The following is a 113783-nucleotide window of genomic DNA, read 5'->3' on the forward strand; positions in this document are numbered from 1 at the left end:
AACCGGTCATCGCCGTCTTTGACTTTGACCGCACGCTCACCGACCGCCATACCTTCTGGCGCTTTTTGCGACGGCTGATCGGCCGTCCGCGTTTCACCCTCGTCGCCATCAGCCTGATTCCCACGGCGATCCTGTTGGCGCTCAAGGTCATTCCATTGATGGCTGCCCGTGAAGTCATGATCCGTCGCTGCATGACCGGTATCAGTGTCGAAAAATACCGCGCCCTGGGCGTGTTGTTCGCCCAGCAGGACATTCCCGGCTGGCTGAAGCCCGAAGCGCTTGCACGGCTCAAGTGGCACCAGGCTCAAGGGCACCGTTGCCTGCTGATCAGCAACTCGGCCGATGTCTACCTGGAACCCTGGGGCAAAGCCGCGGGTTTCGACGCCGTCAGCGGTTCGCGCTTCAAGGAACGCAATGGTCGGCTGACCGGCGAACTGGATGGGCCGCACTGTCAGGCGGAAGAGAAAGTCATCCGGGTCCAGCAAATCATCGGAAACCCGCGCGACTACGTGATTCACGCCTATGGCGATAGCGAGGGCGACCGCAATCTGCTGGATATCGCCGAGTACCCCTACTACCGGTCTTTTGAACACTGCACTCAGTGACCAGGGAGGTCTGAAATGAGCCACCAAGCGAAAGGCACTACCCCCGTTCTTATTGTCGGTGCCGGCCCGGTCGGATTGCTGCTGGGTCTACAACTGCAACGCTTCGGCATCCCCCACAGGCTGATCGACAAGCGCCTGCAACGCCAGACCTTTTCCAAGGCATTCGCCATTCATTCTCGCTCAATGGAAGTGCTTGAGGACTTGGGTTTGCTGGAGCAACTGCTCGCCCGAGCTGTTCGGGTCGAGCAAATGAACATCTACAGCAATCGCAAGCGGCTGATCACCTACAACCTCGGGCAACTGGATGTGCCCTACCCGTTCACGGCCAGCATTCCACAAAACTGCGTCGAAGAAATACTGGAAACCCGCTATCTGGAGTCAGGCGGCCGCATCGAACGCGGGATCGAATTGCACAGCCTCACCCAGAACGAACACGCGGCCCACGCGACCCTTAATGACGAGCGCGGCAACCGGCAATCTCTGGAATGCACCTTGGTGGCTGGCTGCGATGGCGGGTTTAGTCACGTGCGCAAAGCATCGGGGATTGCCTTCGACGGCGCACCCTACAAGCGGCCCTACATCATTGCCGACGGCACGTTGTCGTGGAAAGGCGAGAACAGCAGCGGTCATGTGTTCACTTCAGGTGATGGTTACATGATGTTGTTCCCGCTCCCTGGCGGCAAACACAGAGTCGTCATCGATTGCGAAGACAGCACGTTGACGACCGCAGACCTGAACATCGAGCGGGTCAACGCCCGGCTGCATGAGCGAGGCTTCGAAGACATCACCCTCAGCGATCCGGTGTGGCTGTCGGTCACGACTTTTCAACATCGCCTGGCGGAGCAGTATCGGGTTGGCCGGGTTTTTCTGGCCGGGGACGCCTGTCATGTCCACAGTCCCATTGGTGGCCAGGGGCTCAATACCGGATTGCAGGACGCCTATAACCTGTCCTGGAAAATCGCCCATGTGCTCAATCACAACGCCAGCCAGGCGCTACTTGACAGCTATCAGGCAGAAAGAAGGCCCGTGGCGCAAACCGTGCTGAAAAACACCCAACAACAAATGCGCATGCTGAACATGAAACATCCGTTGCTGCGTTTGTTGCGCGATGCCCTGGTGCCGACGCTCGCGACGACCCGTCGCTTCCAGAACAGAATCATGAAACAGGCCACGGGTTTTCAAATCGATTACTCGACAACGTTACTCGCGCCCCAGGCCCGGCAAACAGTCGAACAGGGTCCGGTCACCGGCCAGCGGATGCCCGACGGCACGCTACTCGAACAAAACGGTGATGCCCGGCGTCTCTTCGAACTGCTCAAAGGCATCCACTATTCGGTGTTTGTCTTTGAGGACAACACACCGGACAGCGAAGCTCACTGTCAACAAATCGCCCATGCCCTGAGCGCTGCTCGTTGGCCGGCCAACTTCTTGCGGGCCTACCTGATACGCAACCCTGCCTCGACAGACTCAACGATCTGCGCTGGTTTCGAGTCTCGGTATGACATGACGGATGTATTGCGCGAGCAACTGGGTGTCGAGAACGGAGGGCTGTTCCTGGTCAGGCCGGACGGGTATCTGGCGCTACGGTGTGACCTTGCGCAAGGTGCACAACTGAACAGTTACTACGAGCGTTTCTACCCGGCGTTCACCGCAGCGAAACGCTTATACAGCGTGCCGACGGCATTGCCGGTCACCGGCTGATCCGCGCCCTATTCACCTGAAAAATTTTTATCAAAAACAAGGAATAGTTCAGTGACGTCCTTTTCTCAGCGCTACGCCAGTTTCATATTGAGGCACAAGAAGGCCACCCTTGGGGTCCTGGCCCTGACAACGATATTTTTCTGCTTGCAGTTGTTATCGCTGCAAGTCAACCCGTCACTGTTTCTGCTCGGCAAGGACTTCAAGGGTCGTGTGCTGATGGCCGAAGCGCGCCAGCATTTCAGCGGCTCCGGCGAGCAAATTCTGGTCGGCGTCGTTACCCAGGAAGAGTCCATCTTCAATCCCGCTTCGCTGGCATCAATCCAAACGCTGACACAACAGTTCGCCAAACTGACGCTGATTGACGAAGACGATAAAGAGCGACTCCAGTCGGCGGCGCTCGATGCCCAAAGCAGGGGCATGGTTGAGCAAATACTGGCCGGCGGTATCGACGCACTCGACAAAAACACGCTGAAGGCCTTGTCGTCTTACCTGGCAACGCTCGCTGATTGCCCGCAGAACGTTAAAGACTACGTCGCGGACCTCACCGTACGTGCAGCGCCTGTCGTTAAAGTCAGAAGCCTGGCCGATGTTGAAAACATCGAACTCGATGGCGACGCACTCGACGTTCACGACCTGATGACCGACGTACCGTCAGACACCCAGGCACTGAACAACCTGTCGGAGGAAGTCTTTGGCAACGAGATGTTCAGCAACTCATTGATCTCCCCCCAAGGCAAGGCCTCGATGATTCAGATCGAGCTGGCCGTGGATGAGGAAGACTCCCGGAACCTGCAGCGCGCTTACACCGAGGTGTTAAGGCAGGTCAATGACATCCCTTCCGAAGACTCATTCCACATTGGCGGCACGGCCACCTACTACGCGGCCATCACCGACATCGTCGAGAAGGACAACAACAAGTTCTTGCCCTTCGTCGTGCTGGTTATTTCATTGTTGCTGTACATCAGTTTCCGCCGCTGGCAGGGCGTATGGATTCCGTTGCTGATCGCCATCCTGTCGTTGATCTGGACCATGGGCCTGGTGAGCCTGACTGGGTTCAAACTGAACATCATCACCAACATGATTCCGGTTTTCATCATCTCAATCGCGGTCGCCGATTCCATCCACTTCATCAGCGCCTATTACGAACGCGTGGTCGAAAGCGATGCCGAGACGGCCATAAGAAACACGGCGCATTACCTGCTTGGCCCAATGCTCATCTGGTCGTTCACCACATTTGTCGGCTTTATTGCGATGGCGTTCACCAACCTGACGTTCATCCGCGAGTTCGGCATTTTCGTCGCCATCGGTGTTGCATTCGCCTTTGTGATTACCATTACCTTGCTGCCCGCCCTGCTCCCTTACCTGAAGTTGCCAAAACAGCAAATCCAGCAAAGCAACGACAATGGATTCATGCTGTTCGTCGACCGCTTCAGTCACGCGGCGAATCGTCTGTCATGCAACAATCCCTGGCTGTTGCTGAGCGTGAGCCTGCTTATTTTGGTGGGGGCCACGTACCTGAGTCTTCAGGTCAGGGTCGACAACGAAAACATATCGTCATTTTCAAAGTCCACCGCTGTGCGACAAGACAACGACGTGCTTAACAAATACTTCGGCGGAACCGTACCGGTCTCCATCTGGCTCAAGTCAGACACCCAGGACCGGGTCAAACAACCCGACTTTATCAATGCGCTGCGCCTGATCGAGCAACGGCTCAAGCGTCATGAGCAAATTGGCTACACCATTTCGCCTGTTGACTACTTGAATCGCATCAATGAGCTGATGTCCGACGATTCAAACTTCCGTCTACCGGCCGATGCCTCGCAAGAGCTGATCTCTCAATACTTCCTGCTTTATGAGTTTGGCAACGGCAGCGAGATAAAAGATGTGGTCGACTACACCTACAGCAGTGCCCGCATTATCGGCATGGCTTACACCGACCGAGGGACAACGTGGGAAGCCATCATTGATGACATACGCAGTTATGCCGCCACGGTGGTGCCTGAAGGCGTGACCGTCGAGGTATTCGGTACAGGGGAGCTGCAAGCAAGCAACATTCCGGAGATCGTTAAAAGCCAGGTTTATAGCTTCGTTTTCTCTTTCATCCTGATTGCCTCGATGATGATCGCGATATTCCGCTCGCTGAAATTCGGCATGGTCAGCATGGTGCCGCTCATCTTTACGCTGGCCTTTATCGGCGCACTCATGCAGGTCCTGGATATCTCGTTGGATATCGGCACCGCCATGATCTGTGGCATCTGCTTTGGCGTGGGGGTCGATTACACCATCCACTTCCTGAGCGTTTACAAGACCTACTCGAAAGTACCGGGCACGAACCATAACGAAGTGTTGGGCAAAACGGTCAACTCGGTTGCCCGGCCGATCATCATCAACTCGCTTTCATTGGCGTGCGGCTTTGCCATTCTCTGCCTTTCGAACTACGCGGCCATTGTGAATCTGGGTTTGCTGACCGCCGCATCGATGGTCGCCTGCGCGATTTTTACACTCATTCTGATACCGGCAACGCTGCGACTCGCCGTCACTTTCGTCCCCGTCGAACAAGCGACCGGGACGCTGGAACCGATCACCCATTAATTACTGCGCGATGCCTGCAGCGTCACTTACTTCAAGGACTGTTTCAATGAGCCGGACATTCGTACCTTTCACCGAGCATCGCCAGCGCGCCCCCGTGCTCTTGTGTTTTGGACCCGCCGGGTGCGGCCCTAGCTTCTATCGTCGTTGGGCGAAGCTGCTCGACTCACCCACTCAATTGTTGGCAGTCCAGTTGCCTGGTCGCGAAGGGCGTCATCGGGAAGCGCGTGTTACTGACTTTTCGACATTAACGGCTCAACTGGCAGACGAGATCAACAACCATATACAAGGTGAGCTTTCGATCTTCGGTCATAGCCTGGGCGGTGCATTGGGGTTCGCGGTGGCTCAGGCGCTGGAACAACACCATGACCGTTGCGCAAAAACGGTCGTGATCTCCGCGCGCACGGTGCCGGACGAAACCCGTCTCATCGACATTGATCCGGAATCGTCGAGCCGGGAACTGATCGACTTCCTGATCTCCCTGGGTTGCTTGCCTCCCCAACTGGCGGCCGACAGTGAAGCGATGGAGATGTATTTACCGATTATCCGGGACGACCTGCGCCTGAACGTTGATGCACAAAGGCACGCCTTCACCCGCGTCAACTCCCGGCTGGTGGCGCTTGCGGGCGACAAGGATGCCCTCGCGACACCCGCGCAGATGCAGCGGTGGTCGGAACACACGAATCAGGATTTCGCGCTGCACACCTGTCAGGGCGGGCATTTCTTCATCCTGGAACAGGAACCAAAAATCATCGAACTATTGGCTCGTGTTGTGGAAGGGACCGACAGGTTGTCGCCCATTCTTTCACCCGGACAGGACGCTTAAGACAATGAAACGAACCGCATGGGTCGTGGGTGCGAGCGGACAAGTGGGCTGCGAATGTGTTGCCCTGATATGTCAGGACGCTCGTTATTCCAGTGTATTGGGGATTGTCCGTACCGCCACATCATTGCGCCATGAACAGTATCGTGAAGCGGTCATTGATTTTGACGATACTCAACGGTCTGGCGATTGGGGTAAATTCGACGACATTTATTTCGCGCTTGGACAATCGAGCCGTGACAAGGCGCTTTTTCTCAAGGTGGATTGCCAGTACCCGGTATTACTTGCCCGGCATACCCAACTGCACGGCGCGAGCCGCATCGGCTACGTCTCCAGCCTGGGGGCGAACCTGAATTCGTCCAATGACTACTTTCAGGTAAAGGCTCAAGCGGAAACCGAACTTTCCGGGTTGGGCTTTAAAACCGTATGTTTCATCCGCCCTTCCATGATCTACGGAAGCAAGGATGACCGCCGCCCTTTTCAACGCCTCAGTCGACACGCCTCCCGCCTCCTGGGCTGGGCGTTCGTTGGCGCGTTAAAAAAATACCGCCCCGTATCGGCAACCTGCGTCGCCGCCGCCTTGATTAATGCCGTCAACGGCCAAATACGTGGCAACCATCCGATCGAGTCAAATGAAATCCCTCAGAAAGCGCCTCGCCAGGCGCTTTTCCAAACCCATTAACTTCGCCAAATGGAATTGTATTTCAATGAAAAAGCTTAACCTCATAGCGCTCATTTTCAGTGCGGTAATCCCTTCTGCCTTCGCCCAGAGCTACACCGGCGAGCAGATTATGCTGCTCAACGAAGACTCCCGTAAAAGCCTCTCGGAGACCAGCGATGTCTTTATTACGATGACAGATGCGCAGGGCAATGTGCGCGAGCGAACATTAAAACTGCGAATTGACGATGGTGATAAAGCGGCGCGTAAATCCTATCTGGAGTTCGTGGAACCGAAAGATGTGAAAGGCACGCGCGTATTGGCACTGGAAAAATCCAACGCTGAAGAAGACCCGGATCGCTGGATCTATCTGCCGGCGCTGCGCAAAGTTCGGCGGATCGCCGGGGCGGATCAGACCCAAAGCTTTGTCGGCACGGACTTCACTTACGAGGACATGTCGATTACCGATGGCGTGGTCGGTGTCAAACACCACAGCTACAAAATCCTGCGTGAAGAAACGATCAAGGACAACAGTGGCGTCGAGCGTAAATGCTGGGTCGTTGAAGCGACGCCGACGACTAAAAAACAAATGGAGCAGGGTTTATACGGCAAAAGGATTATCTGGGTCGAACAGCAGTACTACACCGCAATCCAGGAGCAATATTTCAATAAAAGCGGGCAGCTATTCAAAATACGAACCAGCTCTGACATCCGTGAGTTTCCTGCGACGGCGGGCACCACCGAATGGCGCCCTAACCTGTTTTCGATGAAGAACCTGGAGACAGGGCACAGCACACAAGTTCGCTTCGAGCAGGTGCTGGACCAACCCATAGACGCCAAGATATTTACTCGCCGCTTTATGGAAATCGGGCTGTAACAGCCCTTACCCAAAACCGAAAAGTATCCGCCGGGTCGATCCGGCGGGTATCGTGCAGTGCTTTCACAATACGCTGCATGACTGTGAAAGGCTCCGTCGGCCTAACAAGTAAAACTGATGAACAATCTGTCGAAGCCCCGTAAGCGAAGAGCGGCGTGGGTACTCAAAGTGCCAAGAATAGTCGGCAACGTGCTACTAAATTCCGTGCCATAGAGCGCTAAAGCTGGCGTTGGATCACAAAAAAGCCACGAGAATTCCACCCAGAGCCAGTGGTTTTGTAGGGGTAAAAACGACCAAAAATCGGCATAGGGGACGGCCTTCATAGGCCGTTCCCCTGCCACACCACCCGGCATGCGGGTCCGCACCGGGCGGTTCGAGAGATTGAGGTCAGGAGAGACGCGGTAAACCCGTTCTGTCGAACCACGCTATATCGAGCACTCGGTTGAGCTCAAGAGCGCTATTGCGCCACCAGCAGCGAGAGCTCCCCGCCACTTTGCGAGCAGTAGCCTCACTTGCACCCAACCTGCGCAGCTCTCGATAGATCGTTGAACTACGCCGCCATTGCTTGAGCTGGATTGCTCGTAGTCGGTGTCGTATCCATTCATCTAACTCTCGCCAGATTCTGGGAGTTTGCGACAAGCCGAAATATCCCTTCCAGCCAAGCATGTAGGGCCTTAATCGGTCGACAACTTGTTGCAAGCTGCGGCCACCTGAGCGCCGGGTAAACCAGCGGATGCACTGTTTGAAGCGCTGACGCGCTTTGACCGCTACTGTCCTTTTGACGCCTTGTGGAGAAGCCCAGAACGCGTACCCCAGAAACTTGCGACCAAATACACTCGCCACCGCACTCTTGCTCTCGTTGACGCTCAAGTGCAGCTTTTCATACAGACGCTTGAGCAAGGCCATCACTCGCTGCCCGGCCTTCTTGCTGCGAACATACACATTCGCATCGTCGGCATAGCGCACGAAGCAATGACCTCGACGTTCAAGTTCCCGATCCACTTCGTCCAGCAGCACGTTCGCCAGCAACGGCGACAGCGGGCCGCCTTGCGGCGCCCCGCAGCGGCTTTTCTCGACTACGCCATTGATCTGCGTTCCCGCATCCAGATACGCCCGAATCAGCCGGATAACCGCCCGATCCGCAATCCGCTTGCGTAAACGATCAATCAAAATATCGTGATCGACCCGGTCGAAGAACTTCTCCAGATCAACATCCACCACCACTCTGCGCCCTGAAGACACATGGCGCTGAGCCGCCAAAACAGCATCCTGCGCGCAACGTCCCGGGCGAAAGCCGTAGCTGTGTTCACTGGGCAGCCCTTGCCCTGCGTTGTCGGATTCATCTTGCGGGCGATTGACCTCGTCGCTGATGGGGCTTCTCACGGTTTCACCGCTCGCGTCCTCACATCCGCCCCGCGTTTGGCAGACATCTGACTTCCGGTCGTTCGCATCAACATGGCCTATAACGCTTTCTCTCGTTCGGCCCTTCGTCAAAAAAAAAAAGACTACTACGGCCTCTGCTGACTTCTCGCTCCGGCTTGCACCGTCGCCCTTTCAGGCACAAGGCGAGATCTCCCCAGGTAAGAACGCAATCCTTCACCACACAACCGCCGGATTTACGCAACCTGATCCTTGACCACAAGAGCTTCGCGGTTTTATGCCCGCTCGCCCTGATCGGCTTCGCCTTCTATCCGGTTCTTGTACATCGGCTCATGGCTTCGATCCACGCTTCCTCCCCACACTCGGTCGCCCTTATGCAGTTGCGCTTCACTTCGTTCGCTGTGGTCAGCTTACGGCGGGACTTTCACCCACAAGATTGCGCCCATGCTGGGCGCACATAAAAAAGGGTCGCGAGATAAAATCTCGCAACCCTTTGAATTATATGGTCGGGACGGAGTGATTCGAACACTCGACCCCTAGCACCCCATGCTAGTGCGCTACCGGACTGCGCTACGCCCCGACTAGGCGTTAAACCCGTTCCTCTTCTCGAAGAACGCTCAAGAATATATCGCAAGCTTTTGAAAACTGGAAGTATTTAAAAGCAGGAAATTATTTCTTGAGCACAACCAGTACATCTTCCAATTCAGCGATCATCTGCCGAATCATTTGCTTGTATTGAGTGGTGTCATCTTTGGCTTCATCGCCGGACAAACGCAGGCGTGCGCCGCCGATGGTGAACCCCTGATCGTAAAGAAGCGCGCGGATCTGCCGGATCATCAGCACGTCTTGTCGCTGATAATACCGGCGGTTTCCGCGGCGTTTGACGGGGTTGAGTTGAGGAAACTCCTGCTCCCAGTAACGCAGCACGTGTGGTTTTACCGCACACAGCTCGCTGACTTCACCAATGGTGAAGTAGCGTTTGCCTGGGATGACGGGTAGCTCGTCGTTATGACTTGGTTCCAGCATAAGCCTCAACTCGGGCCTTCAACTTCTGCCCTGGACGAAAGGTGACCACACGGCGAGCCGTGATCGGGATTTCTTCACCCGTTTTCGGATTGCGGCCAGGCCGCTGGCGTTTGTCCCGAAGGTCGAAATTGCCGAAACCGGACAATTTGACTTGTTCGTTGTCTTCAAGAGCGTGCCTGATTTCTTCAAAAAACAGTTCGACCAATTCCTTGGCCTCCCGTTTATTCAGGCCCAGCTCCTCATACAGACGTTCCGCCATCTCAGCTTTCGTCAGAGCCCCCATACGTCACTTCCTTAACGTGGCGTTCAACCTTTGTTCGAGCGAGGTGAGGATGTTTTGCGTCGTGGTATTCACCTCATCGTCATTAAGAGTGCGCGATGGATGCTGCCAGGTCAAGCCGACTGCAAGGCTTTTTCTATCAGGATCAATGCCTTTACCCTGATACACGTCAAATAGCCTGAGGTCTGTCAGCCATTCGCCTGCATTTTCACGGATTACGTCCAGTACAGCACTGGCCGAGACGTCCTTGGCCGCAATCAGAGCCAGGTCACGACGCACTTCAGGAAAGCGCGATAACTCCTGGAATTTAGGCATTTTACCCAACGCTACTTCGGCCAAAACCAGCTCGAATACGAAGACTGGACGGTCGAGACCGAGAGTTTTCGACAATTCAGGGTGGATAGCACCGACGAAACCGACCAAGCGACCTTCACGTTCGATGCGCGCGGTTTGACCCGGGTGCAACGCAGGGTGTTTGCCCGGTACGAAAGTGAATGAATCCAGTGCACCGGCGAAGCCCAGCACCGCTTCCACGTCGGCTTTGACGTCGAAGAAGTCCACCACATCGCGACCTTGTGCCCAGCCTTCCGGCAGACGACTACCGCAAACAACACCCGCCAGCATCGGCTCTTGCTTCAGGCCTTCCAGCTGACCGACGAAACGCAGGCCGCTTTCGAACAGACGGACGCGATCCTGTTGACGGTTGAGGTTGTGCTGAAGCGCTTTGACCAGACCAGGCCACAAGGACGAACGCATGGCAGCCATGTCATTCGAAATCGGGTTGGCCAACAACAGCGGTTCGACACCTGGATTAAACAGCTCAAACTGTTTCGGATCGATGAAGCTGTAGGTAATCGCTTCCTGGTAACCACGAGCCACCAGCAAACGACGCAGCTCAGGCAGATCGCTACGCGCTTCGGCCTTGGCCTGCGGCGCCAGACGAGCTTGCGGGTAGCGAACCGGCAGACGGTTGTAACCATACAGACGAGCCAGTTCTTCGATTAGATCGACTTCCAGGCTGATGTCGAAGCGATGGCTTGGAACTTCAACGCGCCACTGCCCTGCCCCATCGGCAGAAATCTTCAGACCCAAGCCGCTGAGCAGTTGCTCGACTTCGGTCGAATCCATTTCCATACCCAGCATCTGAGTGATGCGTTGCGCACGCAGAGTAACTGGCGCAATCGACGGCAGGTGCTGCTCGCTGACGGTTTCGATGATCGGACCAGCTTCGCCGCCAGTGATTTCCAGCAGCAGGCCGGTGGCGCGCTCCATCGCTTCACGAGCCAACTGCCAGTCCACGCCACGCTCGTAGCGGTGCGAGGCGTCGGTGTGCAACCCGTAGGAACGGGCCTTGCCAGCGACAGCAATCTGATCGAAAAACGCGCTTTCCAGGAAAATATCACGAGTGGTCGTGGTGTTGACGCCGCTGTGCTCGCCCCCCATGACGCCAGCGATTGCCAAGGCGCGGGTGTGGTCGGCAATCACCAGCGTATCGCTACGCAGGCTGACTTCCTGACCGTCGAGCAGTACCAGCTTCTCGCCTTCTTCAGCCATGCGCACGCGGATGCCGCCATTGATTTCGGCGAGATCAAATGCATGCAGTGGTTGACCCAGCTCCAACATCACGTAGTTGGTGATGTCGACGGCAGCGTCGATGCTGCGCACGTCACCACGACGCAGGCGCTCGACCATCCACAGTGGCGTTGGCTTGGACAGGTCAACGTTACGGATCACACGACCCAGGTAACGCGGGCAAGCGGCTGGCGCCAGCACTTCGATCGAACGCACTTCGTCGTGCACGGCTGGCACGACAGCAACCACCGGACGGGTGACTTCAGCAGCGTACAACGCGCCGACTTCACGGGCCAGACCGGCCAGGGACAGGCAGTCGCCGCGGTTCGGGGTCAGGTCGACCTCGATGCTGGCATCGTCCAGGCTCAGGTACTCACGAATGTCCTGACCAACCGGCGCATCGGCCGGCAATTCCATCAAGCCATCGTTACCTTCGCCGACTTGCAGCTCGGCTTGCGAGCACAGCATGCCGTTGGACTCAACGCCACGCAGCTTGGCTTTCTTGATCTTGAAGTCGCCTGGCAGTTCGGCACCGATCATGGCGAACGGGATCTTCAGGCCCGGACGCACATTAGGCGCACCGCAAACGACCTGGAAGGTCTCCGAGCCATTGCTGACCTGGCAAACACGCAGCTTGTCGGCGTCCGGGTGCTGCTCGGTGCTCAGCACCTCGCCCACCACCACACCGGTGAATTCGCCGGCGGCCAGCGTAACGCTATCGACCTCAAGACCGGCCATCGACAGACGAGCAACCAGCTCGTCACGACTTACCTGCGGGCTTACCCAGCCACGCAGCCATTGTTCACTGAATTTCATCCTGCTCTCCTAAGAATTCGTTACGACTAGCGAAATTGCGCGAGGAACCGCAAGTCGTTGTCGAAGAACAGACGCAAGTCGTTCACGCCGTAACGCAGCATGGCCAGACGCTCAACGCCCATGCCGAAGGCAAAGCCCGAAAACTCTTCCGGGTCGATCCCGGACATGCGCAGCACATTCGGGTGAACCATGCCGCAGCCCATCACTTCCAGCCAGCCAGTCTGTTTGCAGACACGGCAGCCTTTACCGCTGCACATCACGCATTCCATGTCGACTTCGGCGGATGGCTCGGTGAACGGGAAGTACGAAGGGCGGAAACGCACGGCCAGTTCTTTTTCGAAGAACACGCGCAGGAACTCTTCGATGGTCCCTTTCAGGTCGGCGAAGTTGATATCGCGGTCGACCAGCAGGCCTTCGACCTGGTGGAACATCGGGGAGTGGGTGATATCGGAGTCGCTACGGTACACACGGCCTGGGCAGACGATGCGGATCGGCGGCTGTTTCGATTCCATGGTGCGGACCTGTACCGGCGAGGTATGGGTGCGCAGCAACATGTTGGCATTGAAATAGAAGGTGTCATGCATCGACCGGGCCGGGTGATGGCCTGGGATGTTGAGCGCTTCGAAGTTGTGGTAGTCGTCTTCGACCTCAGGGCCTTCGGCAATGCCGTAGCCGATGTGGGTGAAGAACTGTTCGATACGTTCCAGAGTGCGAGTAACCGGATGCAGACCACCCGAGGTCTGGCCACGGCCAGGCAGGGTCACGTCAATGGACTCGGCGGACAGTTTGGCGGCCAGGTCGGCCTCTTCAAACAGTGCCTTGCGCGCATTGAGAACCTCTGTGACACGCTCCTTGGCAACGTTGATCAGGGCGCCGACTTGCGGACGCTCTTCTGCCGGCAAATTCCCCAGGGTCTTCATCACCTGAGTCAATTCACCCTTTTTGCCAAGGTAGTGAACCCGGATTTGCTCCAGGGCATTGATATCTTCAGCGCTTTGCACAGCCTCTAGAGCTTGAGAGACGAGCGCATCCAGGTTTTCCATGTACAGACTCCAGATACAAAATAGGGGAAGAGCTTGAAGGCTCTTCCCCTATTTATGACGTTTAACACCTGACCCCACAGAGGTGAGGCCGGGTGACTGTCGGGGGTACTTAAGCCAAGGTGGCTTTAGCTTTCTCGACAATCGCAGCAAACGCCGCTTTTTCGTTCACTGCCAGATCAGCCAGAACCTTACGGTCGATCTCGATGGACGCTTTTTTCAGGCCGGCGATGAAACGGCTGTAGGACAGACCGTTGATACGTGCACCAGCGTTGATACGAGCGATCCACAGAGCGCGGAACTGACGTTTTTTCTGACGACGGTCACGGTAGGCGTATTGGCCTGCCTTGATTACCGCTTGCTTGGCAACACGGAATACGCGCGAGCGAGCGCCGTAGTAGCCTTTAGCAAGTTTCAGAATTTTTTTGTGACGCTTACGGGCAATGACGCCACGCTTTACACGAGCCATGAGTTACTTCCTCTATTCTTGACTAAATTAACGAAGGCGCAGCATGCGCTCGACTTTTGCCACGTCACACGGTGCCAGCAAGCTGCTACCGCGCAGTTGACGCTTACGCTTGGTCGACATTTTAGTCAGGATGTGGCTCTTGAAAGCGTGCTTGTGCTTGATACCGTTAGCAGTTTTCAGAAACCGCTTAGCAGCACCACTTTTAGTTTTCATTTTTGGCATGTTCGGATACTCCGCATTCAGTTGATAAACATAATCAGAAGGCCTGCCGTGCCCTATTGATTACTTCTTCTTTTTCGGGGCGATGACCATGATCAGCTGGCGTCCTTCCATCTTAGGATGCTGTTCGACCGAACCGTACTCGAGCAAGTCACCTTCAACTCGCTTGAGGAGTTCCATCCCCAGCTCCTGGTGGGCCATCTCACGGCCGCGGAATCGCAAGGATACCTTGGCCCTGTCCCCATCACTCAGGAAACGTACCAGGTTGCGCAGTTTTACCTGGTAATCCCCTTCCTCCGTCCCTGGACGAAACTTGATTTCTTTAACCTGAATCTGCTTCTGGTTTTTCTTGGCCGCGGCAATCTGCTTCTTCTTCTCGAAGATCGATTTGCCGTAGTCCATCAGTTTGCAAACAGGGGGTACTGCATCGGCGGAAATTTCCACCAAATCCAGTTTGGCCTCTTCAGCCTTAAGAAGCGCGTCTTCAATTGACACAATCCCAAGCTGTTCACCTTCAGCCCCAATTAACCGAACCTCGCGTGCCGAGATATTCTCGTTGATCGGGGCTTTCGGTGCAGCTCGTTTATCTTGTCTCATTTCACGCTTAATAGTAATTACTCCGAATCTGGGCGACCACGCCGGGAAACCGCTTGCGCGAGAAACTCAGCGAACTGGGCGACGGGCATCGAGCCCAGGTCAGCACCTTCACGAGTACGCACAGCGACAGTCTGCATCTCGACTTCCCGATCTCCGATAACCAAGAGATAAGGAACCTTGAGCAAAGTATGCTCGCGGATTTTAAAGCCGATCTTTTCATTTCTCAAGTCAGACTTGGCACGAAATCCGCTTTCATTGAGGGTTTTTTCAACCTCGGCGGCAAAATCGGCCTGTTTGTCAGTGATATTCATGATCACTGCCTGGGTCGGAGCCAGCCACGCAGGGAATGCACCCTCGTAGTGCTCGATCAGGATTCCGACGAAACGTTCGAAGGATCCGAGGATCGCCCGGTGCAACATCACCGGGTGCTTGCGACTGTTGTCTTCGGAGACGTATTCGGCTCCCAGACGGACAGGCAGGTTAAAATCGAGCTGAAGGGTACCACACTGCCAGACACGGCCGAGGCAATCTTTCAGCGAGAACTCGATCTTCGGACCGTAGAACGCACCCTCGCCCGGCTGCAGATCGTAAGGCAAGCCAGCGCTATCAAGGGCTGCAGCCAATGCAGCTTCAGCGCGGTCCCACAGCTCGTCGGAACCGACGCGTTTTTCCGGACGAGTGGACAGCTTCATCTCAACGTCTTTGAAGCCGAAGTCGGCATAAACGTCCATGGTCAGCTTGATGAACGCAGCGGATTCGGCCTGCATCTGCTCTTCAGTGCAGAAGATGTGGGCGTCATCCTGAGTGAACGCCCGCACGCGCATAATGCCGTGCAACGCACCCGATGGCTCGTTACGGTGACAAGCACCGAATTCGGCCAGACGCATCGGCAACTCGCGGTAGCTTTTCAGGCCCTGATTGAACACTTGCACGTGGCAAGGGCAGTTCATCGGCTTGATGGCGTAGTCGCGATTTTCCGACTGCGTGGTGAACATGTTGTCGGCGTAGTTGGCCCAGTGCCCGGACTTCTCCCACAGGCTGCGGTCAACGACCTGCGGAGTTTTGATCTCCAGGTAGCCGTTGTCGCGCTGAACCTTGCGCATGTACTGCTCGAGCACTTGATACAGAGTCCAGCCGTTCGGGTGCCAGAACACCATGCCCGGCGACTCTTCCTGGGTGTGGAACAGGCCCAGACGCTTGCCGATCTTGCGGTGATCGCGTTTCTCAGCTTCTTCGATGCGCTGGATGTAAGCCGCCAGCTGCTTTTTGTCTGCCCACGCCGTGCCGTAAACGCGCTGCAATTGCTCGTTCTTGGCATCGCCACGCCAGTAGGCGCCGGACAACTTGGTCAGCTTGAAGGATTTCAGGAAGCGCGTGTTCGGCACGTGCGGACCGCGGCACATGTCGACGTATTCTTCGTGATAGTACAGGCCCATGGCCTGCTCGTTCGGCATGTCTTCGACCAGGCGCAGTTTGTAGTCTTCGCCGCGGGCCTTGAACACTTCGATCACTTCGGCGCGCGGAGTGACTTTCTTGATCACGTCGTAATCTTTTTCGATCAGCTGCTGCATGCGCTGTTCGATGGCGGCCAAGTCGTCCGGAGTGAAGGGACGTTCAAAGGCGATATCGTAATAGAAGCCTTCGTCGATGACCGGACCGATGACCATCTTGGCCGTCGGGTACAGCTGCTTGACCGCATGGCCAACCAGGTGGGCGCAAGAGTGGCGAATGATCTCCAGCCCCTCTTCATCCTTTGGCGTAATGATTTGCAGCGTAGCGTCGCTGCTGATGATGTCGCTGGCGTCGACCAGCTTGCCATCGACCTTGCCGGCCACGGTGGCTTTGGCCAGACCTGCACCAATGGATGCGGCGACCTCGGCTACGGATACCGGGTGATCGAATGAACGTTGACTGCCGTCGGGAAGAGTAATAGTTGGCATGGCGCCTCCTCTCCTAGTGGTGACCCCTACCAAAGGTCACGTGGGTTGGGATGAGCCAGTACAAGATCCGATCCAGGCCATTCAATGACGAACGCCTGCCTTACAGCGGCAGGAGCCTTGCGGCCAACCGGAAAACCGAACCAGAGTGACTGGGATTCAAATCAGGGTTATTCGCACATTTGCCGCTACCGGGACTGAAGGTCATCCGGAGCCTGCAAACGCCCGAGCCAGGCATGCTAGCACAGATGAACGGTCGTCGATGCACCGAGGCTTGTCTTGGGGCAAATCGGGCAATTTTATGCCAGAGTGCTGAACTAGAACCCTGCTTTACCCCTCAGATAACAAGACATTGACCCACAAGGAGCATCCCAGCATGCATCTGAAACGTTTATTCGCAGTAGTCGCCCCCATCGTTTTGCTGCTGCCACTGGCCGCCCATGCCGATTGGCCGAAGGGCGAACGCGAGAAATATATGGCTCAGTGCACAGAAGCGGCCACTCCGCAGATCGGTGCTGCAGCAGCGAAGGCTCATTGCGCTTGCGGCGCCGATGCCATCAAATCGTACCCTGCAAAAGACATCCAGTCCCTGATGGACAACACCGCCAGTGATGCCCTGAAACAAAAAGCACTGACCCAAATCTCGTCGTGCAAAGCCGATAACAAAGCGAAAAAATAAGCCCGACAGAGCGCTTTTTGCGCCTGCAACGACAGTAAAAAGCCGCTGAAAACCGCTTTTTCGTACAATTTATGCAGGTTTTACAGGTTTTTTTATTGTCTTTACTTTTGGCTGAAAGCCTTTTAAAACGGGGCTTGCAGCCAAACAAAGCAGCAAACAGAACGCGACTGCAGGGCAAACAGCACGTCCGGGGGGCTCCCAAAGCGAACATTTCGACTATGATACCCCGGTGTGCCCAGTTGGCCTGAGCAGCACAGCACTACTGAAAATATATGTTTCTTGGAGATACACCATGTCTAATCGCCAAACCGGCACCGTTAAATGGTTCAACGATGAAAAAGGCTTCGGCTTCATCACTCCTCAAGGTGGCGGTGACGACCTGTTCGTACACTTCAAAGCTATCGAAAGCGACGGTTTCAAAAGCCTGAAAGAAGGCCAGACCGTTTCCTTCGTGGCTGAGAAAGGCCAAAAGGGTATGCAAGCTGCACAAGTCCGCGCTGAGTAATTTTCAGCCGCACTAAAAAAACCCCGTCCACGTGACGGGGTTTTTTATGGGCGAAACAAAAGCCCGAAGCGATCAGCCGCAGTTGACGCGGGTGACGACCCGATTGGCATCGGTATTCAGATTCAGGCGATCGGAGCGGTACTCCAGGGTCACCATGTCGGTGGGCAAGAGGAACCGTGCGTTCTGCGCACCTGCGCGAGTACGCGCCTGCTCCAGCAGTTCAGGCGAAGCCTTTTTGCCAATGGTGAATTCGGCAGCCTTTGCCTCACAACGGCTGTGACCCGTGTCAGTCGTCGTGACAGGATCTGTTGTCGACTCGGTGGGGGTAGTGCTGCAACCGGCCAGCATGGCAACGGCCAACAAAGTACCCAATGACGCGAGCTTCCAAGGCATGAAGCCTCCTTTTTTCAATAGTTAAGCTGAGATCGTGCGACCGCCAATCTGGCGTTTGGTTTCACAGGGAGTACTAGCCCCCTGCCCTCTATTCGGACACGCGGCGAGTTTGCCTGAGCATCGCCCTGCCGTTTACCACTCAATCGTGACTGAATATGAACAGCGTTCAATAGACATCAATGTAGTCGAACGGCGGATTCGGCCAGTTCTCTTTCAGCGCATTGAAAATCTGCATGACCCAGACCTCGTCACTGGCCGCGACCAATCCGACATAACCGGAACCCTTGGCCCACGTCTCCAGTCGAAACAACAGCCCGCTGATATCAGTACCGCCCACAACGCCTGACGAAATGTAGGCGATGCCGCCCTTGGTGACTCGCAATTGAGTGTGCTCATCGTCGCTGGCAGAGGCCAGCAGCTGACGCACGGCCTCAAGGGTCAAGCCGTCAGGAGTGTTCAAATCGATCTGCACAGCACAGTCCTTGAAAATTCGTCAAAGACCAAGTGTCGCATAGCCCTCCCCTCATGCCTAAGTCGGAGTGCCAAAAGCCGCGCAAAATGGTTAACTCGACACACAGACTTTCCCGACTTCACGAGCGCCATCATGACCACCGTAAGTATCGACGCCGACATCAAAGCCAAGTGGCCACAGGGCCACAGCTCTTACAGCCCGGGCAGCCCGGAAGAGTTGGCAATCATTGGTATCGATCTATTGGTCAAGGAACTGGGGACGCAAGCCGCCCAGATATTCATCGCACAGATATTCGAGAAGTACCCGACCGACTATATTGGCCTGATAGATAGCGAGTGAAAGTAAAACCCGCAGGCTGGCACCTGCGGGCCTATGGCTTACTTCAGACGAGCCAGACGCTCGGTTAGCAGGTCAAAGAAACCTTGTGCGTCGCCGCTTTCTACCCAGAAAGCGTTCTTTGGCGCTTTCAGGCCGTCATACCAGTCGACGATGGTTTGGCCGAACGTCGGGCCTTCGCGGCTATCAACCACCACATTGACCGAACGACCGGTGAACAACTCAGGCTTAAGCAGATAGGCGATGACAGTAGCGTCATGCACCGGGCCACCCGGAATGCCGTAGTGCTCCATGTCGCCTTTGACGTATTCATTGAGAATATCGCCCACCAGCTTACTGGCATTGTTGTTGATCGCTGCGATCTGCTTAAGACGCGCTTCACTGGTGAGGATCTTGTGGGTCACGTCCAGCGGCAGGTAGGTCAGTTTCACCCCACTTTTCAGCACCACTTCCGCAGCCTGTGGGTCGGCGAACAGGTTGAACTCAGCCACCGGGGTGATGTTGCCACCATTAAAGTGCGCCCCGCCCATGATCACCACCTCCTTGATGCCCTGAACGATCTCAGGTTCCTGGATCAGCGCCAGGGCCAGGTTGGTCTGTGGACCGAGCATGGCGATGGTGATGCTATGGGGCTTGGCGGCTTTCAAGGTGTCGATCAGGTAGTTGACCGCATTGCCTTGATCCAGGCCTTTTTTCGGCTCATGTACGGTGACACCCGACAGTCCTTCCTTGCCATGGATGTTCTCGGCATAGATCGGCGTACGCATCAGCGGCTTCGGTGCGCCTGCGTAGACCGGCACCTCCTCGCGCCCTGCCCACTCGCGGGCCAGCCGCGCATTACGCGACGTCTTGTCCAGACGCACATTGCCGGCGACGGTGGTCAGCGCACGAATGTTCAGCTCTTGCGGCGATGCCAGAGCAAACAGCAAGGCAACCACGTCATCGGCACCCGGGTCGGTGTCGATGATCAAGTCGATCTTTTCCGCCGCTTGGGCGCTTGTTGCGGTAATCAGAGACAAAAGCAGCAGACTCCGGAGCAGGTGGTGCAGTTTCTGAGCATAGCGGTGCATAGCGCACTCCTTGTGCGTGGGACAACAGGAAGACAACAGCGAGTTAGAACGTAACCCCCGCCACCAGCACGATGTTGCAGTACGGCTGACATTCGCCTGTACGAACAATCGCCCGTGCCTGTCGGCTGAGAACTTTGAATTGGTCATGACTGAGCAGCTCACGCCGACCCAGCGCACCTTCGGCATTCAGCTCATCGAGCGTCACCAATGCCGAAGGCTTTTTGTCCAGGATCTCCCGAGCCAATACATGGCTCTCGACCTGCATTTCGCTGAGCACAACCTTCAACGTGCTGACGAAGTCCGGGATACCGTGGGTCAGGGCCAGGTCTATCAGTTCAACGCCTGGTGGCACCGGCAAACCTGCATCGCCGATTACCACGATGTCGCCATGACCCAGGGACGCGATCAGCCGCGACAGCGCGACGTTGAGCAAAGGTGTCTTTTTCATGGTGCTTTAAAGGCCTGTACGTCGGACAAGGTGGGAATCGAGGGTTGCGCACCAGCGCGGGTCACCGACAGCGCCGCGGCGACCTGGCCGAAACGGATCGCTTCGGCTTCGCTTTTGCCGGCCGCCAGTGCGGCGGCGAAACCACCGACGAAGGTGTCGCCAGCCGCCGTGGTATCGACAGCTTTCACCTTCGGCGCAGGGAAGTGCTCGAAGCCTTTGCCGTTGGCAAACAGCGAACCTTGAGCTCCGAGAGTGATGATGACCTTGCCGGCGCCCATGGCGATCAACCGGGTCGCAGCGGTTTCGGCAGATGCCAGAGAATCCACTGGCAAACCACTCAGCGCCGAGGCCTCGCTTTCGTTGGGAATCAGATAATCGATGGATGCGTACCAGTCCGCCGGCAGTGGGCGGCTGGCCGGCGCCGGGTTGAGGATCACGGTCTTACCCAACTCACGGCCGCGCTTTAGCGCATGACCGACAGTGGCATCCGGGATTTCCAGCTGACAGATGATCACGTCTGCGGTTTGTAATACTGCGTCGAAGCGGTCGATCACCGCTGGCGTCAGCGCACCGTTGGCACCGGCAACGATCACGATTGCGTTCTGGCTGTTGTCATCGACCACGATCAACGCAACGCCGCTGGAATCGTCGACGGTGCTGACTGCCTGGCAATCGATCTGCTCGGCCAACAGCGCCCCGCGCAGTTCTTCGCCGTAGGCATCGCTACCCACGCAACCGACCATCGACACCTGCGCCCCCAGCCTCGCCGCTGCGACCGCCTGATTCGCGCCCTTGCCACCGGAAACCGTGGCAAACGACTCGCCGATCAGCGTTTCACCGCCACGGGGCAGCCGTGGTGCCCGGGTGACCAGGTCCATGTTCAGGCTGCCTATAACCACTACTTTTGCTGGCATACGTCACTACTCATCAATTCTGTTTCAGCGGTGCTTTCGATTCAGCGGCGTTCTATTTCAACGGAACTGGGCGAACACGCCGGCCAGCGGCGCAGTCGACTCCCGCAGGACAATACTGGGCGTCACGATCCGTTGATCGGTGGCCATATCCGGTGTGGCGATTCTTCTTAAAAGCACTTCGGCCGCCATCTCGCCGAGTTGCAGGATCGACTGCCCCACGGTGGTCAGCGCCGGGTACACATAGCGGCTCATCTGAATATCGTCGAAGCCGATCACCGACAGCTCTGTCGGTACACGAATGTTGCGCTCGGCCGCCGCTCGCAGCACACCGATGCCAATCATGTCGTTACCGGCGAAGATCGCGCTCGGCGGGTTCTTTTCCAGCAGCATCGCGGCGGCGTTGTAACCACCGGTGCTGGTGAAATCGCTTTCCAGCATGCGCTCGCGGGATACTTCGACACCCGCCTCTTTCAGGGCACGGCAATAACCGGCCAGACGCATCTGCGCCACGCTGGTACTCGCCGGGCCGCCAATGGTGGCGATGTCCCGGTGCCCCAATTCCAGAAGGTGGCGGGTCGCCAGATAGGCGCCGTATTCGTGATCGATCCGCACCATGTCGGCATTCACACCTTCCAGTCCACGGTCGACGATCACCATCGGCGTACGCACGCCTGCAAGGCCCTCCGCCAGCCCCGCGTCACCGCCAGCCGAAGCGACGATCAGCCCGTCGATGCGCTTTTCGAGCAACACGCGCAGGTAGCTGCGTTGCTTGTCCGGGTTGTCATCGGAGTTACAGAGAATCACGCAGTAGCCATTACGCTCGCAGTAATCCTCGATGCCGCGCGCCAGTTCGGCGAAGTACGGGTTGAGGCTGTTGGGCACCAGAAGACCGATGGTCGCCGTGGTTTTGGCTTTGAGAGACCGGGCCACGGCACTGGGCACGTAGTCGAGAGTTTTGATTGCTGCCTCAACCTTGACCCGCACCTCTTCGCTCACCGGCCGGGTCTTGTTTACTACGTGGGAAACCGTGGTGTAGGAAATTCCCGCAAGCGCTGCCACATCCTTGATTGTTGCCATGACTCAGGTCCGCCGGCTTGCGCGCTGACTGCGATAAGTATCAAGCACCACCGCCACCACGATCACCGCGCCGGTGATGATGCGTTTGGTGGGTTCAGTTGCGCCGATCTGCGCGAGACCGGCCGCCAATACGGAAATGATCAGAACCCCGAAGAACGTACTGATGACCGAACCGCGGCCACCCATCAAACTGGTGCCACCGATCACGACCGCGGCGATCACTTGCAGCTCCAGCCCGGAGCCGGCATTCGGATCCGCCGCTTCCAGACGGGAAATCTGGAACAGCGCAGCAATACCGGCCAGCAGCCCCATCAGACTGAATACCAGGATCTTGTAGGGCTTCGGATTGATCCCTGCCAGACGCACCGCCTCTTCGTTGGTGCCGATGCCGATCAGGTAACGACCGAACACGGTACGCGTCAGCACGGCCTGGGCAATGAAGATGATCAGCAAGGCAATGATGAACGACGGCGAGATGCCGAAGGCGATCGGGTTGGACAGCCAGGCGAAGGCATCACCGATGTAGGCCGTGCGCGATCCGGTCATCTGATACGCCACACCGCGGGCCATTTCCAGCACGCCGAGGGACACGATGAATGACGGAATCCGCCAGGCAACAGTGATCGAACCGGTTATGGTCCCGGCCAGTGCCGCCGCCGCCATTCCGAGCAGCGCCGCAGGCAGCACGCTCCAGCCCCAACCGAGAATGGCCACGCTGACCGTTGACGCCGCAAGCGCGAGCACCGAGCCCACTGACAGGTCGATACCGCCGATGATCAACACGAACGTCATGCCGACCGCCAGCACCATCAAGTCCGGAATCTGGTTGGCCAGGGTGCTGAAGGTGTCATAGGACAGGAAATGGCTGCTCAGAACCGAGAACAGCGCAACCATTGCCAGCAAGGCACCGGCCAGTCCCAGATAGGTACCAAGGCCGTAAAAGTTGCCACTACGTTTGCCGGCAGTCACTGCAGTATTCATGCGAGATCCCTAGGCGCTGCTTCGTTGAGCAACGCATCACGTTTTTGGTAGCCGGCGAACGCGGCGGCAAGCAAATCATCCTGGGTCCAGCTGTCACGCTCAAAGGTGTCGATCAGACGTCCCGCCGAGAGCACACCGATGCGGTCGCAGATCAACATCAGTTCACGCAGGTCGCTGGACACCACCACGAGCGCTTTGCCTTGACGGGTCAGCTCACCGAGCAAGGCATAAATGTCAAACTTGGCACCGACGTCGATGCCACGCGTTGGCTCGTCAAACAGCATCACCGAGCAATCACGCTCAAGCCACCGGCCGATCACGACTTTCTGCTGGTTGCCGCCGGACAGTTCCGACACAAGTTGCGTCGGGCTGGAGCTGCGGATGCGCATGGCGTCGATCTGACGCTGGGCCAGCGCCATCTCGTCACCATTGTTGACGAAGCCACCACTGGAAATCACCGGCATATTGCCCAAGGCAATATTCGCGCTGATCGATTGGGTCAGCAGCAAGCCTTCGCCCTTGCGGTCTTCAGTGATCAGGGCGATGCCATGACCGACCGCGTCAGCCGGCGACCGGATACTGACAACCTGTGCTGGCGAACCGAGTGCAACCGTGCCGCTGTCCGCTATATCAGCACCGAAGATCAAGCGCAGCAACTCAGTGCGCCCTGCTCCGATCAAGCCGGAAATCCCGTAGATCTCGCCGGCGCGCACTTCGAAGGACACATCGCGAACCTTGTCGGAACGGGTCAGCCCTTTGACCGTCATGGCCGGAGCGCCGATCTTGCGCGGGCCCATGTCGATATGTTCGCCGAGTTCGCGACCGACCATCAACGTCACCAGTTGCTCGCTGTTGTAATTGGCCATCGGCTCGACGCAAACCAGGTTGCCATCGCGCAGTACCGCAATACGCTGGGCGACCCGCGCCAATTCTTCGAGACGGTGCGAGATATAGATGATCGACACACCGCGAGCTTGCAGACGAGTGATCTGCTCGAACAGCATCTCGACTTCACGATTCGTCAACATCGCGGTCGGTTCGTCGAGGATCAGCACGTGGCAATCGCCGATCAGGTTGCGGGCGATCTCCACCATTTGCTGGTGACCGATGCCCAATTCGCCCACCAGCGTGTCCGGGTCAATCGCGTCGAGGCCGACTTGGGCCATGGCTTCGATCGCTGCCTTACGCAATTGCCTGCGACTGATCCAGCCGCCCTTGCTGGGCAGGTTGTCGAGAAACAGGTTTTCCGCCACCGACAGGGTCGGCAACAGATTGAGCTCTTGCATCACCATGCGGATGCCGAGGTCTTCGGCCTGAGTGCGGCTTGCGGGGCGGTAATCCTGCCCCTGGAATTGCATGTGGCCGGTGGTCGGTGTGACCAGCCCGCCGATGATCTTCGACAGCGTGCTTTTTCCCGCGCCGTTTTCGCCGGTCAGTGCCAGCACTTCACCGCGCATCAGCGTCAGGTCGATGCCGGTCAAGACCGGTTGGGCGTAGGTCTTACCGATACCGCTGACCGAGAGGACAGCGTTCGGGGCGGAAACTGACATAAAAACTCTCCATGCGCTCGCCCCGACGGGCGAGCACCGTTGTGTCGCCAGAAGGACTACTTGGTGACCAGCTCTACCGGAGTTTCGATCACGCCATTGGTGCCGCTGTCGACTTTCTCACCCTTGATGATCTTCAGCGCAGTCTCGATGCCAAACACGGCTTGCCTGGCTGCAAACTGGTCAGCGGTGGCCAGAACGCGACCATCCTTGAGCATTGGCTTGATGGCGTTGATGTTGTCGTAACCGACCACTTGCACCTTACCGGCCTTGCCCGCTGCGCGCACGGCGGATACTGCGCCGACGGCCATGCTGTCGTTGCCGGCCAGCAGCGCTTTGACTTGCGGGTATTCGCTGAGGATCGAGGCAGCAACCTTGTTGCCTTTGTCGATTTCCCAGTCACCGGACTGCAAAGAGACGACCTTGATCTGCGCCGCTTCCATCGCATCCTTGAAGCCTGCGGTTCTTTGCTGTGCGTTGGTGGTGGTTGAAACGCCTTCGATGATGCCGACTTCGTCTCCGGCCTTCAGTTGCTTGGCCAGGTACTCGCCCACCAGACGCGCGCCTTTGCGGTTATCCGGGCCTACGAAGGGTACGGTGATGTTTTTGCTTTTGACCACAGCCGGGTCCAGCTGGTTGTCGATGTTGATCACGGTGATACCGGCATCGATGGCTTTCTTGATCACAGGAACCATGGCCTTGGAGTCAGCCGGCGCGATGACCAGCGCATTGACCTTGGCCAGAATCATTTGCTCGACGATGCGTGTCTGGCCAGCCGTGTCGGTTTCGTCTTTGATGCCGTTGGAGATCAGCTCGAAATCGCCGGAGTGGTCTTTCTGATAGGCCTTGGCGCCGTCTTCCATGGTCAGGAAGAATTCATTGGCCAGGGATTTCATGACCAGCGCGACTTTGGGTTTTTCAGGAGTCTCGGCGAAGGCCGAAGAGACAGGTAACGCGACGGATGCGGCAGCCAGCATAGCGACAGCGAGAAGACGTCCAGCGAATGGCAGCTTCATGGGTTCACTCCGATCTTATGATTATTGTGAGCAACGCTTGCGCTGGCGTAGGCTTCATTGCGCTCATTGATGGATAACCACCGGAAGCGCCGCGCAAACGTTTGCGGAGACCGAACTATGCGAACCCCGCCGACATTTGTCAACGATCAGAAACGACCATTTTTTGAACTGGCTGGCAAAAGCCGGGCATTCACGTCATGCCGTCATGTTGACTACCGATCCGGTACTGGAGCCCTTGGCCATTTCCTTGACCAGGGCGGCGGACACTCCCAGCAAGGCACCATTGGTGTCGGCGATCTGTCCTTGAATTGCCATGACCACAGTGGCCTTGGCTTCCGGTGTCGGATAAGACGCCGCCTGAGCTGCGGCTAATTGTTGCTGTTGCTCGCGCAGTTGCTGTTGTAGCTCTTGCATGCGTTTGAGCAGGACTTTCACTGCCACACTCTGGCTGCTCTCGTCTGGGGTTTCGGTCTGCGCGCCCGCGCTTTTATCCAACCCCAAAGGGCCAGTCTTGACTTGGTTGCCGTCGCCCTCTTTCGTGCCCAGCGCCGTATCGGCAGCCTCTGCGGTGGCGTCGTTCAACGCTTGGATCGTAGCGGCGGACTTTCCACCAATGGTGACGCCTGCGGCATTTGGGATACCAATGGAAAACGACATGTGAACTCCTGAGTAGAAAGATCCTTTGAAAGAGCATCGACCGAAGCGCCAAGTTCTTTAGCACTGATTCGCAATCTCGCAAGGCGATTGGTTCTACAGAGGTCGTAGTACTTTTCGGAGAGCCGAACGCAAACGCTCAACGCGTTCGGAAACCCGGACAACAGACTGTGTAACCATTCTAGGAAATCAAACAAATACTTATATAAATCATCAAGTTAAAATTTTTTCTCATTCAAAGTACGACTGGTACAGATCCTGCTCAACTCATTCACCCCAAGCGTTCAGATCCGCTTGGGGCGCATCTAGATGAACCTGCATCAGCACCGTCTCACTACTAGAGAGAAAAATAATGACATCTGCTTTCAAGACCTTCGTTCCGGGCGCTTTGGCCCTCTTGCTACTCCTGCCTACTGCCCTTCAGGCAAAGGAAGTCGAAACCCAACAGAAACTGGCGAACGTGGTGATCCTGGCCACCGGCGGCACCATTGCCGGCGCGGGCGCCAGCGCCGCCAATAGCGCGACCTATCAAGCGGCAAAAGTCGGCATCGAACAATTGATCGCCGGGGTTCCGGAACTCAGCCAGCTGGCTAACGTTCGTGGCGAACAGGTCATGCAGATCGCATCCGAAAGCATCACCAACGACAACCTGCTGCAACTGGGTCGTCGCGTGGCTGAACTGGCCGACAGCAAAGACGTCGACGGCATCGTTATCACCCACGGCACCGACACCCTGGAAGAAACCGCCTACTTCCTGAACCTGGTGGAAAAAACCGACAAGCCAATCATCGTTGTCGGCTCCATGCGCCCCGGCACCGCTATGTCGGCCGATGGCATGCTGAACCTGTACAACGCAGTGGCCGTGGCCAGCAGTAAAGAGGCACGCGGCAAAGGCGTACTGGTGACCATGAACGATGAAATCCAGTCGGGTCGCGATGTAAGCAAAATGATCAACATCAAGACCGAGGCGTTTAAAAGTGCCTGGGGTCCACTCGGCATGGTGGTCGAAGGTAAATCCTACTGGTTCCGTCTGCCGGCCAAGCGTCACACCATGGACTCGGAATTCGACATCAAAACCATCAAGAGCCTGCCTGACGTAGAAATCGCCTATTCCTACGGCAATGTCAGCGATACCGCCTACAAAGCGTTGGCTCAGTCTGGCGCCAAAGCCATCATTCACGCCGGTACCGGCAATGGCTCAGTCTCGTCCCGTGTAGTCCCATCGCTGCAAGCCCTGCGCAAGGACGGCGTGCAAATCATTCGTTCGTCCCACGTCAACGCCGGCGGTTTCGTACTGCGTAACGCTGAACAGCCAGACGACAAGTACGACTGGGTTGTGGCGCATGACCTGAACCCGCAAAAGGCCCGCATCCTGGCCATGGTCGCACTGACCAAGACCAACGACAGCAAAGAGCTGCAACGGATGTTCTGGGAATACTGATTCGCCCTCGCCCGACCGGTTCCGGTCGGGCACTGCTTTCACCACTCGCCAACCCAGGCGAGTGGCTCACACCCCCTTCCGATATTTCGATAAAAATTTTCCATTCGTCCTACATCAAACGGAAAAAAATGCTGTCAGAGGATTTTCTTGAATTTTAAGCAGTTGCGAAAATGCTTACAGTTAAATACTGTATGCACGTACAGCTTAATAAGGATAATTCCGTGGCCACCACCTCTGCCTCTCCTGACTCCTATGAACGCATGGGTATGCGCGTTCAAAAAATCATCAATTCCCCCACCGCCCAAAAAGCCAAAGCAGCCTTGATCTTCCGTCTACCGGACGAACCCGTGGATGAGTGGGAACAATTGCTGGAAGAAATCGACGAGAACGACAACGTCACCCTCGCCTATCGCGACGATGGCGGCGTGCAGATTTTTTGGGTTGTGCCGAAGGAAGATTGAGTCGATGAGTGTCCGCTGGTTTGCTTTGCTGTTTTTGTTCATCACCCTCGGCGCCCAGGCTGGCGCCCCACGCACTTTCAACGAAGCCAAGAAAGTTGCGTGGAAGCTCTACGCACCGCAATCCACAGAGTTCTATTGCGGGTGCAAATACACCGGCAACAAGGTCAACCTCGCAGCCTGCGGTTATGTACCGCGCAAAAACGCCAAGCGCGCTTCCCGCATAGAGTGGGAGCACATTGTTCCGGCCTGGCAGATCGGCCATCAGCGTCAGTGCTGGCAAGAAGGTGGGCGCAAGAACTGCACGCGTTACGATCCGACCTACCAGAAGGCCGAAGCCGACCTGCACAACCTGGTGCCAAGCATTGGTGAGGTGAATGGTGATCGCAGCAACTTCAGTTTCGGCTGGTTGCCGGTGCAGTCGGGCCAATATGGCTCGTGCCTGACCCAGGTCGACTTCAAGGCGAAGAAGGTCATGCCCCGCCCGTCCATACGCGGAATGATCGCTCGAACGTATTTCTACATGAGCAAGCAATATGGTTTGCGTCTGTCGAAACAGGATCGACAGCTCTACGAAGCCTGGAACAAAACCTATCCGGTAGAGGCCTGGGAACGACAGCGTAACCAAAGCGTAGCGTGCGTCATGGGCCGTGGCAACGAGTTTGTCGGCCCGGTCGACATGAAAGTCTGCGGTTAAGCGCTCGCTAAAAACACAAAGGCCTCGGGTTTAACACCCGAGGCCTTTGTTCGTTTCTACCCGCCCACTTTGTTGTACCGCCAGTAGCCCATCTGGTTGAGTGACTCCTTGGCAAGGCCGCATTCCTTGATCAAGTATTTGCGCAGACTCATCACTGCAACCGTTTCCCCGGCGATCGCCATGCACCACGAAGTCGATATCCACTTCGCCCTGCTCGGCACGCAAATGTCGGATGGTGTAAGTGCGCACCGCCGGGCGCTGGGCAACCGGTATTGAGCGGTAACGTGCGTACCAGCCATCGCCATGAGAGAGCTTGGCCGTCCACAGCTGGAAAGAACAGCTTCACGCGCTGGTCGGGTGCCCAGGTCGCCATTTCGGTAACGGCGTTCCGTCGAAAGCAGCCTGGAAAAGGACTGCTACTGGGTCACCGGATGTTCGACGACCAGCAATTCGATGTTCTGTTTCTTCGCTCGGGTGAGCGCCGCACGCACTTCTGTCTGTTTGGCCTCAGCGTCGGTTTTGGAGCTGAATGGCCCGAGCAGAATCCGGGTCTTTCCATTTTCCTTGACGATATTGGAAACGAAACTGTGCTCAATCAGCCAGCCGCTCAAATCGCTGACTGCCTGAGGTGTTTCGCCTCGAACTTCGAGATCCCATTGTGGCGCGGATGCCGTCGAAGGTGCAGTCGCAGCTGCCGGTTGCGGCTTTTGCGCGTCAACACTCTTGCCCTCACCGCATCCCGTCAGCGCCAATACCGCGATTACCAAGACCATTTTGCGCACAACGCTTCCCTCAGAATGCTTAAAGCGGCGATTTTAGCATTCATGAATACTTCCCGAGTGCCGCAAAATGGGCTCAAAACAACGAGAATGATGGTTACGGCCTCTGTATAGTTACGCCTTGGGAATTAATGCAGCATCTGCGCGTCAGAAAGAGGCACCCAAACCGTGAGACTTCGCACTAATCTATACATACCACCGACCTCTGCACTGTCCGAATCAGGTGCCCTACAAAGCAATCAAGGAGAAGACCATGCTGATACTCACCCGCAAAGTCGGTGAAAGCATAAATATTGGTGATGACATTACGATCACCATTCTGGGCGTTAGCGGCCAGCAAGTCAGAATTGGCATCAATGCCCCGAAAGACGTTGCAGTTCATCGCGAAGAAATTTATCAGCGCATTCAGGCTGGCCTCACCGCTCCAGACAAACCGCAGACCCCCTGAATCCTGTTGCAGTCAGTAGCCAGCCCGTTCGTTACAGCGCAATGGCTGGCTAAAGATTCATGCTTGGCATCGTGCTGAGCACTCGCCTCCTCACCCCATTACGTGAAGCCGATGCTACCGGCTTCGGCTGCGCCGTGACTGTCAGATTATTCGCTTTAACCCCGACGAATCACGCCGTTATTAGCCGAAGGTCACACCGCGTGCCATGCCGGTGGCCGCAATCACCATCAACATCAGCAACAGCGCTTCGATATGGCTGATGCGTGCAAACAGCCTGGCTCGGCCCTGGTCAATCGAAGCGCCCCTGCCCAAGGCGATCCGCCACTTGATCAAGGTGATCATTGGTGCCACTTCAAGCAGCAGAATGATCACGAACAGCGTCATCTTCAGATGGAACAACGGCTGATGAAGGTAATAGTCGGTGCCTTTTTCGTACCCACCGAAGGCCCGCATCAAACCTGTGATCAGCAAAATACCCGCACAGATGCCCCATACGTTATCGGCAACCAGCACGCTGCGAACCTGCGCCGTACCGACGGCCAGGCGGCTTAACGCCGTCCCTCGGGTGAGCACCGCCCAGAGGCCCAAGGCAACAGCCAAGAGGTGGATCGCCGCAAGAAACCAGTGAGACAGCATAGGGATGCTCCTGACAGGGATAAGGAAATGGGCTTGTCAGTAGTAGTCCAAAATCTGGAAATCTGCCTGCAGGCCGTGACATGACTGGCGAACAGCCACCTATCCCCCTATCATGCCGCCCACTGGCCCTTGCGTAAGGAGTCAGAGGACAATCACTCAAAAGGGAATAGACGTGAAAGAGTTCGTAATTGGTGTAAACAACGTAGTTCTGTACGTCGCACTGGCCGTTATCTGGATCGCCGCAGTGGTCATGATCTTCGTTCAGGGCTTCTGGTCCGGGGCAGGCGTTTTCATTACCGGCACCATGACGTGGTGCATCATCTCCGGCTTCTGGTTTGTACAGTCGGCGACTTATGAAGAACTGAAGAAGTTGAACGCCAGGTAAGATTGGTTTTAGTGGGTTGGACCTACCACGCAGGTCTGACGTTGTTGAGATGAACCACGCCAGCAGTGATTCATGCTCTTCATGCAACATTTGTAACGAGGGGGCAATCCCCTCGTTACAGTGCCTGGCGACTACCCAGGCTTGTGGTTATCCAGTACGCGATTGACCGCTAACTCACCCATCATGATCACCTATTGCAGCACCAGCATCGTCTTGCGCTACGGGCCTTCCAGTAGGCCGGCGATAACACTGATCATAACGCTGGCCGACGCCAACGATTCGCAGGCAAGGACGGAAGACATGAATCGGTCAACTCCCACACTGGTCCTGCTTCCTGGAATGGACGGGACAGGTGAATTGTTCGCAGTCTTTGCATCCATCATGGAGTGCGAATTCGATACGCTAATCATCACCTATCCTCCCAATATTCCGCTGAGCTACACAGCGCTGGAGTCGCTGGTCCGAGAGTCGCTGCCAACCGACCGCCCATTCGTGCTGCTGGGTGAATCCTTCTCGGGACCGATCGCTATTTCTCTGAGCGCCCGGCAACTCCCCCAACAGGTGGGACTCGTACTGTGCAGCACATTCGCACGCAACCCAAGACCGATATTCAGTCACTTGAGTTTTTTGCTAGGCGCACTGCCGTTCAGCCTTGCACCTGTCGGATGGATCAGCAAAGTATTACTCGGCCGGTTTTCCACGAGCGCCTTGCGCGCAGCGCTACGTCAGGCCATCACTCAAGTGAGCCCTTCGGTAATGCGTTCACGACTACGATCGGTTCTCGCCGTTGACGTATCCGCCAAGCTCGCCCAGGTCAGCGTACCGACTATTTACCTTCGCGCTACGCATGATTCGGTGGTTCCGGGGACAGCGTCCGCGCTTGTCTCTTCAATGAACCGTGATACACGAATCATTGAAATCGAAGCACCGCACTGCCTAGTTCAGGTTGCGCCTGAAGAGGCGGCCGGACACATCCGAGAATTTTTGAAAACGCTGGAAGGCACTTGAGGTTCTCGATGCTAACGGCGATCAAACCCACGCACCCTGCCCCGCCTGGCAGCAAGCGCTGCACCGCTGCCGAGATCCAGATGTGAAGAGCCCAGCGCGATGGCTGGGCTCTGGTTATTTTCTGTTTTCCATCATCTTGTCGGCGAGAGCTTTGGCCCTTTCAATCAACAGGTTCTGCCTGTCTTCATGAGTAGCCCCTCCTACAACCGGTGCCGTCAGATTGCTTTCCGCAATCAACGCAGCGCAGAAGTATTGATCCCAAACAGCTCTGTCCTCAGATACCGGCTTGTTCATTTGGTTGGCGATCATATGCGGCTCCTTTTGATGAGGTAGCACCGCTATCTTACGCCTGAATCACTGGCAATCCGTGCCGCTGAAGACAAACGCATTCAGTCGTCTCTGTCGTCACGATCACGACCGTGATTGCGTTCATACCTCTGATCATTTTCACGACGATCATATCTGCGGTCAGACCCTCGATCATCGTCATAACCTCGGTCGTATCCACGACGGTAATCATGACCTCGATCACGATCTCGACCGTACCTTTCTCCGTCGCCCCAGTGAGGCCCACAGCCTCCCAACAGGAGAGAGCCTGAAATGGCCATGAACATTATTACTGCACGCTTCATTTGAACGTCCTAAATGCAAAGGGCAGCGATATGACCGTGAGGCAGCTCAATGATTCACTGGTCAGATACGGCAAGCCAAATCCAAAGCCTGAATTAACAACGTGCTGATCGGCAAGGAGGCACCAGTACCCGTGCAGAACGCATCGCGCTGCGGCGGATCACAGAGGCGCTATGAGCAAGCGCAAGGCAAACAACGGCTTCGCTCGCGGCTGGGCATCGAGAAACCGAAGCTGGAGTTCAGCGGGAGCAGTTGGTGGGGCAAGGATCGGAAATTCAGATTCAGCACCAGCCGCGCCAGCGGTAAGTGGTGCACAACCCAGAAAGAAGCCAAGGCCAGCTACAAAGCTGCTCTCAAGAATGCAGCACCCCGCGAGAAGCGACACGACCTCGACCGGATGTACGCAGGTCTGTACTGGCCTGCCCCGCCCTCACCTATTGCGCTGAATACTGTTTCAAGCCGAAAGATCAGGCCCAAGAGTCAAATCGATGTCTAGCCTCGCCAATGCTTTACCGCGGGCTAACGCCTCATTGAAGCTGTTGTACTTGGCATTTTCACGAATTGCTTCAACCCGGCATTCTTTGTTCTCTACCGCGATTCTAAGTCCTGTTGGCACAGAATCACTGTCGCTATCCCATTCGAAATCAATCTTCGCTTTAACGCCTCGATGCTCATAGACAACTGGGTACGGCCTATCCACTAACACCATTTCGATCTCCTTGATCCGGCTCCATGCCGGGTCGAACACAAATACCCCACTTCAACGAATCACGCCACCGCATACGGTCACGATAGGCGGTGGGCTACCTGATCCACTACTCACCGAAGGCGCGCAAGCGGACCCAGCTCGACGCCAAGCTGCACTGGAACGCAGTCACGGCCGACTATCTGACCAAGTCATTCGCCCAGGCGCGGGATGATTCGAAGGCATATGAAAGATGTGCCCGCCGGTGAGCGCCCCACCTTTCACGATATCCGCACACTCGGCGCCTGGCTGTACGAGCAGCAGGGTTTCGAGCAGGAACACATCCAAGGCTTGATGGGTCACGCAGAGGTGAGGATGACCGAGCACTACCAGGCAGGCACGGCGATGACGCGGTGGTTTACATAAAGGTCAAAGCCGACCTGAAGGTGTAGCGCGGTGGTTGTTTGCCCAAAATATTCCCAAAGTTTGCCCAAACACCAGACAACAAAAAAGGGCCCACCTTTCGGTGAGCCCTTCTAGACCGCCCAGCAGAGCGGATTTTGTTTGGTAGGCGCGATTGGACTCGAACCAACGACCCCCACCATGTCAAGGTGGTGCTCTAACCAACTGAGCTACGTGCCTGCTGTGAGGCGGCATTCTACGGAATTCCCGAGGGGTGTCAACACCTTTTTCGAGCTAACCCTATGAATATGCAAAATATTTAATTTCGCTGCTGCGAAGAAGATTTTCCGGTGGCTGGCGGCGGTTTTTTAACTCAGGTAGGATCGGCGCACTCGTAAAATATATTAAACAGAGGCTGCAGGATGGCGAACACACCTTACCCAGAGTCCTATTACGCGGCATCGGCCAATGCGGTTCCACCGCGTCCGGCGTTGCAGGATGACGTAGAGACTGATGTCTGTGTGATCGGTGCCGGTTACACCGGTCTGTCCTCTGCCCTGTTTCTGCTGGAAAACGGTTTCCGGGTAACGGTGCTTGAAGCGGCGAAGGTAGGTTTTGGTGCGTCGGGGCGTAACGGCGGCCAGATCGTTAACAGTTATAGCCGCGACATCGATGTGATCGAGCGCAGTGTCGGTCCAAAGCAGGCTCAGTTGCTGGGGCAGATGGCGTTCGAAGGTGGCCGGATCATTCGTGAGCGGGTTGCCAAATATAATATCCAGTGCGACTTGAAGGACGGTGGCGTATTCGCCGCCATTACCGCCAAGCAGATGGACCATCTGGAATCCCAGAAGCGTCTGTGGGAGCGTTTCGGTCATACGCAGCTTGAACTGATGGATCAGCGTCGCATCCGTGAAGTGGTCGCTTGCGATCAATACATCGGCGGCATGCTCGACATGAGCGGCGGGCACATTCATCCGCTGAACCTGGTGTTGGGCGAAGCGGCAGCTGTCGAGTCGCTGGGCGGCACTATTTATGAGCAATCGCCGGCGGTGCGCATCGAGCGCGGCGCGAATCCGGTGGTGCATACGCCTCAGGGCAAGGTCAGGGCCAAGTTCATCATCGTTGCGGGCAATGCGTATCTGGGCAATCTGGTGCCGGAACTGGCCGCCAAATCGATGCCCTGCGGGACTCAGGTGATCACCACTGAACCCTTGGGCGACGCATTGGCCAAGAGCCTGTTGCCGCAGGATTACTGTGTCGAGGACTGCAACTACCTGCTCGACTACTACCGTTTGACCGGCGACAAGCGCCTGGTCTTCGGCGGTGGCGTGGTGTATGGCGCGCGGGATCCGGCGAACATCGAGGCGATTATTCGGCCGAAGATGCTCAAGGCCTTTCCGCAGCTCAAGGACGTAAAGATCGATTACGCCTGGACCGGCAATTTCCTGCTGACCTTGTCGCGACTTCCTCAAGTCGGACGCCTGGGCGACAACATCTACTATTCCCAGGGTTGCAGCGGCCACGGCGTGACATACACGCACCTGGCGGGCAAGGTGTTAGCCGAAGCGTTGCGTGGCCAGGCTGAGCGTTTCGACGCGTTTGCCGACCTGCCCCACTACCCGTTCCCCGGCGGACAACTGCTGCGCACACCGTTTGCTGCGTTGGGCGCCTGGTATTACGGACTACGAGACAAATTCGGCTTCTGACCGATAGATGCAAAAAAGGGGCAACTGCACAGTTGCCCCTTTTCATTTCATCTCGGGAACTCAGCTCTTTCGCTGATTGAGCCTCTGCAAGAATTCGGCCCTGCGCTGCTGGTCCATTTCCTCTTTGGCCAAGAGCTCGGGAAGTAGCTCGGCCGCACGCCGGGCATCGAGGATGAAGACACCGTCATCATCACCAATGGCCAGGCCCCCCGGCCGCACCTGAACCCCGCCCACACTGATCGACTGATTGACTTCCCCGCGGGCGCCAATGCCGCGAGTCGTGTACGCACTGACGTCCCGACAAAAGATCGGCAATCCATGGCGACGCAATGCGCTGACATCCGTGACCGCGCCCGACACCACCACCCCGGCCAACCCTTTGATCAGCCCGGCCAGGGTGCGCAGTTCCCCCCAGCAGCCACACTCCTCGTCACCCACACATTCGATCACCAGCACGTCGCCCGGCTCACTCAGCAACAGCGCTTCACGCAAAATGCTGCCATCCGGCGGGAAGACTTTGACGGTAACGACAGTGCCGACCATGCGGATGTCGTTGAACAGCGGCTTGATCCCCCGCAGGAAGCCCCGATCGGAAAAATGGCCGATGGTTGACGAAGGGATCGACCGATAGGCGTTGAGCAACTCCGGGGTGACGAGCTGCTGGCGAGGGTTGATCTGATCACTCATCGGCATTTCCCCGGACGCAGCAGTGGGCAGGTCGAACAATATTCAGCGGGCTCAGTAGCCAGGTAGTAGAAGCAGCAGGTTCGCCGAAAGCGAATGCTGCGCTGCCCCTCGTCGAGCAGTGTCGGCGGACGACGGAAGTGACTCAGCGGGTTGTAATCGAGGCCGAACAGAGCTGGTTCTGCCTGGGTCAGCAACCACCTGAAGTCCGCTTCATAGCGCTCGCGCACTGTCGGTTCGTCGATTTTTGCCATGCGTTTTTCATACAACGAATACACGCGCACGGCGGAGTTTTCCCACAAGATGCGCCGTGAAACACCACTCACACGGTTGAAGGTTTGCCACAGCGGCTTCAACAGTCCTGCAAACAGTGCCTGCACCAGGGTTTCCCGCCAAGCCTCGCGCTCACCTGCTTCGTACGTCAGCGGCGGGGAATGAGCCAACGGCATCGAAGACGTCCACAGCCCTTCATCGTGGCCGTACTCGATCACCGTGTTGTCCAGCGACAGCAGCAGTCCTTTGTCGTACACCGACATGGCGTACAAACAGGCGCCGGTGGCCAGGAACGACAGGCGCTTGCCCAGCAGTGAGGCGGTGATCGCCCGCGATGGTGAGCCAATGACCGGGCTCAATGCATCCAGCAAACGCTCGCACACATCTTCCTGCAACAGGTCACGCGCCATCAGAGAGCGTAATGGGTCACGTTCGGCGCAATCCTTCAACCGCAACCCACCGCCCAGCACGCTCCACTCTTGCGCGGTGAAGTGACGAGCCAGACTCATTGCGGCAATTCCCGACCAAACGGGATGCACATCGGCGTACCAAAGAACGGGTCAGGAATAATCCTGCAGTTGAGGTCGAACACGGTTTTGACCAGCGCCTGTGTCAAGACGTCCTCAGGCCGGCCCTGGGCAAATGCCGTACGGTCATGCACCGCGACCATATGATCGGCATAACGGCAGGCCAGGTTGAGATCGTGAAGCACCATGATGATGGTTTTGTTCTCGAGCCGATTGAGGTCGCGCAGCAAGTCCAGCACTTCAATCTGGTGAGCCAGGTCGAGGAAGGTCGTCGGCTCGTCCAGCAGCACGATACCGGTGTCCTGGGCCAGGGTCATGGCGATCCACGCACGCTGGCGCTGCCCACCGGACAAGGCATCCACCGGCCGATCCGCCAGCGACTGCAGACTGGTCTGCGTCAGCGCGCGATTGACCATGGTTTCATCCTCGGCCGACCACTGTTGCATCCAGCTCTGATAAGGGTATCGGCCCAGGGCCACGAGTTGGCGAACGGTAATGCCCTCCGGCGCCGTCGGTGTCTGGGGCAGGATGGCCAACTCACGCGCCACCGCCGCCGTGGATTTTTGCTGGATATCCACGCCGTTGAGAATCACCGAGCCTTGCTGCGGTTTCAGCAACCGGGCAAAGGATTTGAGCAAGGTACTTTTGCCGCAGCCATTACTGCCAATCAGCACCGAGATCTTGCCCTTGGGCAGTTGCATGTCCAGCGCGTCAATAATCACCTGGCGCTGATAACTCAGGGTCAGGCCGCGACTTGCAATCGACGTCATACGTTGAATTCCTTAATGACGCTGTTTAATCAATAAATAGAGAAAAAAGGGCGTGCCCAGCACCGCGACAAAGATCCCGGCCGGCAAATCCAGGGGCAAAAACAGCGTGCGCCCGACCAGGTCCGCCAGCATCACCAGGTTTGCGCCAATCAAGGCTGCCATCACAGCCTGCCCAGCGAAACCGGGGGCCACCAGGCGTTTGGCAATATGCGGCGCGATCAGCCCGACAAACGCGATTGCCCCACCCCAGGCAATGGCCGCACCCGCCAACGCCACACTCACCAGCAACAAACCGGCCCGCAGCCATTGCACGCGCACGCCGATGCCCTGGGCCAGGTTGTCATCCAACTGTTGCACCATCACCTGACGGGCCAGCAGCACCAGCAGCGGACAAATGCCCAACAACCAGCTCGCAAGCGCCAACGGTTCAGGCCAACTGGCGCCGTACACGCTGCCGGTCAGCCAAACGTAGGCAGACAGGGTGGTGGTCAGCGGACTGAACACCAGAATGAAGGTGGTCGCGGCCGTCAACATCGCCGAGACGCCCACGCCGATCAGCACCAGCCGCAGCGGTGAGGCCCCCTGCTTCCAGGCCAGCAGATAAATGGCCAATGTTGCCAGAGCCGCACCGAGCATCGCGGCCAGGGGTAGAAATTGTTGCCCCAGCGTCGCGGACAAGAACGACAGGTAAAGCACGGCAGCGGCGCTGGCACCGCTGGTGATGCCCAGCAGGTCGGGCGATGCCAGCGGGTTGCGGATGATGCTTTGCAGGATCAGCCCGGACACCGACAACGCAGCGCCCACCAACGCCGCCAGCACAATGCGTGGAAAACGCAGTTGCTCGACGATCAACGTCAGGCTGGCGTCCTGGCTGGAAAACAGGATTCGTATCACCTCGAGGGGCGAGAGGATGACTTTCCCCAGCGACAACGAGCCGAGCATCACCAGCACCGTCACCACCAGCGCCGCCGCCAACCGTAACCACGTGGAAAGGTTGACCCGCCGGGAATACCCGCCTCGTCGCCAGGTCACCACCCTATCCATAACGACCTCCACGTCGGGCCAACATAATGAAAAACGGCGCGCCGAACAGCGCCGTCATCACCCCCACCGGCACTTCCTGAGGCAGGATCAAAACCCGCGACAGCGTATCCGCCAACAGCAGAAGAATCGCGCCGAGCAGCGCACAACCAGGCAGCAACCAGCGATGGTCGATGGACAACCCTTTGCGCACCATGTGAGGTACCAGAAGACCTATGAAACCGATACTGCCGGCCAACGCCACCGCGCTGCCCGCGAGGCAGATCACCAGCACGCTCATCAGCAGGCGGATCAGGCCGGTTCGCTGCCCCAGACCTGTGGCAATCTCTTCCCCGGCGTTCAGCACGTTGAGCTGCCCGGCCAGCAACAGCGCCCCCGACAACCCGAGCACGCCACACAGCAACAACGGTGCAGCGGTCGACAGGCTGCGTTCGGTCAGTGAACCGGCCATCCAGAACAGCACCGTGTCCAGGCCATCCTGGTTCACCACCAGCAGCGCCTGGCTGAAGGCGGAGAACAACGCAGCGATCGCCGCGCCCGCCAGCACGATGCGCAGCGGACTGAGACTGCCTTGCCCCATGTTGCCGATCAGCCACACCAGACAACCCGCCACGCCAGCGCCAAGGAACGCCGACCATAGCCAGGCATCCGGGGATGACAGCGAGAAGATCGAGGAAAACAGGATGATAAAAAAAGTCGCACCGGCATTGATCCCGAACAACCCAGGTGACGCCAATGGATTGCGCGTCAGTGCCTGCATCAGGGCGCCCGCGACCGCCAGACTGGCGCCGACGGAAATCGCCATCAGGGTGCGCGACAGGCGCGTGGTGGTCACCAGCACATGACTGACACTCAACGGGTCGGGATCGACAAACGCCGCGGCAATCTGTGGCAGTGGAATCCAGGTGGCACCGACCGCCAGGCTCAACACGCAGCACAGCAGCAACACGACACCCGCGCTGCACAACTTTACTCCGGGGCTCATGAGGCCACCTGCGCGGCGGCCACGCGGGCCACGTCGTCGAGCATCAGGTTCGCCCCCAACATCCCGCCCGACAGACTCCACGCGACGCCATCGACCTGCCACACCTGCCCTTGCTGCGGGGCACGCATCTGCTTCCACAGCGGGTGTTGCACCAGGCTCTCGTAGTTGCGCTGCACCGCCGCGTTCTGCGCGCGCAGGAAGACAAAAAAGATGTCGGCATTCACCACGGCAAGGCTTTCCTTACTGGTGAGTTTGATCGACACCCCGCTCGCCTCACGGCTGCTGTCACTCCAGTTGAATCCCAGTTCGGTTAGCACGGAGCCCGGGAAACTCGCCGGCAGGTAACTGCGGATGTGGTCCTCGCGGATATCCAGAATCGACACCGTCGGTGGCCAGCGTCCGGCAAATGTCTGCTGCAGCTGCTCGCACAGTTGTGCCACGCGTTGCTGCCATCGGTTCAGAATCTCGTCGGCCCTCTGTTGCTGGTGTAATGCAGCACCCATCAGCGCCAGGGTTTTCTTGAATTCAAACACTTCCTCCAGCATCAGCACCGGGGCGATCTGCTTGAGTAACGGTGCAATGCGTTCATGGCGAAAGCGCGAGGCAACGATCAAGTCCGGTTTCAGCAGCGCGATGTCTTCAAGGCTGGGCTGGGTCTCCAGCCCGACATGGGGCACAGCGCCCAGTGCCGTGCGCAAATAACGATAGGTCGGTTTTTCGCTCCAGGAATCGACCACGCCACACGGGGTCACGCCCAACACCACGGCGCAGTCGGTGGCGCCCTGAAACAGGGTGACCACCCGCAACGGCGCGGCGCCAGCCTCGGCCCACGCCGGCGCAGAAAACCTGAGGGCGAGCGCCCCCAGAGACAGGCGCAACAGCGTGCGCCTGGAGGGTTCACGTCGCGGTTCAGGCATTACGATCGAGCCTGTGAAACGGGTTGACCACCTGCCCTTTGCCAAACGGCATGCTGCCAGGGCCGCCCGCGCGCTCGATCATCGGGGTGAGCAGCAATTTCTGCGGCCAATGTGGCGCTTCGAACAACTGGTGCTTGATCATGATCCGCGCCTCGGCGTCAAACTCGATGGTATCGATCAACTCGTTGAGTACTTCGCCCATCGCCGTCCACAACCCGGTCGCCGGCAATGCGTAGACCTCAGCCAGCGTATCGATGATGGCGCGGAGGTTGACCTGAATACCCAGGGTCTGCAACCAGAACAGCAGGTCTTCAGGGCGATCGTGATACAGCGTGTTGGCGTGCCCCTTCTTCAGCCGGTAAGCCGGATCGGCCAGACCGTTGCGTTCCAGCCACGGCACGAAGATGCGCAACGAATCGTGATCACGCAACAGCAGGCCCTGCGCATAACCGGCCTTCCACACCAGCACCGCGTTCTGCCCGTGAATTTCACCGAGCATGCCGATACGGAACATCCGCAGGTTGATATCGAAGAAGCTGTGGCACAGCTCGCGGAACAGCGTCATTACCGACGCAGCGTTGGCCGGCAGTTGGCGGTAGTTCATCCAGTCATCGAAGAAGTGCTGATTGCGGCCGGGTATCGGCGTGCCGAGGGCGGCCATGGGCACCAGTCGGGTGTCCGGATCTTCGAGCAGCGCAGGCGGATAGCCGCGAACCATGGCCGACAGGTGACGCGGCGCTTCGTCGAACAGCGTGGCGTCCGGCGGCATGAATGCCCACCACTTGGTTTCATCGCACAGATGCAGCGACTGCTGCAGCGTTTGATCCTTGCTCAGTGCCTCGCGCAGCAACGCCTCGCTCAGGCCACCGTTGATCATTTTCACCGCCGGCAGGTAACGCGAAGCGCCCAGCGAATAGATGGCCATCGGCAACTTGAGGTAATCGGCACTGTTGAAGCACGGCGTCATCGAGCGCAATGACGAGGTGGCGAAAAAATCACCGTCGGTGAAGTCCAGTCGATGGCAATCACCCTTGGCGAACGCGTCGCCGAGTTGCGCCTCCAACACGTGTTCGAACTGCCACGGGTGCACCGGCAGCGCAATGTGGCTCTGGGCAATGCCCCGCTGCTGCAACTCTTGTTGCAAGTTGGCCTGCAACAGCGGCGGCAACAGATATTGAGCGGGATAACGCTGCGCCAGGTCCGTCACGCCGTCGCCGCATTGCAGCAACGTGCGATCGACCGCGACCCAATTGAGCGCCACCGGACGGGCAAATTCCGCCTGATACTGCTGATATTCGGTTTCGCTCAGACCCTGCTTGGCTTTGGCCAGCGGGTGATAGGGACGATCACGCAGCGACGCCCACTGCTCCATCGCCAGGAAAAAGTCCGCGTTGCTCTTTTCCAGCAAGCGTTCGCTGTCAACCCGATGGGCCAGGGACAACTCGGTTTGCCGGACGCTGGTGCGCAGCACATCCATAAACAGTGCGAAGCCTTTTTCATTGTCCGGATAGCGATCGGTCATCCCTGCCAACACCTGAGTCGTGAAGGCCTCGGGTGACAGCGCGGTCAGTTGGTCATTCTGTCGCGCCCATACCGGCGTGCCAGGTACTTTTTCCCATTGCTGGGTAATGCCGGGACGCAGGGCAATAACGATGCAACCTTGCGGCTCATTGGGCCATTCCCAGATCCGTTGTTCGGCGCTCAACCCGGTAAACGACTGATCGGCCGATGACGAGGGCGCCACCAGATTCAGCGGCTCGGTCCCGAAAAAATGTTCGGCCAGCAAACAATCGACCAGATCCTGCATCACCTTGTCGGCGGCCATTGTGGTGAAGTTCATCCGATTATTTTCCTTCTGCTGAAGTGGCGGCCAATTTGGCCTGGAGGGCACGAAAAGCGATGCCACGCTCGTCACCCAAAACAAAACTTTTAACGCCCCGGCTCAACCACCGTTCGTGGTCGCCCGGCTGACGCGGAATCGCGCAATACGGCACACCCGCGGCACTCGCCGCTTGCCAACTGGCGAGCAGCGCTTGCTGCACCTCGGGCCGGTCGATCTGCCAGGGCATGCCCATCGATTGCGACAAGTCGGCGGCCCCTTCGAGGATCATGTCGAGGCCGGGCACGCTGGCAATTTCCGCCGCGTGTCGCACACCTTCGGCACTTTCGATCATCGCCACGACCATGATTTGCTCGTTCGCCAGCGCGACGTACTCCGCCAGGCTGTGTTTGCCAAAGGCACCGGGGCGCCCGGCATTCAGGCTGCGGGTGCCCTGCGGGTGGTATTTGCAGGCTCGAATGCTTTCGACCAAAGGCTCGGGGCCTTCGATCATCGGCAAGACAATGCCCTGGGCGCCGCCATCGAGCAGGCGCAGCAGGGTTTTCGGGTTGAGGTCCGCCACCCGCACCAGCGGGGTCAGCGCGTAACTCTCGGCGGTGCGGATCATGTTCTCCACGGTCTCGGGATTGATCAGCACGTGCTCCATATCGATGATCACAAAATCGAAACCGGCCTCGGCAATCAGTTCGATGGCCGCAGGCGACGGAATCGAGCTGATCAGGCCGTAGACCGGCTCACCTGTTCTGAGCTTCTGCTTGAGCAGATTGGTCCTCAGCATGATTGCGGCCGGAACGCGTGCAGCGGATTCGGCACCGATTTGAAACGACGTTCGCCATCGCCCAGCAGGCGGCGCTTGGTCAGCTCTTCCACTTCATAGAAAGGCGCGAAGACATCAAACGCTGCGTAACGCGGACGGTGTTGCGGATGTTCAGCCTGGTAGGCGGTGATCACCTCGGCGGTCATCTGCCAGAACAGGGCCTCTTCGAGCTGATAGTGCTGATGCAGGAAGATCGCCATCTCGGCCAGGGCGATGAAAAAGAACGAATCACAGGAAAAATCCCGGACCGCATCCAGGTCGTCGGTGAGGATGAACGAGTTGCGGTTGAGCTTGGCGTGGCTGGCGGGCAGCGGCACCAGGGTCGGGCACAGATCGGGGCGCCCCAGGTGCTGCGGCGAATAGCGCACGCCGTCATGGAAGTCTTTCAGGGCAATACGTTGCGGCCAGCCCTGCTTCACGATCAGGACGATGTTCTGCCCATGAGATTCCATGCCGATGCCTTCGGCGTACAGCATGTGAATGATCGGCGACACCGCCACCTGCAACAGTTGGCGCGTCCAGGCGTGCAGGCCGTATTGAGCGATCCAGGCATCGATGAACGGGGTCTGTTCACCCGATCCGTAGCGATTGTCCACGGAGCTCAAACCATTGAACGGCACCGCTTGCTCATCGTCTTGCAGGTACTGGTGAATGCTCTCGCGCCACAGGGTGCCCATCGTGCCGTAGGCCCGGGACATCCGCGTGGCGGGCAAGTGATCGTAGTCAAAGCTGACGCCAACGACTTCGCCGAGAATCACAAAGCCAAGATCGCGAGCGGTGCTGTCGCTGCCGATCAATTGCTGCAACCAGTCGGTGATGATCGGGCCGTTCATCACCGTATGCCGAGCCAGAATTCGGGTGCTGGAGGTGTTGGTCATGCTCAGCGCGAGCTTGACGTAAGGCCGCTGTTTTTCAGTGACATTGGCCAGGGTGCGGATCGACTGCTGCGCCTGGTAGCGGTCATCCGTGGTGCCCAGATAGATCACCTCACCGCTGACCAGTTCTGGGTAGAACACGGGAACAATGATGTTTTCCCACTGCCACGGGTGCACCGGCATCAGCCAGTAATCGTCCATCGCCTTGCCTTGATCGGTGAGGCTTTCAGCCAGTTGCTGCCAGTGCTGAAGTCCGAATTCCTGCTGGATAAACCCGTCGTACTCCAGGTGCCGCGAGATGTTCATCGCCCCGCAGGATTTGGCCACGGCCAGCCAGACAATCGCGATGGGCGCGGCAAATTCCGGCCCGTAACGGGCGTTGTCCTTGAGCGAGAAACCGATGCGCGATTTGTAGCAAGGGTGATAGCTGTGGGCGTCCATGAAGTGCTGTTCCAACGCATCGACATCCAGTTGATGGGTTGGCTGGGCCGCTTGATAACCCTGACTGCGCGATTGCAGATCCTTGAGCAGCGTCTGCTCCAGTTCATGGGTGAAGCGTGGCAGGTGCGGGCTGTCCTGAAGTTCGCTCAGCAGCTCCGCCAATGCTTGATGAAGGTGCGGGCGGCTGCGTACGCCCAACGCATTTACTCGTTCGAGACTGGCATAGTCGAGGCGGATCAGCTCGAAGCTTTCGCTGAGCAATCCGCTGCAGCGGTACTCCACCGGTTGTTGCTGCGCATCGAAGCCGCTGACGATAAAACGGTACTGGCCGCCATCGAGCGTCGAATGGCGATACGGCAGGACGTTTTCATACAGCAGCGTTTGCAGCAGCTGGCCCACCACGCGCTGTTCCACTTGCTGATAGTGGCGCGGATCGGCCGTCGCCAGCCAGACGCCTGGCGCAGAATCCGCAGCCTGAGGTGTTGCCTGTGAAGAAGTCGCCATAGTCATAACCTTGTCCGTGAAAGAATTAACGGTGTTCGAGGGCCGAGGGCAATGCCTCGGCCGGCTCGTCGGATGCGTGAACGGGAAAACGCCAGGCACAGGGCAATGCCAGCAGGATGAGGATGCCGGTGGCCATGAAGACCTCGCTGATCGCCCCCGGGGTTGCCACCGAAACTATGCCGCCCGCCGAATCGTCGGCCAGGCGAAACTCCAGCCAGAGCGAGGCAATCACGATGGCCAGTGACGAGACGAGACGACGGGAAATGTTGTTCATCGCCGCTCCCTGAGTGACCATCGGTTCAGGCAGCGCATCGAGCCCGGCGGTGGTGATGGGGATGTAGGACAGGCCCAGCCCGGCGCCGCGGACCATCATCAGGAAAAACACCACACCGATTGAAGCGCCAGCCCCCAACATGCCCAATCCCAACGTGGCGCCCCCGGTCAGCAGCAGTCCCCAGAGCACCACGCCGCGCGGGCCGTGACGGTCCAGCCACTTGCCGCCGAGATGCCCGAACAGGCTGGCGAACATCGCCGTGCACAGCAGCGACAGGCCGGTCCAGATAGCGCTGTAGCCCATCACCACTTGCACCAGCAGCGGCAGCAGCACCAGGCATTCGAACATGCCGACCGACTGCACCACCGCGATGATCACGCTCAAGCGATAACCGCGCAGGGCAAAGATGCGCAGATTGAGCAGCGGCGAACTCCGGTTCAGTTCCAGTCGTACAAACGCAACCAGACATAGAATGGCCGCCAGCAGCATGCCAAGGTTGAGCGGATCAGTGAGGGCTTCGGCATGGCGCAGGCGGCCAACGGCGATCATCAGCAGACCGATGCCCGTCGCGATCAGCAAGTAACCCGCCAGGTCGAAAGGTTTGCGCTCTGCCGCCTCAGAGGCCGGCAGCACACCGACACCCAGGATCAGCGCCAGCAGGCCAATCGGTACATTCATCAGGAATAGCGAACGCCAACTGAACCACTCCAGCATCAGGCTGCCGCACAAGGGCCCCAATGCCGGCGCCAGCATGACCGCCGCGCCCCACAGGCCGGTGACCCTGCCCCGCTCGCCCTTGGCGTACACCGAAAAAATGATCGCCAGCGACAGCGGAATCATCAGCCCGCTGGCGATGCCTTGCACCACGCGTGCGGTAATCACCAGCGCGATGGAATTGGCCAACGCCCCCAGCAGCGAACCGCAGACAAACAACGCCACGCCCCACAAGTACAGGGATTTGCGCCCCATCCGCTGGCTGAGAAAACTGGTGAGGGGCATGGTCATGCCCATGCTCACCATGAACGCCGCCACAATCCAGGTGGCCAACAGCGGGCCGATCTGAAAGGCCTCCATGAACGCTGGCAGCGCCGGATTCAACGAGCTGTTGTTCAGGCTGACCGTCAGCGTGCCCAACAGCACATTGACCACCACCAACCAGCGCGGCACGGCAAACGTCAATCCCACGGGGCGACTCCGACTTCTTGCACAAACACCTGCGGTGGTCGCGGATGACAGAGGAAATCGGCGTGGGAGATGTTGTAGCCATAGGCACCGGCCAGCGGCAGCACCAGCATGTCGCCGACTTCGACACCAGTCAGCGGGTAATCGCGGCTCAGCACATCCTTGGGCGTGCAGAGCTGCCCCACGACGGTCCAGTCCTGTTGTGTCGCCGTTGGCGTTACGCGATGCCGGGGCAGATGAATGATCGGGTGATCATGTCCTTGGGCAACTGGCAAACGGAACTGATGAGTGCCGCCCCGACAGACCAGGAAGTGCTTGCCGTGACTGGTTTTCTGATCCAGCACTTCAATGGCGTAATAGCCGCAGAAGGCGCTGATGAAACGACCGGGCTCAAAGCGCACGATGGGCGCATCGGCGCAGGCTGCCAGGCTTTGCCCCAAATGCGTACACAAGCGCTGCCAGTCGAATTGCTGCGGCCCAAGGTAATTAACGCCGATGCCACCGCCCACATTGAGGTGAGTGATCGCCGCGGGATCGGCCGATAACGCTTTCCATTGCAGCCAGCGCTGCAGGTACAGATCGAGCAATTGCTCATGGCGCTCCACCAGAGACTGATGGGACATCGCATGCACATGGAAGCCCTTGAGCCGCAGGTGGCTGGCGTTATCGACCCAGCTGACCGCCTGGGCCAGTTCCGACTCATCGATCCCGAACGGTGTGGCCGTGCCGGCCATCGCCAGTTTGCTGGAGAGCGGCGATGGCAGTTCGGGGTTGATCCGCAGCAATACGTCTTGCACGCGCCCCGCTTCCAGTGCCAGCCGTTGCAGACGGACGATTTCATTCAGGCTTTCGATGTGAATCGCCTCAACCTGGTGTTGCAGCGCCGAACGCAGATCGGAGTCCAGTTTGCCGGGGCCGGAGAAGATGAATGGCTTGCGCGTCGGGCAGGCCTGAAGACGATCGATCTCGCCGCCGGAGGAAATCTCGAACCCGTGCACCAACGGCGCGACGGTGGACAGAATTTGCGGTTCGCTGCTGGCCTTGATCGCGTAGTAAAGCTCCACGCCTTCAGGGAGTGCCGCCATCACCTGCGTCACGTGCTGTTTCAACGCGTCCAGGTCATAGATGAACAGCGCCAGTGGGTCTTCGTGTTTTAGGCGGGCTTCGTCGATGGCGGCCAATACCGTTGCGGGCAGCTTATCCATGCTTGGCCTCCTTGCCCCACGGGGACACCAGACTGACGTAGCTGGCCTGGCGATCGGCCTTGGCTGCCAGGCGGACCTTAAGGTTGGTTTTGCAGGCAATCGGCTGACCGGCGATCAGTGCGTCCAACTCCGGCGCAGCGCGGGTCAATTCGGCGCGGATGCTGATCAATTGCTGCTCCACCCGTTGCCACATCAGCGGCGCCAGGTGCGGACGCTCCCAGCTCAGGGCCAGCACAGCCTCGGACAAGTTGTTGACGAACAGGCAATAGACGATGCGATTCCAGCCTTGCTGGCGGGAGTAGAGCAGCGACTCACGCACCCGTGGATGAACGTCCGTGTCGATCCGGGAAGCACCCAGTTCGTCGGTCAGTTTGACCCCTTCGAAATCCCGCAACAGCAAGCGCTGTGGACGACCGTTGTCATGCACCAGCACGCTGTTCTGCAAGTGCGGCTCCATGACGATGCCGTGGTTGAAGAACAGCGCCAGCACCGGACGTAGCAGTAGCGCCTGATAGTCGTCGAACCAGCTCAACAGCGTTTGATCATCGATGTCATTGCCGTTGAACCGGCTCAGGAACTCATGCACCAACGGCGGTAAATGCAGGCCACGAGCGAACAATGTACCGGCCATGATGCTGCAGTCGGTGCCGGTATCGAGGCAGAAGTTCTCCCGCAGGATCGCCCCGGTCTGTTCGCGGAACCAGTGGTTATCGGCTTCGCTGGCCTGTTGCGGCGCCCAGCTCAGATTGCCCGGCTCGGCCACCACCGAAAGCCCGCCAAGGGTTTCGGGCCGGGTCAGTTGGAGGTTACGAAAGACTCGGTCGATCATCAGTGCGCTTTCCAGTTCGTACCAGGCGTTTTTCCTGACGCAGTTGGTGATGCGCACGTTCAGCGAGCCCTTGATGAAGAACTCATGGCCCTCGATGTACCAGGTGCGGATGGACGCCGTGGGGTTGGCCATCAGCCCTGTGGCGCCAAGATCGACGATGGCCGCGGATTTCAACAAACGCTGAACCCGGCCATCCTGCATGAACAGCTGGGCCTGTACCGGATGCATGCAGATAACCGCGTGCCCTGGCCGCGCCTGCGCTTGATCGGCAAAACCGGCCAGCACTTGGGCTTTGCTCAGGCCGTTGGCCCCGACGTTCAATCCTTCCAGCGGCACCTCGAACAGGTGCAATGGCGTGCGGGCCTGGAATTCCGGGGCATAGGTTTCCTGGGCCAGATGAGCTGGCCACAGGCGCGCCTTGGGTGCCGGGTGGTTCGGATGACCGAACCACAAACCCTGCTCGCTGGCGAGGTAACCGCTGAGCGGTGCCGGGTGCTGGCCGTCCATGTTGTGGCCGACGATGGCCGCGGTCAGCAACTGGCTTTGCAACACCTGATCCAGCAACTCGTCGTTGCTGGCGCGGGTCATGTGTTCGCACGCCGCGAGCAACTGCTCGACGAACTCGGTAAACCTCAGGCACGACCAGTCGCCCTCGCCACGCCGGGCATAAACGTCCGACAGGTAACGGTGACTGCCTAGACCATCACGGCGGTCCACCATCACAAAAAACTGCTGCTGGTTGGGCAGGTTGATGGTCAGGGGAATGCCCTTCCATTCCAGGCCCTCGAGGTAACTGCCCGGGGCGATACCTTGCATCTGCGTCGGCCAACTGTAACTGAGGCAGTTTTCCGGCAAGGCGAACTCTTTGATCAAACAATTAAGCAACGCGCGCGTCGTCGCCAACTCACTGACCATATTCGATAAAACACTGCGATCTGGATGATTCATGGGTGCTCCACAGTAGCCCGCGAGGCCACTGGACACGTTATATGGCGAAAAAATTAGTTGCTGATCGACCTGTTTAACAGCCGACGAAACCCCACGTAACGACATCACTTCACTGAACCTTTTTAAACAATCAGACGACCATCAAAGTTACTTACAGCAATGCCATCAAACTGCAATCCGGCAGGTTGTTAATGCAACTTCAATTGATTCATTCAGGACGCAACTGCAATAAAGCGGCAGCCATCGCATTATCAAAACGCTGGATCACTTGCTGGCATTGTTCATCATCGATAATCAATGGCGGCAACAAGCGGATGACATTGCCCTTACGCCCGCCACGTTCAAGCAACAGGCCTTGTTTGAAGCACTGTTGCTGGATGGCCGCGGCCAGCGCCGGGTCCATCGGGAAATGCCCGTGACGATCAGCCGGCTGGCGCTCGTCGACAATCTCGATGCCCAGCATCAGGCCGCGACCGCGCACCTGGCCGAGGGCCGGATAATGCGCCTGCAACTCAATCAGTCGGTCCTTGAGCCACTGGCCACGGCGCTCGGCCTGGGCGGCGAGGTTTTGCTGTTGCAGCACCTGCAACGTGGCCAGCCCGGCGGCCATGGCCATCTGGTTGCCGCGGAAGGTGCCGGCGTGATTGCCTGGCTCCCAGGCGTCGAATTCACGACGGATGCCCAGCACTGCCATGGGCAAACCGCCACCGACCGCTTTGGACATGACGATCAGGTCCGGCTCGATGTCGGCGTGTTCGAAGGCAAACATCTTGCCGGTGCGGGCGAAACCGGTCTGCACTTCGTCGAGGATCAACAGGATGCCGTGCTTGCGCGTCACCTCGCGGATCGCCCGCAGCCAGCTCGCCGGGGCACAGTTAACCCCGCCCTCACCCTGCACCGCTTCAAGGATCACCGCCGCCGGCAGGGACACGCCGCTTTCGACGTCCTCGATGAACTGGGTGAAATAGTGGGTCAAGGCCTCGATCCCGGCCTCACCGCCAATGCCCAGCGGGCAACGGTATTCGTGGGGGTATGGCATGAACTGCACCCCGGGCATCAGGCTGGCGATGGCATTTTTCGGCGCGGTGTTGCCGGTCAGAGCCAGAGCGCCATGGGTCATGCCATGGTAGGCCCCGGAGAAACTGATGATGTTGTTGCGCCCGGTGTAGGTCTTGGCCAGTTTCAGCGCGGCCTCCACTGCATCCGCCCCGGATGGCCCGCAAAATTGCAGGCAGTAATCACGGCCCTGGTTCGGCAACAGGCTAAGCAAGGTTTCACTGAAAGCGTCCTTGACCGCAGTGGTCAGGTCCAGGGTGTGCATCGGCAGACCTGAGGCGAGGAAGCTGTCGAGGCTGGCCATGACGGCCGGATGATTGTGCCCCAAGGCCAAAGTACCTGCGCCGGCCAGGCAGTCGAGGTAACTATTACCCTCAACGTCGGTCACCCAGAGCCCGTGCGCCTTAGCGATGGCCAGCGGCAACTTGCGTGGATAACTGCGTACATTAGATTCGAACTTGCTTTGTCGAGCCAGATAGTCGGCATTGGTTTTTTGCAAAGGATTAGAGTGCAATACGCCATCATTCAACATCGCTTCACCCTCGTTAAATTCGATATGCAACTTATTCTCATTAACAAGTTGTTGCAACTAATTCTTAGTACCTATTTGGAAATTTACATATAGCGATTTGAACTACGTTAAAAATATCAGACACGCAAAATACCAAGTTAATAAACCTGGTATAAACTCCGGAAGTGCCATGATCTAGCCATGATCTTGTAATGAAAATGACAACTTAGATATAGGCTACCGATAGATAGCGACTTATACGCAAGTGTCTTGATTGTTCATTAACTGAGGGTGTGCATATGTCCTTCCTCTATTCGAATCAGGTCATGGCCCAACGAAGACGCCCCGATCCCTGGGGCGCATGACAGGGGTGAATCAGAAGTCGACGGTCGCCGAAAGGAGGTAGGTGCGCGGGGTCGACAGCGTCAAGCCAGGCTCACTGTCATCCGAGGCCCCGGCCGAACTCCAGTAGCGTTTGTCCGCCACGTTCTCGACATTGGCACGCAGGGTGATGTTCTTTTCCTCGACCTTGAACGCGTAGCGTGCGCCCACGTCGAAACGCTCCCAGGAGTCGATTTCCTTGTTGTTGGACTGGTCCAGGTACTGCGAGCTGGAATAAATGCCGCGGCTGGTCAGGGTCAGGCCCTGTACAGTCGGCACGTCCCACTCGGCGCCCAGGTTGACGTTGTATTTCGGCGTGGCCGGTGCCCGGTTGCCGTCGAAGGTGCCATTGGTGGTGTTGCTCAACTCGCTGTCGATGTACATTACACCGCCGAGCAGACGGAAACCATCGAGTGGTTCACCGAACACACTCAGTTCCACACCCGTGTTCTCACGCTTGCCGTTCGGGCCGAAGACGCGCGTCGTGGCATTGGTCTCGTAAGCCGGCTGCTTGATCCGGAACACGGCGGCGGTGACGGCGAACGCACCGGCGTCATACTTGGCGCCGACCTCGACCTGGCGGCTGATGAACGGCGGGAAGATCTCGTCCTCGTTCACCGAGGTCGACGGTGCGATCTTGCCCTGGCTCAGGCCTTCCATGTAGTTGGCATACAGCGACAGCTTGTCGGTTGCCTTGAACAGGATGCCGCCCGACGGCGAAACCTTTTCCTCGTCGTAGCCGGTGTCGCCTCTGACGTTATCGGTCCAGTCGTCAACCTTCACGCGCTGCCAGCGAGCGCCGAGGGTCAACAGCAACCGGTCATCGAAGAAACCCAGCGTGTCGGACAACGCCACGCCGGTGGAGCGGTTCTCGGTATAGACCTCCGAATCCTGTCGCGTGGGTCTGACAGGCGTTGGTGTTTCAACGGGGTTATAAATGTTGCTGTTGGCCGCGGCATACCGGGCGCCGCCATTTTCGAAGTCCATGTAGTAATAGCTGGCGGCCAGATTGACTTCATGGCTTACCGGGCCGGTACGGAACCAGTTGCGCACTCCCGCCGTGGCCGTCCGGACATTTTCGTCACGGGTGAAGTCGCGCGGTTGAACGCTGAAGTTGCCGGCGTCGTTGGTGACCGAAACGGCATGTCGGAGGAAGTCATGATTACTTTTGCGCGCGCCCACACCGCCGTACAGCATGACGGAATCGTTGACATCGAATTCAGCGTTCACCGTGCCAAACGTGTCGTTGGTACTCGCCTTGCTCCAGGGCTGCGCATAGTTGCGGCGCACATCGCTGGCATGCGGAACCTGCGCGTTAGGGCCAACCTGTACGCGCTCCTGCGGTGCGTCGGTATCACGCTCGGTGCGTCCGATGTCCGTCGAGAGCCGCAGACGTTCACCGCGAAAATCCAGGCCCAGCACGGCCATCTCGCGGTCGACATTCTGGTGATCCCATTCGGTGTCGCCGGACTGCTTCACGCCGTTGAAACGAAGACCGAACTTGTTGTCTTCACCAAAGCGCCGGCCGACATCCACGGCACCGCCAACCTGGCTGTCGGAAGCGTAACTGCCGGTGAATGAAGTGATGGGCTTGTCGGTCGCGCGCTTGGGCACCACGTTGATCCCGCCACCCACGCTGCCACGCGGCGAGATGCCGTTGATGAGCTGGCTCGGGCCTTTGAGGACGTCGACGCGGTCGGCCATCTCCATGTCGATCGAATATGTCGGCAGGACGCCGTAGAGGCCGTTGTAGGCAACATCACTGTTGAACAGGCTCAGCCCGCGAATGGTGAACTGCTCATAGCGCCCACCCGCCGGGTTGGTGGCGCGAACCGAGGGATCGTTGGCGATCAGGTCGCCCAAGGTACGCGCCTGCTGGTTTTTGACCACCTCACTGGTGTAGGTGGTCATGCTGAACGGCGTTTCCATAAAGTCTTTCGAGCCCAGCAAGCCTTGCGAACCGCGACGCGCGACCTGGCCGCCGACATACGGATCGCCGTCCACCGGGTCAATGGCACCGAGAATCGAGGTGGCGCCCAGTTGCAGGCTGCCGTCTTCTGGCGCCGGGGTCAGGATGTACGCCTCTTCGCCCACTGGCTGCAGTTGCAGACCGGAACCCTGCAACAGTCGGGCAAAGCCCTCCTCGACCGCGTACTCGCCGGAAAGTCCAGGGCTGGTGCGACTGCCCACCAGTGCCGGGTCCACTGACAGGTTGACCCCGGCCAGCCCGGCAAAACGGGTGAGCGCTGCGCTGAGGCTTCCTGCCGGCACCTGGTAACTGCGTCGAGGCGCGTCTTCGGCCCAACCGGCAGTGATGAACAACGGACAGGCACTCAGACTCAGCATCAGACTCAAGTGCAACAACGGGCGCAGTCTGGAAGAACCCAGACGCGTACTGCAGGGCATCACTACGGGCATTGAGAATCTCTCTGATTTCGTTTCACTTGCCTTGAATGACAAGCGACGCGAAAAAAGGGGACACACCTCAAACAATATTTTTGCGCGGCAGCAACGTAACCCAGTAGCGGGTTCGCCTATGCACCTCCAGCGGCAAGCTGGCCGCCAGCAACGTCAGGATGCGATCGGTGTCTTCCAGACGGAAACTGCCGGTGACGCGCAGGGATTCGAGCTCCGGCTCCCAGCGCAACAATCCCGGACGATAGGTGCTGAGTTCGCGCAGAAAATCGCCCAGGGGCTGGTTCTGTGCCATCAACACGCCGTCGCGCCAGCCTGGGGCAAGCACATCGAAAGGTTCGACGCGTCCGGCACCCATGGCCTGAAGGCTGACTTGCTGGCCTGCGCGCAATGAAAAGACCGGTCCGCGCAAAGGCTGCAACTGCACCGCGCCTTTAAGCACTGACACCTTGCACCCCGTCTGCCCCTGACGAACACACACTTCGCTCTGACTGACGACCACTTGCCCGAAGTGCGTCTGAATCGTCAGCGGCGAGGTCCCGGGCACATTCAGCGCTATTTCGCCTTCCACGAGTGTCAGTCGCCGGTTCTTCATGTCGATATCGACGGCACTTGCGGTGTTCAATTGCAGCGAGCTGCCATCGGCCAACTGGACTTTTTTGCCCTCCCCAGTCGCGGTTCGCAGATCAGCGCGCCAGACATCCAGAGGTAGCTGCCGGCTGATCAGCCAGGCGGTTGGCACCAGCGCCACCGCCCCGACGGCGCGCTTGAGCACCGTGCGCCGACTCGTCTGCGGCCGATCCAGGCTAGCCATGGCCAGTGCCGACGGCAGGTCGGCAAAGCGTTGGCGCAAGAGCTGGGCTTTCTGCCAGGCCTGTTCGTGACTGGGATGGCTGTCACGCCAGTGCTGCAGATTGGCACGATCGCGATCATTGGCGGCGCCTGATTCCATGAGTGCCAGCCATTGAGCGGCAGCCCTCACAACTTGCCGGGCCTCAGCCGAAGGTGCCGAACCGATCACAATTCCACCAGCAGGCAATGTTCATAGGCTTGCGCCATGTAGCGCTTGATCGTGCGCTCCGAGACTTGCAGGCGTTCGGCAATCTCGTGATAACCCAAGCCCTCCAACTGACTCCAGAGAAACGCCCGTCGCACCGCGGTCGGCAATCCATCGAGCAATTCGTCCAGGGCTTGCAGGGTTTCCAGCAGCAACCAGCGTTGCTCGGGGGACGGCACGCAGTCCTCAGGCAGCAGCGCCAGCGCATTGAGGTAGGCCTGTTCCAGGCTGCGGCGCTTATAGAAGTTGGTCAGCAGCCGCTTGCCGACAGTCGCCAGATAGGCGCGGGGTTCTTGCAGGTCAGCGATGTGCTGGGAGCTGGCGAGTAAACGCACGAACGTATCCTGGCTCAAGTCCGCCGCATCATGGCCATTGCTCATGCGCCGCCTCAACCAGCTTTCGAGCCAGCCACGATGGTCGCGGTACAGGTCGTGGAAGGTTTGCGCCGCCGGCATCGCTGCATCACTCATCTAAAGGAACCCTGCGCGAAGAAATATTTTAAATGCGACTCATTCTAATTAGTGTTGAGACTTCAAACCAAGCGCTTTGTGCGTTTTGCCCCAAGGAAAAATTTGAATACGCTAATGAAAGACAGGTGCTTCTGCCACTCAGCCACCGGTTAATCAGGGCTGAGCGTTATTGAGGGATATCGTCGAGAGGAGTAAGAGTTCGACACACGGCCGCATTTGGCCGGCAGATGCGAATACCCATGGTTGCGGGGAGAAGGAGAGAAAAGCCAAATCGCAGACACAAAAAACCCCGGTCTTTCGACCAGGGTCTTTGCTATCGACTCGAAGAAGCCAGCGGCTTACTTCGTAGCTCCAAGGCGTTCAGTGGGCCTTGAGGCAGATATGGCGCAGCGGACGGGACTCGAACCCGCGACCCCCGGCGTGACAGGCCGGTATTCTAACCGACTGAACTACCGCTGCGTATCGCTTTGGACTTGCGTCCAAGTAACTCGTCTGATTGGAAGCTTCGAGGCTTTCAATCTCGAACCAGAACAAACTCTGACTCGGAAAATATGGCGCAGCGGACGGGACTCGAACCCGCGACCCCCGGCGTGACAGGCCGGTATTCTAACCGACTGAACTACCGCTGCGCGTCGGTGGAGGCTTTTAAAAGCTTCCATCTTGCTTTCGCAAGACTCTCGGAAGTGGTGGGTGATGACGGGATCGAACCGCCGACATTCTGCTTGTAAGGCAGACGCTCTCCCAGCTGAGCTAATCACCCGTTTGCATCTCCGAGGCCGCGAAATTTACGCAGGTACCGAAGCTAAGTCAATACCCCGCTTGAAGTTTTTCTGAAAAAGACAAAATCATGTCATTTCCCGCAGCGCTGCCAACGGCCGCCTGCAACTTCAAGCCACCGCTGTCGCGGCCCCTGCTCGAATTACTCGCTGTAAATCATCTTCTTGGTCATGCCGCCATCGACCACGAACTCCTGGCCCGTGACAAAACCCGCGTTCTTCGACAATAGCCAGGCGACCATCGCCGCCACGTCCTCGACCGTCCCTACCCTGCCCGCCGGATGCTGGGCATGATCGGCATCGGTCAGAGGTTCGGCACGACGTGCGGAGGGATCTCGCGCATCGATCCAGCCGGGGCTGACCGCATTGACACGGATTTCCGGCCCGAGGCTGATCGCCAAGGCATGAGTCAATGCCAACAGGCCACCCTTGCTCGCCGCATAAGCCTCGGTGTCGGGTTCTGACTGCCCGGCGCGGGTCGAGGCCAGGTTGACGATCGCACCGCTGTGAGCGCGCAGGTACGGCGCACAGTGCTTGGCCAAAAGCATCGGCCCACTGAGATTCACTGCCAGCACCCGATTCCAGTACGCCAGATCAAGGCTTTCAAGGGTGATGTTGTGCGGATCGGCAACCGCCGCGTTGCACACCAGCGCATCCAGACGCCCGAACTGCCCCAGCACCTCGGCGACGCCCAACGCCACCTGCCCTTCGTTCGAGACGTCCATGGCGATGAACCAGGCGTTGTCGCCGAGCACCTTCGCCACTTTCGAACCGCGTACTCGATCAAGATCAGTCAGCACCACCTGCCAGCCTTCGCTGATCAGCCAGGCCGAGATCCCCAGACCAATGCCCCGCGCAGCACCCGTGACCAGTGCAACGCGGCCGTTGGTGCCAGTGCTTGGCGTGGACAACTCGATCACAAGGCAGCCAACCCGCGCGCCAGATCGGCTTGCAGGTCGGCCACATCTTCCAGACCGACCGCGATGCGGATCAGGCTGTCACGAATGCCCGCTGCTTCACGCTCTTGCGGCGCCAGACGACCGTGAGAGGTGGTGCTTGGGTGCGTAATGGTGGTCTTGCTGTCACCGAGGTTGGCGGTGATGGAAATCAGGCGGGTCGCATCGATAAAGCGCCAGGCGCCCTCTTTGCCGCCCTTGACCTCGAAACTCACGACCGCACCAAAGCCTTTCTGCTGACGCAGGGCCAACTCGTGCTGCGGATGGCTTTTGAGACCGGCGTAATGGACTTTCTCGATGCCTTCCTGCTGCTCCAGCCATTCGGCCAGTTGCTGGGCATTGGCACAGTGCGCCTTCATGCGCAGGCTCAAGGTTTCCAGGCCCTTGAGGAAGATCCAAGCGTTGAACGGGCTCAGGGTCGGCCCGGCAGTCCGCAGAAAACCGACGACTTCTTTCATCTGTTCGCTGCGACCGGCCACAACACCGCCCATGCAACGGCCCTGGCCGTCGATGAACTTGGTCGCCGAGTGCACGACGATGTCCGCGCCCATCTTCAGCGGCTGCTGCAACGCCGGGGTGCAGAAGCAGTTGTCGACCACCAGCATCGCGCCCTTGGCGTGAGCGACTTTCGACAGCTCGGCGATGTCCACCAGCTCGGCCAGAGGATTAGATGGCGATTCGACAAACAGCAATTTAGTGTTGGCCTTGATCGCCGCATCCCAACCGGACAAGTCCGCCAGAGGCACGTAATCGACTTCAATGCCGAAGCGCTTGAAGTACTTCTCGAACAGACTGATGGTCGAACCGAACACGCTGCGCGATACCAGCACGTGATCGCCGGCGCTGCACAGGCTCATCACCACCGCCATGATCGCAGCCATGCCGGTGGCCGTGGCCACGGCTTGCTCGGCGCTTTCCAGCGCGGCAATGCGCTCTTCGAACGCACGCACGGTCGGGTTGGTGTAGCGCGAGTAAACGTTGCCCGGCACTTCACCGGCAAAGCGTGCTGCCGCATCAGCAGCAGTACGGAATACGTAGCTGGAAGTGAAGAACATCGGATCACCGTGTTCGCCTTCCGGCGTGCGGTGCTGACCGGCGCGTACGGCCAGGGTATCGAACGCTACGCCTTCGAGGTCGCTGTCCAGCCGACCGGCATCCCAATCCTGACTCATGCTGTCACTCCTTGCCTTGCTCTTTTTAGTAGATACAAAACCGGCCCCTCAGGGCCGGTAGTTACTCAGTTGTTATACAGATCAATGATCGCACTGACTGCCTGCGTCTTGACCTTGGAGGCATCATTACGTGCCTGCTCGATCTTGTTCAGGTAAGCCTCGTCGACGTCGCCGGTGACGTACTGGCCGTCGAACACCGCGCAATCGAACTTCTCGATCTTGATCTTGCCGCCACCGACCGCTTCGATCAAGTCAGGCAGGTCCTGATAGATCAACCAGTCAGCGCCGATCAGATCAGCCACGTCCTGGGTCGAACGGTTGTGCGCGATCAGCTCGTGAGCGCTCGGCATGTCGATGCCGTAGACGTTCGGGTAACGAACGGCCGGTGCCGCGGAGCAGAAGTAAACGTTTTTGGCGCCGGCTTCGCGGGCCATCTGGATGATCTGCTTGCAGGTGGTGCCGCGAACGATGGAGTCGTCCACCAGCATCACGTTCTTGCCGCGGAATTCCAGCTCGATGGCGTTGAGCTTCTGGCGTACGGATTTTTTCCGTGCAGCCTGGCCCGGCATGATGAAGGTCCGGCCGATGTAGCGGTTCTTCACGAAGCCTTCGCGGAACTTGACGCCCAAGTGGTTCGCCAACTCCAAGGCCGCCGTGCGGCTGGTGTCCGGAATCGGGATGACCACGTCGATGTCGTGCTCTGGACGCTCGCGCAGGATCTTCTCGGCGAGTTTCTCGCCCATGCGCAGGCGGGCCTTGTAGACCGACACGCCGTCGATGATCGAGTCTGGACGCGCGAGGTAGACGTGTTCGAAGATGCACGGAGTCAGGGACGGGTTGGTCGCGCACTGACGGGTGTGCAGCTTGCCGTCTTCAGTGATGTAGACCGCTTCGCCCGGTGCCAGGTCGCGAATCAGGGTGAAACCGAGTACGTCCAGGGAAACGCTTTCGGAAGCGATCATGTACTCGACGCCTTCGTCGGTGTGACGCTGACCGAAGACGATCGGGCGGATGCCGTGCGGGTCACGGAAACCGACGATGCCGTAACCGGTCACCATCGCCACGACCGCGTAACCACCGACGCAACGGTTGTGCACGTCAGTAACAGCGGCGAACACGTCTTCTTCAGTGGGCTGCAACTTGCCGCGCTGGGCCAGTTCGTGAGCGAACACGTTGAGCAGCACTTCCGAATCGGAGTTGGTGTTGACGTGGCGCAGGTCAGATTCGTAAATCTCCTTGGCCAGCTGTTCAACGTTGGTCAGGTTACCGTTGTGCGCCAGGGTGATGCCGTAAGGCGAGTTGACGTAAAACGGTTGGGCTTCGGCCGAGGTCGAACTGCCCGCGGTCGGGTAACGCACATGGCCAATACCCATGTGGCCGACCAGGCGCTGCATGTGACGTTGATGGAACACGTCACGCACCAGGCCATTGTCCTTGCGCAGGAATAACCGGCCATCATGGCTGGTCACGATACCGGCAGCGTCCTGGCCGCGGTGCTGGAGGACGGTTAGCGCGTCATACAGCGCCTGATTGACGTTCGACTTACCGACGATACCGACGATGCCACACATGCGACGCAACCCCTACTTAATGGATCTGAACTGAACACAACTTACTGAGGCGTTTTGGCCATCGGCAAGAGGTGCTCCTTGAACGGTATCTCAGCGGGTACGCTGATACCGCTGGCAAGCCACTGACTGCTCCACCCAAGAATCAGGTTTTTGGACCAGTCTGCAACCAATAGAAATTTTGGCACGAGCTGTGACTCTTGCCACCACCCGTCCTGCTGTACCGGCCCCAGGCTCAACAGCCCGACCGCCACGACCACCAGCAACACGCCACGCGCGGCGCCGAAGGCCATGCCGAGGAATCGATCGGTCCCGGACAGCCCGGTGACGCGAACCAATTCGCCGATAAGATAATTGATCATCGCGCCTACGATTAACGTGGCGACAAACATGATGGCACAGCCCGTGATCACACGAGCCGACGGCGTTTGGATGTATCCGGCGAGGTACTCGGACAATGAACCACCGAACATCCAGGCGACGACTCCTGCGATGATCCAGGTCACCAGCGATAGTGCTTCTTTGACGAAGCCGCGGCTCAGACTGATCAATGCGGAGATGGCGACGATTGCAACGATCGCCCAGTCAACCCAGGTAAATGGCACAGTGCAGCCTACAGACGGATAAGGCGGCGCATTTTAGCAGAGCGCATGGCTATCGGTAAGCTGCGATTGTCAGTGCATTTCAAATCGGGGCGATAGTTTTAACCGCGCTCAGGCTGGAAACGCACCACAAAACCCTTGAGGTTCTGCTGGCGGCTCAACAAGTCACGCAGACGATCAGCTTCTGCCCGCTCGATCAGCGGCCCGACAAACACCCGATTCTTGCCGTCGGCAGTGCGGATGTAGGCGTTGTAGCCCTGACTGCGCAGGGATTTCTGCAGGCTTTCTGCACTGGCACGACTCGACAGACTCGCCAGTTGCACCGACCAACTGACCGACAGGCCATTGGCATCGACGCGGCTTTGAGTCGTGTCCGGCTTGCCCGGTGCAGCCGTGATGGGCTGGCCAGGTGCAACCGTTGGTTTGTTGACCGGCGCAGGTGCTGGCGCCGGAGGCGGCGTGACCGGTTTGGCGGCAGGTGCAGGCGCCACCGGGGCACTTGGGGCAATCGCTGTCGACGGTGCTTCTTGCTGAGCGATTTCATCATCACTCGGCACGGGCTCCTGAGGCAGCGCTTGCGGCTCAGGCACCACCACCGGTTCGACCTGAACTTGCGGCACCGCAGGCGCTTGCGGCGCAGCCGGGGCTTCAACCGTCACTTGACGCTGTTCATCCTGACGGGAAAACAGCATCGGCAGGAAAATCACCGCCAGCGCCACCAGAACCAGGGCGCCAACCATGCGCTGTTTGTATGCCTTATCCAGCAATGCCATTTGCCGCTTCCTCCGTGGAGCGCCGGGCCAGCCATTCGAGGGCCTCGGCGACACAATAAAATGATCCGAACAACAGAATCTCGTCGTCGCTCGTCGCCAGCGCGCACTGCCCTTCCAGGGCGTCAGCCACGCTGTCATAGGATGTTACCGAGCCGCCAAGGTTCTGCAACGCCGCGTGCAAATCGGCAACCGGGCGTGCTCGCGGTGAATCCAGCGGCGCGACGGCCCAATGCTGGACACTAGCATTCAATTCGCCGACAACACCATCCAGATCCTTGTCCGCCAACAATCCGAACACTGCCAGACGCTTGCCGGCCGGCGGTCGACTGGCCAGACGGCGAGCCAGATACTCTGCCGCATGGGGGTTATGCCCCACGTCCAGCAACAGGTTCAGGCGCTTGCCCTGCCAGTCAAACTGACGGCGATCGAGGCGACCGACCACCCGAGTGGCTTTCAGCGCAGCAATAATTTGTGCATCCACCCAAGGCAACCCGAGCAACAGGTAAGCCTGCAACGCCAGCGCGGCGTTTTCCATCGGCAGATCGAGCAACGGCAGATCATGCAGCTCGACCACTCGCCCTTGAGCGTCAAGACCGCGCCATTGCCAGTTGTGATCGGTGATGCCGAGGTCAAAATCGCGCCCACGCAGGAAAAACGGACAATTGAGCTCTCGCGCTTTATCCAGCAGGGGTTGCGGAGGATTCAGATCGCCACAGAGCGCAGGCGCACCCTGGCGGAAGATGCCGGCCTTTTCGAACGCTACGGATTCACGGGTATCACCCAGATAATCCGCGTGATCAACACCGATACTGGTGACCAGCGCCATATCGGCATCGACCACGTTGACCGTATCCAGACGCCCGCCCAGCCCGACTTCCAGCACCACTGCATCGAGATTGGCGTGTTGAAACAGCCAGAACGCCGCCAGGGTGCCCATTTCGAAGTACGTAAGCGAAGTATCGCCACGGCCTGCCTCGACCGCGGCAAAGGCTTCGCACAGCTCGGCGTCAGTGGCTTCGACGCCATTGACCTGCACCCGCTCGTTGTAACGCAGCAGGTGCGGAGAATTGTAGACACCGACGCTCAGGCCCTGCGCCCGCAGCAACGAAGCCACGAATGCGCAGGTAGAACCTTTGCCGTTGGTGCCGGTGACCGTGATCACCCGAGGCGCCGGCTTGCCCAGTCCCATGCGGGACGCTACCTGTTGCGAGCGCTCCAGGCCCATGTCGATGGCCGAAGGGTGCAACTGCTCAAGGTAGGCGAGCCACTCGCCAAGGGTACGCTCGATCATAGGTTGGCGGGTACCGGTGGAACCACGATTGGCTCGATTGGCGCGGCGACGAATTTCGGCGTCGGCAGGCCCATCATTTGTGCCAGCAGATTGCCCAGACGCGGACGCAGTTCCTGACGGTGAATGATCATGTCGATCGCACCGTGTTCCAGCAGGAATTCGCTGCGCTGGAAGCCTTCCGGCAGTTTTTCACGCACGGTTTGTTCAATGACGCGCGGACCAGCGAAGCCGATCAGGGCTTTCGGCTCACCGACAATCACGTCGCCGAGCATCGCCAGACTGGCGGAAACGCCGCCGTAGACCGGGTCGGTCAGCACGGAGATGAACGGAATGCCTTCTTCACGCAGACGCGCCAGCACCGCGGAGGTCTTGGCCATTTGCATCAGGGAGATCAGGGCTTCCTGCATCCGCGCACCACCGGAGGCGGCGAAGCAGATCATCGGGCATTTGTTTTCCAGCGCGTAGTTGGCGGCGCGAACGAAGCGCTCACCGACGATGGCGCCCATGGAACCGCCCATGAAGGAGAATTCGAACGCCGAAACAACCACAGGCATGCCCAGCAGGGTGCCGCTCATGGAGATCAGTGCGTCTTTTTCGCCGGTCGCTTTTTGCGCGGCGGTCAGACGATCCTTGTACTTCTTGCCGTCGCGGAACTTCAGACGGTCAACCGGCTCAAGGTCCGCGCCCAGTTCGGCACGACCTTCAGCGTCGAGGAAGATGTCGATACGGGCGCGAGCGCCGATACGCATGTGGTGGTTGCACTTGGGGCAAACGTCCAGGGTCTTTTCCAGCTCCGGACGATACAGCACAGCCTCGCAAGACGGGCATTTGTGCCACAGACCTTCAGGCACCGAGCTCTTCTTGACCTCGGAACGCATGATCGAAGGGATCAGTTTGTCTACTAACCAGTTGCTCATGCTTTCTTTCTCCAGTACCGGCGGCCCGAACGCTCTGGTTCGCAGCCCCGCGTATGCCCTTGAGCTAAATTCATGTGTGTGGCGATGATCGATGAATGGCCGGGTCAGTGAAGCGTGACCTGCGTACAACCCATCAATCCTCAGCCGTACCTGCTTTGTGCAGCGCAGTGCATTTTGGGACGGCGGCAGTGTGCCAGCCGTCACATCAGCTACGTGCTACTGCGTACCGCTTTAATGAATGCCTGAATCTTTGCGTGATCCTTGATGCCCTTGCTCGCCTCCACCCCACCGCTGACGTCCACCGCGTAAGGCCGAACCCGGGCAATCGCTTCGGCGACGTTGTCCGGCGTCAAGCCACCCGCCAGGATGATCGGTTTGCTCAAGCCTTGCGGTATCAGAGACCAGTCAAACGCTTCACCGGTTCCGCCGGGTACGCCTTCAACGTAGGCGTCGAGCAGGATACCGCGGGCGCCTGGAAACGCATCGCATGCGGCCGCGATGTCGTCACCGGCCTTGACCCGCAGCGCCTTGATGTACGGACGGTGCCAGCCTTCGCACTCGGCCGCGGTTTCGTCGCCATGGAACTGCAACAAATCCAGCGGCACGGCGTCGAGGATTTCCCCCAACTCGCAGCGGCTGGCGTCGACGAACAGCCCTACGGTGGTCACGAACGGTGGCAACGCCTCGATGATCGAGCGCGCCTGCTGAAACGTCACGGCCCGGGGGCTTTTGGCGTAGAACACAAATCCGATCGCATCAGCCCCGGCCTCAACCGCCGCCAACGCATCTTCTATGCGGGTAATCCCACAAATTTTGCTGCGAACGGCCGACATGTCGATAGAACCCCAAGGTAAATCCGAGAAAGTCCCGGATGGTAACAAAAGCGTTCGAGGGCGTCAGCCGTCAAGTTCCGAGAAGCCGGTCAGGAAGTGCGGCCCGATGTAACGCTCGGGCAATTCGAACTCGTCGCGGTACTCGACCTGCACCAGGTACAGGCCGTACGGATGCGCCGTCACCCCACCGGAACGGCGAATGCGGCTCTCCAGCACCTCTTTCATCCACTCTACCGGGCGCTCGCCGGCACCGATGGTCATCAGCACACCAGCAATGTTGCGCACCATGTGGTGCAGGAAGGCGCTGGCGCGGATGTCCAGAACGATCATCTTGCCGTGGCGCGTGACGCGCAGGTGATGCAGCTCCTTGATCGGCGACTTGGCCTGACACTGGCCGGCACGGAAAGCACTGAAGTCGTGGGTGCCGACCAGATACTGCGCCGCCTCGGCCATGCGCTCGACGTCCAGCGGACGGTGATTCCAGGTGATTTCTTCGTTCAAGTGCGCCGGGCGGATCTGATCGTTGTAGATCACGTAGCGATAGCGCCGGGCAATCGCCTTGAACCGCGCATGAAAATGCGCCGGCATGACCTTGGCCCAGCTGACACTGACGTCGTGAGGCAAATTGATATTGGCGCCCATGACCCAGGCTTTCATCGAACGCTCGACCTGAGTATCGAAATGCACCACCTGACCGCACGCATGCACGCCCGCATCCGTACGCCCGGCGCAGAGCAGCGACACCGGTGAGTCGGCGACTTTGGACAAGGCCTTTTCGAGCGTCTCCTGCACAGTGAGTACGCCGGACGCCTGGCGCTGCCAGCCGCGATAGCGCGAGCCTTTGTATTCAACGCCCAACGCGATCCGGAAAAAGCCGTCGGCCACCATTTCGGCGGCCGGATTATCTATATTTGCCAAGGAGTGACAGCCTGCTGATGTACGCAAAGGCGGGCATTATAAGGCCGCCGGACGGGGACGCCAGAGGCGCGTGTGTTTTGTACCTTGCCCGGCGCCCAGGACAGAAACAAAAACGGCAGCCTCAATGGGCTGCCGTTTTGTTTACGCCTTACCGATCAATCAAGCCAGACGCGATAGCATTTCCTTGGCTTCGCTCTTCTGACCGTCGTCACCCTCGGTCACCACTTCGTTGAGGATGTCCCGGGCGCCGTCGGCGTCGCCCATGTCGATGTAGGCCTGGGCCAGATCGAGCTTGGTAGCGACTTCGTCAGTGCCGGAAAGGAAATCGAATTCCGGCTCGTCAGCTGCGGAGGCCATGGCGTCTTCCGCCGTGAAGCTCGGTTCGCCAAGGCTCTGGGACAGACGATCCAGTTCGGCGTTGACTTCATCCAGTTCGGCGGCAAACGCGTCCGGAGCGTCAGGGGCGTCCATTTCGTCAGCCAGCGACAGATCGAAATCGGCTGGCAGCTCCAGATCGTCCAGCGCAACCTCAGGAACAGCCGGCGCTTCAGCGGCAGGTAAATCCAGGTCCTTGACGCCCTCATCCAGACTCAACAGGAAGTCGTCTTCGGCTAGGGTCGCCGGCGAGGCATCCCCACCGAGATCCATATCCAGGTCGAAGGCCGACAGGTCATCGAGGTTTTCCTTGATGTCGGTCTGCTGCTGCAACACAGACTCGAAGCTCAAGTCGTCGTCCAGCGGGAACTCGTCCAGCTCAGCCGCAGACACTGGCTCTGGTTCTGGTGCAACTACTGCCGGAGAGGCAGCTTCCAGATCATCCAGGCTCAAATCGAAGGCACTGTCGAGATCATCGGACTTGGCCTCTGGCTCTGGTTCTGGCGCAACCACCGCCGGAGAGGCAGCTTCCAGATCATCCAGGCTCAAATCGAAGGCACTGTCGAAGTCATCGGGCTCTGCCTCCGCTTCTGCCTCTGGTGCAACCACTGCCGGAGAAGCAGATTCCAGATCATCCAGGCTCAAATCGAAGGCACTGTCGAAGTCATCGGGCACTGCCGGAGCCGGCGCTTCAGGCTCGTCCAGCAGCAGATCCTTGACGTATTGCGCGTCCAGTTCGGCAGCGATCGCAGCGGCTGCGATACCACCGGCTGCCGCAATAACCATACCGGGGAAGCGGCTCTTGAGTTTTTCGACCTGAGCAAAGTTGTCACCATTGGCCACCAGTTGGCGTTCCTGGGCAACGAATGCATCGCGGTCGCCTTGCTGACCGTAGACTTCCATCAGCTTGAGGCGCAAGTCACTGCGTTGCGGCTCTTGCTTGATCCCGTCTTCAAGCAAGGCAACCGCCTGATTCAGACGACCGGCAGTGATGTGCGACTGCGCCTTGCTCAGTACGTCGTCATCGCGCTCGCCAGCAGGCGAAACCAATGGCGCAGCGATCGGCGGCGTTACCACAACCGGAGCAATCACCGGAGCCGGCGCGGGTGCAGGCGGTGGCGTTGGGGTTGGGGTTGGGGCGGTAGCGAGCTTCACGCTCGGCGGCGGCACTTCCAGGTCTTCGAAGATGCCTTTTGGCAGGTCAAGTTCAGCGGAGAACGCCTGCTCCTCGGCCAAGTCACGGGCCATGCGCAAATGCTTCTCGGCTTCTTGCTGGGCTTTGCGGCGACGCGCCAGCAACAGCAGCAGGAACAGCACCACCACGGCACCGCCACCTGCCAGACCCAGTAGCCACGGATTGGTCAGCAGTTCTTTGAATTGCTGATCGTCGGACTCTACCGGCGTCGACTCGACAGGCTTCTCGGCGGGAGCCGGAGTGGCGTCGGGCGCAGCAGCCTCAGGTGCAGTCGGAGCCGCGTCCGCAGGCGCTGTTGCCGCCGGGTTGGCCGCCAGTTCGGCTGACATTGCCGGAGCGGTCGCACCGGGTGCCGGCGCACCCGCCGCACCTTCAGCCTGCAACTTGGCCAGTTGATTGTTCTTCAGTTCGATCAGGCGTTGCAGCTTCTCCAGCTGACTTTGCAGATCGGTCATGCGGCTTTTCAGTTCGGCGTTGTCACGACGGGTCGTGTCGAGGCTTTCCTGGGTCACGGCGAGCTTGTTGCTCAAATTCTTGGCATCACCCGCAGCGCCTTTGCCACCGGCCTTGCCGGACTCGGCGGAGACCAGGCTCAGCTTGTCTGTAGCCGTTTGCGACGAAGGGCCTTCACCGCGAGCGCGTTTGGTGGCATCGAGCTGCTGCTGTCCGGTCCCGGGTTTCGCCACGTAGCGACGACCCTGACGCCACGCGGTGTTCTGCGCGGAGACTTCAGCAATGGCCTTCGGTTGCGGCAGGCTGGTGCTCTGCGCCTGATCCGGCAGACGCAGCACCTGACCGGCTTTCAACCGGTTGATGTTGCCGTCGATAAAGGCATCCGGATTCAACGCCTGGATGGCCAGCATGGTTTGCTGGACCGAGCCGCCAGTGCGCGTCTTCGCAGCGATTTCCCACAGGGTATCGCGCGGCGCGGTGGTGTATTGGGTTGGTTTGGTGCCACCGGTCACCGGTGCGGTGACGGTTTGCGTCGGTGCAGGCTGCGCAGCCGCATCAGCGGTTTGCGGCGAGAATTTGGACGGATCGAGCAGCACGCTGTAATCGCGCAGCAGGCGACCGTTGGGCCACATCACCTGAACCAGGAATTTCACCATGGGTTCGGAGAGTGGTTTGCTGGATGTCACACGCAGGATGCTTTTACCGCTGGCGTTGAGCACCGGAGTAAAGGTCAGGTCATTGAGAAACGCCTGGCGGTCGACACCGGCCTTGGCGAAATCTTCGGGCGAAGCCAGGCTCGGCACCACTTCGGCAGCGGTGAGGTCCTTGACGTCGAGCAACTCGATTTCCGCCACCAAGGGCTGGTTCAGCGTCGACTTCAGGGTCAATTCCCCGAGCCCGAGGGCATGCGCCATACCGGAGGACAGCGCCGAGGCGGCCGCTATTGCTAACACCAGTTTGCGAACTTGAACCATAGCCTCATCCTTTGTTTGAACATTCCTCGGCCAGCGAGAAGGTGTTGATAGTCGCTGCCGTAAGGCATTGCGCGCGGCGGCGAAGAGTCGTCGCGCGCGATCATTTCATTCATGCCACGCAAAGCCCCGGAGGGAGCCCGCCTTCAGCAGTCCGGCCAAGCATAGCGCCCGGCTGGATTCATTCGACAAATTGTTGCCAAGTATCTTTTACAGCAGGTCTTTTATCAACAATTCAGCCACCTGCACAGCATTGAGCGCTGCGCCTTTGCGTACGTTATCTGACGTCAGCCACAAATTTAGTTCCGACAGGTCGTCGATCCCGTTGCGAACCCGACCAACGTAGACCACGTCCTGCCCTACCGCATCGCCTACCGGCGTCGGGTAATCGCCGGCTTCCACCAACTCGATACCGGGCGCGTCTTCCAGGGCGGTGTTGACTTTTGCCAGGTCGATGTCGCTCGATGACTGCAAGGTCACGTTAAAGCTATCGCCAAAAAACACCGGGGCTTGAATGCAAGTGACGGAAATCTTTAATAAAGGCAGCGCCATGACCTGACGCAACTCGCGTACCAGGCGCTTTTCCAGCAGCGTGTGACCCTGATCATCAGGCTTGCCCACTTGCGCCAGCAGGTTGAAGGCCATCTGCCGATCAAAGAAGGTCGGCTCCAGCGGACGCACATTGAGCAGCTCGGCCGTTTGCCGTGCCAGCTCGGTGACGGCTTCGCGGCCTTGGGCGGAGACGGCCAGGCTGGCGGTCAAATTGATGCGTTGCAGGTCGAGCAAACCGAGCAACGGCGCCAGCACGACCGCCAGTGTGGTGGCCGAAGGGCTTGGACTGCTGACCTGGAACGGCTTTTTCAAACTGGCCAGCACATGCGCGTTGGCCTCAGGCACGACTTGTGGCGCCTGATCAGCCGGCAAGGCGCCGGACAAGTCGATCAGCGAGCAACCGGCGGCCGTGGCACGCGAAGCGAAACTCAGGGTTACCGCCGGGCCGGCAGCGAAGAACACCAGCTGGACTTTACTGAAGTCGAACTCATCGACTTCCCGCACCCGCACGTTCTTGCCGCGAAACGGCACCGAATGCCCGGCCGATTCACTGCTGGCGAGCAGGTGCAGATTGCCGACCGGGAAGTCGCGCTCTTCGAGAATCTGCACGAGCGTTTCGCCGACAGTACCGGTGGCGCCGATCACGGCAATATCAAAGGACTGGCTCATGGTTCTACCTCTGGCGAAACGGGGGGAGCGGCACTTTACCGGGTGGTTGGCGCACAGGCAATTCGGCTGGGATCTGCGCAGGCAGACCCGGCCCCTTCGCGAGCAGGCTCGCTCCCACATTAGACCGCGATCAACTGTGGGAGCGAGCCTGCTCGCGAAGGGGCCGGTACAGACAACTCATCAACATCAGACTGTCGGGCATAAAAAAACCCGCACCTCTTTCAAGGCACGGGTTCTTTTATTACTTCAATCGATCAACGCTCAAGCAGGATCCGCAGCATGCGACGCAGCGGTTCAGCCGCGCCCCACAGCAGTTGGTCGCCGACGGTGAACGCACCGACGTACTGCGTGCCCATGTTCAGCTTGCGCAGACGGCCAACCGGTACGTTCAGGGTGCCGGTGACTTTCGTCGGGCTCAGTTCCTGAATGCTGGCTTCGCGGCTGTTCGGCACCAGTTTGACCCAAGGGTTGTGCTGGCTGATCAGCCCTTCGATATCGGCGATCGGCACATCTTTGTTCAGTTTGATGGTCAGCGCCTGGCTGTGGCAGCGCATGGCGCCGATACGCACGCAGATGCCATCGACCGGGATCGGGCTCTTGAAGCGACCAAGGATCTTGTTGGTCTCGGCCTGGGCCTTCCACTCTTCGCGGCTCTGACCGTTCGGCAGTTCCTTGTCGATCCACGGGATCAGGCTGCCGGCCAGCGGTACACCGAAGTTTTCGGTCGGGTACGCGTCGCTGCGCATGGCTTCGGCCACACGGCGGTCGATGTCGAGGATCGCGCTGGCCGGGTCGGCCAGTTGATCGGCGACAGCGGCGTGGGTCGCGCCCATTTGCTTGATCAGTTCACGCATGTTCTGCGCGCCGGCACCGGAGGCCGCCTGATAGGTCATGGCGCTCATCCACTCGACCAGACCGGCTTCGAACAGACCGCCCAGGCCCATCAGCATCAGGCTGACGGTGCAGTTGCCGCCGATGTAGTTCTTGGTGCCCGCGTCGAGCTGCTGGTCGATGACCTTGCGGTTCACCGGGTCCAGCACGATCACCGCGTCATCCTGCATGCGCAGGCTGGAAGCAGCGTCGATCCAGTAACCCTGCCAGCCGGCTTCGCGCAGTTTCGGGAAAACTTCGCTGGTGTAGTCGCCACCCTGGCAGGTCAGAATCACGTCGAGGGTTTTCAGCTCATCAATGCTGTAAGCGTCCTTGAGCGGAGCGATGTCCTTGCCCACGGACGGGCCTTGGCCACCGACATTGGAAGTGGTGAAAAACACCGGCTCAATAAGATCGAAATCCTGCTCTTCCAGCATCCGCTGCATGAGCACGGAACCGACCATACCGCGCCAACCGATCAGACCTACACGTTTCATCGCAACTACACCTTCTTTAAAAAGTGGGCCGCTGCTTTCAAGAGTGAAAGTTGCAGCGGGCCCGAGAGATTACAGATTCCGCAGCGCGGCGACTACTGCGTCGCCCATTTCCTGCGTACCGACTTTAGTGCAACCGGTCGACCAGATGTCGCCAGTACGCAGGCCTTGGTCCAATACCAGACTGACGGCCTTCTCGATCGCATCGGCCGCATCCTGCAGATTGAAGCTGTAACGCAGCATCATCGACACCGACAAAATGGTCGCCAAAGGGTTGGCGATGCCTTTGCCAGCGATGTCCGGCGCCGAACCATGGCACGGCTCGTACATGCCTTTGTTGTTGGTATCCAGCGATGCCGACGGCAGCATGCCGATGGAACCGGTGAGCATCGACGCTTGGTCGGAAAGAATGTCGCCAAACAGGTTGTCAGTGACGATCACGTCGAATTGCTTCGGTGCGCGCACCAGCTGCATGGCGGCGTTGTCGACGTACATGTGGCTCAGTTCGACTTCAGGGTAATCCTTGGCCACTTGCTCGACGATTTCACGCCACAGTTGGCTGGAGGCCAGTACGTTGGCCTTGTCCACCGAGCACAGCTTCTTGCCGCGCACCATGGCCATGTCGAAACCGACGCGGGCGATACGGCGAATTTCGCTTTCGCTGTACGGCAGGGTGTCATACGCCTGACGCTCGCCGTTTTCCAGGGTGCGGGTACCGCGTGGCGTGCCGAAGTAGATACCGCCGGTCAGTTCACGGACGATCAGGATGTCCAGGCCAGCCACGATTTCAGGCTTCAGGCTCGAAGCCTCGGCCAGTTGCGGGTACAGGATCGCCGGACGCAGGTTGCCGAACAGGCCCAGTTGCGCACGAATTTTCAGCAAGCCGCGCTCAGGGCGGATGTCACGCTCGATGGTGTCCCATTTCGGGCCGCCCACGGCGCCGAGCAGTACAGCGTCGGCCGCGCGTGCACGGTCCAGGGTTTCGTCAGCCAGCGGCACGCCGTGTTTGTCGATGGCAGCGCCACCGATCACGTCATGGCTCAGCTCGAAGCCCAGGCTGTACTTGTCGTTCGCCAGCTCCAGCACCTTGACCGCTTCGGCCATGATTTCCGGGCCAATACCGTCACCAGGGAGAATCAGAATCTGCTTACTCATGCTTTCCTCATGTCATCAGTCGGTGCGCCCGTGGGCGCGCCCGGAAAAATTCTATCGTTCTGCCATCAGCACCAGTACATCTGTACTGAACGAACCATCGGCCTCAATCTCAAAATATTCGCGTACTTCATTACCCATCGATTGCTGCAACTCGAGGATTGCCGCGCGCATCACCTCTGGTGTGCGCATGCGCTCGACCCAGGAGGTGTACTCCAGTCGCAGCCGTTGACGGGTGGTGCTGCGGGTATGCAACCCCGCTTCGCTGACCTGACGCAACCACTCGCCGGCGGAATAATCGCGCACATGGCTGGTGTCGCGCAGCACTTCGACGCTTTGCAGGTAAGTGTCGAACAACGGACTGCCCGGTGACAACACGTCGATGAACGCCGCCACGCCGCCCGGCTTCAGCACCCGGCGAACCTCTCGCAGGGCCAGGCCGAGATCGCTCCAATGGTGCGCCGAATAACGGCTGAAGACGAAATCGAATTCGCCATCGGCGAACGGCAAGCGCTCGGCGGCGCCCAGCACGGTGGACACGTTGGTCAGACCGCGATCGACGGCGGCACCGGCCACCACGTCTAACATCTGCTGCGACAGGTCGTAGGCCACCACTTCTTTCACCAGCGAGGCCACGTGAAAACTCACGTGACCGGCGCCGCAGCCCAGGTCCAGCACCCGGGCATCGCCCTGCCCTGCCAGTTCAGCCTGTAGCAGCGCAAATTCGGTGCCCTGAGCGTGTACGGCGCTGCTCAGATAGGCCGAGGCCTGTTCACCGAATTGCTTTTGTACAACCTGACTGTGCTGCGCGGTGCTGGTCATAGTTCTGTCCTGATATTGGTGTTGTCTGAGCTGTCGTCATCGCGAGCAGGCTCGCTCCCACAAGGGTTTTGTGAACGCCGCAAATCCAATGTGGGAGCGAGCCTGCTCGCGATGAGGCCGCCATTGCCTACAAAAAAACCCGGATCAATCAAACGTCGCGAAACAACCACGGCTGGCTCGCACGGTGTTTGGCTTCAAACGTCGCAATTGCCTCATGGTCCTGCAAGGTCAGGCCGATGTCGTCCAGGCCATTGACCAGGCAATGCTTGCGGAACTCGTCAAGTTCAAAGCTGTAGACCTTGCCATCAGGCCGGGTCACGGTCTGGGCTTGCAGGTCGACCGTCAACTCGTAACCCGGATTGGCTTCAACCTGCTGGAACAGCTCATCCACCTCAGCGTCGCTCAAGATGATCGGCAGCAAGCCGTTCTTGAAGCTGTTGTTGTAGAAGATGTCGGCGTAGCTCGGCGCGATGATGCTGCGAAAACCGTACTCTTCCAGCGCCCACGGCGCGTGTTCGCGGCTGGAGCCGCAACCGAAGTTCTCGCGGGCCAGCAGCACGCTGGCGCCTTGATAACGCTCGGCGTTGAGCACGAAATCCTTGTTCAGCGGACGCTTGGAGTTGTCCTGGTAGGCATAGCCCACGTCCAGGTAACGCCATTCGTCAAACAGGTTCGGACCAAAACCGGTGCGCTTGATCGACTTCAAGAACTGCTTCGGAATGATCTGATCGGTGTCGACGTTGGCACGGTCCAAGGGTGCGACCAAACCGGTGTGTTGGGTAAAAGCTCTCATGTGCGGTTCCTCAGATCAGTTCGCGAACGTCGATGAAACGACCGTGGACGGCAGCCGCCGCGGCCATGGCCGGGCTGACCAGGTGCGTACGGCCACCGGCGCCCTGACGCCCTTCGAAGTTGCGGTTGGAGGTCGAAGCGCAATGCTCGCCCGACTCCAAGCGGTCCGGGTTCATCGCCAGGCACATCGAGCAACCCGGTTCACGCCACTCGAAACCGGCTTCGAGGAAAATCTTGTCCAGGCCTTCGGCCTCGGCTTGCGCCTTCACCAGGCCCGAGCCCGGCACTACGATGGCTTGCTTGATGGTCGAAGCGACTTTACGGCCCTTGGCGATCACCGCCGCAGCGCGCAAGTCTTCGATCCGCGAGTTGGTGCAGGAACCAATGAAGACCCGGTCCAGTTGAATGTCGGTGATCGCCTGATTGGCGCTCAAACCCATGTATTTCAAGGCGCGCTCGATGGAACCGCGTTTGACCAGGTCCATTTCCTTCGCCGGGTCCGGCACGTTCTGATCAACCGCCAGGACCATCTCGGGCGAAGTGCCCCAGCTGACTTGCGGCTTGATCTGAGTAGCGTCGAGTTCGACGACGGTGTCGAACACCGCATCGGTGTCGGAAACCAGGTCTTTCCAGGCTTCGACCGCCATGTCCCATTCCGCGCCTTTCGGGGCAAATGGACGGCCCTTGACGTAAGCCACGGTTTTTTCGTCGGCAGCCACCAGGCCAACACGAGCGCCGGCTTCAATGGACATGTTGCAGATGGTCATGCGGCCTTCGACGGACAAGTCGCGAATGGCGCTGCCGGCGAACTCGATGGCGTGGCCGTTACCGCCGGCGGTGCCGATCTTGCCGATGACGGCGAGCACGATGTCCTTTGCCGTCACGCCGAACGGCAATTTGCCTTCGACCGACACCAGCATATTTTTCATTTTCTTGGCCACCAGGCACTGCGTGGCGAACACGTGCTCGACCTCGGAAGTCCCGATGCCGTGGGCCAAAGCGCCAAACGCGCCGTGGGTCGAGGTGTGCGAATCGCCGCAAACAACGGTCATGCCCGGCAAGGTTGCGCCCTGCTCCGGACCGATCACGTGAACGATGCCCTGACGCACGTCATTCATTTTGAATTCGGTGATGCCATATTCGTCGCAGTAGTCGTCGAGGGTCTGAACCTGCAAACGCGAGACCTGGTCGGTAATCGCTTCGATACCGCCCTTGCGATCAGGGGTGGTCGGTACGTTGTGGTCCGGGGTGGCGATGATCGAGTCGACGCGCCAAGGCTTGCGCCCGGCCAGACGCAGGCCTTCGAAAGCTTGGGGCGAAGTCACTTCATGGATGATGTGGCGGTCGATATAGATCAGCGACGACCCATCGTCGCGCCGTTTCACTTCATGGGAATCCCAAAGCTTGTCGTAAAGCGTTTTGCCGGCCATCAGACGGTCCTCATCAGCTTGTTTCTATGCCGTGGATTTTGAACAACTCAATAACCCCTTGGCTTGTGAGGTCGATCCTAGGGGGTTACATTAAATAACTCAAATTCATATTTTTTATGCTTTGGATAACCAACTGGAATACCACAATGGATCTGGCCAACCTCAACGCTTTTATCGCGATTGCCGAGACCGGGAGTTTCTCCGGCGCGGGCGAACGGCTGCACCTGACGCAACCGGCGATCAGCAAGCGCATTGCCGGGCTGGAGCAGCAATTGAAGGTGCGCCTGTTCGATCGCCTGGGCCGTGAAGTCAGCCTGACCGAGGCCGGTCGTGCCTTGCTGCCGCGGGCCTATCAGATCCTGAATGTGCTGGACGACACCCGCCGCGCCCTGACCAACCTGACCGGCGAAGTGTCCGGCCGCCTCACCCTGGCCACCAGCCACCACATCGGTCTGCACCGCTTACCCCCCTTATTAAGGGAGTTCACTCGACGTTACCCACAAGTGGCGCTGGATATTCAGTTCCTCGATTCGGAAGTGGCCTACGAAGAAATCCTCCATGGCCGCGCCGAACTGGCGGTCATCACCCTGGCGCCGGAGCCCCACGCACTGGTCAAGGCCACGCCAGTGTGGGACGACCCGCTGGACTTCGTGGTCGCCCCGGAGCACTCGCTGATCAGCCATGGCCCGGTCAACCTGGCGGACATCGCCCTGCACCCGGCGGTTTTCCCCGGCGGCAACACCTTTACTCACCACATTGTCCGGCGCCTGTTCGAAGCTCAAGGCCTGACGCCGAACATCGCCATGAGCACGAATTATCTGGAAACCATCAAGATGATGGTCTCGATCGGCCTGGCCTGGAGCGTGTTGCCGCGCACCATGCTTGATGATCAGGTTGCGCGAATACCTTTACCAGGCATACAACTCACTCGCCAGCTAGGCTATATCCTGCACACGGAAAGGACGCTGTCGAATGCGGCACGGGCCTTCATGGCTTTGCTGGATGCACAAATCGATCTGCCAGGGACTCTCGGCTAAGCTGTGCTACGCCTATAGAGCCTCGAGTCACTGAACCTGACACCCCACTCAGCCAAGGCTTGCCAATGCCGAAATCTGTTGACCGTATTCCGACGATGCCGCGTATACAGGCGCTTGACCCAAAACGGTCCGAGCAGAGCTGGGAAAGCGCCCCACAATTGCTGGCCGCCCTCAACGGTGCACGTTTGGGCGCCTGGTATTGGGACATCGAACGTGGGCAGATCAGCTGGTCGCGGGGTACCCAGGCGCTGTTCGGCTTCGATCCCCGGCAACCACTGCCGGCGGATCTGGAATACCTCGACTTGCTGCCGCCAGAGGATCGGGCGAAAACCATTCGCGCCTTCGACGCGGTGATCGCCGGCGCCCCGCTGGAACAGGCGATGCATCACCGCATCCGCTGGCCAGACGGCAGCCTGCACTGGCTGGAGATCAACGGCAGCCTGCTACCGGACAAACACGGCCGGCCACGGATGATTGGCGTGATCCGTGAAATCACCCACCAGCGCCAGCGCGAACAGGCGTTGAGCAGCTCGGAAAAACGCTTCGCCACGTTGTTCCACCTGTGTCCGAACATGGTCCTGCTGACTCGCCAGGAAGACGGCCTGATCAGCGAAGCCAACCAGTATTTCGAAAGCCTGTTTGGCTGGCCAGTACAGGACGCTATTGGCCGCACCACCCTGGAACTGGGCCTCTGGGTGCATCCGGAACAACGGGCGCAACTCGTCAAAGCCACCAAGGCCAAGGGCGAACTGATCAACATGGAGGTGCAATTTCGTGCCAGCAACGGCCAGATCCACGACGGCATCCTCAGCGCGCAAAAGGTCGAGCTTGAAGGCCAGCCTTATCTGCTGAGTACGTTCCTTGACACCACCGAACGCAAAGCCGCCGAACATGCCCTGAAAGACAGCCAGGAGCGCCTCGACCTGGCGCTGGATTCAGCGCAACTCGGCACCTGGGACTGGCACATTCCCAGCGGCATGCTGTACGGCTCGGCTCGCGCCGCCCAACTGCACGGGCTGGAAGCCATACCTTTCCATGAATCCTTCGACGATTTTTTTGAAGGCGTGCCCGGCGAAGAGCGCGATACCATGCGCGACGCCTATCGCAGCCTGCGAGAAGGCCCTGCCGGCAATTATCAACTGACCTACCGCGTGCAACTGCCGGACGGTAGCTCACGCTACCTGGAAAGCCGCGCCCGACTCTATCGCGATGAAAACGGTGTCCCGCTGCGCATGGCCGGTACGCTGCTCGACATCACCGACCAGGTGGAGCGGGAGCAGCTTCTGGTGGCGTCCGAAGAGAAGTTCGCCACCCTGTTTCAGGTCAGCCCGGACCCGATTTGCGTGACCCGTCAGGACACCGGCCAATTTATCGAGATCAACTCCAGCTTCACCCAGACCTTCGGCTGGAGCGCCGACGACGTGATTGGCCGCAGCGCCGACGAAATCGGTCTTTGGGACGCTTCGGCGCAAAGCCTGCGACGGATCGAGCAGGTCATCCGCGAACAGGGCTTGAACAACGTGGCGATCCTGGTTCAGCACAAAGACGGGCAACCCCTGACCTGTGTGATTTCCAGCCGCCAGATCAGCGTCGGCGACCAGCCGTGCATCGTCACCACCCTGCGCGACATCACCCAGCAACAACGCTCGGAAGCGGCGCTCAAGGCCAGCGAAGAGAAGTTCGCCAAGGCCTTCCACTCCAGCCCCGACGCCATCACCATCACCGAGCGTGACACCGGGCGTTATCTGGAGGTTAACGATGGCTTCTGCCGCCTGACCGGCTACCGCGCCGATGAAGTGGTCGGTCGCACGGTGTATCAGGTCGGCATCTGGGCCGAGGAAAAACAACGTTCGGCACTGCTCGCCGAACTGCAGATCAAGGGCCGGGTACATCACCAGGAAATGCTCGGGCGCAATAAACGCGGCGAGTTGCTGACTGTCGAGGTTTCGGTAGAACCGATCACCCTCAACGAAACCGCTTGCCTGCTGCTGACCGCGCGGGACGTCAGCCTGCTGAAAAACGCTGAAGCGCAGATCCGTCACCTGGCCTACCACGACCCGCTGACCAACCTGCCCAACCGCGCATTGCTGATGGATCGCCTGAGCCAGCAGATCGCCCTGCTCAAGCGCCACAACCTGCGCGGCGCCCTGTTGTTTCTCGATCTTGATCACTTCAAGCACATCAATGATTCGCTCGGTCATCCGGTGGGCGATACCGTGCTGAAAATCATCACCGCGCGCCTCGAAGCCAGCGTGCGCATGGAAGACACCGTCGCACGTTTGGGCGGTGACGAATTCGTGGTGCTGCTCAGCGGGCTCGAAGGCTCGCGTAACGAGGTCAGCGAGCAAGTCCTGCAACTGGCGGACACCTTGCGTGAACTGCTGTCGGAGCCGATGTTCCTGGACGGACAACGCCTGCAAGTAACCCCGAGCATCGGCATCGCGCTGATTCCCGATCACGGCTCGACCCCGACCGACCTGCTCAAACGCGCCGATATCGCCCTCTACCGGGCCAAGGATTCAGGCCGCAATACCACGCAGATGTACCACAACACCATGCAGAAAGCGGCGAGCGAACGCTTGCGCATGGAAACCGACCTGCGTCTGGCCCTTTCCCGGGGTGAGTTCCGCGTGCACTACCAGCCTCAGGTGGACGCCCGGAACGACCGCATCGTCGGTGCCGAAGCGCTGGTGCGCTGGAACCACCCGGAACTCGGCGCGCAATCGCCCACCGAGTTCATCAAGGTGCTGGAAGACAGCGGACTGATTCTGGAAGTGGGTACCTGGATCGTCGACGAGGCCTGCAGCGCCTTCAAACAGCTGATCGCCAAAGGCCTGGTCGATCCGCTGGACTTCAGCCTGTGCGTGAACATCAGCCCGCGGCAATTTCGCCAAAACGACTTCGTCGAACGCATCGAACACAGCCTCGCCAGCCATGGTCTGCCCTGCTCGCTGCTGAAACTGGAAATCACCGAAGGCATCGTGATCCAGAACCTGGAAGACACCATCAACAAAATGCGTAGCCTCAAAAAACTCGGCGTGAGTTTTGCCATGGACGATTTCGGCACCGGTTATTCCTCGCTGACCTACCTCAAGCGTCTGCCGGTCGACACCCTGAAAATCGACCAATCGTTCATCCGCGACGCCACCACCGACCCCAACGACGCCGAGATCATCCGCGCCATCGCTGCCATGGCCCGCAGCCTGGAATTGAAAGTGATTGCCGAGGGGGTAGAGACGCCGGAGCAGCTGGAATTCTTGCAGGGTCTGGGCTGCCATTTCTATCAGGGGTATTTGCACAGCCCGCCGCTGCCGGTGGAGGATTTTCAGAAGTTGCTCAAGTGACGGGCGCAAAAAAGGGCGCCAGTGGCGCCCTTTTCATTGCTCTGCCTTAGTGTGTCTCCGCGACCCGAATTCGGCATCGCGTAATCCTTAAACAAGGACCGCTGATTGCTTTTCAAGAGATTATTTACAGATTTTTTCAGGCTGCTTCGGACACCTGAAGACCCAGTAAACGCGAGACATGATCCAGTTCGGTTTCGCGACGCAGTACGGTGAACAGCTCGACCGCTTCGGGATAATTGCGGGTCAGCATCGCCAGCCACTGCTTCAAGCGACCTGGCGATTGCCGTGCTGTCATCTGCGCCTTGGCTTGCAGCCAGAAATCCTGAATCAGCGGCAGCAGCTCGGCCCAGGTCATCTCGACGACGTCCTCACCGGCCCGCGCCATTGCGATTTGCCGTGCCAGGTCCGGGCGCGACACCAGGCCGCGACCGAGCATGATGTCCTCGACGCCGCTGATTTCGCGGCAACGACGCCAGTCTTCGACGTTCCAGATGTCGCCGTTGGCGAACACTGGAACCTTGACCACATCCTGCACCCGGGGGATCCATTCCCAATGGGCTGGCGGCTTGTAGCCGTCAGTTTTGGTCCGCGCGTGAACCACGATGTGCGCCGCGCCACCTTCGGCCAGGGCCGTGGCACACACCAGCGCACCGTCCGGGCTGTCGAAGCCGAGGCGCATCTTGGCAGTCACCGGAATGTGCGCCGGAACAGCACGACGGACATGTTCGACGATCCGGTTCAGCAGCTCAGGTTCTTTGAGCAGCACCGCACCGCCACGGGACTTGTTCACAGTCTTGGCCGGGCAGCCGAAGTTCAGGTCGATGACCTCGGAACCCAGTTCGCAGGCCAGCGCGGCGTTTTCCGCCAGGCATACCGGATCGGAACCGAGCAGCTGCACCCGCAGCGGCACGCCGGATGCCGTGCGGGCGCCGGTCAACAGCTCCGGGCCGAACTTGTGGTAATAGGCAGGCGTGAGCAGTTGATCGTTGATCCGAATGAACTCGGTCACGCACCAATCGATACCGCCCACACGGGTCAATACGTCCCGCAGGATGTTGTCGACCAACCCCTCCATGGGCGCCAAAGCAATTTGCATGAAAAACACACTCAACGAAAAACGTGCGGCAGTTTACTCGAAAGCGTCGATTAGATCGCGACTTGCAACGCAGGGCCGTAGCCCTCGATGAATTCCGCTGGCATGCGCTTGGGCTTGCCGGTCGACAGTTCGATGCAGACGAAGGTGGTCTGCGCCCGCAGCAACGTGGTGTTGTCGCTGGGGCGCTTCAACTGGAAGTGTCGGGTCATTTTCAGGCGCTGGTCCCAATCGACGATCCAGGTCGCCAATTGCAACTCATCGCCTTCATAGGCAGCCGCCAGGTAATCGATCTCGTGCCGCACCACCGCCATCGCCCGATCCAGCCGACGATATTCGACCAGGTCCAGGCCAAGGCGCTGGGAGTGGCGCCAGGCACAACGTTCGAGCCAGGTCACGTACACCGCGTTGTTCGCGTGACCCAGCCCATCGATGTCCTCTGCGCCCACTTCCAGATCAATGATAAATGGCGTTGCCCGATCCCAGCCCATGCCCCACTCCCGGTCAGAAAATTTTCACCGGGGCAGTGTAACGGATGCTCAAGCCGATTGGCGCGATTGCAGACTGCGACCGGCGAGCAACGAGAGAACGCCTTCGATCACCCGAGGGTCAGCCAGTACCCGTTGATGACCACCCGCTTCCAGGCGCAACAGACGGCTGTCAAACCAGGCCTCGTTGATCAGCTGCGATTCCTTGACCGGAACGTAGCAGTCGTCTTCGGCATGAACGATCAGGCCGGGCATGTCGAGCTGATAGTGCGCGACATCCAGTGCCGCAGCGCGCATGCCGACGTCTCTTTCGACCTGACGAATGAACGCCGAACGGGCTTTCGGTGGCAGCCGAACGTAACGGGCGAAACCGCGCAACACGCCGAGAATCCGCGCAGGTGCGGCGATAGTGACCAGGGTTTCGGTGCGCAAGCCCAACTGAACAGCGAGCATGGCACTGGCGCCCCCCATGGAGTGACCGATGACGGCTTGCAGCGGCGGCAACTCGGCAGCGGCTTCAAGCATGGCTCGGGCAAACAGCACGACGTTCGCTTCGTTGCCCGGCGAGCGACCGTGAGCCGGGCCGTCCAGCGCAACCACGGTGTAACCGGCATCGACCAACGCGGTGATGAGGCTGGCAAACTGCGTCGGCCGGCCTTCCCAACCGTGCATCAGCAACACCGCGGGCCCTTGCCCCCAGCGCAGCGCCGAGAGGCCGAAGCGCAGGGTGATTCGCTCGGACTTCGCCAGCAGCGGCAATTCCCAATCACGCGGCGGCAGTTCCCGCGGCGTCATGAATGCCAGTCGCATTTTGCTCGCAACCAGTTTCGGTGCGAACCAGCCCAAGGTGCCATTAACGCCACGAACCCACTTCAACGTGCTCATCGCTCTCACTCCTCAGGCTAATGCCTTTAGGTCACAGCACCGCAGACTTGGCGGCGCGCAGCAATCGATCGGACAATTCTCCTGGCCCCAGCGCCCGTGCCAAAGCCAAACCACCGACCATCAAGGCCATGTCGGCCAAGGCTTTGTCGGTGTCTTCCGGGCTGGCCGCCAACTGCGCGACCATCATTTCCACATGCTCATTCAACGCCACGCGAAACGCGTCCGGCAGGCGCCCCAGCTCACCGACAGAAGCCGGAATCGGGCACGCTGAATCAGAGGAATCACGGTGTTTGCGTGACAGATAAAACGCAGCAACCAGCGCGCGACGCTCTTCGCCGGTCAATTCGGCATCCATGTCGGCGATCAAGCCACGGCGATGACCGAGCAGTTGCTTGAACGCTTCCAGCATCATCGCGTCCTTGCTTTCGAAATGCGCATAGAAGCCGCCGACGGTCAGGCCGGCCGCGCCCATCACTTCGCCCACGCTCGGTTCGGCTGGGCCGCGCTGAATCAGCGCTGCGCTGGCAGCCTTGAGGATGCGTTCGCGGGTTTGAGCTTTTTTATCGTTCATCGTTGCCTCCGAATATTACGACTAGAATATTATTCTCATAATAATTTTACGCAAGTCGTGGATGTGACCGCTGGTCTGAAGAACAGTTTGAAAGAAATAGGGGATTTGGCCAAACGCCAGACAAACAAAAGGGCCATTCAATAATTGAATGACCCTTATAAAATCCCGCAGAGCGGGTAATCGTGGCGTCCCCTAGGGGACTCGAACCCCTGTTACCGCCGTGAAAGGGCGGTGTCCTAGGCCACTAGACGAAGGGGACGCAAAACCTTCTATACAACTGATCAGTGCTGAGAGCTGATCGATTCAAGGCCGGTGTGGCCAGACCTTGAACTGTAAAATTGGTGGAGCTAAGCGGGATCGAACCGCTGACCTCCTGCATGCCATGCAGGCGCTCTCCCAGCTGAGCTATAGCCCCGGATTTTTCGCCTCGCGGCGGAGCGACATTTTGCAACATCGCTTCTGTAAAACTGGCGTCCCCTAGGGGACTCGAACCCCTGTTACCGCCGTGAAAGGGCGGTGTCCTAGGCCACTAGACGAAGGGGACGCAAACCCTTCTATACACCTGATCAACCCTGAGAGTTGATCGCTTCAAGGCCGGTGTGGCCAGACCTTGAAGTGTAAATTGGTGGAGCTAGACGGGATCGAACCGTCGACCTCTTGCATGCCATGCAAGCGCTCTCCCAGCTGAGCTATAGCCCCTCATCGCTGAGGACGGGGCGAATCTTAATGGCGCATCGGAAGGCTGTCAAACTTATTTTTAAAATATTTCAAAGTTTTTTGCCGACATAACAATCACTTACCGCCCTCCCCCTGAAAAACCGGGGTGGCGCCGAAGAGCAGGATCAAAAGATCGCAGCCTTCGGCAGCTCCTACGCAGGATCAAACAGCCTTAGGCGATATTGCCCAACAGTTTTTCCCACTCCTTGTTTTCCTTCTTCGACACGCCGCCCAGCAAGTCGATCGCCTGGCGCAGACGGAAACGGGTCAGGTCCGGCCCTAAGATTTCCATCGCATCGAGCACCGACACCGAACTGGCCTGGCCAGTGATCGCGGCAAACATCAGCGGCATGGCGTCACGCAATTTCAGTTCCAGGGATTCGACCACCGCCTGAATCGTTGCGGTGATGCTGTCCTTTTCCCACTGACGCAGGCTTTCCAGCTTCCACAGGATCAACTGCATCAACTGACGCACCTGATCGCCCGACAGCTTCTTGGATTCAAACAGCTTGGCGTCCGGGTTCACGCCACCAGCGAAGAAGAAACCGGCCAGCGGTGCCACCTGGCTGAAGGTTTCAACCCGGCCTTGAACGTGCGGCGCGATCTTCATCATGTATTCCGGGTTCAGCGCCCATGTTTGCAGGCGCGAAGCGAACTCTTCCACCGGCAGATCACGCAGCCATTGGCCGTTGAGCCACGACAGTTTCTCGACATCGAAAATCGGCCCGCCGAGGGAGACGCGGCTCAGGTCAAAGTTGTCGACCATTTCCTGCAGCGAGAACTTCTCGCGCTCGTCCGGCATCGACCAGCCCATGCGACCGAGGTAGTTGAGCATCGCTTCCGGCATGAAACCCATGCGCTCGTAGAACGTCACCGAGGTCGGGTTCTTGCGTTTGGACAACTTGCTCTTGTCCGGGTTACGCAGCAGCGGCATGTAGCACAGCTCTGGTTGTTCCCAGCCGAAGTACTCGTACAGCAGAATCAGTTTCGGCGCCGAGGGCAGCCACTCTTCGCCACGCAGAACGTGGGTGATGCCCATCAGGTGGTCATCGACGACGTTGGCCAGGAAGTACGTCGGCAGACCGTCGGTCTTCATCAGCACTTGCATGTCCATACGATCCCACGGGATCTCGACGTCACCGCGCAGCATGTCCGGTACCACGCAAACGCCTTCGCTCGGCACTTTCATGCGGATCACGTGCGGCTCGCCGGCGGCCAGGCGACGATCGACTTCTTCCTTGGACAGCAACAGCGCACGGCCGTCGTAACGTGGGGTTTCGCCGCGGGCCATTTGCTCGGCGCGCATCTGGTCGAGTTCTTCGGCGGTGCAGAAGCACGGGAAAGCGTGGCCCATTTCGACCAGCTGCTGGCAGTACTTCTGATAGATGTCGCCACGCTCGCTCTGACGGTAAGGACCGTGCGGGCCGCCAACGTCCGGGCCTTCGCTCCAGTCGATACCCAACCAGCGCAGGGCGTCGAAAATCTGTTGTTCGGACTCGCGGGTCGAACGCAATTGGTCGGTGTCTTCGATCCGCAGGATGAACTCACCGCCGTGCTGCTTGGCAAAGCAGTAGTTGAACAAAGCGATGTAAGCGGTACCTACGTGGGGATCCCCGGTAGGCGATGGCGCGATGCGAGTGCGGACGGTGGTCATGGCAAGTCTCGAAATGAAGATAAAACAAAGGGCGAATGGTAACAGGCGTTGCCCGCCCGGCTCCAGTGAGCAGGGCATTTAAGCCAAGGTTGCGTCTACAACGCGCTCTAGCCTTGGTGAATGGCCGATTATCAGCCGATGGCATTTACCCATCATTCGCTGTATGCCAGATTCGACCGCTGATAACTTTCCTTACAATTTCTCGACTACAGTCTGCCCATGCCTGCCCAACTCAAGCGTCGCCTGTCTATTTTCCTGCTGCTCGTCCTGCTGATTGCCGGGGGCTTTTTTGCCCAGTGGTTCTTCAAGGGACGGTTTTATGAAAGCACCGACAACGCTTATGTCCAGGGCGAGATCACCCGTGTGTCGAGTCAACTGGGCGCGCGCATTGATCAGGTGCTGGTGCAGGACAACCAGCACGTCGAGAAAGGCCAGCTGCTGATCAAGCTCGAAGGCGATGACTTCCACCTCGCCGTCGACCGCGCCAACGCTACCCTCGCCACCCGTGAAGCCGAACGCCTGCAAGCCCGAAGCAAACTCACTCAGCAAGCCAGCCTGATCGCCGCCAGCGAGGCGCAAGTCGCGTCCAGCCAGGCCAGCCTAGGCCGCTCGCAGATCGACCTGTCTCGCGCGCAGACCCTGCGCAAACCCGGCTATGTCTCGGAAGAACGGGTGACCACCCTCTCCGCCGATAACCACATCGCCCGCTCGCAAGTGACCAAGGCACAGGCGGACGCCCAAAGTCAGCGTCAACAAATCAACACCCTGGCCGCCGAGATCAAACGCCTCGACGCCATGATCGCCAACGCCAAAACCGATCTGGCCCAGGCCGAACTGAACCTGACCCGCAGCGAAATCCACGCGCCCATCAGCGGCCTGATCGGCCAGCGCGCCGCCCGCGAAGGCCAGTATGTGCAGGCGGGTGCTTACCTGATGTCGATCGTTCCGGATCAGGACATCTGGATTCAGGCCAACTTCAAGGAAACCCAGATCGGCCACATGCAGCCGGGCCAAAAAGCCGAACTGATCTTTGACGCCTACAGCGACATGCCAATCGATGCGCGAGTCGACAGCCTGTTCGCCGCCTCGGGCGCGCAGTTCAGCCTGTTGCCGCCGGACAATGCCACCGGCAACTTCACCAAAGTCGTACAACGGATTCCGGTAAAACTGACCTTCGCCGCGGACAATCCGCTGCAAGGCAAGATTCGTCCGGGCATGTCGGTCACCGCTAAAGTGAACATCAAAGACACGCCTGACGATGGCCGGTGATCAACTGATCCGCCCGGTCGGCGAACCGAGCCGGCGGGACTGGATCGCGGTCATGAGCGTGATGCTCGGTGCCTTCATGGCGGTGCTCGACATCCAGATCACCAACTCGTCGCTCAAGGATATTCAAGGCGCGCTGTCGGCCACCCTGGAAGAAGGCTCGTGGATTTCCACCTCGTACCTGGTGGCGGAAATCATCATGATCCCGCTGACGGCGTGGCTGGTGCAGTTGCTCTCGGCGCGACGGCTGGCGGTGTGGGTGTCGCTCGGATTTCTCGCTGCCTCCCTGCTCTGCTCAATGGCGTGGAGCCTGGAGAGCATGATCGTCTTTCGTGCGCTACAGGGTTTCACCGGCGGCGCGCTGATCCCGCTGGCGTTCACCCTCACGCTGATCAAACTCCCCGAACACCACCGCGCCAAAGGCATGGCCATGTTCGCCATGACCGCGACGTTCGCGCCCTCCATCGGCCCGACCCTCGGCGGTTGGTTGACCGAGAATTGGGGCTGGGAATACATCTTCTACATCAACATTCCGCCGGGCCTGATCATGATCGCCGGTCTGATGTACGGCCTGGAGAAGAAAGAAGCCCACTGGGAACTGCTGAAAAGCACCGACTACCTGGGCATTCTCACGCTGGGCGTCGGGCTCGGTTGTTTGCAGGTGTTTTTGGAGGAAGGCCATCGCAAGGACTGGCTGGAATCGAGCCTCATCGTGACCCTGGGGAGCATCGCGATAGTCAGCCTGATCACCTTTGTGATCGTGCAGACTTCCAAGCCCAATCCGCTGATCAACCTCGGCATCCTGCGCAATCGCAACTTTGGTTTATCGAGTATTTCCAGTGTCGGGATGGGTGTCGGATTGTACGGCTCGATCTACCTGTTGCCGCTGTACCTGGCGCAGATCCAGAACTACAACGCCTTGCAGATCGGCGAAGTGATCATGTGGATGGGTGTACCGCAGCTGTTTCTGATTCCGCTGGTGCCGAAGCTGATGAAGTACGTCTCGCCGAAATGGCTGTGCACGTTGGGTTTCGGGCTATTTGGATTGGCGAGTTTTTCATCGGGCGTACTGAACCCGGACTTCGCCGGGCCGCAGTTCAATCAAATCCAGATCATCCGCGCGTTGGGCCAGCCGCTGATCATGGTGACCATCTCGTTGATCGCCACGGCGTACATTCTGCCGCAGGACGCGGGGTCGGCGTCGAGCCTGTTCAACATCCTGCGCAACCTGGGCGGTGCGATTGGCATCGCCCTCCTCGCCACCCTGCTGGATGCGCGAACCAAGACTTACTTTGATTATTTACGTGAAGCGATTGTGCCGACCAACCCACAGGTGGCCGAACGCATGGCGTCGCTGACGGATCGGTTTGGCAGTGAGACGGCAGCGCTGGGCAAGCTCAGTGAAATCGCGCATCAGCAGGCGTCGATCATGGCTTACAACGATGCGTTTCACTTTGTCGGGATTGCGCTGGGGATCAGCATGCTGGCGGTGTTGCTGACCAAGGCGTTGCCAGCGGGATTGAAGGCTGGCGAGGCACATTGAGACCGAGGCGCCCCCATCGCGAGCAAGCTCGCTCCCACAGGGTTCTCTGATGTTCACATAACAGTGAACACACAGAAGTCCAATGTGGGAGCGAGCCTGCTCGCGATGAGGCCAGCAAATTCAGCGGAAATCAGACAGTGATCAACCGCTCACGCAACTTGCCAATCTCGTCGCGCATCTGCGCCGCCGCTTCGAATTCCAGGTCGCGCGCCAGCTGATACATCTTCTCTTCCAAGGCTTTAATGCGCTTGGCGATCTCGCCCGGCGAGCGCAGTTCCGCTTCGTACTTGGCGTTTTCCTCGGCCGCCTTGGCCATGCCTTTGCGCTTCTTGCTGCGCGAACCCGGCACGGTGGCACCTTCCATGATGTCGGCAACGTCCTTGAACACGCCCTTGGGCGTGATGCCATTGGCCAGGTTGAAGGCAATCTGCTTGTCGCGACGACGCTCGGTCTCGCCAATCGCCCGCTCCATGGAACCGGTGATGCGATCCGCGTAGAGAATCGCCCGGCCATTGAGATTACGCGCGGCCCGGCCGATGGTCTGGATCAGCGAACGCTCGGAACGCAGGAAGCCTTCCTTGTCCGCATCGAGAATCGCCACCAGCGAGACTTCCGGCATGTCCAGGCCTTCACGCAGCAGGTTGATCCCCACCAACACATCGAAGGTGCCCAAACGCAGATCGCGGATGATTTCGACCCGTTCCACGGTGTCGATGTCCGAGTGCAGATAACGCACCCGCACGCCGTGGTCGGCCAGGTAATCGGTCAAGTCTTCGGACATCCGTTTGGTCAGCGTGGTGACCAGAACCCGCTCTTCCAGCGCCACGCGCTTGCCGATTTCCGAGAGCAGATCGTCGACTTGGGTCAACGCCGGGCGGATTTCGATTTGCGGGTCCACCAGGCCAGTCGGACGGACCAGTTGCTCGACCACGCGACCGGCGTGCTCCGCCTCGTAATTGCCCGGTGTGGCCGAGACAAAGATTGTCTGCGGGCTGATGTTTTCGAACTCGTCGAAGCGCATCGGCCGGTTATCCAGCGCGGACGGCAGACGGAAACCGTATTCCACCAGCGTCTCTTTACGCGAACGGTCACCCTTATACATGGCGCCGACCTGCGGCACGCTGACGTGGGATTCGTCGATCACCAGCAAGGCGTCAGCCGGCAGGTAGTCAAACAAAGTTGGTGGCGCCTGGCCGGATTCACGGCCCGACAGGTAGCGCGAGTAGTTTTCGATGCCGTTGCAATAACCCAGTTCGAGGATCATCTCCAGGTCGAAACGGGTGCGCTGCTCCAGGCGCTGGGCCTCAACGAGCTTATTGTTGGAGCGCAGGTAGTCCAGGCGCTCCTGCAACTCGACTTTGATCCCTTCGACGGCACCCAGCAGGGTTTCTCGCGGGGTCACGTAGTGGCTTTTCGGATAGAACGTGAACCGCGGCAGCTTGCGGATCACTTCGCCGGTCAGTGGATCGAAGGCTGACAGGCTCTCGACTTCGTCATCGAACAGCTCGATACGGATCGCTTCGAAATCGGATTCCGCCGGGTGGATATCGATCACATCGCCGCGGACCCGGAAGGTTGCACGGGCAAATTCCATGTCATTGCGGGTGTACTGCAAGTCTGCCAAGCGACGCAGCAACGCACGCTGATCGAGCTTGTCGCCGCGATCCACGTGCAGCACCATCTTCAAATAGGTTTCCGGACTGCCCAGACCGTAGATGCACGACACCGTGGTGACGATGATCGCGTCCTTGCGCTCCAGCAGCGCCTTGGTCGCGGACAGCCGCATTTGCTCGATATGGTCGTTGATCGAGGCGTCTTTCTCGATGAAGGTGTCCGATGACGGCACATACGCTTCGGGCTGGTAATAGTCGTAGTAGGAAACGAAGTATTCGACCGCATTGTTCGGGAAGAACGCTTTGAACTCACCGTACAACTGCGCGGCCAGGGTCTTGTTGGGTGCCAGCACCAGGGTTGGACGTTGAACCTGGGCGATCACATTGGCGATGCTGAAGGTCTTGCCCGAGCCGGTCACACCAAGCAACGTCTGGTGCGCCAGCCCGGCTTCGATGCCCTCGACCATCAGGCGGATGGCTTCCGGCTGATCGCCGGCGGGCTCGAAGCGGGTGACTAGCTGGAATTCAGACATGAAATACCTCTCGGTTTTCGAAGCAGGAGTCGCGCCTGTCCGGGCGAACCGGGCAGCAACGGGAAAGACCGCAAACGACCGATGTCGCCCGAGGAAAAAACTGGATTGTGCTCAATGTGGAGCCGATTGCCCGCGCTTTCAAGGCAAACGTCCTACATCGGGTAAAACCTTTGACGATGCCAATCGACTAACGGTCGAGAAATAATCGGAAAAACTTACGGCAAAAGCCGAATCGTCTGTCGCCATCAATCGCAGATGGCCTCTATACTAGCTCCCCGTTTGTGCACCGCTCTAGTGCATTCGGCTGGAGCGCGACACGTCCCTCCACATTCCATTCAGAGCCGCCGCAAAAATGAGCCTGTTCTCCGCTGTCGAAATGGCACCACGCGATCCAATCCTGGGCCTCAACGAAGCATTCAACGCCGATACCCGTACCAACAAGGTCAACCTGGGGGTCGGTGTTTACTGCAACGAGGAGGGGCGAATTCCACTCCTGCGCGCCGTTGTCGAAGCCGAGACGATTCGCGTCGCTCAACACGCTTCCCGTGGCTACTTGCCAATCGACGGTATTGCCGCCTACGACCAGGCTGTGCAGAAACTGCTGTTCGGCAATGACTCGCCACTGATCGCCGCCGGCCGCGTCATCACCACCCAAGCCGTTGGCGGTACAGGCGCACTGAAAATCGGTGCCGACTTCCTCAAGCAACTGCTGCCGAACGCTGTCGTGGCGATCAGCGACCCGAGCTGGGAAAACCACCGCGCGCTGTTCGAAACCGCCGGTTTCCCGGTGCAGAACTATCGCTACTACGATGCCGCGACCCACGACGTGAACCGTACCGGCTTGCTGGAAGACTTGAACGCACTGCCGTCCGGTTCCATCGTTGTCCTGCACGCGTGCTGCCATAACCCGACCGGCGTGGACCTGAGCGCGGCGGACTGGAAAAACGTTCTGGACGTGGTGAAAGCCAAAGGTCACGTACCGTTCCTCGACATGGCCTACCAGGGCTTTGGCGATGGTATCGACGAAGACGCCGCGGCCGTGCGCCTGTTCGCTGAATCGGGCCTGACCTTCTTCGTCTCCAGCTCGTTCTCCAAATCCTTCTCGTTGTACGGCGAGCGCGTGGGCGCCCTGTCGATCGTCAGTGAATCGAAAGAAGAAAGCGCACGCGTGCTGTCGCAAGTCAAACGCGTGATCCGCACCAACTACTCCAACCCGCCGACCCATGGTGCAAGCATCGTTGCCGCCGTGCTGAACAGCCCGGAACTGCGCGCTCAGTGGGAAGAAGAACTGGCTGAAATGCGTCTGCGGATTCGCGGCATGCGCATCCAGATGGTCGACCTGCTGGCGAAAAACGCGCCACAGCGTGACTTCAGCTTCGTCGGTCGTCAGCGCGGCATGTTCTCCTACTCCGGCCTGACGGTTGAGCAAGTGACCCGCCTGCGCAGCGAGTTTGGTATCTACGCCCTGGACACCGGCCGCATCTGCGTGGCGGCGTTGAACCAGAACAACATTGATGCAGTGACAAAGGCCATCGTTGCGGTGATCTGAGTCTCGCGCGGTACGAAAAACGGGAAGCCTTGGGGCTTCCCGTTTTTTATTCGTCGCAGATAATTCTCAACGCCGCCGCTGCGCCCACTAAACTCCCCACCATTCAAACTGTAGGAGTGAGCCTGCTCGCGATAGCGGACTGTCAAGCGACAATGATGTTGAATGTCATGGCCCTATCGCGAGCAGGCTCACTCCTACAGGTTTTGTGTACATCCAGGAATTTTACGAGAACCCACATGAAAAACGATGACCTACGCGCCGACCGCGATGAGCTGGACCACTTCGTGCCTCGCACCCCGGCCAAACGCAGTAACAACCTGGTGATGCAAATCGCTGCCGGCGTGTTTCTCGGCGGCCTGACCTTGTGGCTGGTGCAGCTGACCGCAACGATGTTGTACGCCAAACTGATGCTCGCCACCGTCACCTTCGGCGGTTAGGCCAGTTCGGTTGCGCGCTGGCTGGCAGCGTCGTCATAGGCGACGTAGAGCGATTCGGCGACCTGGCTTTTGATGGCCTTGGCGCTTTCCAGGCCCAATACAAAACCTTCTGCCTTGCCACCGGCACGGTTCAGTTCATCAGCGGTGCTGGCCTGAGTGATTGCGTCGAACAGTTTTTCGGCGTGAGGGCCGACGCCTTTGGGCAGGCTGATCTGAGCGATGCTCATGCGAACACCCCGTTGTGGCGAGGTGTGTTGGTTGGGTGATTCATGGCGCGTACCTTTTCGGCGAATGGCCGGCAGCGCGTGTAACCACTTCCGGGCGGCCATGGTAGACCTCTGAGGCGATTCTGGTAACCGCCCACGGTCGATAAACCACCGTCCGTCCCCATGAATCCACCAAGTGGCCAACAGGTGCTTGACTTCTCTTTTTGAATCAGTAACATACACGCCATTCCGCGATAGCTCAGTTGGTAGAGCAAGTGACTGTTAATCACTGGGTCCCTGGTTCGAGTCCAGGTCGTGGAGCCAGACAAGCAATATCGAAAAGCCCCTGAATCGAAAGGTTCAGGGGCTTTTTTGTGGTCGGTATGAAAGTCAAAAGATCGCAGCCTGCGGCAGCTCCTTGTATCTACATGCAGGAACTGCCGCAGACTGCGATCTTTTTATCCTCCGACTATAAATCGTCAGACATGCTCACTGCTTTTCGCATGCACCGAGCGCGGTTCCGCCGGTCCATGGTCCGCCTCCACCACCGGAATCTCATTCCCGTCGCAGTCACGCAGTTTGCCTTCACTGAAATAATCCCCTTCGCGCAACGCTGCCAGATCCTGATAACGCAGGACGCGCTCAGTACCGGCCGCGAACACCGACTGCTGATCCGAGTTACCGGCAGTGAGGTGGTTGAAGGTCAGGTTCAGCACGATGGCCATGATCGCCGAGGAGCTGATGCCGGAGTGGAAGATCGTGGCGAACCAGCTTGGGAAGTGGTCGTAGAAGGTCGGCGCAGCGATGGGGATCATGCCGAAGCCGATGGAGGTGGCGACGATGATCAGGTTGACGTTGTTGCGGTAGTCGACCTTGGACAGCGTACGAATACCGCTGGCCGCCACGGTGCCGAACAGCACGATACCGGCGCCGCCGAGGACAGACGTCGGTACAGCGGCGATGACGCGGCCCATAAACGGCAGCAACCCGAGGATCACCAGAAACAAACCGCCGGTAGCCACCACAAAGCGGCTCTTGATCCCGGTCACCGCCACCAGCCCGACGTTCTGGGCGAACGCGCTTTGGGTGAAGGAGCCGAAGATCGGCGCGATCATGCTCGACAGCATGTCGGCGCGCAGGCCGTTGCCCAGGCGTTTGGAATCGACCTTGGTGCCGATGATTTCACCCACTGCCAGGATGTCAGCCGAGGTTTCCACCAGGGTCACCATGACGACGATGCACATCGACAGGATCGCGGCGAAGTGGAAGGCCGGCATGCCAAAGTGGAACGGCGTCGGGAAGCCAAACATCGGGCCTTGAGCGACAGACGAGAAGTCCGCCATGCCGAGGAACACCGCGATCACCGTACCGATGACCATGGCCAACAGGATCGACAAGCGGGAGATGGTCGCGCTGCCGATCTTGCTCAACAGCAGCACCAGCACCAGCGTCACCGCCGCCAGACCGATGTTCGCCATGCTGCCGAAGTCCGGGGCATGGCTGTTGCCACCCATGGCCCAGCGTGCGGCCACTGGCATCAGCGTCAGGCCGATGGTGGTGATCACAATGCCCGTGACCAGCGGCGGGAAAAACTTGGTGATTCGAGAGAACACCGGCGTGATCAGCAGGCCGATCAACGAAGCGGCAATCACCGCCCCGAGAATCGATTGAAACCCGCCCTCCCCGCCACTGCTGACAATCGCCACCATTGTCGCGACGCCAGAGAACGACACGCCCTGTACCAGCGGCAATTGGCAGCCGAAAAACGGTAAACCCAGCGTTTGCAGTAATGTCGCCAAGCCTCCCGCAAACAGTGAAGCAGCAATCAGCAAACCGATGTCCGCTGGCGAGAGCCCGGCCGCCTGGCCGATGATCAAAGGCACCGCGACGATGCCGCCGTACATGGTCAGAACGTGTTGCAGGCCGTAAGCCATATTCGCGCCGACCCCGAGATTTTCGTCCTCAGGCCGTTGGTGTGAAACATGGGGCGTTTTCATGGTTGGGGGGTTCCCTGGTTTTTGTTATGCGCACACTGTATGCAAGACTCAGGACAAATGTCTATAGAGTTGTATACAACTCTTCAGTCAGATGATGGACACATGGCCATTCCACACCAGAGACTTGCGCCGCACCTTCCCTGATAAACTCTCTCGCTCCGCAGCCCTTGCGGACGATTACGGACATGGAAGCCGCCATCTTGAAAGATCGCTCAGCACTCGAACACCTTGCCCAGATCCTGCCCCTGACCTTTGGCGCGTTTTGCACCGTGGTCGCCGTGCAAGCCCTGGCCATTGCCCTGCCCTACGCCATGGATTCCGCTGACCTGGAGGTTGGCCTTTGGGTTGGCGCTGGCGTATTTGTGACTTTTTTGGTTGGCGGCGTGTTTTTCGGCGTGGTGCCCCTGCTCGTGGGCTTCACGCCGCTGTACACCTGGCTCAGCGCCAAGGGTTACGCCAACTGGGCGACTGGCGTGTTGGCTGGGGTGGCGATCGCCGGGCTGGTCTGTCTTCACCCCAAATGGCGGTTGCTGTGGTCGTTCTGGCTGATCGATGGCGCGGCAGTCGGGTTGATCACCCATTGGGCGTGGCGTCGAGTCCAGAAGATCCAACGTGACGCAAAATCACGGGCCCTCTCACGACCATGAACACCCTTGAGCGATTCGCCCTTTGGCAGCCTGAAGCCCCCGACGACCCGAACCCCGAAGCATCACCGTTGATCATCGACGGCCACCGCTCAGCACTGGCCATTTCTGGTCGCACGTTGCTGCGCCAATACGAAACCGCGTCCGGCTATCTGCTGGTGACCGACTTCGACTGCCCCTTTGAAGAAGCCGTGTGCTTTTCGTTGATCAGTAAAGACCTTCAAAGCGTATTGGGCGAACACGTCGTCGGATGCATGTACAGCTCGTACTATCTGGAAGAGCTGGTATGGCTCGACGAGGCGCACTTTTTCGCGACCTTCGCGGGCCTGGCCGATTATCGGTTTTACTTCACGATTCGCCGGTTCGGCATCCCCTGGATTTACCCGAGACTGGGCGTGGCGTGCAGGCGCTTTCATCCCAAGAGCGGATCGTGGCGGCGGGACATTCGATAAAGCGCGAGCCGGCGAGACTCTTGGTCAGCAAGCCCCTTGAAGGGGCAAAACCTCCCGACAACATGACGCAAGGCAAGACGTGCACTACCTTGATAGAGGTACGCTCTCACTGAGACCACGATAGGAAATCGACATGAGCAAGGCTGACCAACTCGCCGCGAAACTGAAGCAAACCCAGCACTCCAGCGACGACCGGACACTCCGTGCAGATCACCAAATAGACAGCTGGCCTGCGCAGGTTTACGAGCTGTACCACCTCATCGAAGCTTGGCTGGCGCCGCTCAGCGAAGCCGGGCTGAACATCCGGCGAGTGCCTACGCACGTCTTCGAGCGTCATCCCGACGGGGCGACTTACGACTACGCCATCGACCAGTTACTGATTGAAGGCAACCACCACAGCCTCACCTTCGACCCCGTCGCACGCTTCACTGAGGATGGTGCCGGGCGGGTCGAGATCCGCCCCCAAGGAAAAGCACTCTCAATGCTGCGAACCGTGAGCGAACACGGCGAGACACAGTGGTGGCTGCAGGCGATCGATCAATCCCGGCAACAACCGGATGCGATCGCCATGACCGAAGACACTCTGCTTTCGGTGGTGCAGGAGGGGCTGCAGCTGTGAGGTTCAGGGGCGATATGTGACTCAGGGCTGTTGAATCAGCCCTTCAATAACCCGGCGCAACGCCGCCTCCCGCGGCACCCGAATGTCGAATTCGCTGCGCAACAAACCCATCAATTCATCCACATCAGTCACCTGCCGCCGTTCAGTCTCACTGCCGATCCGATGAATCGCAAAACTGCCGTTGTTCAGCGTGCGGCGCCACCCTTCGCCGGTGCGCGCCACCATCAGCTGCCTGGCAAAAGACGATTCGGGGTGGGTCGAGACGTACCAGTTGCCAACGGCGTAATCGATGTCTTCCTGGCGCTGCAAGTCGAAAATGTACATCGCCCGCCATTCGCCGCCGACGTTGGCGCGCAGGGTGTAGCCATCCTCGTGCGGCTCGATGCGATAGGGTTCGTGAGGTGTGAACTGTTCAGCCGGGGTATCGAGCATCAGCGGTGCGGTGGGCACCATGCCGCCGAAGCCGACGTCAGTGATGTAGCGAACGCCGTCCAGGGTTACCAGACTCAAGCGGTGTGTACGGGCGGTCCATGCTCCTTCGGGCTGGCCCATGACCACTCGGCCGGAGATGCCGCAAGCATCGAAGCCCAGTGCCTGGAGCAAGGCCAGGAACAGGTTGTTGAGTTCGTAGCAGTAACCACCGCGGCCATCGTGCAGGACCTTTTGCTCGATTGACGGCAGATCGATGAGCACCGGCTGGCCCGACAACGTGCTGAGGTTTTCGAACGGGAAGACGCCGGTGTGGCGCAGTTGAAGTTGGCGCAGGGTTTCCAGGGTTGGCGTCGGAGGCGCGTCGAAGCCCAGGCGCTGCAGGTACAACGCAAGATTGCTCAGGTGTGGCTCGCTCATTGCTCAGTCCTTATGCAGGGGGCCGCGGATTTCTCCGCCGATGGGCGCCATGTATAAGGGATAAAGCGGCTCAACTGACAATTGATTTAGCCAATCGCCACACACTTCAATCTCAACGCCGCTTGCGCGAACTCAACCGAATCCACGTCGGTGCATGATCACTCGCGTGGGGTTCGTTGCGAACCCAGGCATCGACTCCGGCCTCCTGCAGATAAGGGCTCAGCGCCGGGTTAAGTAACAGATGATCGATGCGCAGCCCTGAGTTCTTTTGCCAGTGCTGACGAAAATAATCCCAGAAGGTATAGAGCCGATCCTCTGGATACAGATGGCGCAAGGAATCGGTCCAGCCCTGGGCCAGCAGGCGTTGATAACACTCGCGACTTTCGGGTTGCAGCAACGCATCCTTCAGCCAGGATCGCGGGTTGTAGATGTCCAGGTCAGTGGGCACCACGTTGTAGTCACCGGCCAGCACTACGGGATGCTCACTGGCCTGAAGCGTCTGCGCGTAGTGGATCAGTCGTTCGAACCACGCCAGCTTGTAATCGAACTTCGGCCCCGGCTGCGGGTTGCCGTTGGGCAGGTACAGGCAGCCCACCAGAATCCCGTGCACGGCGGCCTCCAGATACCGGCTATGGGTGTCGCTGTCATCGCCCGGCAGACCTCGACGACTTTCCAGTGGCTGAGCATCCCGCGCCAGAATCGCCACGCCGTTCCACGAAGACTGACCTTGCCAGATCGCGCCGTAGCCAGCGGCCTCAAGCTCGGCGGCGGGGAATGCACTGTCAACCGACTTGAGCTCCTGCAAACACGCGATGTCCGGCTGCTCTCGCTCAAACCAGGCCAACAAGTTGGGCAGTCGGGCGCGCATGCCGTTGACGTTGAATGTCGCGATTTTCAAGTTCTTCATGTTCCAACGCTCGCAACGCAGGGTCGATACCCAGTTGTGACCGGGGGCGCACCCCGGCAGTTGCCTCTACGAGCGAGACAGGCGACTAAAGGCACGCCCCTACACTGGAAACTCGTCATGCGACGCCTTGAGCAACGGTAGCAAGGCCTGTTTCTCCATCGGCCGACTCAAGTAGAAACCCTGCACCTCATTGCACTGGTCCGAGACCAGGAAGTCCAGTTGCTCCAGGGTCTCGACGCCCTCTGCCGTCACGGTCAAGCCCATGGCTTTGCCCAGGTTGATGATCGCCTGCACCACGGCGCGATCATTGCCGCCGCCACTCATGGACGAGATGAAACGCTTGTCGATCTTGATCCCGTCGAACGGGTACGTGCGCAAGTAACCCAGGGAAGAATAGCCGGTACCGAAGTCGTCCATGTTCAACCGCACGCCCAGTTCCTTGAGCGCATTCATGGTCGCCAACGCTCCATCCACATCAATGAGCATCACGTTTTCGGTGATTTCAAGCTCCAGACGACTGGCCGGTAAACGGGTCTGGATCAATGCCTCCCTGACGTCCTCCACCACATCGCTGCGGGCAAATTGAACAGGCGACAAGTTGACCGACACCATCAACGCACCGGGCCAGGTCAGGGCCGTTTCACAGGCTTCGCGCAACACCCAGCGCCCCAAAGGCACGATCAGGTCAGTCTGCTCGGCCAAAGGGATAAACTCGTCGGGACTCAGCAGCCCCTGTTCCGGATGCTGCCAGCGCAGCAACGCTTCCACCGAAACTACCTGCTTGCCGCCCATGTTGTAGCGCGGCTGGTAATGCATCACGAACTCGTTGTTCTTGATCGCCCGGCGCAAGTCGCTTTCCAATTGTCGGCGGTGCTGGATCTGATCGTTCATGTGCGGCGCAAAGTAGCACCATGTCTTCTTGCCGTTGGATTTAGCCTGATACAGCGCAATGTCGGCACACCGGATCAGCTCATTGGGAATGTGACCCTGACGCCGACTCAAGGCGACACCGATGCTCGCGCCGATGTGCAACGTGTGATGTTCGTAATGAATCGGCTGCTGCAGGCTCCCGAGCAAACGCTCGCAGAACCGGTCGATTTCGGCGTGGCTGTCCATGCCGTTGAGCACCAGCACAAACTCATCACCACCGAGCCGGGCGACCAGATCTATGTCCCGCGTGCACTCGCGCAATCGGGTGGCCACTTCCAGCAGCACGGCGTCGCCAGCCGGGTGGCCAAGGGAATCGTTGATCGGCTTGAAGTTATCCAGATCAATCATCAACAGCGCCAGCGCCGCCGAATGCCCTTTCTGCGCCAGGGCCTCGTCGAGGAAACGCGCCAGTTTGTTGCGATTCGGCAGCCCCGTCAGGGCATCGTGCAACGACAGATGCTGGATCTGGGCATGGGCGGCGACTTCATCGGTGATGTCGCTGGCCGTTCCGCGGTAGCCCAGCACCTCGCCCTTGCGATGAATCGGTCGTGCCGAAACCCGGCAAATACGCTGTTGCCCCGACTGATCGCGATAGGAGCAGCGCAAATGGCTGACGGGCTGTTCTTCATTGAGCTTATGCAGCCACAGCGACAAGGGAATCGTATCGCAATTGAGCAATTGCCCGATGTCCTGCCCTATCCATTGCTGGTCGGAAAAACCGGTGACGGTGGCGAAACGTCCTGACAGATAAGAGATGCAATGCTTGTCGTCGATTTCCCAGATCCAATCGGAAGCGGCCTCAGCCACGGCACGAAAACGTTCTTCACTGGCCTCCAGCGCCTGGTTCGATAAATCGAGGCTGGTGTAGCTGGCATCCACGTGCCCGGACGTGCGTAAGACATACCGGAAAAAATAAGCCGTTAACAACGCCAGTACCAACAGCGCGCCGCCCAATGGCGGCAGCAGCGACCAGAGTAACTGGTGACCCGGTTGCTCAAGTCGGGAAACCAGGCTGTAGCCGGTGTCCGCCAGCGCCACGACTGGACTGCCGGGCGAGATGGCGTTATCAGGCGCCAGGTTTAAATCATGCAAGCCGTAATCGGCGCTCAGGGCGCTGAGCTTGTCAGGGCTTAATTGGTCGACGAACACCAGCACCGAGGTGCTTTGGGGATCGACCGCCGGCCTTTCGTCATTGGGGACAATCGCGGCAGCCGTCAGCAATGCCGGTTTGCCCTCGAACAGCGTGAACTGGCTGACGGGATCTATTAGGCTTTCCTGACTCTGGACTGCCTCTATCAGCGTCGCCATCGATGCCGAAAGATAGGTGGTCGCCGGCTCCTGCACCTGAAGCCCGCGCACCACGGCGTATTTGGTTTGCTGATGATCGACCACGAAGACGCCATCGTAGTGATCGATGCTGAACAAGGTTTTGCCCAGGTTCTGCTCGACGTAGGCCCATTGCACATCGACCTTGCCGTTCAAATGGTCGTAGGCGGTCGTCCAGTTAGCATAACTGGCGACGTAGTTTTTCGAAGCAGTGATACGATTTTCCAGCGCACGCTGGGTGTAGAACGTGGTCTTGGCCAGGTCCTGGGCGTCCAGCCTCCCGGCAATGTTGAACAAGGCCAACAGGGCGATCAGCACACCCAGAACAAACAGCAAGCCGACGACAAACACCAGGTTGCGAGTTATCGGCGTATGACGGGGAGCGGTGACGGTGGTAACGGCGTTCATATCCATGCACTTGATCCTGTCAATCGATTGCCTGATCGGGATGCGACGCTCGCAATGCTTTTTTACCTGGGCACTCGCCGAACGTTCACTGACCATAGCAGCCATGCTGGGCCCTGACGCCTGGATAACGCAAGCCATTGCAGCAATTGAAGAACCGTTGACACAACCATTGCCAATCGACGGCCGCTGCCCTGTAATTGCACGGATCGCCCGTGTACTTTTTGATTCCGAGAATGCCAGGTAACGACTCATCTTGGAGACGCACCATGATGACCATCAAAATTTCCTCGCTGTTACTGGCTGGAGTGCTGTCCGCCATGTCCGTCGGCACTTGTGCAGCCCCAGGCGATGGCGCTGATGCGACCGGCACCCAATCGGGTTCAATAGGCCGCTCGACCATGGCGCCCAACGACAATCCTGGCCAACCCTCGAGCGACCATAACGCTAACGGCAGCAATAGCGGATCGGACTCGTCGGGTCGCGGAAATGGTGGCAATGCCGGGAACAGCGGCTCTGGCGCGGGGGGTGGCACGGGCGCGGCGGGCGGTGGAACGGGCGGTGCCGGCGGCGGGACGGGCAGTTGGACGCGTAAAAGCAGCCGATAATCATCGGCTGCTTTTGGGCCTGAAACGCGAGACTAGGCTGGTTTGACCGGTGGCGGGTTCCACTTGCCGTTCAAAACCTCGGGCTTGGGCCCATACAAACGCATGGTCAGGTTGAAACCGCCCTTCGGCGCCGGCAGCCAATTGGCTTCAAGGTCCTTGCCGGGGTTTTCGTGCTGGAAGTAGATGTCCAGCGAACCGTCGGCATTCGTCTTGAACGGCATCCAGCTACTGAGTGCAAAGCGGTTGAGCGCATTGCCGACCTGGAAACCCTCGGGGTCGTACAAGGTGATCGACCAGAAAGCGTTTACCGGCGGCGTTTCACCCTTGTCGAAATGCAGCACGTACTTGTTCGCGCCATCGAGTGGCTTGCCTTCGACATCGCCGATGTTCAGCGGATAAATCGCATCCTCGGGCAAGTTGGCGCCGAGCCCGATCTGCGCAACGATCGCGCGCTTGAGGTAGTAGTTGCCGTAGACGCCCATGGTGTCGGTGTTCATCGACCAGCCGTTGACCACGCGAGCGAGGGTTGGAACCTTCCACGTCATCAGCGTCTGCGCGTCCTCGGGCACGGTCTGAAGCGCTGCTTTGATTTCAGGGTCCAGCGCATCCATGTTGAAGGATTTTCCGGGTTCGATACCGATACGCTTCATCTGCGCCAGGATGGGTTGATCAGTGATGTGCGCAGGGTGCACTTTGAGCAATTCGGCGGCGTAGGCGAAGTAGTGCGCCGCCGACATTGCGTCGACCTGGATCTTTGGCGGGGTCTTCATGTCCACGGCCGGGTCAATGTTCACGCTGGCCGGCTCGGGGCTTTTACCCAGTCGGGACAGCGGTGTCACGGTATAGCCAGCCTGAATTTTGTGCACGGCCGCGTAGTCCGCAGCGCCGTCGGTCTTGGTGCGGCCAATGACCCAGACAAAGGGCGTAGGCGCCGGCAGATGGTGCAGTCCGGCAGGCACCGTCCCGGTCCAGCCCGGCGGTGTCACCAGAAACTGCCCCGCTTGGGTGCCCGTCGTGCGCCAGCCCGGTGAGGCGAATACATCGGTCCACATGTCGAGCATCGGCAGCAAGTAAAAACGCCCGGCCGTATCGGGCGCTGCAATCACCAGCGGTTCTTTGGTCAAATCCAGCCAGGCAATGGAATACAAGGTGTCGAAGTTCGAGCGCACCACCCCTTTGAAATCTGCAGGTGGATACTGCGGAACGCTGACAAACATATTCATCGGACCTTTACCGAACTCCTTGCCCGACTCGATGTTGGTGAATTGCTTGCGCGTGATGTCCATGGTCAACAGCGGGTACAAATAAAGGTAGGCATCCACGCCGATGGCGTGTGCTTCTTCGGCTGTGACTTTCGATTGAGCGTGGCTCGCGAGCGGAAAAATGGCGCAGGTTGCAACGGTTAGAGCAACGGCTGTCAATGCTTGAGTAATCAACATTCTGACGATCATCCGTGCGGTGGGGAGACCTGCCGGGATCGGCAGCGTTACCGCAACTCTAGACGATCAATTGAAGAGGATCTGACAGGCAGACAGCCGGCTGGCCGGGGTGTTGCGCGGGTGAAACAACATCGAAAGGCACCTCAACGATCCGAACGCAGCAGTGCCTCGACACCGCCCTCCATCGACAGCACCGCCGAGCGGTTTCGCCCCGAATGCTTGGCTTGATACAGCGCCGCATCCGCACGTTCGATGAACACTTCCATGCTGTCCCGACCCGTCGGCACAAACGAATAACAACCCAGACTGACCGTCACGAAGCCCGAGGGCGAACCGCTGTGGATGATGTTCTTGTCCATGACGCTGCGGCGGATCTGCTCGGCAATCACCATCGCGCCGTGAATGTCGGTGTCGGGCAGTAATACCGCAAATTCCTCACCGCCGTACCGCACCGCCAAATCGGCTTTTCGATGGCAGCACCCCTTCACCGCCCGCGCCACTTCAGCCAGGCAATGATCCCCCGCCACATGACCGTAAGCGTCGTTGTAGCGCTTGAAGTAATCGATATCGAGCATGATCAGGCTCAGCGAACTCGACTGCCGGGCGCCTCGGCCGAACTCGATGTCCAGCGCCCCCTCGAACAGCCGGCGATTGCCCAGGCCGGTCAGGCTGTCGTGGGTCGCGATCAGCTTCAGCGCTTCCTTCGCCTTGCGCAAATCCGCCTCGACCTGTTCGCCGACACGCACCTGATAAAGGAACATCCAACCGAACAGCCCCACCCCCAACACCACCAGGGCAACGATGACCGTGGAGCGAAATGCAGTGTCGTACCAATCCTTGAGAATCGATTCCCTGGACGAGGCGGCAGACACGACCAGCGGATAAGTGTCGAGCTGACGGTAGCCATACAACCGCACAACACCATCGACCAGCGAGCTGAACATCGCGTTACCGGAAGGCGCGTTGGGCAGCAATTTCTCGAAGATCTCGCTCTTGACCAGGGATGTGCCAATCAGCGACTCCACAAACGGCCGTCGCGCCAGCAGCGTTCCGTCGGTCAATCCCAAAAACATCGAACCGTTGTCATCAATGCTGAAGCTTTTGAAGAACTGATCGAAGTACGCCATCTTGATACCGGCCAACAAGACGCCCTGGAAATTGCCATTCTTGTCGTTCACCCGTTTGGATATCGGAATGATCCACTCACCATTTCTCCGACTGCGAATCGCCGGCCCGATGTGCGCCAGGGAGGAGACGTTCTGCTGGTGGAACTTGAAATAATCGCGATCCCCCACACCTGCTCCGCGTGGCAGTTCGTCGAAAGAGGTAACGACCCACTGCCCCTTTTGGTCGAACAGAAATATCCCGTGCAATTGATTCAGCGCCTGCACCCGCCGGGCGAATGTTTTCTGCAAGCGTGGCTTTTGGGGCGCGCCGAAACCGTCAGCCTGAATCCAGTCCGCCAGACTGGTCAGCACCAGATCGGCTTGCATGAAGGTGTCTTCGGCCTGCTGCGCCATGGCCCGCGTCAGGTTTGATGACGCCACTTGCGCCAATGCCAGGTCATGCCGGCGCGATTGCTCCAGTTGCAGGTAAAGCAAACCGCACAGGCTCAGGCACACGACCGCGATAAACAGCACCGCCGCTTTGCGCAGAGGTAACCGTTTCAACGTGACGCCGGTGGCGATGTGCGGATCGTGAAGAGGGATAGGCAAAAGCTCGTCCTGTAAGGGTAAGGCATGGATAACACCCCAAAACCCTTATTTTTTGTGAGCTTAGTCTACGGGGGGGTATGGGGCAAATGCCCTTTGGCTAGTCGCCGCATTGCACTGTGCAAATGCGCCCGAGCACTTTCTGCATCCCCCAGGCGCATTTGCTCGCATGCCCGCCGGGCAATCTCATGGGGCACCGGCTTGAGTTCACGCTGGGTCGCCATCGCCATCAGTTGCACTTGGGCGGCACGTTCAAGGTAATACAGATCGTCCCAGGCTTCGGCGATGGATGGCCCGGCGACGATCACCCCGTGGTTCTTCAAAAACAGAATGTCGGCATCGCCCATGACGCTGGCAATCCGGTCGCCTTCAGACTCGTCGAGCGCCAGACCGTTGTAGTCCTCGTCCACCGCCGTACGGCCGTAGAACTTCAAGGCCGTTTGCCCCAGCCACAACAACGGCGGACCTTGCAGCAGGCACAACGCCGTGGCGTGAGGCATATGCGTGTGAAACGCCACTTTCACCCTCGGCAGCTGTTTGTGCAGTCGCGCATGGATATAGAAAGCAGTCGCTTCCGGTAGCCCATCGCCCACCACGACATTGCCGTGAAAGTCGCAGACCAGCAGGTTGTCAGCGGTGACTTCCTCGAATGCGTACCCATAGGGGTTCACGAAAAACAGATCATCCCGGCCCGGCACCATGGCGGAAAAGTGGTTACAGATGCCCTCCTCCAATCCGTAAAGCGCCGCCAGTTGAAAGCACGCGGCCAATTCCGTGCGAGCGCTGATGGCGGCCTCCGAATCGAGATTCAGATCGGCGTAACGCGAGGGACGGGAACTGCCTGCAAGGGTGTGTGCCATGACGACTCCGTGTTTACCAGCCAAGGGATGTGAACAAGGGCACGACCTGGTCCAGCGTGCTTGATATCGCATCGGGTTGATAGTCCGGCAGCAACTGCCGACCTGTGCCGCGGTCAATCCAGACGCAACGAAAGTGCATGTCGCGGGCGGCGGTATGGTCCAGCATCGGGCTGGCGCAGATGTGCACCACCTGATCACGACTGACGCCAAGCTGTTCATGAGCGTAGTCAAACAACCGCGGATTCGGCTTATAAGCACCGGCTTGCTGGGCGGTGATGACCCGGTCGATGTGCCCACCGAGTTGCGCGACATTGCCGGCGATGATGTCGTCATCGGTGTTGGACACGATGCACAACTTGAACCCCATCGCCTTGAGCCGCGCGAGCGTCTCGACCACTTCGGGGAATGGCGGCATGCGGGATCGCCCCGGCCAGCTGCTGACTGTCTTCGGGTGCGCTCGCCAGCCCCAACTCCTCCAGGGCGAGGTGCAACGCCTGCGTGCTCAATTGACGAAACGAGCGATGCGGTGGGATCTGCTCCAGGCGGTGCTCATGTCGGTCGTACACCCCGATCAGGCGATCGACATCAACGGTGTGGTCGCCCTTGTCGCGCAAAATTTCGGCGACCACGGCCTTCAAGCCTTCATCCCACTGAATCAGCGTGCCGTAGCAATCGAAGGTCAGCCACTCGGGGCGCGGGGTATTTTTGAGTGTCATGTACGTTTCCTCTGAAAGGTGATCTTCAGACTACGAGTCATTGGTGATAGTGTGAAATTAAATTAATATAGACCCGTCAGTGATAAATCGAATATCAAGGAGCCCGCCATGCTCGACCTCGAATTGCTCAAGACCTTCGTCTGCGTGGTCGACGAAGGCAGCTTCACCCGCGCCGCTGAACGCGTGCATCGGACCCAATCCACCGTGAGCCAACAGGTTCGTAAACTCGAAGAATTGGTCGGGCATTCGCTACTGCTGCGTGATCGGACCGGACAGAACGTCAGCGTCACTGAGCATGGCGAGTTGCTGATTCACTATGCCCGGCGCTTGCTGGCGCTGTCCTCGGAGGCGGTTGAAGCGTTGGCCAGTGACCTCGATCTCGAGATCCTGCGCATTGGCGTACCGGAGGATTTCGACGCCAGGCGCCTGGCGGTCATTCTCGCCGGCTTCAACCGGGCCAGACCTGAAGCCCGTCTGGAAACCATCAGTGGCATGAGCACCGATCTCAAACAGAAACTGAGCGCGGGTGCACTCGACATTGCGCTGGTCAAGCGCGAACCGGACAGCGGGCCGTGCTGGGCAGCCTGGCCGGAAGTGTTGGTGTGGGTCAAAGGTGCAGGCGTGGATTCAGCCAACGGTGTATTGCCACTGGCGCTGTTCCCGCAGGGCTGCATTTACCGCCAACGGGCCATCCGCCTGCTGGATGTGGCTCAGCGGCCCTGGCGGGTTGCGTTTGGCAGTCATAGCCTGACGGGCATTCAGGCGGCGGTGGCTTCAGGTCTGGGGGTGTCGGTGCTGCCCGCTTCGGCGGTATTGCCTGAGCACAGTGTGTGCACCGACCTGCCCGAGTTGCCGCCGACGGAGTTGGCGTTGATCAGCCGCGAGGGCGCGCTGACCGGGTTGCAACGGGCGTTGGTGGAGTTTTTGCGCGATGAGCTGGGCCAGACATAATCACCAGACAAAAAAATGGGCGCCCCGAGGGCGCCCATTTCAATAAAGCACGAACAACCTTTAGATCAACTTGTCGATCTCATCCAACGTCACCCGGGGAATGAGCTCACCCGGAATCCTTGAGGAACTGGACAAGTTGTAGACCTGAAAATCTTCATCCACGACGTACTTCGACATGATCTCGAACGACGGAAGGATTCTCGTATAAAAATGCTGGTCGAGCAGGCATGGCGAGGCGAACGTGTCACCCCCTTCGTAAAAACGGCTCACAGACTGATTCAAGTCGACGCCGACCAGAAACACCTTGGTAAACCCCACGTGATAGGCAATCTGCAAAGCCAGATAAGCCACGGTACGGGCATCAAAAAAGCCGCGCTTAAGGTTCTTGCTGAAACCAAGGGTTCTATTGCGGCCATTTCCGAGCTTGCGACTTCTGACGAGTTCTTTATCGGCCCTGAAAACCAGGTCCGTCCAGGAGAGCTTGGGTGCTCGGCCAAGTAAATACAGGTCGCCCTCAGGCGCTACCGTCGTATGCCAGATGTGCTCTTGCCACAGTGCAACCCGCTGACTGATGCGCATCGCGTCTGAAAACAGTTCGGGTTGCTGTTCGGAAAAGCCTTGATCCGTACAGGCATAAAAGAACGGCTTGATACCCGTCCCGGAGAACATGGAAATGGCACCGTTCATCGTGATCATCGGAACGTCTGCAAACTTTTCCAATGGAAAATCTTTAGCGGACGCCCCCGAGGCAATAATAAACACGGCACCTTTTTGGATGTTGCGGCACTCATCGAGGTCATGCACATCAAGCATACCTGTGTTGAATGACGGTTTTTTTTGCGCAACATCCATCTTCAATTTCCTATCCTTTTACATCGATGATCGGTGACTATTTTGCATTGTGATAGTTTTCAACAGGTGAGCCAACCTTTTGGCTTCGCCAACCCCTGAATCTGCGACGGAGCGCAAAGGTAGACGCAGAGCGCTTGCATCGTTGGTGCATCGATGACCTGCCCGTTACATACGGATAGCAAGTCTCGCTTACTTCACGGTCATTGCCGGTTTTGCCCCGTCGCGACAGCAGAAGTTCCTGCTCCTCGCACATCCAGAACAGGCAGTTCCGAAGGCAAATTCAGTCCCCGCAGTACCGCGGAGTCGTACCCGTATACATCGGGTTTAAACATCACTCGACCATCGTTACTCAGATCCACGGTCCAGTAAGCCAACAGCACCGGCACCTTGACGGGAAGCCTGATGTTTTCGGTCTTGCCGTTCGCCAGTTGAGCCCGTATCCCGGCGCTGTTCCAACGAACCGGGTCGTTGAACAGTAACTCTACCAACTGCAGCGGGTTCTCCACCCGTATGCAGCCTGAACTGGTGGCACGGCGCGATTGCGCAAACAACTCGCGATGCGGCGTGTCGTGGAGGTAAATCGAATAGTCATTGGGAAACCGAATGACCACCTGCCCCAGCGAATTATCCGGCCCGGCATCCTGTCGCAGCGTGATACCGCGCGCGTTATCCCAGTCGACGGTCGACGGATCGAGCACATTCCCCTCTCGATCAAGGGCTCTTATACGGTTGGCGGCAAGGTAGCCAGGATCTCGTTGAATCTTCGGCAGCATGTCTTTGACGAGGATGGTCGGTGGCACGGTCCAGGTGGGATTGAACGTTACGTAAGTAATCTCGGATTGAAACACCGGCGTACTGCGGAACGGCTTACCGACCTGAACCCGGGAACGCCATATCGCCTTACCGTCGCGATAGAGCGCCACCTTGTAACCCGCAATATCAACGATGACAAAAGTGCCCTGAAGTTTGAACAGCAACCAACGCGCACGCTCCATGTTCACCCGAACCTGGTCTATCCGCGCCTCTACGGGCACATTCAACGCAGCCAGTGTCGCGGCCCCCGCCACGCCATCCGCCCCCAGATATTGCTCGGTTTGATACTTTTTCACCGCCGCGGCGACGCTGTCGTCGTAATCAGTGCGTTGCTTCTTTGATGGGGCCAGATAACCACCCGCCACCAAACGTGCTCGCAACTGCGCGACAGAGGTGTCATCCATGCCTGGCTTGAGCGATTGGCCTTCGGCAATCTTCGGCCAACCGCCAGCGTCCCGAACCTTGCGCAGTTGCGCCAGGCCCACGCGCAGGCTGCGGTAAACCGCCTCTTGTGGTGGCGCTTCGGCGAAAGCACGCGGCACGTCATGAGCATCGAGCGCGGCGAACAAGTTATTCATGTCTCCACGAGGATCGGCGCCGACGGGGTCGAAATTCCAATGGATGTCCAGACGCGAAGGGTCAACCTTGCCGCGCCGTAATTGCAGCAGCGCCGTGATAAAGGTCCGGGTCGCCGCGATATCGAACGCCGCCCGTTGCGCCACCGTCGGCTCTGCTGCCTGCATCGACGCTCTGGCCTTCGCCAACTCATCAATATGAAAGTCCGCAGGGTCCAGCCCGTCGGCCTGGGTCTCGCTCAGGCTTTTCAATAACTGAATGACATCGCTGTCGTTCGCCCAGGCCGAGCGATAACTCCGATGCATGTAAAAATCCATGACCACGCGACTCGGATCCACCCGTCGATGGCCACGGGAAGTGAGCAAGGGTGGAAACGATGAACTCAATGGCTCAAGTGCCGCCTGAATCGTTTGAGCGACGTAATCGTCAGGTGCTGCGCCAGTTCTGCTGATGACGGCAGATACCGCCTCAATCGGCGAAGTTTCTGCAATCGCTGCGCCGCTGATCAGAAAGCCCATAAAAAAGATGCGGCTTATGACGAATAACCTTGTTAACTGCCCCATGGATAATCCTTAATCGCCCCGTATTCAACGGCTAGCATCCTGCACACTGCTAGACTCGAAACATTAATGTGAGACTTACATATGGCGCTAGACCGCTTTGGTTTCCTATTCACGGCCCTGCTGCTGACGTCAGTTTCGGTACCGGCAGCCTACGCCGATTCGCTTGAAACCGCGCTGCTCAAAGCAGCACCAGGCGCCAACGCCAAAGTCATCGGGCTGGCCGTACGCGCTACCCAATGCAGCTTGGCCCAAGGTAAAGCACCTGTCCAAAGACTTGCTGTCATCGACTACTCACTGCCTTCGACCGAACAACGGTTGTGGGTGTTCGATCTGAAGAAACGTAAATTACTGTTCCACGAACTGGTTGCCCACGGTCGCAACAGCGGCGAGAACATGGCGGTCAAGTTCTCCAACCAGAATGAAAGCTTTGCCACCAGCCTCGGTTTGTACCGCACCCAGTCGAGCTATGTCGGCCAGAACGGTTATTCCTTGCGCATGGAAGGACTGGAGCCGGGTTTCAACGACAACGCATTTGAGCGGGCGATCGTTATTCACGGGGCGCCCTATGTCAGTCCGGTTCTTGCCCGAGCGAATGGCCGGATCGGTAGAAGCCTGGGTTGTCCGGCTGTGCGGCCGGCGATTGCGCATAAGTTGATTGACTCGATGAAGGATGGTCAGTTGTTGTTTTCCTACTATCCGGATCAACGTTGGTTGAAGTCGTCTTCGTATATCAACTGCGGTGGCGGCACTGTAGCTGATGCGTCTACGCCCAATTCACGCCAATAGATTCGGTTTGAAACTGTCAAAACTGTAATCTGCGCCTCAGCCTGCTGAAAGGCACCGCCCGTTAGCCTCGTCATCAAGCTCTCTCCACGCTGACAGACCGGGAAAACGGCATGCATTCCAACACATCAAGACGCACCTTCGTGAAGGGGCTGGCCGCGGGCGGGCTCCTTGGCGGCTTCGGGTTATGGCGCACGCCTGTCTGGGCCATCGCCAGCCCTGGCGAGCCTCAGGTGCTGGCGGGCACCGACTTCGACCTGTTCATCGGCGAAACCCCGGTCAACATCACCGGCAACCCGCGCACCGCGATGACCATCAACGGCGGTATTCCCGGCCCCCTGCTGCGTTGGCGAGAAGGCGACACGGTTACATTACGGGTGAAGAACAAACTCAACGCTGACACCTCCATTCACTGGCACGGCATTTTACTGCCGGCCAACATGGACGGCGTGCCGGGCCTGAGTTTTCACGGCATCGAGCCGGGTGGGATGTACGTCTATCAATTCAAGGTCCGACAGAACGGCACTTACTGGTACCACAGCCATTCAGGCTTACAGGAACAGTCCGGCGTTTACGGGCCGTTGGTGATCGATGCGAAGGAGCCAGAGCCTTTCCAGTACGACCGCGACTATGTGGTGATGCTGACTGACTGGACCGACGAAAACGCCGTCGACCTGATGAAGACGCTGAAAAAGCAATCGGACTACTACAACTACAACAAGCCCACAGTGGGTGATTTCATCCACGACGTCAGTGAGAAAGGTTGGGGTTCCACGGTCGCCGATCGAAAGATGTGGGCCGAAATGAAGATGAACCCCACGGACCTGGCCGACGTCAGCGGCGCAACTTACACCTACTTGATGAACGGCCAGGCGCCGAACTCGAACTGGACGGGCGTGTTCCGGCCGGGCGAGAAGCTGCGCCTGCGCTTCATCAATGGTTCCGGCATGACGTACTTCGACGTGCGCATTCCCGGGCTGAAAATGACGGTGGTCGCTGCGGATGGGCTGCACGTCAAACCAGTGAGTGTCGATGAGTTTCGCATTGCGGTGGCGGAGACCTTCGATGTGATTGTCGAGCCGACCGAAGCGGCTTACACCGTGTTCGCCCAGTCGATGGATCGGACCGGCTTTGCACGCGGCACGCTTGCAGCGAAGGCTGGTTTATCCGCGCCGGTACCGCCGCTGGACCCTCGACCGCTGGTGACCATGGATGACATGGGCATGGGCGGAATGGATCACGGCAGCATGGCGGGCATGGATCATAGCGCCATGGCCATGCCCGGCATGCAGTCCCATCCCGAGACGGAAAAAGACAACCCGCTGGTGGACATGCAAGCCATGACCACCGCCCCCAAACTCGACGATCCCGGCCTGGGCCTGCGCAACAACGGCCGCCGCGTCCTGACCTATTCCGACCTGCGCAGCACCTTCGAAGACCCGGACGACCGCGACCCGAGCCGTACCATCGAACTGCACCTCACCGGCCACATGGAAAAATTTGCCTGGTCGTTCAACGGTGTGAAGTTCTCCGACGCCGAACCTGTGCGCCTCAAATACGGCGAGCGGGTTCGGGTGGTGCTGGTCAACGACACGATGATGACCCACCCGATCCATCTGCACGGCATGTGGAGCGACCTCGAAGATGAGAACGGCGAGTTCATGGTGCGCAAACACACCATCGACATGCCGCCCGGTTCCCGACGCAGCTATCGCGTCACCGCCGATGCGCTCGGCCGCTGGGCCTATCACTGCCATCTCCTGTACCACATGGAAATGGGCATGTTCCGTGAAGTTCGGGTGGAAGAATGAGGCGCTTATCCATGACCAGACTCACTCCAATTTCATTGGCACTCGTGACCGCGAGCCTGACACTCTCTTCGGCGATGGCCGCCACCGACGACATGCAGAACATGGATCACAGCCAGATGCAGGGCATGGACCAAAGCCAACTGCAAAGCATGGACGACGGCCAGATGCAGCCCGCCGCGCCGACCGAAAGCCGCACGCCGATCCCGGCGCTGACCGATGCCGACCGCGCCGCCGTGTACGCCAGCCCGACCGGCCACGGCGTGCATGACACCGCGCTCAACTATTACTTCCTCGCCGACAAACTCGAATGGCAGGACGCTGACGACGGCAGCACCCTGGCCTGGGACATGTCCGGCTGGATTGGCGGCGACATCGATCGCCTGTGGCTGCGCTCCGCAGGCGAGCGCACCAACGGCAAAACCGAAGACGCCGAAATCCAGGCCCTGTGGGGGCACGCGATCTCCCCCTGGTGGGACGTGGTGAGCGGCATTCGCCAGGATTTCAAACCTGGCGACCCGCAAACCTGGGCCGCGTTTGGCGTGCAAGGCATGGCGCTGTACAACTTCGAAACCGAAGCCACCGCCTTCATCGGCGAAGGCGGCCAAACCGCTGCACGACTTGAGGGCGACTACGACATCCTGCTGACCAACCGGCTCATCCTGCAGCCAACCGCCGAGCTCAACGTCTACGGCAAAAACGACCCGCAACGCGGCATCGGCTCAGGACTGTCGAACACCGAAGCCGGCCTGCGGCTGCGCTATGAAATCCGCCGGGAAATCGCGCCTTACATCGGTGTGACCTGGAACCGGACCTACGGCAAAACCGCCGACTACGCCAACGATGAAGGTGAGGATCGCAGCGAAGCACGCTTGGTCCTCGGTGTTCGCCTGTGGTTCTAAACGCATTAACTCAACAACCAAAAAAACAACCGCTTAAAGCGGTAAGAGGCCTTGCATGCGCATGATTAAAACTACCGCTGTTGCCATTGGGCTGCTCATGAGCGCGCTCGCTCAAGCGCACCCGAAATTGCTTTCCTCCACTCCGGCCGAAGGCGCGGACGGTGCGGCACCGAGCAAGATCGAACTGCACTTCTCGGAAAACCTAATGACCCAGTTCTCCGGCGCAAAACTGGTCATGACGGAAATGCCCGGCATGGCGCACTCACCCATGCCGATGAAAGCTAAAGTTTCTGGTGGCAGCGATCCGAAAACCATGGTCATCACACCGCTTTCGCCACTGCCTGCCGGCACCTACAAAGTCGAATGGCGCGCGGTGTCGTCGGACACTCACCCGATCACCGGTAACGTCACGTTCAAAGTGAAGTGATTAATGAGCGACTTGGTCAGCATTGCACTGCGCTTTGGGTTGTATGTGGATTTGATGTTGCTGTTTGGGGTGGCGCTGTTTGGGCTCTATAGCCTTATAGGACAGGAACGGATATCGGGCGCAGTGTTGCCGTTTCGGTCGATGTTGGTGGGAACGGCGGTGCTGGGTG

106 protein-coding genes, 10 tRNA genes and 3 pseudogenes (2 of these 119 only partly in view) are annotated in these 113783 nt (G+C 58.8%); 35 read left to right on the forward strand and 84 right to left on the reverse strand.

From position 1 onward, the window contains the following. The 6 genes in view from ACA056_RS18595 to ACA056_RS18620 are tightly spaced (at most 51 nt apart) and all read left to right on the forward strand, a layout consistent with a single transcriptional unit that may run on beyond the window. Window positions 1–605, forward strand: the 3' portion of a protein-coding gene (locus ACA056_RS18595) for an HAD family hydrolase (RefSeq protein ID WP_497266794.1). 22 nt of this gene lie to the left of the window's left edge; 605 of the gene's 627 nt are visible here — the last part of the coding sequence; the start codon falls outside the window, past its left edge; it ends in the stop codon at window positions 603–605. A 15-nt stretch (window positions 606–620) separates the two neighbouring features. Beyond that, the gene (locus tag ACA056_RS18600) at window positions 621–2306 is read left to right on the forward strand and encodes an FAD-dependent monooxygenase (RefSeq protein WP_497266796.1); all 1686 of its coding nucleotides are present in this window, start codon (window positions 621–623) and stop codon (window positions 2304–2306) included. A 51-nt stretch (window positions 2307–2357) separates the two neighbouring features. Then, on the forward strand, window positions 2358–4898 hold the full coding sequence (locus tag ACA056_RS18605) for an efflux RND transporter permease subunit (RefSeq protein WP_497266798.1): 2541 nt from the start codon (window positions 2358–2360) through the stop codon (window positions 4896–4898). A gap of 46 nt (window positions 4899–4944) precedes the next feature. After that, window positions 4945–5721 carry a thioesterase II family protein gene (locus tag ACA056_RS18610; RefSeq protein ID WP_497266800.1) on the forward strand — a complete coding sequence of 259 codons (777 nt, stop codon included), beginning with the start codon at window positions 4945–4947 and terminating at the stop codon, window positions 5719–5721. A 4-nt stretch (window positions 5722–5725) separates the two neighbouring features. Next, window positions 5726–6400 (forward strand): Rossmann-fold NAD(P)-binding domain-containing protein, encoded by a 675-nt coding sequence (locus ACA056_RS18615; protein WP_497266802.1) that lies wholly within the window; start codon window positions 5726–5728, stop codon window positions 6398–6400. A gap of 25 nt (window positions 6401–6425) precedes the next feature. Next, on the forward strand, window positions 6426–7253 hold the full coding sequence (locus tag ACA056_RS18620; protein ID WP_427623631.1) for an outer membrane lipoprotein-sorting protein: 828 nt from the start codon (window positions 6426–6428) through the stop codon (window positions 7251–7253). 387 nt (window positions 7254–7640) lie between these two features. Here the strand turns inward: ACA056_RS18620 and ACA056_RS18625 are convergent, their stop codons facing one another. From ACA056_RS18625 to thrS, 10 genes are all read right to left on the reverse strand, one after another. Then, window positions 7641–8747 (reverse strand): reverse transcriptase domain-containing protein, encoded by a 1107-nt coding sequence (locus ACA056_RS18625; RefSeq protein ID WP_497266804.1) that lies wholly within the window; start codon window positions 8745–8747, stop codon window positions 7641–7643. A gap of 389 nt (window positions 8748–9136) precedes the next feature. Then, window positions 9137–9213: transfer RNA gene (locus tag ACA056_RS18630), tRNA-Pro, on the reverse strand. A gap of 89 nt (window positions 9214–9302) precedes the next feature. After that, a complete protein-coding gene (locus ACA056_RS18635; RefSeq protein ID WP_003179985.1) occupies window positions 9303–9659 on the reverse strand; it encodes a MerR family transcriptional regulator in 357 nt (118 codons plus the stop codon). Continuing rightward, complete coding sequence (gene ihfA, locus ACA056_RS18640) at window positions 9640–9942, reverse strand: integration host factor subunit alpha (RefSeq protein WP_002553164.1); 303 nt, start codon at window positions 9940–9942, stop codon at window positions 9640–9642. Before ihfA ends, ACA056_RS18635 begins: the two co-directional genes overlap by 20 nt. A 3-nt stretch (window positions 9943–9945) precedes the next feature. Continuing rightward, window positions 9946–12327 (reverse strand): phenylalanine--tRNA ligase subunit beta, encoded by a 2382-nt coding sequence (gene pheT / locus ACA056_RS18645; RefSeq protein ID WP_497266806.1) that lies wholly within the window; start codon window positions 12325–12327, stop codon window positions 9946–9948. Between the two features lie 26 nt (window positions 12328–12353). Continuing rightward, a complete protein-coding gene (gene pheS / locus ACA056_RS18650; RefSeq protein ID WP_007905876.1) occupies window positions 12354–13370 on the reverse strand; it encodes a phenylalanine--tRNA ligase subunit alpha in 1017 nt (338 codons plus the stop codon). Between the two features lie 109 nt (window positions 13371–13479). Next, window positions 13480–13836: a 50S ribosomal protein L20 gene (gene rplT / locus ACA056_RS18655; RefSeq protein WP_007905879.1), complete on the reverse strand. Its 357-nt coding sequence runs from the start codon at window positions 13834–13836 to the stop codon at window positions 13480–13482. A gap of 27 nt (window positions 13837–13863) precedes the next feature. After that, window positions 13864–14058, reverse strand: coding sequence for a 50S ribosomal protein L35 (gene rpmI, locus ACA056_RS18660; RefSeq protein WP_008145659.1), 195 nt, complete (start codon window positions 14056–14058; stop codon window positions 13864–13866). Between the two features lie 60 nt (window positions 14059–14118). Further along, window positions 14119–14670 (reverse strand): translation initiation factor IF-3, encoded by a 552-nt coding sequence (infC, locus tag ACA056_RS18665; RefSeq protein ID WP_169857083.1) that lies wholly within the window; start codon window positions 14668–14670, stop codon window positions 14119–14121. Then, window positions 14670–16592, reverse strand: coding sequence for a threonine--tRNA ligase (gene thrS / locus ACA056_RS18670; RefSeq protein ID WP_095128562.1), 1923 nt, complete (start codon window positions 16590–16592; stop codon window positions 14670–14672). Before thrS ends, infC begins: the two co-directional genes overlap by 1 nt. 373 nt (window positions 16593–16965) lie before the next feature. Between thrS and ACA056_RS18675 the strand changes: the two genes are divergently transcribed. Both ACA056_RS18675 and ACA056_RS18680 read left to right on the forward strand, forming a co-directional pair. Further along, window positions 16966–17268 (forward strand): hypothetical protein, encoded by a 303-nt coding sequence (locus tag ACA056_RS18675; RefSeq protein ID WP_347802706.1) that lies wholly within the window; start codon window positions 16966–16968, stop codon window positions 17266–17268. A gap of 292 nt (window positions 17269–17560) precedes the next feature. Beyond that, window positions 17561–17773, forward strand: coding sequence for a cold-shock protein (locus ACA056_RS18680; protein WP_007905882.1), 213 nt, complete (start codon window positions 17561–17563; stop codon window positions 17771–17773). Window positions 17774–17845: 72 nt separating this feature from the next. On the opposite strand, the gene ACA056_RS18685 is transcribed toward ACA056_RS18680, so the two are convergent. Beyond that, window positions 17846–18166, reverse strand: a complete 321-nt coding sequence (locus tag ACA056_RS18685; RefSeq protein ID WP_497266811.1) for an I78 family peptidase inhibitor — start codon at window positions 18164–18166, stop codon at window positions 17846–17848. Window positions 18167–18332: 166 nt separating this feature from the next. Then, entirely contained in the window at window positions 18333–18638 is a 306-nt protein-coding gene (locus ACA056_RS18690; protein WP_008145652.1) for a hypothetical protein, read from the reverse strand. A 132-nt stretch (window positions 18639–18770) separates the two neighbouring features. On the opposite strand from ACA056_RS18690, the gene ACA056_RS18695 reads away from it, so the two are divergent. After that, the gene (locus tag ACA056_RS18695; protein WP_008145651.1) at window positions 18771–18977 is read left to right on the forward strand and encodes a hypothetical protein; all 207 of its coding nucleotides are present in this window, start codon (window positions 18771–18773) and stop codon (window positions 18975–18977) included. A 38-nt stretch (window positions 18978–19015) separates the two neighbouring features. Here the strand turns inward: ACA056_RS18695 and ACA056_RS18700 are convergent, their stop codons facing one another. The 8 genes from ACA056_RS18700 to ACA056_RS18735 form a co-directional block, all read right to left on the reverse strand. Then, the gene (locus tag ACA056_RS18700) at window positions 19016–20044 is read right to left on the reverse strand and encodes a nucleoside hydrolase (RefSeq protein WP_497266813.1); all 1029 of its coding nucleotides are present in this window, start codon (window positions 20042–20044) and stop codon (window positions 19016–19018) included. Window positions 20045–20087: 43 nt separating this feature from the next. Further along, a complete protein-coding gene (rbsD, locus tag ACA056_RS18705; protein WP_497266815.1) occupies window positions 20088–20492 on the reverse strand; it encodes a D-ribose pyranase in 405 nt (134 codons plus the stop codon). Beyond that, the gene (gene rbsK / locus ACA056_RS18710; protein WP_497266817.1) at window positions 20489–21406 is read right to left on the reverse strand and encodes a ribokinase; all 918 of its coding nucleotides are present in this window, start codon (window positions 21404–21406) and stop codon (window positions 20489–20491) included. Before rbsK ends, rbsD begins: the two co-directional genes overlap by 4 nt. 57 nt (window positions 21407–21463) lie before the next feature. Beyond that, on the reverse strand, window positions 21464–22483 hold the full coding sequence (locus ACA056_RS18715) for a LacI family DNA-binding transcriptional regulator (protein ID WP_497266819.1): 1020 nt from the start codon (window positions 22481–22483) through the stop codon (window positions 21464–21466). Between the two features lie 3 nt (window positions 22484–22486). Continuing rightward, on the reverse strand, window positions 22487–23464 hold the full coding sequence (locus ACA056_RS18720; protein ID WP_008145645.1) for an ABC transporter permease: 978 nt from the start codon (window positions 23462–23464) through the stop codon (window positions 22487–22489). Continuing rightward, window positions 23461–25014, reverse strand: coding sequence for a sugar ABC transporter ATP-binding protein (locus ACA056_RS18725; RefSeq protein WP_497266821.1), 1554 nt, complete (start codon window positions 25012–25014; stop codon window positions 23461–23463). Before ACA056_RS18725 ends, ACA056_RS18720 begins: the two co-directional genes overlap by 4 nt. A 56-nt stretch (window positions 25015–25070) precedes the next feature. Next, window positions 25071–26027: a sugar ABC transporter substrate-binding protein gene (locus ACA056_RS18730; protein WP_497266823.1), complete on the reverse strand. Its 957-nt coding sequence runs from the start codon at window positions 26025–26027 to the stop codon at window positions 25071–25073. Window positions 26028–26222: 195 nt separating this feature from the next. After that, the gene (locus ACA056_RS18735; RefSeq protein WP_497266825.1) at window positions 26223–26684 is read right to left on the reverse strand and encodes a hypothetical protein; all 462 of its coding nucleotides are present in this window, start codon (window positions 26682–26684) and stop codon (window positions 26223–26225) included. Window positions 26685–27033: 349 nt separating this feature from the next. Here ACA056_RS18735 and ACA056_RS18740 point away from each other — a divergent pair, with 349 nt between their 5' ends. The 3 genes from ACA056_RS18740 (at window position 27034) to ACA056_RS18750 (ending at window position 29277) form a co-directional block, all read left to right on the forward strand. Beyond that, the gene (locus tag ACA056_RS18740; RefSeq protein WP_046047713.1) at window positions 27034–28122 is read left to right on the forward strand and encodes an asparaginase; all 1089 of its coding nucleotides are present in this window, start codon (window positions 27034–27036) and stop codon (window positions 28120–28122) included. A gap of 170 nt (window positions 28123–28292) precedes the next feature. After that, a complete protein-coding gene (locus ACA056_RS18745) occupies window positions 28293–28583 on the forward strand; it encodes a DUF1654 domain-containing protein (RefSeq protein ID WP_095128572.1) in 291 nt (96 codons plus the stop codon). Window positions 28584–28587: 4 nt separating this feature from the next. Then, complete coding sequence (locus tag ACA056_RS18750; protein ID WP_223432095.1) at window positions 28588–29277, forward strand: endonuclease; 690 nt, start codon at window positions 28588–28590, stop codon at window positions 29275–29277. A gap of 56 nt (window positions 29278–29333) precedes the next feature. On the opposite strand, the gene ACA056_RS18755 is transcribed toward ACA056_RS18750, so the two are convergent. From ACA056_RS18755 to ACA056_RS18765, 3 genes and pseudogenes are all read right to left on the reverse strand, one after another. Beyond that, window positions 29334–29429, reverse strand: a complete 96-nt coding sequence (locus ACA056_RS18755) for a hypothetical protein (protein ID WP_497266828.1) — start codon at window positions 29427–29429, stop codon at window positions 29334–29336. A 22-nt stretch (window positions 29430–29451) separates the two neighbouring features. Beyond that, window positions 29452–29659 (reverse strand): annotated as a pseudogene (locus tag ACA056_RS18760) (siderophore-interacting protein); the annotation flags it as partial. A gap of 34 nt (window positions 29660–29693) precedes the next feature. Further along, on the reverse strand, window positions 29694–30059 hold the full coding sequence (locus ACA056_RS18765) for an SPOR domain-containing protein (protein WP_497266830.1): 366 nt from the start codon (window positions 30057–30059) through the stop codon (window positions 29694–29696). 250 nt (window positions 30060–30309) lie between these two features. On the opposite strand from ACA056_RS18765, the gene csrA reads away from it, so the two are divergent. Then, complete coding sequence (gene csrA / locus ACA056_RS18770) at window positions 30310–30504, forward strand: carbon storage regulator CsrA (RefSeq protein ID WP_007938114.1); 195 nt, start codon at window positions 30310–30312, stop codon at window positions 30502–30504. A gap of 180 nt (window positions 30505–30684) precedes the next feature. On the opposite strand, the gene ACA056_RS18775 is transcribed toward csrA, so the two are convergent. Beyond that, entirely contained in the window at window positions 30685–31140 is a 456-nt protein-coding gene (locus ACA056_RS18775) for a DUF2214 family protein (protein WP_497266832.1), read from the reverse strand. Window positions 31141–31312: 172 nt separating this feature from the next. On the opposite strand from ACA056_RS18775, the gene ACA056_RS18780 reads away from it, so the two are divergent. Continuing rightward, window positions 31313–31525: a hypothetical protein gene (locus ACA056_RS18780; protein WP_497266834.1), complete on the forward strand. Its 213-nt coding sequence runs from the start codon at window positions 31313–31315 to the stop codon at window positions 31523–31525. 191 nt (window positions 31526–31716) lie between these two features. Here the strand turns inward: ACA056_RS18780 and ACA056_RS18785 are convergent. After that, window positions 31717–31815 (reverse strand): annotated as a pseudogene (locus ACA056_RS18785) (DUF6124 family protein); the annotation flags it as partial. A 10-nt stretch (window positions 31816–31825) separates the two neighbouring features. Between ACA056_RS18785 and ACA056_RS18790 the strand changes: the two are divergent. Continuing rightward, on the forward strand, window positions 31826–32533 hold the full coding sequence (locus tag ACA056_RS18790; RefSeq protein ID WP_497266836.1) for an alpha/beta fold hydrolase: 708 nt from the start codon (window positions 31826–31828) through the stop codon (window positions 32531–32533). A gap of 114 nt (window positions 32534–32647) precedes the next feature. On the opposite strand, the gene ACA056_RS18795 is transcribed toward ACA056_RS18790, so the two are convergent. Both ACA056_RS18795 and ACA056_RS18800 read right to left on the reverse strand, forming a co-directional pair. Then, a complete protein-coding gene (locus ACA056_RS18795) occupies window positions 32648–32842 on the reverse strand; it encodes a hypothetical protein (protein ID WP_008145630.1) in 195 nt (64 codons plus the stop codon). A gap of 775 nt (window positions 32843–33617) precedes the next feature. After that, window positions 33618–33911 (reverse strand): hypothetical protein, encoded by a 294-nt coding sequence (locus ACA056_RS18800; RefSeq protein ID WP_497266838.1) that lies wholly within the window; start codon window positions 33909–33911, stop codon window positions 33618–33620. 183 nt (window positions 33912–34094) lie between these two features. On the opposite strand from ACA056_RS18800, the gene ACA056_RS18805 reads away from it, so the two are divergent. Then, window positions 34095–34274, forward strand: a complete 180-nt coding sequence (locus tag ACA056_RS18805) for a tyrosine-type recombinase/integrase (RefSeq protein WP_497266840.1) — start codon at window positions 34095–34097, stop codon at window positions 34272–34274. A gap of 139 nt (window positions 34275–34413) precedes the next feature. Here ACA056_RS18805 and ACA056_RS18810 read toward each other — a convergent pair. Next, a tRNA-Val gene (locus ACA056_RS18810) sits at window positions 34414–34490 on the reverse strand. Window positions 34491–34672: 182 nt separating this feature from the next. Here ACA056_RS18810 and ACA056_RS18815 point away from each other — a divergent pair. Beyond that, window positions 34673–35956 carry an NAD(P)/FAD-dependent oxidoreductase gene (locus ACA056_RS18815; RefSeq protein ID WP_497266842.1) on the forward strand — a complete coding sequence of 428 codons (1284 nt, stop codon included), beginning with the start codon at window positions 34673–34675 and terminating at the stop codon, window positions 35954–35956. A 60-nt stretch (window positions 35957–36016) separates the two neighbouring features. Here ACA056_RS18815 and ACA056_RS18820 read toward each other — a convergent pair whose 3' ends face one another. The 35 genes from ACA056_RS18820 to leuC all read right to left on the reverse strand — a co-directional run bounded on the left by ACA056_RS18820 (window position 36017) and on the right by leuC (window position 75539). Further along, window positions 36017–36649: an RraA family protein gene (locus tag ACA056_RS18820; RefSeq protein WP_497266844.1), complete on the reverse strand. Its 633-nt coding sequence runs from the start codon at window positions 36647–36649 to the stop codon at window positions 36017–36019. Next, the gene (locus ACA056_RS18825; protein WP_497266846.1) at window positions 36640–37422 is read right to left on the reverse strand and encodes an IucA/IucC family C-terminal-domain containing protein; all 783 of its coding nucleotides are present in this window, start codon (window positions 37420–37422) and stop codon (window positions 36640–36642) included. Before ACA056_RS18825 ends, ACA056_RS18820 begins: the two co-directional genes overlap by 10 nt. After that, on the reverse strand, window positions 37419–38210 hold the full coding sequence (locus ACA056_RS18830) for an ABC transporter ATP-binding protein (RefSeq protein ID WP_348126150.1): 792 nt from the start codon (window positions 38208–38210) through the stop codon (window positions 37419–37421). The genes ACA056_RS18825 and ACA056_RS18830 overlap by 4 nt, the downstream gene beginning before the upstream one ends. A gap of 12 nt (window positions 38211–38222) precedes the next feature. After that, entirely contained in the window at window positions 38223–39254 is a 1032-nt protein-coding gene (locus ACA056_RS18835) for a FecCD family ABC transporter permease (protein WP_497266848.1), read from the reverse strand. Next, window positions 39247–40236: a FecCD family ABC transporter permease gene (locus tag ACA056_RS18840; protein ID WP_497266850.1), complete on the reverse strand. Its 990-nt coding sequence runs from the start codon at window positions 40234–40236 to the stop codon at window positions 39247–39249. The genes ACA056_RS18835 and ACA056_RS18840 overlap by 8 nt, the downstream gene beginning before the upstream one ends. Further along, on the reverse strand, window positions 40233–41153 hold the full coding sequence (locus tag ACA056_RS18845; protein WP_497266852.1) for an ABC transporter substrate-binding protein: 921 nt from the start codon (window positions 41151–41153) through the stop codon (window positions 40233–40235). The genes ACA056_RS18840 and ACA056_RS18845 overlap by 4 nt, the downstream gene beginning before the upstream one ends. Then, window positions 41146–42993 (reverse strand): IucA/IucC family protein, encoded by a 1848-nt coding sequence (locus ACA056_RS18850; protein ID WP_497266854.1) that lies wholly within the window; start codon window positions 42991–42993, stop codon window positions 41146–41148. Before ACA056_RS18850 ends, ACA056_RS18845 begins: the two co-directional genes overlap by 8 nt. 4 nt (window positions 42994–42997) lie before the next feature. Next, complete coding sequence (locus ACA056_RS18855; protein ID WP_497266856.1) at window positions 42998–43771, reverse strand: HpcH/HpaI aldolase family protein; 774 nt, start codon at window positions 43769–43771, stop codon at window positions 42998–43000. After that, on the reverse strand, window positions 43765–45636 hold the full coding sequence (locus tag ACA056_RS18860; protein WP_497266858.1) for an IucA/IucC family protein: 1872 nt from the start codon (window positions 45634–45636) through the stop codon (window positions 43765–43767). The genes ACA056_RS18855 and ACA056_RS18860 overlap by 7 nt, the downstream gene beginning before the upstream one ends. A gap of 19 nt (window positions 45637–45655) precedes the next feature. Then, a complete protein-coding gene (locus ACA056_RS18865; RefSeq protein ID WP_497273567.1) occupies window positions 45656–47083 on the reverse strand; it encodes a DHA2 family efflux MFS transporter permease subunit in 1428 nt (475 codons plus the stop codon). Next, entirely contained in the window at window positions 47080–48291 is a 1212-nt protein-coding gene (locus tag ACA056_RS18870) for a type III PLP-dependent enzyme (protein ID WP_497266860.1), read from the reverse strand. The genes ACA056_RS18865 and ACA056_RS18870 overlap by 4 nt, the downstream gene beginning before the upstream one ends. Next, window positions 48284–50068 (reverse strand): IucA/IucC family protein, encoded by a 1785-nt coding sequence (locus ACA056_RS18875; RefSeq protein WP_497266862.1) that lies wholly within the window; start codon window positions 50066–50068, stop codon window positions 48284–48286. Before ACA056_RS18875 ends, ACA056_RS18870 begins: the two co-directional genes overlap by 8 nt. A gap of 208 nt (window positions 50069–50276) precedes the next feature. Then, entirely contained in the window at window positions 50277–51656 is a 1380-nt protein-coding gene (locus ACA056_RS18880) for a diaminobutyrate--2-oxoglutarate transaminase (protein WP_497273568.1), read from the reverse strand. 354 nt (window positions 51657–52010) lie between these two features. Further along, window positions 52011–54434: a TonB-dependent siderophore receptor gene (locus ACA056_RS18885; protein WP_497266864.1), complete on the reverse strand. Its 2424-nt coding sequence runs from the start codon at window positions 54432–54434 to the stop codon at window positions 52011–52013. Between the two features lie 67 nt (window positions 54435–54501). Beyond that, window positions 54502–55452 carry a FecR domain-containing protein gene (locus ACA056_RS18890; RefSeq protein WP_497266866.1) on the reverse strand — a complete coding sequence of 317 codons (951 nt, stop codon included), beginning with the start codon at window positions 55450–55452 and terminating at the stop codon, window positions 54502–54504. Further along, window positions 55449–55958, reverse strand: coding sequence for a sigma-70 family RNA polymerase sigma factor (locus ACA056_RS18895; protein WP_497266868.1), 510 nt, complete (start codon window positions 55956–55958; stop codon window positions 55449–55451). The genes ACA056_RS18890 and ACA056_RS18895 overlap by 4 nt, the downstream gene beginning before the upstream one ends. A gap of 382 nt (window positions 55959–56340) precedes the next feature. Next, window positions 56341–56417, reverse strand: a tRNA-Asp gene (locus ACA056_RS18900). A 93-nt stretch (window positions 56418–56510) separates the two neighbouring features. After that, window positions 56511–56587, reverse strand: a tRNA-Asp gene (locus ACA056_RS18905). Between the two features lie 55 nt (window positions 56588–56642). Then, window positions 56643–56718, reverse strand: a tRNA-Val gene (locus ACA056_RS18910). Window positions 56719–56877: 159 nt separating this feature from the next. After that, window positions 56878–57654 carry an SDR family oxidoreductase gene (locus tag ACA056_RS18915; RefSeq protein WP_415770108.1) on the reverse strand — a complete coding sequence of 259 codons (777 nt, stop codon included), beginning with the start codon at window positions 57652–57654 and terminating at the stop codon, window positions 56878–56880. Then, a complete protein-coding gene (locus ACA056_RS18920; protein WP_149630907.1) occupies window positions 57651–58862 on the reverse strand; it encodes an O-succinylhomoserine sulfhydrylase in 1212 nt (403 codons plus the stop codon). The genes ACA056_RS18915 and ACA056_RS18920 overlap by 4 nt, the downstream gene beginning before the upstream one ends. Window positions 58863–58927: 65 nt before the next feature. Further along, window positions 58928–60433, reverse strand: a complete 1506-nt coding sequence (purF, locus tag ACA056_RS18925) for an amidophosphoribosyltransferase (RefSeq protein ID WP_010456022.1) — start codon at window positions 60431–60433, stop codon at window positions 58928–58930. Between the two features lie 41 nt (window positions 60434–60474). Beyond that, window positions 60475–61035, reverse strand: a complete 561-nt coding sequence (locus ACA056_RS18930) for a CvpA family protein (RefSeq protein WP_074875247.1) — start codon at window positions 61033–61035, stop codon at window positions 60475–60477. A 98-nt stretch (window positions 61036–61133) separates the two neighbouring features. Continuing rightward, a complete protein-coding gene (locus ACA056_RS18935) occupies window positions 61134–61805 on the reverse strand; it encodes an SPOR domain-containing protein (protein ID WP_497266871.1) in 672 nt (223 codons plus the stop codon). Then, complete coding sequence (folC, locus tag ACA056_RS18940; RefSeq protein WP_497266873.1) at window positions 61789–63096, reverse strand: bifunctional tetrahydrofolate synthase/dihydrofolate synthase; 1308 nt, start codon at window positions 63094–63096, stop codon at window positions 61789–61791. The genes ACA056_RS18935 and folC overlap by 17 nt, the downstream gene beginning before the upstream one ends. Next, complete coding sequence (accD, locus tag ACA056_RS18945) at window positions 63093–64013, reverse strand: acetyl-CoA carboxylase, carboxyltransferase subunit beta (protein ID WP_123512527.1); 921 nt, start codon at window positions 64011–64013, stop codon at window positions 63093–63095. The genes folC and accD overlap by 4 nt, the downstream gene beginning before the upstream one ends. 209 nt (window positions 64014–64222) lie before the next feature. Then, complete coding sequence (locus tag ACA056_RS18950) at window positions 64223–64846, reverse strand: phosphoribosylanthranilate isomerase (protein ID WP_497266875.1); 624 nt, start codon at window positions 64844–64846, stop codon at window positions 64223–64225. 63 nt (window positions 64847–64909) lie between these two features. Continuing rightward, window positions 64910–65734, reverse strand: a complete 825-nt coding sequence (truA, locus tag ACA056_RS18955; protein WP_046047735.1) for a tRNA pseudouridine(38-40) synthase TruA — start codon at window positions 65732–65734, stop codon at window positions 64910–64912. Window positions 65735–65923: 189 nt separating this feature from the next. Continuing rightward, window positions 65924–68761 carry a FimV/HubP family polar landmark protein gene (locus ACA056_RS18960; protein ID WP_497266877.1) on the reverse strand — a complete coding sequence of 946 codons (2838 nt, stop codon included), beginning with the start codon at window positions 68759–68761 and terminating at the stop codon, window positions 65924–65926. Between the two features lie 207 nt (window positions 68762–68968). Further along, window positions 68969–69979 (reverse strand): aspartate-semialdehyde dehydrogenase, encoded by a 1011-nt coding sequence (locus ACA056_RS18965; protein WP_497266879.1) that lies wholly within the window; start codon window positions 69977–69979, stop codon window positions 68969–68971. Between the two features lie 254 nt (window positions 69980–70233). Then, complete coding sequence (gene asd, locus ACA056_RS18970) at window positions 70234–71346, reverse strand: aspartate-semialdehyde dehydrogenase (RefSeq protein WP_033061853.1); 1113 nt, start codon at window positions 71344–71346, stop codon at window positions 70234–70236. Window positions 71347–71415: 69 nt separating this feature from the next. Next, window positions 71416–72498 (reverse strand): 3-isopropylmalate dehydrogenase, encoded by a 1083-nt coding sequence (leuB, locus tag ACA056_RS18975; protein WP_497266881.1) that lies wholly within the window; start codon window positions 72496–72498, stop codon window positions 71416–71418. Window positions 72499–72549: 51 nt separating this feature from the next. Next, window positions 72550–73317 (reverse strand): class I SAM-dependent methyltransferase, encoded by a 768-nt coding sequence (locus ACA056_RS18980; protein WP_497266883.1) that lies wholly within the window; start codon window positions 73315–73317, stop codon window positions 72550–72552. 148 nt (window positions 73318–73465) lie between these two features. Continuing rightward, complete coding sequence (gene leuD / locus ACA056_RS18985) at window positions 73466–74110, reverse strand: 3-isopropylmalate dehydratase small subunit (RefSeq protein WP_497266885.1); 645 nt, start codon at window positions 74108–74110, stop codon at window positions 73466–73468. A 10-nt stretch (window positions 74111–74120) separates the two neighbouring features. After that, on the reverse strand, window positions 74121–75539 hold the full coding sequence (gene leuC, locus ACA056_RS18990) for a 3-isopropylmalate dehydratase large subunit (RefSeq protein ID WP_129443006.1): 1419 nt from the start codon (window positions 75537–75539) through the stop codon (window positions 74121–74123). A 146-nt stretch (window positions 75540–75685) separates the two neighbouring features. Here leuC and ACA056_RS18995 point away from each other — a divergent pair, with 146 nt between their 5' ends. Further along, window positions 75686–76576, forward strand: coding sequence for a LysR family transcriptional regulator (locus tag ACA056_RS18995; protein WP_497266887.1), 891 nt, complete (start codon window positions 75686–75688; stop codon window positions 76574–76576). Between the two features lie 65 nt (window positions 76577–76641). Beyond that, window positions 76642–79920 (forward strand): EAL domain-containing protein, encoded by a 3279-nt coding sequence (locus tag ACA056_RS19000; RefSeq protein WP_497266889.1) that lies wholly within the window; start codon window positions 76642–76644, stop codon window positions 79918–79920. Between the two features lie 136 nt (window positions 79921–80056). On the opposite strand, the gene ACA056_RS19005 is transcribed toward ACA056_RS19000, so the two are convergent. The 9 genes from ACA056_RS19005 to gltX form a co-directional block, all read right to left on the reverse strand. Next, window positions 80057–81016, reverse strand: a complete 960-nt coding sequence (locus ACA056_RS19005) for a tRNA dihydrouridine synthase (protein ID WP_497266891.1) — start codon at window positions 81014–81016, stop codon at window positions 80057–80059. 50 nt (window positions 81017–81066) lie between these two features. Beyond that, window positions 81067–81504, reverse strand: a complete 438-nt coding sequence (locus tag ACA056_RS19010; protein WP_123365482.1) for an acyl-CoA thioesterase — start codon at window positions 81502–81504, stop codon at window positions 81067–81069. Between the two features lie 48 nt (window positions 81505–81552). Continuing rightward, window positions 81553–82386 carry an alpha/beta fold hydrolase gene (locus ACA056_RS19015; protein ID WP_497266893.1) on the reverse strand — a complete coding sequence of 278 codons (834 nt, stop codon included), beginning with the start codon at window positions 82384–82386 and terminating at the stop codon, window positions 81553–81555. 31 nt (window positions 82387–82417) lie between these two features. After that, the gene (locus ACA056_RS19020; RefSeq protein WP_008151286.1) at window positions 82418–82957 is read right to left on the reverse strand and encodes a TetR/AcrR family transcriptional regulator; all 540 of its coding nucleotides are present in this window, start codon (window positions 82955–82957) and stop codon (window positions 82418–82420) included. Window positions 82958–83140: 183 nt separating this feature from the next. After that, window positions 83141–83216: transfer RNA gene (locus ACA056_RS19025), tRNA-Glu, on the reverse strand. 80 nt (window positions 83217–83296) lie between these two features. Continuing rightward, window positions 83297–83372: transfer RNA gene (locus ACA056_RS19030), tRNA-Ala, on the reverse strand. Window positions 83373–83425: 53 nt separating this feature from the next. Further along, a tRNA-Glu gene (locus ACA056_RS19035) sits at window positions 83426–83501 on the reverse strand. Window positions 83502–83580: 79 nt separating this feature from the next. Further along, a tRNA-Ala gene (locus tag ACA056_RS19040) sits at window positions 83581–83656 on the reverse strand. Window positions 83657–83846: 190 nt separating this feature from the next. Continuing rightward, the gene (gltX, locus tag ACA056_RS19045; protein WP_046047745.1) at window positions 83847–85328 is read right to left on the reverse strand and encodes a glutamate--tRNA ligase; all 1482 of its coding nucleotides are present in this window, start codon (window positions 85326–85328) and stop codon (window positions 83847–83849) included. Between the two features lie 219 nt (window positions 85329–85547). Between gltX and ACA056_RS19050 the strand changes: the two genes are divergently transcribed. Together ACA056_RS19050 and ACA056_RS19055 are read left to right on the forward strand one after the other, a co-directional pair. Beyond that, the gene (locus ACA056_RS19050) at window positions 85548–86597 is read left to right on the forward strand and encodes an HlyD family secretion protein (RefSeq protein WP_497266896.1); all 1050 of its coding nucleotides are present in this window, start codon (window positions 85548–85550) and stop codon (window positions 86595–86597) included. Next, window positions 86587–88137: an MDR family MFS transporter gene (locus ACA056_RS19055; RefSeq protein ID WP_497266898.1), complete on the forward strand. Its 1551-nt coding sequence runs from the start codon at window positions 86587–86589 to the stop codon at window positions 88135–88137. Before ACA056_RS19050 ends, ACA056_RS19055 begins: the two co-directional genes overlap by 11 nt. Window positions 88138–88267: 130 nt before the next feature. Here the strand turns inward: ACA056_RS19055 and uvrB are convergent, their stop codons facing one another. Next, window positions 88268–90283, reverse strand: a complete 2016-nt coding sequence (gene uvrB, locus ACA056_RS19060; protein ID WP_489267238.1) for an excinuclease ABC subunit UvrB — start codon at window positions 90281–90283, stop codon at window positions 88268–88270. A 352-nt stretch (window positions 90284–90635) separates the two neighbouring features. Here uvrB and ACA056_RS19065 point away from each other — a divergent pair, with 352 nt between their 5' ends. Together ACA056_RS19065 and ACA056_RS19070 are read left to right on the forward strand one after the other, a co-directional pair. After that, window positions 90636–91832, forward strand: a complete 1197-nt coding sequence (locus ACA056_RS19065) for an amino acid aminotransferase (protein WP_497266900.1) — start codon at window positions 90636–90638, stop codon at window positions 91830–91832. A gap of 236 nt (window positions 91833–92068) precedes the next feature. Then, window positions 92069–92269 (forward strand): hypothetical protein, encoded by a 201-nt coding sequence (locus tag ACA056_RS19070; protein WP_497266902.1) that lies wholly within the window; start codon window positions 92069–92071, stop codon window positions 92267–92269. On the opposite strand, the gene ACA056_RS19075 is transcribed toward ACA056_RS19070, so the two are convergent. Beyond that, window positions 92266–92496: a hypothetical protein gene (locus ACA056_RS19075; protein ID WP_033061947.1), complete on the reverse strand. Its 231-nt coding sequence runs from the start codon at window positions 92494–92496 to the stop codon at window positions 92266–92268. The genes ACA056_RS19070 and ACA056_RS19075 overlap by 4 nt on opposite strands. Window positions 92497–92723: 227 nt before the next feature. On the opposite strand from ACA056_RS19075, the gene ACA056_RS19080 reads away from it, so the two are divergent. Next, window positions 92724–92799 (forward strand) — tRNA-Asn (locus ACA056_RS19080). 155 nt (window positions 92800–92954) lie between these two features. Here ACA056_RS19080 and ACA056_RS19085 read toward each other — a convergent pair. Continuing rightward, window positions 92955–94472: a nucleobase:cation symporter-2 family protein gene (locus tag ACA056_RS19085; protein ID WP_497266904.1), complete on the reverse strand. Its 1518-nt coding sequence runs from the start codon at window positions 94470–94472 to the stop codon at window positions 92955–92957. Window positions 94473–94657: 185 nt separating this feature from the next. Here ACA056_RS19085 and ACA056_RS19090 point away from each other — a divergent pair, with 185 nt between their 5' ends. The 3 genes from ACA056_RS19090 to ACA056_RS19100 all read left to right on the forward strand — a co-directional run bounded on the left by ACA056_RS19090 (window position 94658) and on the right by ACA056_RS19100 (window position 96187). Continuing rightward, complete coding sequence (locus tag ACA056_RS19090; protein ID WP_497266906.1) at window positions 94658–95119, forward strand: hypothetical protein; 462 nt, start codon at window positions 94658–94660, stop codon at window positions 95117–95119. Beyond that, window positions 95116–95568, forward strand: a complete 453-nt coding sequence (locus ACA056_RS19095) for a hypothetical protein (protein ID WP_497266908.1) — start codon at window positions 95116–95118, stop codon at window positions 95566–95568. Before ACA056_RS19090 ends, ACA056_RS19095 begins: the two co-directional genes overlap by 4 nt. 133 nt (window positions 95569–95701) lie before the next feature. Next, window positions 95702–96187, forward strand: coding sequence for a hypothetical protein (locus ACA056_RS19100; protein ID WP_497266910.1), 486 nt, complete (start codon window positions 95702–95704; stop codon window positions 96185–96187). 21 nt (window positions 96188–96208) lie between these two features. Here the strand turns inward: ACA056_RS19100 and ACA056_RS19105 are convergent, their stop codons facing one another. The 3 genes from ACA056_RS19105 to ACA056_RS19115 all read right to left on the reverse strand — a co-directional run bounded on the left by ACA056_RS19105 (window position 96209) and on the right by ACA056_RS19115 (window position 100613). Then, on the reverse strand, window positions 96209–97036 hold the full coding sequence (locus ACA056_RS19105) for an arylamine N-acetyltransferase family protein (RefSeq protein ID WP_497266912.1): 828 nt from the start codon (window positions 97034–97036) through the stop codon (window positions 96209–96211). Window positions 97037–97148: 112 nt separating this feature from the next. Beyond that, window positions 97149–97943, reverse strand: a complete 795-nt coding sequence (locus ACA056_RS19110) for an exodeoxyribonuclease III (RefSeq protein ID WP_497266914.1) — start codon at window positions 97941–97943, stop codon at window positions 97149–97151. A gap of 99 nt (window positions 97944–98042) precedes the next feature. After that, entirely contained in the window at window positions 98043–100613 is a 2571-nt protein-coding gene (locus ACA056_RS19115; RefSeq protein ID WP_497266916.1) for a bifunctional diguanylate cyclase/phosphodiesterase, read from the reverse strand. Between ACA056_RS19115 and ACA056_RS19120 the strand changes: the two genes are divergently transcribed. After that, entirely contained in the window at window positions 100612–100851 is a 240-nt protein-coding gene (locus ACA056_RS19120) for a hypothetical protein (RefSeq protein ID WP_497266918.1), read from the forward strand. The genes ACA056_RS19115 and ACA056_RS19120 overlap by 2 nt on opposite strands. 22 nt (window positions 100852–100873) lie before the next feature. After that, window positions 100874–101212 carry a hypothetical protein gene (locus tag ACA056_RS19125; protein ID WP_497266920.1) on the forward strand — a complete coding sequence of 113 codons (339 nt, stop codon included), beginning with the start codon at window positions 100874–100876 and terminating at the stop codon, window positions 101210–101212. A 32-nt stretch (window positions 101213–101244) separates the two neighbouring features. Here the strand turns inward: ACA056_RS19125 and ACA056_RS19130 are convergent, their stop codons facing one another. The 4 genes and pseudogenes from ACA056_RS19130 to ACA056_RS19145 form a co-directional block, all read right to left on the reverse strand. Beyond that, window positions 101245–102651 (reverse strand): DUF1254 domain-containing protein, encoded by a 1407-nt coding sequence (locus tag ACA056_RS19130; RefSeq protein WP_497266922.1) that lies wholly within the window; start codon window positions 102649–102651, stop codon window positions 101245–101247. Between the two features lie 143 nt (window positions 102652–102794). Further along, window positions 102795–104366 (reverse strand): sensor domain-containing diguanylate cyclase, encoded by a 1572-nt coding sequence (locus ACA056_RS19135; protein WP_497266924.1) that lies wholly within the window; start codon window positions 104364–104366, stop codon window positions 102795–102797. 65 nt (window positions 104367–104431) lie between these two features. Continuing rightward, window positions 104432–105223, reverse strand: a complete 792-nt coding sequence (locus ACA056_RS19140; RefSeq protein WP_497266926.1) for an aldolase — start codon at window positions 105221–105223, stop codon at window positions 104432–104434. Window positions 105224–105236: 13 nt separating this feature from the next. Beyond that, window positions 105237–105939: pseudogene (locus ACA056_RS19145) on the reverse strand (haloacid dehalogenase type II). Between the two features lie 108 nt (window positions 105940–106047). On the opposite strand from ACA056_RS19145, the gene ACA056_RS19150 reads away from it, so the two are divergent. Next, the gene (locus tag ACA056_RS19150; protein ID WP_497266928.1) at window positions 106048–106890 is read left to right on the forward strand and encodes a LysR substrate-binding domain-containing protein; all 843 of its coding nucleotides are present in this window, start codon (window positions 106048–106050) and stop codon (window positions 106888–106890) included. Window positions 106891–106950: 60 nt separating this feature from the next. On the opposite strand, the gene ACA056_RS19155 is transcribed toward ACA056_RS19150, so the two are convergent. Together ACA056_RS19155 and ACA056_RS19160 are read right to left on the reverse strand one after the other, a co-directional pair. Then, entirely contained in the window at window positions 106951–107742 is a 792-nt protein-coding gene (locus tag ACA056_RS19155; RefSeq protein ID WP_497266930.1) for a WaaZ-like lipopolysaccharide core biosynthesis protein, read from the reverse strand. 200 nt (window positions 107743–107942) lie between these two features. Continuing rightward, entirely contained in the window at window positions 107943–109694 is a 1752-nt protein-coding gene (locus tag ACA056_RS19160) for a L,D-transpeptidase family protein (protein ID WP_497266932.1), read from the reverse strand. 81 nt (window positions 109695–109775) lie between these two features. Here ACA056_RS19160 and ACA056_RS19165 point away from each other — a divergent pair, with 81 nt between their 5' ends. From ACA056_RS19165 to copD, 5 genes are all read left to right on the forward strand, one after another. Continuing rightward, entirely contained in the window at window positions 109776–110480 is a 705-nt protein-coding gene (locus ACA056_RS19165; protein WP_497266934.1) for a murein L,D-transpeptidase catalytic domain family protein, read from the forward strand. Window positions 110481–110590: 110 nt separating this feature from the next. Further along, the gene (locus tag ACA056_RS19170) at window positions 110591–112288 is read left to right on the forward strand and encodes a copper resistance system multicopper oxidase (protein ID WP_497266936.1); all 1698 of its coding nucleotides are present in this window, start codon (window positions 110591–110593) and stop codon (window positions 112286–112288) included. Window positions 112289–112299: 11 nt separating this feature from the next. Beyond that, window positions 112300–113187 (forward strand): copper resistance protein B, encoded by an 888-nt coding sequence (locus tag ACA056_RS19175; RefSeq protein ID WP_497266938.1) that lies wholly within the window; start codon window positions 112300–112302, stop codon window positions 113185–113187. Window positions 113188–113242: 55 nt separating this feature from the next. Beyond that, window positions 113243–113614 carry a copper homeostasis periplasmic binding protein CopC gene (gene copC, locus ACA056_RS19180; protein ID WP_497266940.1) on the forward strand — a complete coding sequence of 124 codons (372 nt, stop codon included), beginning with the start codon at window positions 113243–113245 and terminating at the stop codon, window positions 113612–113614. Window positions 113615–113617: 3 nt separating this feature from the next. Next, a protein-coding gene (gene copD / locus ACA056_RS19185) for a copper homeostasis membrane protein CopD (protein ID WP_497266942.1) crosses the window boundary here: on the forward strand, window positions 113618–113783 show its 5' portion. Its footprint extends 767 nt past the window's final position; 166 of the gene's 933 nt are visible here — the first part of the coding sequence; its start codon is at window positions 113618–113620; its stop codon lies beyond the right edge, outside the window.

The sequence above is a fragment of the Pseudomonas sp. LBUM1666 genome (assembly GCF_059695775.1).

What these genes read in the sequence shown, in the direction of transcription:
- ACA056_RS18600 (WP_497266796.1), top strand. Translation starts at nt 621, where the DNA reads ATGAGCCACCAAGCGAAAGGCACTACCCCCGTTCTTATTGTCGGTGCC.
- ACA056_RS18610 (WP_497266800.1), top strand. Translation starts at nt 4,945, where the DNA reads ATGAGCCGGACATTCGTACCTTTCACCGAGCATCGCCAGCGCGCCCCC.
- ACA056_RS18615 (WP_497266802.1), top strand. Translation starts at nt 5,726, where the DNA reads ATGAAACGAACCGCATGGGTCGTGGGTGCGAGCGGACAAGTGGGCTGC.
- ACA056_RS18620 (WP_427623631.1), top strand. Translation starts at nt 6,426, where the DNA reads ATGAAAAAGCTTAACCTCATAGCGCTCATTTTCAGTGCGGTAATCCCT.
- ACA056_RS18635 (WP_003179985.1), bottom strand. Translation starts at nt 9,659, where the DNA reads ATGCTGGAACCAAGTCATAACGACGAGCTACCCGTCATCCCAGGCAAA.
- ihfA (WP_002553164.1), bottom strand. Translation starts at nt 9,942, where the DNA reads ATGGGGGCTCTGACGAAAGCTGAGATGGCGGAACGTCTGTATGAGGAG.
- pheT (WP_497266806.1), bottom strand. Translation starts at nt 12,327, where the DNA reads ATGAAATTCAGTGAACAATGGCTGCGTGGCTGGGTAAGCCCGCAGGTA.
- pheS (WP_007905876.1), bottom strand. Translation starts at nt 13,370, where the DNA reads ATGGAAAACCTGGATGCGCTCGTCTCTCAAGCTCTAGAGGCTGTGCAA.
- rplT (WP_007905879.1), bottom strand. Translation starts at nt 13,836, where the DNA reads ATGGCTCGTGTAAAGCGTGGCGTCATTGCCCGTAAGCGTCACAAAAAA.
- rpmI (WP_008145659.1), bottom strand. Translation starts at nt 14,058, where the DNA reads ATGCCAAAAATGAAAACTAAAAGTGGTGCTGCTAAGCGGTTTCTGAAA.
- thrS (WP_095128562.1), bottom strand. Translation starts at nt 16,592, where the DNA reads ATGCCAACTATTACTCTTCCCGACGGCAGTCAACGTTCATTCGATCAC.
- ACA056_RS18675 (WP_347802706.1), top strand. Translation starts at nt 16,966, where the DNA reads ATGCATCTGAAACGTTTATTCGCAGTAGTCGCCCCCATCGTTTTGCTG.
- ACA056_RS18680 (WP_007905882.1), top strand. Translation starts at nt 17,561, where the DNA reads ATGTCTAATCGCCAAACCGGCACCGTTAAATGGTTCAACGATGAAAAA.
- ACA056_RS18685 (WP_497266811.1), bottom strand. Translation starts at nt 18,166, where the DNA reads ATGCCTTGGAAGCTCGCGTCATTGGGTACTTTGTTGGCCGTTGCCATG.
- ACA056_RS18695 (WP_008145651.1), top strand. Translation starts at nt 18,771, where the DNA reads ATGACCACCGTAAGTATCGACGCCGACATCAAAGCCAAGTGGCCACAG.
- ACA056_RS18700 (WP_497266813.1), bottom strand. Translation starts at nt 20,044, where the DNA reads ATGCACCGCTATGCTCAGAAACTGCACCACCTGCTCCGGAGTCTGCTG.
- rbsD (WP_497266815.1), bottom strand. Translation starts at nt 20,492, where the DNA reads ATGAAAAAGACACCTTTGCTCAACGTCGCGCTGTCGCGGCTGATCGCG.
- rbsK (WP_497266817.1), bottom strand. Translation starts at nt 21,406, where the DNA reads ATGCCAGCAAAAGTAGTGGTTATAGGCAGCCTGAACATGGACCTGGTC.
- ACA056_RS18715 (WP_497266819.1), bottom strand. Translation starts at nt 22,483, where the DNA reads ATGGCAACAATCAAGGATGTGGCAGCGCTTGCGGGAATTTCCTACACC.
- ACA056_RS18720 (WP_008145645.1), bottom strand. Translation starts at nt 23,464, where the DNA reads ATGAATACTGCAGTGACTGCCGGCAAACGTAGTGGCAACTTTTACGGC.
- ACA056_RS18725 (WP_497266821.1), bottom strand. Translation starts at nt 25,014, where the DNA reads ATGTCAGTTTCCGCCCCGAACGCTGTCCTCTCGGTCAGCGGTATCGGT.
- ACA056_RS18730 (WP_497266823.1), bottom strand. Translation starts at nt 26,027, where the DNA reads ATGAAGCTGCCATTCGCTGGACGTCTTCTCGCTGTCGCTATGCTGGCT.
- ACA056_RS18735 (WP_497266825.1), bottom strand. Translation starts at nt 26,684, where the DNA reads ATGTCGTTTTCCATTGGTATCCCAAATGCCGCAGGCGTCACCATTGGT.
- ACA056_RS18740 (WP_046047713.1), top strand. Translation starts at nt 27,034, where the DNA reads ATGACATCTGCTTTCAAGACCTTCGTTCCGGGCGCTTTGGCCCTCTTG.
- ACA056_RS18745 (WP_095128572.1), top strand. Translation starts at nt 28,293, where the DNA reads ATGCTTACAGTTAAATACTGTATGCACGTACAGCTTAATAAGGATAAT.
- ACA056_RS18750 (WP_223432095.1), top strand. Translation starts at nt 28,588, where the DNA reads ATGAGTGTCCGCTGGTTTGCTTTGCTGTTTTTGTTCATCACCCTCGGC.
- ACA056_RS18755 (WP_497266828.1), bottom strand. Translation starts at nt 29,429, where the DNA reads ATGAGTCTGCGCAAATACTTGATCAAGGAATGCGGCCTTGCCAAGGAG.
- csrA (WP_007938114.1), top strand. Translation starts at nt 30,310, where the DNA reads ATGCTGATACTCACCCGCAAAGTCGGTGAAAGCATAAATATTGGTGAT.
- ACA056_RS18775 (WP_497266832.1), bottom strand. Translation starts at nt 31,140, where the DNA reads ATGCTGTCTCACTGGTTTCTTGCGGCGATCCACCTCTTGGCTGTTGCC.
- ACA056_RS18790 (WP_497266836.1), top strand. Translation starts at nt 31,826, where the DNA reads ATGAATCGGTCAACTCCCACACTGGTCCTGCTTCCTGGAATGGACGGG.
- ACA056_RS18795 (WP_008145630.1), bottom strand. Translation starts at nt 32,842, where the DNA reads ATGATCGCCAACCAAATGAACAAGCCGGTATCTGAGGACAGAGCTGTT.
- ACA056_RS18805 (WP_497266840.1), top strand. Translation starts at nt 34,095, where the DNA reads ATGAAAGATGTGCCCGCCGGTGAGCGCCCCACCTTTCACGATATCCGC.
- ACA056_RS18815 (WP_497266842.1), top strand. Translation starts at nt 34,673, where the DNA reads ATGGCGAACACACCTTACCCAGAGTCCTATTACGCGGCATCGGCCAAT.
- ACA056_RS18820 (WP_497266844.1), bottom strand. Translation starts at nt 36,649, where the DNA reads ATGCCGATGAGTGATCAGATCAACCCTCGCCAGCAGCTCGTCACCCCG.
- ACA056_RS18825 (WP_497266846.1), bottom strand. Translation starts at nt 37,422, where the DNA reads ATGAGTCTGGCTCGTCACTTCACCGCGCAAGAGTGGAGCGTGCTGGGC.
- ACA056_RS18830 (WP_348126150.1), bottom strand. Translation starts at nt 38,210, where the DNA reads ATGACGTCGATTGCAAGTCGCGGCCTGACCCTGAGTTATCAGCGCCAG.
- ACA056_RS18835 (WP_497266848.1), bottom strand. Translation starts at nt 39,254, where the DNA reads ATGGATAGGGTGGTGACCTGGCGACGAGGCGGGTATTCCCGGCGGGTC.
- ACA056_RS18840 (WP_497266850.1), bottom strand. Translation starts at nt 40,236, where the DNA reads ATGAGCCCCGGAGTAAAGTTGTGCAGCGCGGGTGTCGTGTTGCTGCTG.
- ACA056_RS18845 (WP_497266852.1), bottom strand. Translation starts at nt 41,153, where the DNA reads ATGCCTGAACCGCGACGTGAACCCTCCAGGCGCACGCTGTTGCGCCTG.
- ACA056_RS18850 (WP_497266854.1), bottom strand. Translation starts at nt 42,993, where the DNA reads ATGAACTTCACCACAATGGCCGCCGACAAGGTGATGCAGGATCTGGTC.
- ACA056_RS18855 (WP_497266856.1), bottom strand. Translation starts at nt 43,771, where the DNA reads ATGCTGAGGACCAATCTGCTCAAGCAGAAGCTCAGAACAGGTGAGCCG.
- ACA056_RS18860 (WP_497266858.1), bottom strand. Translation starts at nt 45,636, where the DNA reads ATGACTATGGCGACTTCTTCACAGGCAACACCTCAGGCTGCGGATTCT.
- ACA056_RS18870 (WP_497266860.1), bottom strand. Translation starts at nt 48,291, where the DNA reads ATGGATAAGCTGCCCGCAACGGTATTGGCCGCCATCGACGAAGCCCGC.
- ACA056_RS18875 (WP_497266862.1), bottom strand. Translation starts at nt 50,068, where the DNA reads ATGAATCATCCAGATCGCAGTGTTTTATCGAATATGGTCAGTGAGTTG.
- ACA056_RS18880 (WP_497273568.1), bottom strand. Translation starts at nt 51,656, where the DNA reads ATGTTGAATGATGGCGTATTGCACTCTAATCCTTTGCAAAAAACCAAT.
- ACA056_RS18885 (WP_497266864.1), bottom strand. Translation starts at nt 54,434, where the DNA reads ATGCCCGTAGTGATGCCCTGCAGTACGCGTCTGGGTTCTTCCAGACTG.
- ACA056_RS18895 (WP_497266868.1), bottom strand. Translation starts at nt 55,958, where the DNA reads ATGAGTGATGCAGCGATGCCGGCGGCGCAAACCTTCCACGACCTGTAC.
- ACA056_RS18920 (WP_149630907.1), bottom strand. Translation starts at nt 58,862, where the DNA reads ATGAGTCAGGATTGGGATGCCGGTCGGCTGGACAGCGACCTCGAAGGC.
- purF (WP_010456022.1), bottom strand. Translation starts at nt 60,433, where the DNA reads ATGTGTGGCATCGTCGGTATCGTCGGTAAGTCGAACGTCAATCAGGCG.
- ACA056_RS18935 (WP_497266871.1), bottom strand. Translation starts at nt 61,805, where the DNA reads ATGGCATTGCTGGATAAGGCATACAAACAGCGCATGGTTGGCGCCCTG.
- folC (WP_497266873.1), bottom strand. Translation starts at nt 63,096, where the DNA reads ATGATCGAGCGTACCCTTGGCGAGTGGCTCGCCTACCTTGAGCAGTTG.
- accD (WP_123512527.1), bottom strand. Translation starts at nt 64,013, where the DNA reads ATGAGCAACTGGTTAGTAGACAAACTGATCCCTTCGATCATGCGTTCC.
- ACA056_RS18950 (WP_497266875.1), bottom strand. Translation starts at nt 64,846, where the DNA reads ATGTCGGCCGTTCGCAGCAAAATTTGTGGGATTACCCGCATAGAAGAT.
- truA (WP_046047735.1), bottom strand. Translation starts at nt 65,734, where the DNA reads ATGGTGGCCGACGGCTTTTTCCGGATCGCGTTGGGCGTTGAATACAAA.
- ACA056_RS18960 (WP_497266877.1), bottom strand. Translation starts at nt 68,761, where the DNA reads ATGGTTCAAGTTCGCAAACTGGTGTTAGCAATAGCGGCCGCCTCGGCG.
- ACA056_RS18965 (WP_497266879.1), bottom strand. Translation starts at nt 69,979, where the DNA reads ATGAGCCAGTCCTTTGATATTGCCGTGATCGGCGCCACCGGTACTGTC.
- asd (WP_033061853.1), bottom strand. Translation starts at nt 71,346, where the DNA reads ATGAAACGTGTAGGTCTGATCGGTTGGCGCGGTATGGTCGGTTCCGTG.
- leuB (WP_497266881.1), bottom strand. Translation starts at nt 72,498, where the DNA reads ATGAGTAAGCAGATTCTGATTCTCCCTGGTGACGGTATTGGCCCGGAA.
- ACA056_RS18980 (WP_497266883.1), bottom strand. Translation starts at nt 73,317, where the DNA reads ATGACCAGCACCGCGCAGCACAGTCAGGTTGTACAAAAGCAATTCGGT.
- leuD (WP_497266885.1), bottom strand. Translation starts at nt 74,110, where the DNA reads ATGAGAGCTTTTACCCAACACACCGGTTTGGTCGCACCCTTGGACCGT.
- leuC (WP_129443006.1), bottom strand. Translation starts at nt 75,539, where the DNA reads ATGGCCGGCAAAACGCTTTACGACAAGCTTTGGGATTCCCATGAAGTG.
- ACA056_RS18995 (WP_497266887.1), top strand. Translation starts at nt 75,686, where the DNA reads ATGGATCTGGCCAACCTCAACGCTTTTATCGCGATTGCCGAGACCGGG.
- ACA056_RS19000 (WP_497266889.1), top strand. Translation starts at nt 76,642, where the DNA reads ATGCCGAAATCTGTTGACCGTATTCCGACGATGCCGCGTATACAGGCG.
- ACA056_RS19005 (WP_497266891.1), bottom strand. Translation starts at nt 81,016, where the DNA reads ATGCAAATTGCTTTGGCGCCCATGGAGGGGTTGGTCGACAACATCCTG.
- ACA056_RS19010 (WP_123365482.1), bottom strand. Translation starts at nt 81,504, where the DNA reads ATGGGCTGGGATCGGGCAACGCCATTTATCATTGATCTGGAAGTGGGC.
- ACA056_RS19015 (WP_497266893.1), bottom strand. Translation starts at nt 82,386, where the DNA reads ATGAGCACGTTGAAGTGGGTTCGTGGCGTTAATGGCACCTTGGGCTGG.
- ACA056_RS19020 (WP_008151286.1), bottom strand. Translation starts at nt 82,957, where the DNA reads ATGAACGATAAAAAAGCTCAAACCCGCGAACGCATCCTCAAGGCTGCC.
- gltX (WP_046047745.1), bottom strand. Translation starts at nt 85,328, where the DNA reads ATGACCACCGTCCGCACTCGCATCGCGCCATCGCCTACCGGGGATCCC.
- ACA056_RS19050 (WP_497266896.1), top strand. Translation starts at nt 85,548, where the DNA reads ATGCCTGCCCAACTCAAGCGTCGCCTGTCTATTTTCCTGCTGCTCGTC.
- ACA056_RS19055 (WP_497266898.1), top strand. Translation starts at nt 86,587, where the DNA reads ATGGCCGGTGATCAACTGATCCGCCCGGTCGGCGAACCGAGCCGGCGG.
- uvrB (WP_489267238.1), bottom strand. Translation starts at nt 90,283, where the DNA reads ATGTCTGAATTCCAGCTAGTCACCCGCTTCGAGCCCGCCGGCGATCAG.
- ACA056_RS19065 (WP_497266900.1), top strand. Translation starts at nt 90,636, where the DNA reads ATGAGCCTGTTCTCCGCTGTCGAAATGGCACCACGCGATCCAATCCTG.
- ACA056_RS19070 (WP_497266902.1), top strand. Translation starts at nt 92,069, where the DNA reads ATGAAAAACGATGACCTACGCGCCGACCGCGATGAGCTGGACCACTTC.
- ACA056_RS19075 (WP_033061947.1), bottom strand. Translation starts at nt 92,496, where the DNA reads ATGAGCATCGCTCAGATCAGCCTGCCCAAAGGCGTCGGCCCTCACGCC.
- ACA056_RS19085 (WP_497266904.1), bottom strand. Translation starts at nt 94,472, where the DNA reads ATGAAAACGCCCCATGTTTCACACCAACGGCCTGAGGACGAAAATCTC.
- ACA056_RS19090 (WP_497266906.1), top strand. Translation starts at nt 94,658, where the DNA reads ATGGAAGCCGCCATCTTGAAAGATCGCTCAGCACTCGAACACCTTGCC.
- ACA056_RS19095 (WP_497266908.1), top strand. Translation starts at nt 95,116, where the DNA reads ATGAACACCCTTGAGCGATTCGCCCTTTGGCAGCCTGAAGCCCCCGAC.
- ACA056_RS19100 (WP_497266910.1), top strand. Translation starts at nt 95,702, where the DNA reads ATGAGCAAGGCTGACCAACTCGCCGCGAAACTGAAGCAAACCCAGCAC.
- ACA056_RS19105 (WP_497266912.1), bottom strand. Translation starts at nt 97,036, where the DNA reads ATGAGCGAGCCACACCTGAGCAATCTTGCGTTGTACCTGCAGCGCCTG.
- ACA056_RS19110 (WP_497266914.1), bottom strand. Translation starts at nt 97,943, where the DNA reads ATGAAGAACTTGAAAATCGCGACATTCAACGTCAACGGCATGCGCGCC.
- ACA056_RS19120 (WP_497266918.1), top strand. Translation starts at nt 100,612, where the DNA reads ATGCACTTGATCCTGTCAATCGATTGCCTGATCGGGATGCGACGCTCG.
- ACA056_RS19115 (WP_497266916.1), bottom strand. Translation starts at nt 100,613, where the DNA reads ATGGATATGAACGCCGTTACCACCGTCACCGCTCCCCGTCATACGCCG.
- ACA056_RS19125 (WP_497266920.1), top strand. Translation starts at nt 100,874, where the DNA reads ATGATGACCATCAAAATTTCCTCGCTGTTACTGGCTGGAGTGCTGTCC.
- ACA056_RS19130 (WP_497266922.1), bottom strand. Translation starts at nt 102,651, where the DNA reads ATGTTGATTACTCAAGCATTGACAGCCGTTGCTCTAACCGTTGCAACC.
- ACA056_RS19140 (WP_497266926.1), bottom strand. Translation starts at nt 105,223, where the DNA reads ATGGCACACACCCTTGCAGGCAGTTCCCGTCCCTCGCGTTACGCCGAT.
- ACA056_RS19150 (WP_497266928.1), top strand. Translation starts at nt 106,048, where the DNA reads ATGCTCGACCTCGAATTGCTCAAGACCTTCGTCTGCGTGGTCGACGAA.
- ACA056_RS19155 (WP_497266930.1), bottom strand. Translation starts at nt 107,742, where the DNA reads ATGGATGTTGCGCAAAAAAAACCGTCATTCAACACAGGTATGCTTGAT.
- ACA056_RS19160 (WP_497266932.1), bottom strand. Translation starts at nt 109,694, where the DNA reads ATGGGGCAGTTAACAAGGTTATTCGTCATAAGCCGCATCTTTTTTATG.
- ACA056_RS19165 (WP_497266934.1), top strand. Translation starts at nt 109,776, where the DNA reads ATGGCGCTAGACCGCTTTGGTTTCCTATTCACGGCCCTGCTGCTGACG.
- ACA056_RS19170 (WP_497266936.1), top strand. Translation starts at nt 110,591, where the DNA reads ATGCATTCCAACACATCAAGACGCACCTTCGTGAAGGGGCTGGCCGCG.
- ACA056_RS19175 (WP_497266938.1), top strand. Translation starts at nt 112,300, where the DNA reads ATGACCAGACTCACTCCAATTTCATTGGCACTCGTGACCGCGAGCCTG.
- copC (WP_497266940.1), top strand. Translation starts at nt 113,243, where the DNA reads ATGCGCATGATTAAAACTACCGCTGTTGCCATTGGGCTGCTCATGAGC.